The organism is Rhodococcus oryzae (assembly GCF_005049235.1).
Taxonomy (GTDB): domain Bacteria; phylum Actinomycetota; class Actinomycetes; order Mycobacteriales; family Mycobacteriaceae; genus Rhodococcus_G; species Rhodococcus_G oryzae.
Genome location: NZ_SUMD01000010.1, coordinates 112,746 through 224,194, shown reverse-complemented (window position 1 = coordinate 224,194; position 111,449 = coordinate 112,746). Strand labels below are relative to the sequence as shown.

103 protein-coding genes, 1 rRNA gene and 2 pseudogenes (1 of these 106 only partly in view) are annotated in these 111,449 nt (G+C 69.3%); 53 read left to right on the top strand and 53 right to left on the bottom strand.

Annotated features, from left to right (window positions below; genetic code table 11):
- The first annotated feature begins 184 nt into the window (after window positions 1-184).
- Together rrf and FCG67_RS20115 are read left to right on the top strand one after the other, a co-directional pair.
- Window positions 185-301: ribosomal RNA gene (gene rrf / locus FCG67_RS20120) — 5S ribosomal RNA — on the top strand.
- Between the two features lie 98 nt (window positions 302-399).
- Window positions 400-1,191, top strand: a complete 792-nt coding sequence (locus FCG67_RS20115) for a GNAT family N-acetyltransferase (RefSeq protein ID WP_246045181.1) — start codon at window positions 400-402, stop codon at window positions 1,189-1,191.
- 21 nt (window positions 1,192-1,212) lie between these two features.
- On the opposite strand, the gene FCG67_RS20110 is transcribed toward FCG67_RS20115, so the two are convergent.
- The 6 genes from FCG67_RS20110 to FCG67_RS20085 form a co-directional block, all read right to left on the bottom strand.
- Entirely contained in the window at window positions 1,213-3,906 is a 2,694-nt protein-coding gene (locus FCG67_RS20110) for a fumarate reductase/succinate dehydrogenase flavoprotein subunit (RefSeq protein ID WP_136911438.1), read from the bottom strand.
- Window positions 3,906-4,709 carry an ABC transporter ATP-binding protein gene (locus FCG67_RS20105; protein ID WP_136911437.1) on the bottom strand — a complete coding sequence of 268 codons (804 nt, stop codon included), beginning with the start codon at window positions 4,707-4,709 and terminating at the stop codon, window positions 3,906-3,908. The genes FCG67_RS20110 and FCG67_RS20105 overlap by 1 nt, the downstream gene beginning before the upstream one ends.
- Window positions 4,706-5,533 (bottom strand): ABC transporter permease, encoded by an 828-nt coding sequence (locus FCG67_RS20100; RefSeq protein ID WP_136911450.1) that lies wholly within the window; start codon window positions 5,531-5,533, stop codon window positions 4,706-4,708. The genes FCG67_RS20105 and FCG67_RS20100 overlap by 4 nt, the downstream gene beginning before the upstream one ends.
- 71 nt (window positions 5,534-5,604) lie before the next feature.
- Window positions 5,605-7,050 carry an ABC transporter substrate-binding protein gene (locus FCG67_RS20095; protein ID WP_136911436.1) on the bottom strand — a complete coding sequence of 482 codons (1,446 nt, stop codon included), beginning with the start codon at window positions 7,048-7,050 and terminating at the stop codon, window positions 5,605-5,607.
- A 40-nt stretch (window positions 7,051-7,090) separates the two neighbouring features.
- Complete coding sequence (locus FCG67_RS20090) at window positions 7,091-7,318, bottom strand: 4Fe-4S dicluster domain-containing protein (RefSeq protein WP_027502301.1); 228 nt, start codon at window positions 7,316-7,318, stop codon at window positions 7,091-7,093.
- Complete coding sequence (locus FCG67_RS20085; protein WP_136911435.1) at window positions 7,318-8,079, bottom strand: GntR family transcriptional regulator; 762 nt, start codon at window positions 8,077-8,079, stop codon at window positions 7,318-7,320. The genes FCG67_RS20090 and FCG67_RS20085 overlap by 1 nt, the downstream gene beginning before the upstream one ends.
- A gap of 275 nt (window positions 8,080-8,354) precedes the next feature.
- Here FCG67_RS20085 and FCG67_RS20080 point away from each other — a divergent pair, with 275 nt between their 5' ends.
- Both FCG67_RS20080 and FCG67_RS20075 read left to right on the top strand, forming a co-directional pair.
- Window positions 8,355-8,822: a MarR family winged helix-turn-helix transcriptional regulator gene (locus FCG67_RS20080; protein ID WP_425467864.1), complete on the top strand. Its 468-nt coding sequence runs from the start codon at window positions 8,355-8,357 to the stop codon at window positions 8,820-8,822.
- Window positions 8,815-10,593, top strand: coding sequence for an AMP-dependent synthetase/ligase (locus FCG67_RS20075; protein WP_136911434.1), 1,779 nt, complete (start codon window positions 8,815-8,817; stop codon window positions 10,591-10,593). Before FCG67_RS20080 ends, FCG67_RS20075 begins: the two co-directional genes overlap by 8 nt.
- A gap of 23 nt (window positions 10,594-10,616) precedes the next feature.
- On the opposite strand, the gene FCG67_RS20070 is transcribed toward FCG67_RS20075, so the two are convergent.
- Window positions 10,617-11,771 carry an alpha/beta hydrolase family protein gene (locus FCG67_RS20070; RefSeq protein ID WP_169310573.1) on the bottom strand — a complete coding sequence of 385 codons (1,155 nt, stop codon included), beginning with the start codon at window positions 11,769-11,771 and terminating at the stop codon, window positions 10,617-10,619.
- Window positions 11,772-11,937: 166 nt separating this feature from the next.
- Between FCG67_RS20070 and FCG67_RS20065 the strand changes: the two genes are divergently transcribed.
- Window positions 11,938-12,690 (top strand): VOC family protein, encoded by a 753-nt coding sequence (locus FCG67_RS20065; RefSeq protein ID WP_136911432.1) that lies wholly within the window; start codon window positions 11,938-11,940, stop codon window positions 12,688-12,690.
- A 130-nt stretch (window positions 12,691-12,820) separates the two neighbouring features.
- Window positions 12,821-13,594, top strand: a complete 774-nt coding sequence (locus FCG67_RS20060; RefSeq protein WP_097214015.1) for a hypothetical protein — start codon at window positions 12,821-12,823, stop codon at window positions 13,592-13,594.
- Window positions 13,595-13,716: 122 nt separating this feature from the next.
- On the opposite strand, the gene FCG67_RS20055 is transcribed toward FCG67_RS20060, so the two are convergent.
- From FCG67_RS20055 to FCG67_RS20035, 5 genes are all read right to left on the bottom strand, one after another.
- Entirely contained in the window at window positions 13,717-14,160 is a 444-nt protein-coding gene (locus FCG67_RS20055; RefSeq protein ID WP_136911431.1) for an SRPBCC family protein, read from the bottom strand.
- A gap of 47 nt (window positions 14,161-14,207) precedes the next feature.
- Entirely contained in the window at window positions 14,208-14,561 is a 354-nt protein-coding gene (locus tag FCG67_RS20050) for an ArsR/SmtB family transcription factor (protein WP_136911430.1), read from the bottom strand.
- Entirely contained in the window at window positions 14,558-15,010 is a 453-nt protein-coding gene (locus tag FCG67_RS20045) for an SRPBCC domain-containing protein (protein ID WP_136911429.1), read from the bottom strand. Before FCG67_RS20045 ends, FCG67_RS20050 begins: the two co-directional genes overlap by 4 nt.
- Window positions 15,011-15,186: 176 nt before the next feature.
- Window positions 15,187-16,098, bottom strand: a complete 912-nt coding sequence (locus tag FCG67_RS20040; RefSeq protein WP_136911428.1) for a TIGR03619 family F420-dependent LLM class oxidoreductase — start codon at window positions 16,096-16,098, stop codon at window positions 15,187-15,189.
- A 19-nt stretch (window positions 16,099-16,117) separates the two neighbouring features.
- A complete protein-coding gene (locus FCG67_RS20035; RefSeq protein WP_136911427.1) occupies window positions 16,118-16,933 on the bottom strand; it encodes an SDR family NAD(P)-dependent oxidoreductase in 816 nt (271 codons plus the stop codon).
- Window positions 16,934-17,096: 163 nt separating this feature from the next.
- On the opposite strand from FCG67_RS20035, the gene FCG67_RS20030 reads away from it, so the two are divergent.
- Together FCG67_RS20030 and FCG67_RS20025 are read left to right on the top strand one after the other, a co-directional pair.
- Window positions 17,097-18,662 carry a carboxylesterase/lipase family protein gene (locus FCG67_RS20030; protein WP_425467863.1) on the top strand — a complete coding sequence of 522 codons (1,566 nt, stop codon included), beginning with the start codon at window positions 17,097-17,099 and terminating at the stop codon, window positions 18,660-18,662.
- A 25-nt stretch (window positions 18,663-18,687) separates the two neighbouring features.
- Window positions 18,688-19,122 carry a hypothetical protein gene (locus FCG67_RS20025; protein WP_077042365.1) on the top strand — a complete coding sequence of 145 codons (435 nt, stop codon included), beginning with the start codon at window positions 18,688-18,690 and terminating at the stop codon, window positions 19,120-19,122.
- 11 nt (window positions 19,123-19,133) lie between these two features.
- Here FCG67_RS20025 and FCG67_RS20020 read toward each other — a convergent pair whose 3' ends face one another.
- From FCG67_RS20020 to FCG67_RS20000, 5 genes and pseudogenes are all read right to left on the bottom strand, one after another.
- Window positions 19,134-19,487: a YciI family protein gene (locus tag FCG67_RS20020; RefSeq protein ID WP_136911425.1), complete on the bottom strand. Its 354-nt coding sequence runs from the start codon at window positions 19,485-19,487 to the stop codon at window positions 19,134-19,136.
- A gap of 19 nt (window positions 19,488-19,506) precedes the next feature.
- Window positions 19,507-20,766 (bottom strand): MFS transporter, encoded by a 1,260-nt coding sequence (locus FCG67_RS20015; protein WP_136911424.1) that lies wholly within the window; start codon window positions 20,764-20,766, stop codon window positions 19,507-19,509.
- A 92-nt stretch (window positions 20,767-20,858) separates the two neighbouring features.
- On the bottom strand, window positions 20,859-21,143 hold the full coding sequence (locus FCG67_RS20010) for an SHOCT domain-containing protein (protein ID WP_136911423.1): 285 nt from the start codon (window positions 21,141-21,143) through the stop codon (window positions 20,859-20,861).
- Between the two features lie 17 nt (window positions 21,144-21,160).
- Complete coding sequence (locus FCG67_RS20005) at window positions 21,161-21,607, bottom strand: DUF6325 family protein (RefSeq protein WP_246045180.1); 447 nt, start codon at window positions 21,605-21,607, stop codon at window positions 21,161-21,163.
- 322 nt (window positions 21,608-21,929) lie between these two features.
- A pseudogene (locus tag FCG67_RS20000) lies at window positions 21,930-22,115 on the bottom strand (three-helix bundle dimerization domain-containing protein); the annotation flags it as partial.
- A 185-nt stretch (window positions 22,116-22,300) separates the two neighbouring features.
- On the opposite strand from FCG67_RS20000, the gene FCG67_RS19995 reads away from it, so the two are divergent.
- The 4 genes from FCG67_RS19995 to FCG67_RS19980 all read left to right on the top strand — a co-directional run bounded on the left by FCG67_RS19995 (window position 22,301) and on the right by FCG67_RS19980 (window position 27,476).
- Entirely contained in the window at window positions 22,301-22,699 is a 399-nt protein-coding gene (locus FCG67_RS19995) for a DUF7144 family membrane protein (RefSeq protein WP_136911422.1), read from the top strand.
- Window positions 22,700-22,952: 253 nt separating this feature from the next.
- Window positions 22,953-23,756, top strand: a complete 804-nt coding sequence (gene ppk2, locus FCG67_RS19990) for a polyphosphate kinase 2 (protein ID WP_246045188.1) — start codon at window positions 22,953-22,955, stop codon at window positions 23,754-23,756.
- Between the two features lie 42 nt (window positions 23,757-23,798).
- The gene (locus FCG67_RS19985; RefSeq protein WP_246045187.1) at window positions 23,799-26,585 is read left to right on the top strand and encodes a cation-translocating P-type ATPase; all 2,787 of its coding nucleotides are present in this window, start codon (window positions 23,799-23,801) and stop codon (window positions 26,583-26,585) included.
- Window positions 26,586-26,654: 69 nt separating this feature from the next.
- Window positions 26,655-27,476 (top strand): class II glutamine amidotransferase, encoded by an 822-nt coding sequence (locus FCG67_RS19980; protein ID WP_136911420.1) that lies wholly within the window; start codon window positions 26,655-26,657, stop codon window positions 27,474-27,476.
- Between the two features lie 50 nt (window positions 27,477-27,526).
- Here FCG67_RS19980 and FCG67_RS19975 read toward each other — a convergent pair whose 3' ends face one another.
- Both FCG67_RS19975 and FCG67_RS19970 read right to left on the bottom strand, forming a co-directional pair.
- Entirely contained in the window at window positions 27,527-30,016 is a 2,490-nt protein-coding gene (locus FCG67_RS19975; RefSeq protein ID WP_136911419.1) for an FtsX-like permease family protein, read from the bottom strand.
- 4 nt (window positions 30,017-30,020) lie between these two features.
- Window positions 30,021-30,773, bottom strand: a complete 753-nt coding sequence (locus FCG67_RS19970) for an ABC transporter ATP-binding protein (protein ID WP_136911418.1) — start codon at window positions 30,771-30,773, stop codon at window positions 30,021-30,023.
- A 110-nt stretch (window positions 30,774-30,883) separates the two neighbouring features.
- On the opposite strand from FCG67_RS19970, the gene FCG67_RS19965 reads away from it, so the two are divergent.
- From FCG67_RS19965 to FCG67_RS19955, 3 genes are all read left to right on the top strand, one after another.
- Entirely contained in the window at window positions 30,884-32,134 is a 1,251-nt protein-coding gene (locus tag FCG67_RS19965) for a sensor histidine kinase (protein WP_136911417.1), read from the top strand.
- A gap of 82 nt (window positions 32,135-32,216) precedes the next feature.
- Window positions 32,217-32,855 carry a response regulator gene (locus FCG67_RS19960; protein ID WP_027502323.1) on the top strand — a complete coding sequence of 213 codons (639 nt, stop codon included), beginning with the start codon at window positions 32,217-32,219 and terminating at the stop codon, window positions 32,853-32,855.
- Window positions 32,856-32,994: 139 nt separating this feature from the next.
- The gene (locus FCG67_RS19955; RefSeq protein ID WP_136911416.1) at window positions 32,995-34,098 is read left to right on the top strand and encodes a serine hydrolase domain-containing protein; all 1,104 of its coding nucleotides are present in this window, start codon (window positions 32,995-32,997) and stop codon (window positions 34,096-34,098) included.
- 16 nt (window positions 34,099-34,114) lie between these two features.
- Here the strand turns inward: FCG67_RS19955 and FCG67_RS19950 are convergent, their stop codons facing one another.
- Window positions 34,115-34,882 carry an IclR family transcriptional regulator gene (locus FCG67_RS19950; protein ID WP_246045179.1) on the bottom strand — a complete coding sequence of 256 codons (768 nt, stop codon included), beginning with the start codon at window positions 34,880-34,882 and terminating at the stop codon, window positions 34,115-34,117.
- Window positions 34,883-35,087: 205 nt separating this feature from the next.
- On the opposite strand from FCG67_RS19950, the gene FCG67_RS19945 reads away from it, so the two are divergent.
- The 8 genes from FCG67_RS19945 (at window position 35,088) to FCG67_RS19910 (ending at window position 42,938) form a co-directional block, all read left to right on the top strand.
- A complete protein-coding gene (locus tag FCG67_RS19945) occupies window positions 35,088-36,155 on the top strand; it encodes an NrtA/SsuA/CpmA family ABC transporter substrate-binding protein (protein WP_136911415.1) in 1,068 nt (355 codons plus the stop codon).
- Window position 36,156: 1 nt separating this feature from the next.
- Window positions 36,157-37,017 (top strand): ABC transporter permease, encoded by an 861-nt coding sequence (locus FCG67_RS19940; protein WP_097214031.1) that lies wholly within the window; start codon window positions 36,157-36,159, stop codon window positions 37,015-37,017.
- Window positions 37,014-37,814 carry an ABC transporter ATP-binding protein gene (locus FCG67_RS19935; protein ID WP_136911413.1) on the top strand — a complete coding sequence of 267 codons (801 nt, stop codon included), beginning with the start codon at window positions 37,014-37,016 and terminating at the stop codon, window positions 37,812-37,814. Before FCG67_RS19940 ends, FCG67_RS19935 begins: the two co-directional genes overlap by 4 nt.
- A gap of 9 nt (window positions 37,815-37,823) precedes the next feature.
- Complete coding sequence (locus tag FCG67_RS19930) at window positions 37,824-38,870, top strand: ABC transporter substrate-binding protein (RefSeq protein ID WP_136911412.1); 1,047 nt, start codon at window positions 37,824-37,826, stop codon at window positions 38,868-38,870.
- Complete coding sequence (locus tag FCG67_RS19925; protein WP_136911411.1) at window positions 38,867-39,967, top strand: LLM class flavin-dependent oxidoreductase; 1,101 nt, start codon at window positions 38,867-38,869, stop codon at window positions 39,965-39,967. Before FCG67_RS19930 ends, FCG67_RS19925 begins: the two co-directional genes overlap by 4 nt.
- On the top strand, window positions 39,964-41,151 hold the full coding sequence (locus FCG67_RS19920; RefSeq protein WP_246045178.1) for an LLM class flavin-dependent oxidoreductase: 1,188 nt from the start codon (window positions 39,964-39,966) through the stop codon (window positions 41,149-41,151). The genes FCG67_RS19925 and FCG67_RS19920 overlap by 4 nt, the downstream gene beginning before the upstream one ends.
- Before the next feature lie 29 nt (window positions 41,152-41,180).
- Entirely contained in the window at window positions 41,181-41,888 is a 708-nt protein-coding gene (locus FCG67_RS19915; RefSeq protein WP_136911410.1) for a class II aldolase/adducin family protein, read from the top strand.
- Between the two features lie 102 nt (window positions 41,889-41,990).
- A complete protein-coding gene (locus FCG67_RS19910) occupies window positions 41,991-42,938 on the top strand; it encodes an ABC transporter substrate-binding protein (protein ID WP_136911409.1) in 948 nt (315 codons plus the stop codon).
- 61 nt (window positions 42,939-42,999) lie between these two features.
- Here the strand turns inward: FCG67_RS19910 and FCG67_RS25715 are convergent, their stop codons facing one another.
- The gene (locus FCG67_RS25715) at window positions 43,000-43,380 is read right to left on the bottom strand and encodes a DUF7715 family protein (protein WP_136911408.1); all 381 of its coding nucleotides are present in this window, start codon (window positions 43,378-43,380) and stop codon (window positions 43,000-43,002) included.
- Between the two features lie 102 nt (window positions 43,381-43,482).
- Between FCG67_RS25715 and FCG67_RS19900 the strand changes: the two genes are divergently transcribed.
- On the top strand, window positions 43,483-43,935 hold the full coding sequence (locus FCG67_RS19900) for a MaoC/PaaZ C-terminal domain-containing protein (protein ID WP_136911407.1): 453 nt from the start codon (window positions 43,483-43,485) through the stop codon (window positions 43,933-43,935).
- An 8-nt stretch (window positions 43,936-43,943) separates the two neighbouring features.
- Here FCG67_RS19900 and FCG67_RS19895 read toward each other — a convergent pair whose 3' ends face one another.
- A complete protein-coding gene (locus FCG67_RS19895) occupies window positions 43,944-45,074 on the bottom strand; it encodes an epoxide hydrolase family protein (protein ID WP_211243277.1) in 1,131 nt (376 codons plus the stop codon).
- Window positions 45,075-45,156: 82 nt separating this feature from the next.
- On the opposite strand from FCG67_RS19895, the gene FCG67_RS19890 reads away from it, so the two are divergent.
- The gene (locus FCG67_RS19890) at window positions 45,157-45,627 is read left to right on the top strand and encodes a MarR family winged helix-turn-helix transcriptional regulator (protein ID WP_136911406.1); all 471 of its coding nucleotides are present in this window, start codon (window positions 45,157-45,159) and stop codon (window positions 45,625-45,627) included.
- 189 nt (window positions 45,628-45,816) lie between these two features.
- Complete coding sequence (locus FCG67_RS19885) at window positions 45,817-47,859, top strand: CocE/NonD family hydrolase (protein ID WP_136911405.1); 2,043 nt, start codon at window positions 45,817-45,819, stop codon at window positions 47,857-47,859.
- Between the two features lie 10 nt (window positions 47,860-47,869).
- On the opposite strand, the gene FCG67_RS19880 is transcribed toward FCG67_RS19885, so the two are convergent.
- The 5 genes from FCG67_RS19880 to FCG67_RS19860 form a co-directional block, all read right to left on the bottom strand.
- A complete protein-coding gene (locus FCG67_RS19880) occupies window positions 47,870-48,451 on the bottom strand; it encodes a TetR/AcrR family transcriptional regulator (protein WP_136911404.1) in 582 nt (193 codons plus the stop codon).
- A gap of 57 nt (window positions 48,452-48,508) precedes the next feature.
- Window positions 48,509-49,294 (bottom strand): enoyl-CoA hydratase/isomerase family protein, encoded by a 786-nt coding sequence (locus tag FCG67_RS19875; RefSeq protein WP_136911403.1) that lies wholly within the window; start codon window positions 49,292-49,294, stop codon window positions 48,509-48,511.
- A gap of 44 nt (window positions 49,295-49,338) precedes the next feature.
- Complete coding sequence (locus tag FCG67_RS19870; RefSeq protein ID WP_246045175.1) at window positions 49,339-49,812, bottom strand: hypothetical protein; 474 nt, start codon at window positions 49,810-49,812, stop codon at window positions 49,339-49,341.
- Window positions 49,813-50,006: 194 nt separating this feature from the next.
- Window positions 50,007-51,143: a hypothetical protein gene (locus FCG67_RS19865; protein ID WP_136911401.1), complete on the bottom strand. Its 1,137-nt coding sequence runs from the start codon at window positions 51,141-51,143 to the stop codon at window positions 50,007-50,009.
- Window positions 51,143-51,808, bottom strand: coding sequence for an SAV_915 family protein (locus FCG67_RS19860; protein ID WP_136911400.1), 666 nt, complete (start codon window positions 51,806-51,808; stop codon window positions 51,143-51,145). The genes FCG67_RS19865 and FCG67_RS19860 overlap by 1 nt, the downstream gene beginning before the upstream one ends.
- Window positions 51,809-51,950: 142 nt before the next feature.
- Between FCG67_RS19860 and FCG67_RS19855 the strand changes: the two genes are divergently transcribed.
- Window positions 51,951-53,099, top strand: a complete 1,149-nt coding sequence (locus FCG67_RS19855) for an acyl-CoA dehydrogenase family protein (protein WP_136911399.1) — start codon at window positions 51,951-51,953, stop codon at window positions 53,097-53,099.
- Between the two features lie 36 nt (window positions 53,100-53,135).
- Here FCG67_RS19855 and FCG67_RS19850 read toward each other — a convergent pair whose 3' ends face one another.
- Window positions 53,136-54,728: a GMC family oxidoreductase gene (locus FCG67_RS19850; RefSeq protein ID WP_136911398.1), complete on the bottom strand. Its 1,593-nt coding sequence runs from the start codon at window positions 54,726-54,728 to the stop codon at window positions 53,136-53,138.
- Between the two features lie 66 nt (window positions 54,729-54,794).
- Complete coding sequence (locus tag FCG67_RS19845; RefSeq protein WP_246045174.1) at window positions 54,795-56,513, bottom strand: aldehyde dehydrogenase family protein; 1,719 nt, start codon at window positions 56,511-56,513, stop codon at window positions 54,795-54,797.
- A 179-nt stretch (window positions 56,514-56,692) separates the two neighbouring features.
- Here FCG67_RS19845 and FCG67_RS19840 point away from each other — a divergent pair, with 179 nt between their 5' ends.
- The 11 genes from FCG67_RS19840 (at window position 56,693) to FCG67_RS19785 (ending at window position 61,951) form a co-directional block, all read left to right on the top strand.
- Window positions 56,693-57,886 carry a PucR family transcriptional regulator gene (locus FCG67_RS19840; RefSeq protein WP_136911397.1) on the top strand — a complete coding sequence of 398 codons (1,194 nt, stop codon included), beginning with the start codon at window positions 56,693-56,695 and terminating at the stop codon, window positions 57,884-57,886.
- 421 nt (window positions 57,887-58,307) lie between these two features.
- Complete coding sequence (locus FCG67_RS19830; RefSeq protein ID WP_169310572.1) at window positions 58,308-58,676, top strand: hypothetical protein; 369 nt, start codon at window positions 58,308-58,310, stop codon at window positions 58,674-58,676.
- Entirely contained in the window at window positions 58,673-59,011 is a 339-nt protein-coding gene (locus FCG67_RS19825; RefSeq protein WP_136911395.1) for a hypothetical protein, read from the top strand. Before FCG67_RS19830 ends, FCG67_RS19825 begins: the two co-directional genes overlap by 4 nt.
- Complete coding sequence (locus FCG67_RS19820) at window positions 59,008-59,418, top strand: Imm50 family immunity protein (RefSeq protein ID WP_097214047.1); 411 nt, start codon at window positions 59,008-59,010, stop codon at window positions 59,416-59,418. The genes FCG67_RS19825 and FCG67_RS19820 overlap by 4 nt, the downstream gene beginning before the upstream one ends.
- Window positions 59,415-59,729, top strand: coding sequence for a hypothetical protein (locus tag FCG67_RS19815; protein WP_097214048.1), 315 nt, complete (start codon window positions 59,415-59,417; stop codon window positions 59,727-59,729). The genes FCG67_RS19820 and FCG67_RS19815 overlap by 4 nt, the downstream gene beginning before the upstream one ends.
- Complete coding sequence (locus tag FCG67_RS19810) at window positions 59,726-59,926, top strand: hypothetical protein (RefSeq protein WP_136911394.1); 201 nt, start codon at window positions 59,726-59,728, stop codon at window positions 59,924-59,926. Before FCG67_RS19815 ends, FCG67_RS19810 begins: the two co-directional genes overlap by 4 nt.
- A 25-nt stretch (window positions 59,927-59,951) precedes the next feature.
- Window positions 59,952-60,230 (top strand): hypothetical protein, encoded by a 279-nt coding sequence (locus tag FCG67_RS19805; protein ID WP_136911393.1) that lies wholly within the window; start codon window positions 59,952-59,954, stop codon window positions 60,228-60,230.
- A gap of 16 nt (window positions 60,231-60,246) precedes the next feature.
- Window positions 60,247-60,906 (top strand): hypothetical protein, encoded by a 660-nt coding sequence (locus FCG67_RS19800; RefSeq protein ID WP_097214051.1) that lies wholly within the window; start codon window positions 60,247-60,249, stop codon window positions 60,904-60,906.
- Between the two features lie 66 nt (window positions 60,907-60,972).
- Window positions 60,973-61,329: a hypothetical protein gene (locus tag FCG67_RS19795; RefSeq protein WP_097214052.1), complete on the top strand. Its 357-nt coding sequence runs from the start codon at window positions 60,973-60,975 to the stop codon at window positions 61,327-61,329.
- Window positions 61,330-61,366: 37 nt separating this feature from the next.
- A complete protein-coding gene (locus FCG67_RS19790; RefSeq protein ID WP_097214053.1) occupies window positions 61,367-61,630 on the top strand; it encodes a hypothetical protein in 264 nt (87 codons plus the stop codon).
- An 84-nt stretch (window positions 61,631-61,714) separates the two neighbouring features.
- Window positions 61,715-61,951, top strand: a complete 237-nt coding sequence (locus FCG67_RS19785) for a hypothetical protein (protein ID WP_136911392.1) — start codon at window positions 61,715-61,717, stop codon at window positions 61,949-61,951.
- Window positions 61,952-62,066: 115 nt separating this feature from the next.
- Here FCG67_RS19785 and FCG67_RS19780 read toward each other — a convergent pair whose 3' ends face one another.
- From FCG67_RS19780 to FCG67_RS19735, 10 genes are all read right to left on the bottom strand, one after another.
- The gene (locus FCG67_RS19780) at window positions 62,067-63,020 is read right to left on the bottom strand and encodes a glycine betaine ABC transporter substrate-binding protein (RefSeq protein ID WP_136911442.1); all 954 of its coding nucleotides are present in this window, start codon (window positions 63,018-63,020) and stop codon (window positions 62,067-62,069) included.
- A 49-nt stretch (window positions 63,021-63,069) separates the two neighbouring features.
- The gene (locus tag FCG67_RS19775; protein ID WP_097214100.1) at window positions 63,070-63,786 is read right to left on the bottom strand and encodes an ABC transporter permease; all 717 of its coding nucleotides are present in this window, start codon (window positions 63,784-63,786) and stop codon (window positions 63,070-63,072) included.
- A gap of 104 nt (window positions 63,787-63,890) precedes the next feature.
- Window positions 63,891-65,153, bottom strand: a complete 1,263-nt coding sequence (locus FCG67_RS19770; protein WP_136911391.1) for an ABC transporter ATP-binding protein — start codon at window positions 65,151-65,153, stop codon at window positions 63,891-63,893.
- Window positions 65,150-65,842, bottom strand: coding sequence for an ABC transporter permease (locus FCG67_RS19765; RefSeq protein ID WP_179800705.1), 693 nt, complete (start codon window positions 65,840-65,842; stop codon window positions 65,150-65,152). Before FCG67_RS19765 ends, FCG67_RS19770 begins: the two co-directional genes overlap by 4 nt.
- A 117-nt stretch (window positions 65,843-65,959) precedes the next feature.
- Window positions 65,960-67,483 (bottom strand): acyl-CoA synthetase, encoded by a 1,524-nt coding sequence (locus FCG67_RS19760; RefSeq protein ID WP_136911390.1) that lies wholly within the window; start codon window positions 67,481-67,483, stop codon window positions 65,960-65,962.
- A 78-nt stretch (window positions 67,484-67,561) separates the two neighbouring features.
- Complete coding sequence (locus FCG67_RS19755) at window positions 67,562-68,080, bottom strand: cytochrome C5 (protein ID WP_136911389.1); 519 nt, start codon at window positions 68,078-68,080, stop codon at window positions 67,562-67,564.
- Window positions 68,081-68,181: 101 nt separating this feature from the next.
- Window positions 68,182-69,057 carry an alpha/beta fold hydrolase gene (locus tag FCG67_RS19750; RefSeq protein ID WP_136911388.1) on the bottom strand — a complete coding sequence of 292 codons (876 nt, stop codon included), beginning with the start codon at window positions 69,055-69,057 and terminating at the stop codon, window positions 68,182-68,184.
- Window positions 69,058-69,110: 53 nt separating this feature from the next.
- Window positions 69,111-70,109 carry an MBL fold metallo-hydrolase gene (locus tag FCG67_RS19745; RefSeq protein ID WP_136911387.1) on the bottom strand — a complete coding sequence of 333 codons (999 nt, stop codon included), beginning with the start codon at window positions 70,107-70,109 and terminating at the stop codon, window positions 69,111-69,113.
- Window positions 70,110-70,233: 124 nt separating this feature from the next.
- A complete protein-coding gene (locus FCG67_RS19740) occupies window positions 70,234-73,500 on the bottom strand; it encodes a protein kinase domain-containing protein (protein WP_136911386.1) in 3,267 nt (1,088 codons plus the stop codon).
- Between the two features lie 134 nt (window positions 73,501-73,634).
- Complete coding sequence (locus FCG67_RS19735) at window positions 73,635-76,847, bottom strand: protein kinase domain-containing protein (RefSeq protein WP_136911385.1); 3,213 nt, start codon at window positions 76,845-76,847, stop codon at window positions 73,635-73,637.
- Between the two features lie 208 nt (window positions 76,848-77,055).
- Here FCG67_RS19735 and recC point away from each other — a divergent pair, with 208 nt between their 5' ends.
- From recC to recD, 3 genes are read left to right on the top strand one after another with little or no spacing between them, the layout of a single operon-like run.
- Complete coding sequence (gene recC / locus FCG67_RS19730; RefSeq protein ID WP_136911384.1) at window positions 77,056-80,340, top strand: exodeoxyribonuclease V subunit gamma; 3,285 nt, start codon at window positions 77,056-77,058, stop codon at window positions 80,338-80,340.
- Window positions 80,298-83,618 carry a UvrD-helicase domain-containing protein gene (locus FCG67_RS19725; RefSeq protein ID WP_136911383.1) on the top strand — a complete coding sequence of 1,107 codons (3,321 nt, stop codon included), beginning with the start codon at window positions 80,298-80,300 and terminating at the stop codon, window positions 83,616-83,618. Before recC ends, FCG67_RS19725 begins: the two co-directional genes overlap by 43 nt.
- On the top strand, window positions 83,615-85,465 hold the full coding sequence (gene recD, locus FCG67_RS19720) for an exodeoxyribonuclease V subunit alpha (RefSeq protein ID WP_136911382.1): 1,851 nt from the start codon (window positions 83,615-83,617) through the stop codon (window positions 85,463-85,465). Before FCG67_RS19725 ends, recD begins: the two co-directional genes overlap by 4 nt.
- Window positions 85,466-85,479: 14 nt before the next feature.
- Here recD and FCG67_RS19715 read toward each other — a convergent pair whose 3' ends face one another.
- From FCG67_RS19715 to FCG67_RS25710, 3 genes are all read right to left on the bottom strand, one after another.
- Window positions 85,480-86,817, bottom strand: a complete 1,338-nt coding sequence (locus FCG67_RS19715) for a T3SS (YopN, CesT) and YbjN peptide-binding chaperone 1 (protein ID WP_136911381.1) — start codon at window positions 86,815-86,817, stop codon at window positions 85,480-85,482.
- A gap of 155 nt (window positions 86,818-86,972) precedes the next feature.
- Window positions 86,973-87,560 carry a T3SS (YopN, CesT) and YbjN peptide-binding chaperone 1 gene (locus FCG67_RS19710; RefSeq protein WP_136911380.1) on the bottom strand — a complete coding sequence of 196 codons (588 nt, stop codon included), beginning with the start codon at window positions 87,558-87,560 and terminating at the stop codon, window positions 86,973-86,975.
- Between the two features lie 395 nt (window positions 87,561-87,955).
- A complete protein-coding gene (locus FCG67_RS25710) occupies window positions 87,956-88,345 on the bottom strand; it encodes a transposase family protein (protein WP_425467865.1) in 390 nt (129 codons plus the stop codon).
- A gap of 385 nt (window positions 88,346-88,730) precedes the next feature.
- On the opposite strand from FCG67_RS25710, the gene FCG67_RS19700 reads away from it, so the two are divergent.
- The gene (locus FCG67_RS19700) at window positions 88,731-89,390 is read left to right on the top strand and encodes a restriction endonuclease (RefSeq protein WP_136911379.1); all 660 of its coding nucleotides are present in this window, start codon (window positions 88,731-88,733) and stop codon (window positions 89,388-89,390) included.
- Window positions 89,387-89,719: a hypothetical protein gene (locus tag FCG67_RS19695; RefSeq protein ID WP_136911378.1), complete on the top strand. Its 333-nt coding sequence runs from the start codon at window positions 89,387-89,389 to the stop codon at window positions 89,717-89,719. The genes FCG67_RS19700 and FCG67_RS19695 overlap by 4 nt, the downstream gene beginning before the upstream one ends.
- Here the strand turns inward: FCG67_RS19695 and FCG67_RS19690 are convergent.
- The 5 genes and pseudogenes from FCG67_RS19690 to FCG67_RS19670 all read right to left on the bottom strand — a co-directional run bounded on the left by FCG67_RS19690 (window position 89,716) and on the right by FCG67_RS19670 (window position 95,108).
- A complete protein-coding gene (locus FCG67_RS19690) occupies window positions 89,716-90,561 on the bottom strand; it encodes a DNA methyltransferase (protein WP_136911377.1) in 846 nt (281 codons plus the stop codon). The two genes, FCG67_RS19695 and FCG67_RS19690, sit on opposite strands and share 4 nt — an antisense overlap.
- A 490-nt stretch (window positions 90,562-91,051) precedes the next feature.
- A pseudogene (locus FCG67_RS19685) lies at window positions 91,052-92,937 on the bottom strand (DNA/RNA helicase domain-containing protein).
- A 195-nt stretch (window positions 92,938-93,132) separates the two neighbouring features.
- Window positions 93,133-93,759: a nucleotide pyrophosphohydrolase gene (locus FCG67_RS19680; protein WP_169310571.1), complete on the bottom strand. Its 627-nt coding sequence runs from the start codon at window positions 93,757-93,759 to the stop codon at window positions 93,133-93,135.
- A gap of 66 nt (window positions 93,760-93,825) precedes the next feature.
- Window positions 93,826-94,107 (bottom strand): GNAT family N-acetyltransferase, encoded by a 282-nt coding sequence (locus FCG67_RS19675; protein WP_136911375.1) that lies wholly within the window; start codon window positions 94,105-94,107, stop codon window positions 93,826-93,828.
- Between the two features lie 65 nt (window positions 94,108-94,172).
- On the bottom strand, window positions 94,173-95,108 hold the full coding sequence (locus FCG67_RS19670; RefSeq protein ID WP_136911374.1) for an NAD-dependent epimerase/dehydratase family protein: 936 nt from the start codon (window positions 95,106-95,108) through the stop codon (window positions 94,173-94,175).
- A 67-nt stretch (window positions 95,109-95,175) separates the two neighbouring features.
- Here FCG67_RS19670 and FCG67_RS19665 point away from each other — a divergent pair, with 67 nt between their 5' ends.
- Window positions 95,176-95,787, top strand: a complete 612-nt coding sequence (locus FCG67_RS19665; protein ID WP_136911373.1) for a TetR/AcrR family transcriptional regulator — start codon at window positions 95,176-95,178, stop codon at window positions 95,785-95,787.
- 3 nt (window positions 95,788-95,790) lie between these two features.
- On the opposite strand, the gene FCG67_RS19660 is transcribed toward FCG67_RS19665, so the two are convergent.
- A complete protein-coding gene (locus tag FCG67_RS19660) occupies window positions 95,791-99,024 on the bottom strand; it encodes a DEAD/DEAH box helicase (RefSeq protein WP_136911372.1) in 3,234 nt (1,077 codons plus the stop codon).
- A gap of 138 nt (window positions 99,025-99,162) precedes the next feature.
- Here FCG67_RS19660 and FCG67_RS19655 point away from each other — a divergent pair, with 138 nt between their 5' ends.
- Window positions 99,163-100,320: a patatin-like phospholipase family protein gene (locus FCG67_RS19655; RefSeq protein WP_136911371.1), complete on the top strand. Its 1,158-nt coding sequence runs from the start codon at window positions 99,163-99,165 to the stop codon at window positions 100,318-100,320.
- A gap of 28 nt (window positions 100,321-100,348) precedes the next feature.
- Here the strand turns inward: FCG67_RS19655 and FCG67_RS19650 are convergent, their stop codons facing one another.
- Both FCG67_RS19650 and FCG67_RS25085 read right to left on the bottom strand, forming a co-directional pair.
- The gene (locus tag FCG67_RS19650; protein WP_136911370.1) at window positions 100,349-101,302 is read right to left on the bottom strand and encodes a GTP pyrophosphokinase; all 954 of its coding nucleotides are present in this window, start codon (window positions 101,300-101,302) and stop codon (window positions 100,349-100,351) included.
- 43 nt (window positions 101,303-101,345) lie between these two features.
- Window positions 101,346-102,404, bottom strand: a complete 1,059-nt coding sequence (locus tag FCG67_RS25085; protein ID WP_169310570.1) for a T3SS (YopN, CesT) and YbjN peptide-binding chaperone 1 — start codon at window positions 102,402-102,404, stop codon at window positions 101,346-101,348.
- 239 nt (window positions 102,405-102,643) lie between these two features.
- Here FCG67_RS25085 and FCG67_RS19640 point away from each other — a divergent pair, with 239 nt between their 5' ends.
- The 7 genes from FCG67_RS19640 (at window position 102,644) to FCG67_RS19610 (ending at window position 106,915) form a co-directional block, all read left to right on the top strand.
- Window positions 102,644-103,126: a DUF3558 domain-containing protein gene (locus FCG67_RS19640; RefSeq protein WP_246045173.1), complete on the top strand. Its 483-nt coding sequence runs from the start codon at window positions 102,644-102,646 to the stop codon at window positions 103,124-103,126.
- Window positions 103,127-103,141: 15 nt separating this feature from the next.
- Window positions 103,142-103,522, top strand: a complete 381-nt coding sequence (locus tag FCG67_RS19635) for a hypothetical protein (RefSeq protein ID WP_136911368.1) — start codon at window positions 103,142-103,144, stop codon at window positions 103,520-103,522.
- Between the two features lie 76 nt (window positions 103,523-103,598).
- Window positions 103,599-103,880 carry a hypothetical protein gene (locus tag FCG67_RS19630; RefSeq protein WP_136911367.1) on the top strand — a complete coding sequence of 94 codons (282 nt, stop codon included), beginning with the start codon at window positions 103,599-103,601 and terminating at the stop codon, window positions 103,878-103,880.
- A 3-nt stretch (window positions 103,881-103,883) separates the two neighbouring features.
- The gene (locus FCG67_RS19625) at window positions 103,884-105,053 is read left to right on the top strand and encodes a hypothetical protein (RefSeq protein WP_136911366.1); all 1,170 of its coding nucleotides are present in this window, start codon (window positions 103,884-103,886) and stop codon (window positions 105,051-105,053) included.
- 61 nt (window positions 105,054-105,114) lie between these two features.
- Window positions 105,115-105,867 (top strand): hypothetical protein, encoded by a 753-nt coding sequence (locus FCG67_RS19620; protein ID WP_246045172.1) that lies wholly within the window; start codon window positions 105,115-105,117, stop codon window positions 105,865-105,867.
- A gap of 29 nt (window positions 105,868-105,896) precedes the next feature.
- On the top strand, window positions 105,897-106,487 hold the full coding sequence (locus tag FCG67_RS25705) for a DUF3558 domain-containing protein (protein WP_136911364.1): 591 nt from the start codon (window positions 105,897-105,899) through the stop codon (window positions 106,485-106,487).
- 47 nt (window positions 106,488-106,534) lie between these two features.
- Window positions 106,535-106,915 (top strand): hypothetical protein, encoded by a 381-nt coding sequence (locus FCG67_RS19610; RefSeq protein ID WP_246045171.1) that lies wholly within the window; start codon window positions 106,535-106,537, stop codon window positions 106,913-106,915.
- A 9-nt stretch (window positions 106,916-106,924) separates the two neighbouring features.
- Here the strand turns inward: FCG67_RS19610 and FCG67_RS19605 are convergent, their stop codons facing one another.
- The 3 genes from FCG67_RS19605 to FCG67_RS19595 form a co-directional block, all read right to left on the bottom strand.
- Window positions 106,925-108,295 carry an FAD-binding oxidoreductase gene (locus FCG67_RS19605; protein WP_136911363.1) on the bottom strand — a complete coding sequence of 457 codons (1,371 nt, stop codon included), beginning with the start codon at window positions 108,293-108,295 and terminating at the stop codon, window positions 106,925-106,927.
- A gap of 257 nt (window positions 108,296-108,552) precedes the next feature.
- Window positions 108,553-109,365, bottom strand: coding sequence for a restriction endonuclease (locus tag FCG67_RS19600; protein ID WP_246045170.1), 813 nt, complete (start codon window positions 109,363-109,365; stop codon window positions 108,553-108,555).
- Between the two features lie 359 nt (window positions 109,366-109,724).
- Complete coding sequence (locus FCG67_RS19595; RefSeq protein ID WP_136911361.1) at window positions 109,725-110,348, bottom strand: DUF4232 domain-containing protein; 624 nt, start codon at window positions 110,346-110,348, stop codon at window positions 109,725-109,727.
- Window positions 110,349-110,459: 111 nt separating this feature from the next.
- On the opposite strand from FCG67_RS19595, the gene FCG67_RS19590 reads away from it, so the two are divergent.
- Window positions 110,460-111,449 carry the 5' portion of an HNH endonuclease signature motif containing protein gene (locus tag FCG67_RS19590; protein ID WP_136911360.1) on the top strand. It continues 495 nt past the right edge of the window, so the window shows 990 of its 1,485 coding nt (coding positions 1-990); its start codon is at window positions 110,460-110,462; its stop codon lies beyond the right edge, outside the window.

Genomic DNA, 111,449 nt, shown 5'->3' with positions numbered 1-111,449 from the left:
GCCAGAACTGGAAGCACGGTAACGTGTGCAGGTGACTGGTACTAATAGGCCGAGGACTTACCACAAAGAAGCTACGCGTCCACTGTGCGGTATCTGAAACAACACACGTTTGTTTCAAGAACCGGAAACGAATCCAAACATGATTTGGATTGTGACCGTGTTCCGTGTGAAAATTTCACAGAGTTACGGCGGCCATAGCGGAGGGGAAACGCCCGGACCCATTCCGAACCCGGAAGCTAAGCCCTCCAGCGCCGATGGTACTGCACTCGACAGGGTGTGGGAGAGTAGGACACCGCCGAACATAAATTGCGAATGCCTCGCATCACAGCCTCGAAAGAGACTGCGATGCGAGGCATTTCGCATATCCAGGGCCCGTTGGGCACAACTAGGATCGTGGGTGTGGGCGACGACCTGGTGGAAGCAATGGATCTCAATCTCGCGTCTCATGCGGCGCACCTGCATCCCACGGTCGCCGGCGCTACGGTGTACGAACCCGGTGACATCCTGATCGCGGACAGCGGACTGGACGACGACACCTTCAACCTCGTGTGCCGGGCGCGCTTGGCGCCGCACACGGCGCCGGCACGGCTCGAGGAGATTCTGGCGACGGTGTGCGCGGCGGGTCGTCCGTTCTCATGGTGGGTGGCACCGACCTCGACGCCCTCGAACCTGGGAGAGCTGCTGCGAGCGCGGGGCGTTCGCCCGTCGGAGACCGAGCTGGCGATGACCGCGCCGATGACGGAGATCCCGCCGCCCACGCAGCGTGCGGTCCTGACAGTCGTGACTGTGACCAATCGCGAGCAGTTGCGTGACTATGCGGACCTGATGGCCAGGAACTGGACGCCGCCCTCATCGGCCGTGTTCGACTACTTTGACGCCGCGGGGTCGGCGATCTTGAGTGGCGAATGCGCCAGCACCTTCGTCGTCGGTTATCGCGCTGGAGAACCGGTGGCGGGGGCGGAGATTCATCTGGCAGCCGGTGTCGCCGGCCTGTACGGCGTGGTGACCCTCGAGGACCATCGCCGGCAGGGATATGGCACGGCGGTGACCCTGGCGGCGATCGACCACGCCAGGACGGAAGGCGCGGAGCGTGTCGTGTTGCAGGCCTCCGAAGACGGTGCCCCCGTTTACGAGCGGATCGGGTTCACCCCCGTCGGCACGTATACCGAATACGCACTGCGACGGGGGTGAACCGAGTGCCGGGCCAGTGGCTCAGGCCCTGACCGGTTCGGCGAGCGCGCGCCGGGCGTAGGCGCGCACGTCGGCATCCGAGTCGTCGATCGCGATGCGCAGCACCTGTTGTGCCGCAGGGTTTTCCGTCCAGGTGGTGAGCGTGAGCACGGCAGCCTTGCGGACGTCGAGGTGTACGTCGCCGAGGGCCGTCTCGAGTGCGAGCAGCGCGTCTTCCGGGAGTGCACCGGCGAGGGCACGGGCCGCGCCCTGTCGGATCTGCCAGGCGGACTCCGTCAGCCCGGCGACGGCCAGCGCCACATCGTTCTCGGTGGGGCGCAGCGAGGCGAAGGCCGCAAGCGCGGCCGCCCGGACGAGGGGGTCGCGGTCGACCGCGAGGGTGCGGACCGCCTCGAGACCCCCGAGACCGATGGTCGCGAGGCCCTGGGCGCAGGCGATCCGCACCTCGCGGTTCTCGTCCTCGGATGCGATGGCCACCGTCTGCCAGTCGTCCAGGGATACCAGCGCGCGCACCGCCTCGATGCGGACCCGATGGTCGACGTCGGCGAGCGTCGCGCGGTACTGCGTCGCCGTCCCGGTGCGCAGCGCCCGCAGGAGGTCGACCACGGTGGACCGGACGACCGCGTCGCCGGAGGCGAGATGGAGTGCCAGCCCCTCCGCCGAGGGCAGCACCTCGACCAGCTCGCGGAGTCCCTCCGCGGCCGCTCGGCGTACGGCGCCGTCCTCGTCGCCGAGGGCGGCGACCAGCAGGGCGTCGAAGCCGTCGGGTGTGGCCTCGGTCAGCGTGGCGATGGCGGTGGAGCGCACCTGGGGGTCCGCATCGATCAGATAGGGGCGCAGCTGCGCGCCGGTCGGACTGTCGAGTCCGAGGATTTCCACGATCCGGGGGGAGCGGGGCTGGACCTCTGCGGGGGTGGCGCTCACCCGAGAGGGGGACTCCACCGGCGCGCGCCCGCCCACCAGCGGCGGCTGCGTCACCGGCACGACCCGCTGATCGCGCGGTGGAAGGTCGTCCAGTCCCGGGACCGACACGAAATACGGTGCCACCGGTCGCTTGAGGAATTCCATCCCGCCGTCGGCACCCTTGCGCAGGTTCAGGTGGTACCCCCACTCGGAGTCGTCCTGGCCGGGCAGGTCCGCCCGCTCGTGGTACAGGCCCCACCGGCTCTCGGTGCGGGTGAGAGAGCTGCGCGACGCCATTTCCGCGCAGTCTCGGATGAAGGACACCTCCGCGCATCGCATCAGCTCATGCGGGCTCGTCGCCCCCATGCCTTCGATCTCCGTGGTCATCCGCTCGAAGGTCTCGACCGCGATGGACAGCTTGGTGGCGGTCTTCGGCGGCGCCACATAGTCATTGACGAACCGCCGCAGCTTGTACTCGACCTGCGGTTGCGGCGGTCCATCCGGGTGCAGGAGCGGCCGGTAGATCAGCTCGTGCGCCTCGCGCAGCTGATCGGTCGGCAGTTCGGTCGGCGCGTCCACGGCCGGCAGGGTGCCGGTGGCGTGATTCCCCGCCAGGTCCCCGTACACGAAGGCGCCGATCATGTAGTTGTGGGGCACGCACGCCAGATCGCCTGCCGCGTACAGCCCGGGCACGGTCGTCGCGCCGTGCTCGTCCACCCACACGCCCGATGCCGAGTGTCCACTGCACAGCCCGATCTCGGAGATGTGCATCTCGATGTCATGGGTGCGGTAGTCGTGGCCACGATTCACGTGAAACGTTCCGCGCGTGGGCCGTTCGGTGGTGTGCAGGATGGACTCGAGCGTGTCGAGGGTCTCGGTCGGCAGGTGACTGACCTTGAGATAGATGGGGCCGCGGGCGGATTCGATCTCCTGCTTGACCTCGCTCATCATCTGCCCCGACCAGTAGTCGGAATCGACGAACCGCTCGCCCTGCGCGTTGACCTGGTAGCCGCCGAACGGGTTCGCGACGTACGCGCAGGCCGGTCCGTTGTAGTCCTTGATCAGCGGGTTGATCTGGAAGCACTCGATGCCGCTGAGCTCGGCCCCCGCGTGGTATGCCATCGAATAGCCGTCGCCGGCGTTGGTCGGGTTCTCGTAGGTGCCGTACAGGTATCCCGACGCGGGCAGCCCGAGCCGTCCGCAGGGGCCGGTCGCCAGGATGACGGCCTTCGCCCCGACCGCGACGAACTCCCCGGTCCGGGTGTTCAGTGCCGCCGCACCGACAGCTCGGCCCCTATCCGTCAGCACCCGCACCGGCATCAGGCGGTTCTCGATCCGGATCTTCTCGCGCATCTTCCGCTGCCGCAGCACCCGGTACAGCGCCTTCTTCACGTCCTTGCCCTCGGGCATCGGCAGCACATAGGAACCGGAGCGGTGCACCCGGCGGACCGCGTATTCGCCGTACTCGTCCTTCTCGAACTTGACGCCGTACTTCTCGAGCCGTTGCACCATCGCGAAGCCGCGGGTCGCGGTCTGGTAAACGGTGCGCTGGTTCACGATTCCGTCGTTGGCGCGGGTGATCTCCGCGACGTAGTCCTCCGGCTCTGCCTTGCCGGGGATGACGGCGTTGTTGACGCCGTCCATTCCCATGGCCAGCGCGCCGGAATGCCGAACGTGTGCCTTCTCGAGCAGCAGCACGTCGGCGCCGTTCTCGGCGGCGGTCAGCGCGGCCATCGTGCCCGCCGTACCGCCGCCGATGACCAGTACGTCGCAATCGAGGCGGATGGTGTCGGCCAGGTCTGGGATGTCCATCAGTTCTCCGTGGTGTTCGTCGGGCCGCCGCTCGGGTGACCCAGCGCGGCCAGGACTTTCGCGCGGGCGGCTCGTGTGTCGGGGTGGTCGAGGGCGTCGCGGTCGCGCGGCCGTGGCACATCGACGATGGTGCGCAGCGGGGCGCCCGCGTGCCCGAGCACCGCGACCCGGTCGCCGAGCAAGACTGCCTCGTCCACGTCGTGGGTCACGAAGACCACCGTCGTCGGGTGCGTGCTCCAGGTCTCGACGAGCAGGCGTTGCATGGTCGCGCGGGTCTGGGTGTCGAGCGCCCCGAACGGTTCGTCCATCATCACGGCCCGGGGTGCACCGGCCAGGCCGCGCGCCAGCTGTACCCGCTGACGCATACCGCCGGAGAGGTTCTTGGGCAGGAAGTCTCCGAAGCCGGTGAGCCCGACCTCCTCGATCCATCGCTCCGCGTCGCGCCTGCGCCCGGACCTCGGCTGTCCGCGAAGCGCAAGGGCGAGTTCGATATTGGACCGGACCGTGCGCCACGGCAGGAGCGCGTTGTCCTGGAACACCACGGCGCGATCCCGCGAGGTGGTGGTGACGGCGGCTCCGTCCGCGCGGATGCGGCCGGAGTCCGGTGCCAGCAGACCCGCCAGGGCCCGGAGCACCGTCGACTTCCCGCATCCGGAGGGGCCGGTCAGGACCAGGATCTCGCCGGGCAGCGCGGTCAGGGACAGGGAACGGACGACGGGGGTGCCGGTGTAGGACAGCGTGACATCGTCCAGGCTCAGCGACATGCCATCGGCGGCCATCTCTTCGCTTGTTGCCGTGGTCATCTGGTGTTCTCCCCTCGGGGCAGCCACCGGGTGACGCGGCGGCCGAGCAGTTCGACCGCCGCGGACGTCGAGAACCCGAGGATGCCGATGGTGATCATGCCGACGAACACGCCCGGGTAGTCGACGATCGTGTATGCCTGCCAGGTGCGGTAGCCGACCCCGAGTCGGCCCGAGATCATCTCGGCGGAGATCACGCAGATCCACGCGACCCCGATGCCGACCGACAGCCCGCTGAACAGCCCGGGCAGGATCCCGGGGAGCACCACGCGGCCGAGGACGTCCCAGCGGCTGCCGCCCAGGGTGCGCACGGAGTCCTCCCAGATGGTCGGGAGCGCCCGCACCGCGTGCCGGGTGCTGACCATGATCGGGAAGAAGGCGGCGATGAAGGTGATGAAGACGATGCCTGCCTCGTCGCTGGGGAACAGCAGGATCGCCACCGGCACGATGGCGATCGCCGGGATGGGCCGCGCCAGTTCGGCCAGCGGGCCGACGGTGTCGGCGAACAGGCGAGAGCGTCCGAGCGCGATGCCGACAGCAACCCCCGCCACCGTGGCGAGGCCGAACCCGGACACGATCCGGATCAGCGACTGACCGAGGTCCAGGTAGAAGAGGTCGGTCCGGAGCTGTTCCCCGAACGCCGAGACGATCTCGGTCACGGTCGGAAGCGTGTCGAACCGCAGCCACAGCCGAACGCTGTTGGCCGTCAGCAACTGCCAGGCGATCACCGCGGCGATCACCGAGGTGATCCGGATGGCCCGGGACCGCCACCGGGCGGGCCCGTCGGTCCTGGTCACTGCGCCGGGGTCCGACGTCGCGTCCTCCACCGGGCCGACCGACTCCGGCCCGACCGACGCCGGGACGGACGCCCGCGCGCCTGCCGCGGTCACGGACGCGGTCACGGCCGGACCTCCTCGACGGCGCGGTCGTAGGTGATCGGAGCGCTCGCGGGGTTCTTCTGCAGGTAGCGGCCCGCCGCGGCCGCGGTGGTGAAGGGCAGGAATCGAGCCCCGTCGCGCACCCACACCGCCTTGTCCGCGAACCAGCGGGTGCCCAGTTCCGCGTCGGGCACGTAGGCGGCCCGGATTTCCCTGCCCTCGCCGCGCGCCTTCTTGACCGAGCGCAGGAGGCAGGTGGGGTCGGCCGCGGGCTGCGTCTGTGTTGCGCCCTCGAGCCACAGCTCGCTCGCCTGCGCGGGATCGGCGACGGGCACTCCGCACCCGGGGTCGGAGCCGGACAGGGCCGCGGGGTTGGCGGAGACGGCGACCGCGGCGTCGTAGGACTCGATGCCCTCGGCCGCATAGGCGGCACGCAGCGGCGCGTCGTCGACGAATCCGTCGATGTTCAGGTCGGCGAAGTCGCCGATCGACTTCAGGTAGGGCACATCGGTTTTCAGGGCTTCGACCAGGCGGGGCTTGAGCGTCGGGTCGAACGAGGTGCCGCCGGGGCCGTTGTAGAGGTAGACCACCTCCTGTGGCAGTCCGCTCTGCTCGGCGACGATCTGCGACGCCTCGAGGGGCTCGCCGCGGATGAATCGGGTGGCGTCGAGCTGCGCGAGCAGGAAGGCGTCGAGCACCTCGGGGTGCTGCTCGGCGTACGACTCGCGCACCACCACCCCGTGCAGGGTCGGCTGATTCAGCTCCGCGCCGTCGTAGAGCAGCTTCGCCTTGTCCTGGAACACCAGCAGGCCAGGCCACGCCACGAACTGTGACAGCGCGGCCACCTGCCCGGACTCGAGCGCGGACGAGCCGACCTGGGGCTGCTGGTTGAGCACCTCGACTCCCGTGGCGGGGTCGAGTCCGGCGCGGTCGAGCGCCTGCACGAGGGTGCCGTGGCCGGCGGAGCCGACGCTGGCGGACACCTTCTGTCCGGCCAGGTCGGCAAGACCGGTCGCCGGCGAATCCGGCGGCACCACAACCATGTTCAGCGCGCCCTTGGGGTTGTACCCGGTGACCGAGACGATCTCGGTCTTCGCGCGCGGGTTGGCCTGGGTTCGGGACCCGTTGATGAGCATCGGGTAGTCGCCCATCGAACCGATGTCGATCTTCTCGGCGACCATCTGGGCGGTGATGGGTGCGCCGGTGTCGTAGTCCTGCCATTGCACGGAGTACTCGGTACCGGTCCGCTCGGTGACTGCGGCCAGGCGCTTCTCGAGGTAGCCCTGTGCCTTGAGGAGGGTGCCTGCGGTGACCGTATTGATCGTCTTGGACTGGTAGCCGATGACGACGGGCACGGCGTCCGTGCCGCCTGCGCCGCCGCCGGAGTCGCTGTCGAGGGAGCAGCCGGCGAGCATGGCCGTGGTGAGGGCAGCGGCCATCGCCGCCGCGGGGATGCGGCGTTTCATGTTCGGGTCCTTGGTGGTCGGGTTGTCCGGTGCCTGGCGGCTAGCGGAGCAGGAAGGGCATGTTGACGGTGACTGCGCCGGTGGGACAGCGGGCCGCGCAGGGGCCGCAGTACCAGCACTCGTCGACGTGCATGAAGGCCTTGCCGTTGTCCGGGTTGATCGCCAGCGAGTCCAGCGGGCAGATCTCGACGCAGAGGGTGCACCCCTCGATGCAGAGTGACTCATCGATGGTGACGGGGACGTCGGCGCGTTGGTTGACCAGTGCCATCAGGTCAGCTCCCAGGGTTGGTTTGTGCGGAAGAGGTTGCCCCGCATGGTGATGCGGTCACCTCGCATGCGGATGTACTCGAGGTCGACGGGCCTGCCGTCGTCGAGGGTGGTGAGTCGTTCGAGAAGCAGCAGCGCGGCGCCCTCGGGGGCCTGCAGCGCCGCCGCGGTGTGGGCGTCGGCGTTGACGGATTCGATGGCCAGCTCGGCCGATCCGAGCGGCCCGCCGGAGACCTCCTCGATCAGGGCGAAGATGTCGTTGCCCGCGAGGTCGCGGCGCAGCAGTTCGTCGCCGAGGTCCGGGACGAGGTAGGTCAGGTCCAGGCTGAGCGGCAGGTCGCCGAGGTAGCGGAGCCGCTCGATGTACACCGCGGGCTCGCCCCGGTCGAGTTCGAGGCGGCGCGCGACGGCGGGCGGAGGCACGAGGCGCAGGGCCGCGCGCACCTCGTTGCGCACCTCACCGTGCTCGCGGAGCGTCTCCTTCAGGCCGAGCAGGGTGTCGATGCCGTGGTCGAACTTGCGCCCGGACACCTGGGTGCCGACCCGCGGCGCGCGGTCGATCAGGCCCTCGTCCTTGAGCAGCGCGAGGGCCGCCCGCACGGTGTTCCTGGAGACCGCGAATTCGACGGCGAGGTCGTGCTCGGGTGGCAGGGTGCCGGCGAACGCGCCGGCCAGGGTCTGCTGGCGCAGCACGTCCGCGACCTGGCGGGCCCGGTCGGCGCGGGAGCGGCGGTTCGGCGGCGGCTCGATGGCTGCGCTCATCTGCTTCCCTCCCTTGGGGCCGGTGACCTGGACGAATGCCGACAGTAGCGGCGGTTTCGCGGGTTCCTGGCCGCTCACTTCGCGGCCGCCGGCGTGGTGAGGCGATTGCGCCACCCGCGGTGCGGGCGTACCTGGGCAAACGACGGGCCGGTCGACGATTGCGCCGCCGCGAGGGGGCGCGGCGGAGTTCGGATCACGCTGATCCGAATGTTCGGATTCGCCGTCCGGGCCCAGGCCCGAGTCGGACGGGGCCGGGGCGGGTTTATAGTTGCGTTGTGCAACAACGATCGACCGCGGCCGTCGCCCAGGTACACGAGGAGCTCGTGCACCTGGTCCGTCAGCTGATGACGGGGGAGCGTCCCGCCGAGGGGCTGCCCACCTTCGCCCAGCACTCGGTGCTCTCCTATATCGAGCGCAATCCGGGATGCCGGGCGACCGAGATCTCCGAGGCGTTCGGGGTGCACCGGTCGACCGTGTCGCGGCAGCTGCGCGGATGCGTCGACGCCGGGTGGGTCCAGGCCGAACCCGGACCGATCCGCAGCGGGCATCCGCTCAGCCTCACGGACGCAGGCCGCGACGTCCTCGGGGAGGCTGACCGGCGCCGCCGCGACGAGGTGGGGGAGCGGGTCCGGGACTGGTCGGCCGCGGACATCGCCGACCTCGCCCGCATGCTGAACCGGTTCCGCACCAGTACCGCAGACCATGACACCGACCAGAGCATCGGAGCAGACCCCCGTGCGTGAATTCACCACCAACGCCCAGTTCACCATCACGGACGATGACGCCCTCGTCCGTTCCGTCTACCGGCACGCGCAGGAAGCGCCCGAGCGGGTGCTGTTCAGTCGACCGATCGGTGGCGACTGGGTCGACGTCACCGCGGCGGAGTTCGCCGATCTGGTGGTCGGCGTCGCGAAGGGCCTGATCGCGGGAGGTGTGTCCCGCGGTGATCGGGTGATCCTGCTGTCGGCCACCCGGTTCGAATGGACGCTGTTCGACTTCGCGATCTGGGCGGCGGGTGCGGCCTCGGTGCCGATCTACGACTCGTCCTCGCCCGACCAGATTCGATGGATCGCAGAGGATTCGGGTGCGGTGACGGCGATCGTCGAAACCGAACGGCACGCCTCGGCCTTCGATGGCTCCGGACTCGGTGTCCGTCAGATCGATGACAACGCCGTGGGTGCGCTGATCGCCGCGGGCGCGCAACTCGACGATGCCGAGGTGCACGACCGGGTCGCGGCGATCCGGGCCGACGACCTGGCGTCGCTGGTGTACACCTCCGGCACCACGGGCAGGCCCAAGGGCTGCATCCTGACCCACCGCAACTTCCTTTCCGAGGTTCGCGGCATCCTCACGGCCAGCATCGGTGAGGTTGCCAAGCCCGGCAACCGAATGCTCACCTTCTTGCCGCTGGCTCATGTCCTCGCCCGTGCCGTGTCACTGGCGATGTTCGAAGCCGGTGGGGCGCAGGCGCATTGGTCGAACTTCAGTACCGTCGTGGGGCAGTTCGCCCGGTACCAGCCGCACACGATCCTCGGGGTACCGCGGGTCTTCGAGAAGGTCCGGGACTCGGCCGCGCACAGCGCCGCGCAGGGCGGCGCCGTCAAGAAGGCGATCTTCGGCTTCGCCGAGAAGACCGCCGTCCGCTACAGCGAGGCGCTCGACGCGGGTGGACCATCCCCGGTGCTCCGCGCCCAGCACTGGGTCGCGGACCGGCTCGTCTACTCGAAGCTCCGGGCCGCGCTGGGCGGGGAGTGCTGGTGGGCCATCTCCGGCGGCGGCGCGCTGATGCCCAGCCTCGGGCACTTCTTCCGTGGCGTCGGCGTGCCGATCTACGAGGGTTACGGACTCACCGAGACCACCGCGGCGCACTGCGTCAACATCCCGGGTGCGCACAAGATGGGTACTGTCGGACGGCCGATGGGCGGCAACGGCGTTCGCATCGCGGCCGACGGTGAGATCGAACTGTGCGGCGGGGTGGTGTTCGGCGGTTACTGGCACAACGAGCAGGCCACCGCCGACACCTTCGACGGGGGCTGGCTGCGGACCGGCGACCTCGGCGAGCTGGACGCGGACGGCTTCCTCACCATCACCGGGAGGAAGAAGGACCTCCTGATCACGGCGGGCGGCAAGAACGTCTCGCCGGGACCGCTCGAGGACCGGATGCGCTCGCACGCCCTGATCTCGCAGGCCGTGGTCGTCGGGGACGCGCGCCCCTTCATCGCCACGCTGCTCACCGTGGACCCGGACGTGTTCGCGCTGTGGAAGACCGAGAACGGCAAGCCCGCCTCGGCCTCCGTCGCGGACCTGAGCGAAGACCGGGACCTGCACGCCGCGCTGCAGCAGGTGGTGGACGACGCGAACAGCACTGTCTCGCATTCCGAGGCGATCAAGAAGTTCGCGATCCTGCATCGCGACCTCACCGAGGCCGACGGTGAGATGACCGCCACCCTGAAGATCAAGCGCAAGGTGGTCACCGAGCGCTTCGCCGACGAGATCGACGCGCTGTACCGCTGACCTGACTCGTCCGCTTGGCGCGCTCAGCGGACCTCGCGGACGAGCGGGTACCGCGGCGTCGGATTCTCCAGCACCGGGTCCTGCCGGTTCTTGAGGTGACGATCGAACATCGCCGTGACGAGGCCGTCGATCGTCCTCGTCACCTCGTGTCGCGGGGCGGTTCCGAGGCTCAGGCCACCGGGGATCTGGAAGGCAGGGAGATCGGGCACGCTCTGCGGGACGAAGTGCTCGGCGTCGGTGAAACTGGCGTGCCCGGTGTCGGCGATCGCATAGACGCGGCTCCACCCGCGGGGCGTCCGGAAGTACTGGTCCCAGAACCGTTCCCGGCCCTCGCGGCTGTCGGCGTGCAGAGAGCTGATGACGCTCAGCAGGGGACGGGTGGTGCCCTCGGTGACGATCGGGCTCGGCGCCGTGCCGTAGAAGAGGGCGCCGTCGAGGTTCACGCCTGCGTCGAGTCGGGGTTCGGTGCGCAGCACCTCGGCGGTGGACGCGCCGCCCATCGAATGGCCGAACATCCCGATCCTGGACGGGTCGACGGCGTCGGCGAGCCCCTCGGGGAGAGGCACCTCTTGCGCGTCCCCGCGCCCGAGCGACTCGACGAAGTCGATCACGAACCTGGCGTCGGCGACCCTGGCGTCGATGGCCTTGCGCAGGGTGGCGTCCGAGTACGAGTCGGTCATCCGCTGCGGAACGACCCGGCCGTCGGGGAAGACCGTGGCCAGGGCGTCGCCGGTGTGATCGATGCTGATCACCACGTACCCGCGGCCGGCGAGGTGCTCCGCGGTCCCGGTCGAGAGCGTCCGGGGAATGTAGAACCCGGGGGAAAAGAGAACCACCGGCAGCGAGCGTCGGCCACTCGCGGCAACGGGCGCATCCAGGTGGCCGTTCGTCTGCAGCCCGCTGCCGGGGACGTATTCGGCGGGCTCGCGCCCGATCCCGGACGCGGCGGGGTAGGTGACGGTCACGGCGAGCTCGCGCCGGGTGCCGGGCGCCCAGGGGTCCTCGCGGTCGCGGTCGACGAGGCTCAGGTCGGTCACGCCGACGGCGGTGTCGCCGCCGGGCGCAGGCAGGATCGGGGCCGCGGACGCGGGGGAGCTGATGGCGACGCCGCCGAGGGCAACGGCCGCGACGAGCAGTGGGGCCAGCGGGGAGAAGTGCGCGCGCTTCACTGAGAACATCCCTCTGTCGGTCGGTGCTGGTGTCCTGGCGAACCGTAGTTGCCGGGCACCGTCCGTGGGGAAGTTACGTTTTCGGAAACCGACCAGGTCCTCCCGGCGGGTCGCCCTTGCGTCCGGACCCGGTCGGGTGCAGTGTCGAGACCGGCACTCGCACCCGGGAGGACACATGACCAGCCCCGACCTCGGTTCCATTCTGCTTGCGAGCCCGGACCCCGATCGCCTTCGGGATTGGTACTGCAGGGCGTTCGACGCCGCTCCGACCCCGGACGGCGACGTCCGATTCGGGGGCGTCAGCGTCCTGTTCGACCAGCGCGACGATGTCGCGGAGAAGAACCCCGAGCCCGGCCGCACGATCCTCAACTTCCACGTGGACGACGCGTCAGCCGTCGCGGCCCGCCTGGACGAGATGGGTGCCGATTGGCTGGTCCGGCTCGAGGAACGCTCCGAGGGGATGCTCTTCGGGACGCTGATCGACCCGGACGGGAACTACTTCCAGATCATCGAGCTCGGTGCGCGATACCTGGCCGCCCGGGTGCCCGCCCCGTCCACCACGCTGAACTCGGCGCCGTACAGCGGCTTCGCGGTCGACGACATCGATGTGGCCGCGGCCTTCTATCGCGACACCCTCGGCCTGACCGTCACCGAGCAGTTCGGCCTGCTCGCGCTGCAGGTCGGCGGGGGTAAGACGGTGCTGGTGTACCCGAAGAAGAGCCACACCCCGGCGACGTACACCATCCTGAACTTCCCGGTCGAGGACATCGATGCGGCGGTCGACGCACTGCGCGAACGGGGCGTGACCTTCGAGCGGTACCCGGGGATGGAGGCCGACGAGCGGGGCATCTTCCGGGGCGACGGACCCTACATCGCGTGGTTCACCGATCCGGCCGGCAACATCCTCTCGGTGCTGCAAGAACGGTGATCTCACGTGCTGTGGGTCACCGCGGGTCCGCATACACGTAAGGTGGAGGTCAGAGACCGAGTCGTGTCCGCGTCGCCCGTCGCCCCACTGCTCTCACATTTGCACGGGCTGAGCGGCACGGACGGACACCATGGAGAACACTGCCAGCCTGGGTATTCAGGCATTCATCTCGGAGGTCGCCCAGCGCGGTGGCCGCGCGGTCCGGCTCACCCACTCGCGGCGCAACCCGGTTCAGGTGTGGGGCGTCGGCGACGACAGTTGCGTGGTGCGGGTGCGAACCAAGCTCGACGGCGACTGGCAGGCACGCAAGCAGGACGGCGCGCTGGACACCGATGACACGGGATCCCAGTTCTGGGTGTTCGTCGACCTGGCCACCTCCCCGGAGGAGTACTTCGTCGTCCCGTCCGAGGAGGTCGCCGCCGACATCCACAGCGAGGTCGATCTGTGGGTCAAGGAGGTTCCCGGGCGCACCCGGACCGGTAGCCACGCCATCGCCGTCGAACGGGTGGAGCACGGCCGTGCACGCTGGGACCTGCTCGGGCTGTCCGACGTCAAGGACCCCAGTCGCAAGCCTGTCGGTGCGGTGGCCGAGCCGAGCCGGCCGAAGCTGGTGCCGATCACCCGCACGAAGAAGTCCGCGGTCGTCGAGGAGGTCGTCGACCTGAGGCTGCAGGTGGTCGCGGACTTCGAGGGCTACCGGCTCGTCGGCATGTACGACGAGCAGACGGGTCGGCTCGAGATCACCCGCGGGCCGATGGAGGGCCGCCGCTTCGACAATCCGACCGTCGCGGCCAATGCCGTCGCCAGCCACATCAGCGGCGACGTCGAGACCAGGGACGGGTGGACGTTCTGGCAGATCGAGGGCGCCGACCGCGCGCCGCTGGGATCCCGCCGCGCCGGATAGCCGCCGCGGACCGGCCCAGCCGTCGCATACGCCGAGTGTGCACCTGCCGGCGGTCGCTCTCGGGCGATGCCACGGCAGGTGCACACTCGGCGATGCAGCGCTGGTGCCCCGGGTGGGTTTGATCAGTTCCAGTTGTCGATCTTGACGTCGTGCGGATCCGGCGCACCCGTCCCGGTTTCGATCAGCGACTTCAGGCTCATCAGGAAGAGCGCCCACTTGGTGCTGCAGTGGTGCATGAATTCCACCGGCTCCTTCCAACCCTGGTGGTTGAAGAGGATGACGGTGTAGTCGTCGACCTGATCGAGGTCCCAGATCACATGGGTGCCGACCCATTCCTCCGGTCCGTCGATCACCTCCCACTGGACGCGCTTGCCGGGGACGAGTTCGTCGACCTTCATGTCGAATCCGCCTGCCCCGAAACGAAATTGGAGCACACCGCCGACCTCGTCGCCTACGCCCGTGGTGTCGGTCGTCCACCAGGCGGCGAGCCGCTCGGCGCTGGTCAAGGCCGCATAGACCTCGGCCGTCGATGCCTTGATGCCGACCCTGTGCAGGATGTCTACCATTTTCGGTCCCTCTTTCCGGTGTTGGTTTTCGAATGACCTGTCGGAATTCAGTGCTGTGTGTCGCGTTGGTCCTTCGTGCGCTGGATCGCCTCGGCGATGCGCTTGATCCGCTGGAGTCTGGCGTCCCACGCCGCCCCGACCGAGGACAACTGCGCGACCGCGCGAGCGAGTTGCGCCTCGTCCACCCGATACCTCCTCTCTCGCCCGGCGGGCGTGGCGTGTACCAGGCCGACCCGGTCGAGCACGCCGAGATGTTTCGAGATGGCCTGCCGTGTCACGGGCAGCTGCTCGCTGAGGCTGGTGGCCGTGCCGTCGCCGGCCGCCAGGAGCAGGTCGAGCATCCGCCGACGGGTCGGATCCCCGACCGCGGACCACAGGTCGTCGTCGACGGCGGTGCTCACGGGGTCGACACCAGCCGTGCGAGGTACTCCCCGAGTCGGGGCACGAAACGGTCCCAGCCGGTGCTGTGGTCGAGGTACTGCTCCTCCAACTTCGCGGCCTCCCAGCCCATCTCCCGGAACCCGGTCTCGGTGAGCCGGATCCTGGTGCCCGTGCCTGACGGGGTGAGCTCGAAGGTGATCAGCAGCGAGTCGGCGGTGTCGACGACCTTGTCCTCGGGGAAGCACCAGCGGAACGAGAACAGACGGGGCGGCTCGGCGTTCACCACCTTGATCGGGACGACCTTGGCGCGGTCGCCCCAGACCAGCTCGCCGACCGCTCCTGGGGTCGCTTCGATCTCGGTGCGGTCGGTCCACCACTCCGAGATGTGCTCGGGGCTGCTGACCACCTCGAAGGCCACCTCGGGCGAGGCGTCGACGTAGATCTCTCGTTCGATGCTGCCGAACTCCATGTTCTGCACCCTTTCTCGATATGCAACGTTTGGTTGCACATCACGCTAGCCGAGCGTTCGGCATCGCGCAACCATTGGTTGCATATTGTTGGAAGTGGTGCTGCGCCGAGTGTGCAGCTGCCGCCGCCCGCACTCGGGCGATGCGCCGGCAGCTGCACACTCGGCGGGGCGCGGGGCTAGTCGAACTCCGCGCGGAACGCCGCGACCAGGTCGGGCAGGACGGCCGTGGCCGCGTCGGGATCGGCGTCGAGGGCCTGCAGGGCGACGCTCACGTCGGTGACCCCGAGCCGCGCCTGCGCCGCGGCGTTCGCGAGGGTGGCGGGTAGGTCGACCGCGCCGCTGTCGGTCCGGGCGACGGTCAGCCGCCCGCGAACCTGGAGTTCGGCCGGGTCGCGGCCCGCGTCGGCGAAAGCGCCGCGCAGCCGCTCGATTCCAACGCCGAGGTCGTCGTCGGTGGCGCCCATGATGGGAATCCAGCCGTCGCCCCAGGTGGTCAGGCGGCGGACCACCGCCTTCGACAGGGTGCCGGACACCCAGATCGGGATGCGTCGACCCGCCGCCGGCCGGGGCGAGCAGTGGGCATCGTCGAAGGTGATGCCGGGGCGGGCGACCGCGGCGGGCGCGCCCTCCCACAGCGCCCGGCACACCGCCAGGGTGTCGTCGAGCAGCGGGCCACGCTTGGCGAAGTCGAGCCCGACCGCCTCGTATTCCTTTGCCTGCCAGCCGGTCCCGACACCCAGGTCCACCCGGCCGCCGGACAGTAGGTCCAGCGTCGCGGCGGTCTTCGCGAGGACCGCGCCGCCGCGCAGCGCGGCGATGACGATCCCGGTGCCGAGCCGGATCCGTTCGGTCTGCCCGGCCACCAGCGCGAGCACCGTCATCGGTTCCAGCCACGGCGCGTCGGGGTCGGTGGGGAAGGCGCCCCAGGAGTAGGCGGAGGTGTCCGGGCCCATCACGACGTGGTCGGTGAGGATCAGTCGATCGACCCCGGCGGTGTCCGCGGCGCGGCAGACCTCGAGCAGGTGCCCGAAATCGTCTGCGGCGAGCAGGTTCCCGAAGTTCGGAACGTTGAGGCTGAGCGTTGGCATGGTGATCCTTCGGAACTGGTCAGGGATTGAGGGGTCGGTTGGTCCAGCCGCCGGATGCGCGCGGCACCCAGCCGCCCGCGCCGTGCGTGCCGCCGTCCACGTGGATGGTGCCGCCGGTCACGAAGCGCGACAGGTCCGACGCCAGGAACAGGGCGGCGCCTGCCACGTCCTCCGGCTGCCCGGGGCCGCCGAGCGGGGACCACGTCGGCCACAGCGGTTCCTGTTCCTCGGGCACCAGCTCGGCGTAGGGCACCTGCACCGACTCGATGAGGTCGGGGGCGATGGCGTTGACCCGAATCCCCGACGGGCCGACCTCGGCGGCGAGCGAGCGGGTGAACTGCATCAGCGCGGCCTTGTAGGCCGAGTACACGGTGTGCCCGGGCATCGAGCGGTGTGCCTCGACGGAGGTGAGGTTGATGACCGATCCGCCGCCGCGCTCGGCCATGTCGGGCAGTAGGGCGTGCGTGAGACGCAGCACGTGCCCGAGGTTGACCTCGTGTAGCTGCTCCCACAGCTCGGGCTCGTTCTCGGCGAACGGGCGTGGCGGGCGTAGGTAGTGGCCGACGTTGTTCACCAGGATGTCCGGCTGGTGCTCGAGCAGCGCCGCCGGCAGGGGGGTCGTGCGGACGTCGGCCTCGAGGGCCTCGATCGATCCGCCCGCGGCCGGATCGAACTCGAGATCGGTGACCGGATCGAGGTCCGCGACCAGGACGTGGGCGCCGTGTGCGGCGAACGACCGCGCGACGGCGGCACCGATTCCCGCCGCACCGCCGGTTACGACCGCGCGCCGTCCCGTCAGCAGGGCCCCAGGGGTGAACGCGGCTCGTGATGGCATGGCTCCATCACAGACCACCGCCGTCGACGGCGCAGTCGGTCTTCCCGATCAACGGGAGCGGCTTCGCGCCGGGTGTGGGTGCCTCCCAGTGCCCCCGCCGGTTCCCGCAGGTGGCCGCACATCCTTGGTACGTTGGCTGGGATCCCGCTGCGAGGAGGCTGCCGTGCCCACCGGACTGGATGTGACCGCGACCCCGGCCGAGACGCTGACCGTGTCCGCCCGGGACGGCGACGCGCGCGGCTACGCGACGGGCGCGGTGTTCGCCTGGAAGGGCATCCCGTACGCCGCCGCAGGCGCCGCGCGGCGGTTCCGGACCGCGGTGGCGCCGTCCCCGTGGCTGGGCGAGCGCGACTGCCGGGACTTCGGCCCCATCGCCCCGCAGGCCAAGACGGTCCAGGTGCCGATGGAACCGGGCTCGGTCGCGGACGAGGACTGCCTCTCGCTCAACGTGTGGGCCCCCCGGCCGGACGGAACACCCCGGCCGGTGATGGTCTGGATCCACGGCGGCGCGTACTGCGTCGGCTCGTCGTCGCAGAGCGTCTACGACGGCAGGCGGCTGGCCGAGCTGGGCGATGTCGTGGTGGTCACGGTCAACTACCGGACCGGTGTGCTCGGGTTCCTCGACCTGTCGACCTTCTCGACCGACGAGCATCCGTTCGAGACCAACATCGGGCTCCGCGACATGATCGCCGCGTTCGAATGGGTGCGCGACTGTATCGCCGCGTTCGGCGGGGACCCCGACAACGTCACGGCGTTCGGTGAGTCCTCGGGCGCCGGGTCGATCACGACGCTGATGACCTCACCGCGCGCGGAGGGTCTCTTCCAGAAGGCCATCGTGCAAAGTGCGCCCGCCACATCGGTTTACGGCGCCGAGCGGGCGGCGTCGGTGGCCAGGCGCTTCCTCGAGATCGTCGGCGTCAGCGAGGACGAGGCCGGCCGACTGTGCGAGCTGCCGATCGAGAAGCTGACAGCGGCGGGTGACGTGCTGCTCGACGAGGTGACGACCTCGGTGCCTGGCACGTTGTCGATGGCCCCCGTGGTCGACGGCTACCTGGTGCCGCGGTACCCGGTTGCCGCGTTCCAGAAGGGTTTCGCGCACCGCATCCCCCTGATCATCGGCACCAACAAGGACGAGGCGTCGATCTTCCGGCTGACCCGGTCGCCGATCATGCCCGTCACCGCGGACACCGTGAACCAGATGTTCACCGCGATCGCCGCCGACCACCCGAAGCTGCCCGCGATCCGCGTCGCGGAGATCATCTCGGCCTACCCGGACTGGTCGAAGCCCAGCGGTGCCCTCGCGGTGTCGCGGGACGCGGCCTTCCGGATGCCGTGCCTGTGGATCGCGGACGCGCACAGCAAGCACTCGCCCACGTGGGTGTACCGGTTCGACCACGCCACCCCGATGTTGTGGGCGGCCCGGGTCGGCGCCGGGCACGCAACCGAACTGCCTTATGTGTTCGGCAATTTCGGCACCCTCAATCACGACCCGACCTTCTGGCTCGGTGGGCGTAAGGCCGCGCTGGAGGTCTCCGGCCGGGTGCAGCGGCGGTGGCTGGCGTTCGCGCAGCACGGCGTGCCCGCGGCGCTCGACGCCTCCAAGCATTGGGCGCCGTACCGCGAGGACACCAGGGCGACGCTGCTCATCGACAAGACCGACACACTGGCGAGCGATCCGGACAAGGAGCTGCGGGCCGCGTGGGGCGACAAGGTGATGGGGTTCCGGTGACCGGGACCGCTGTAGCGTCATGCGTATGAGCAAGCTGGATGAGGTCGGCGAACGGGAATCGTGGCGCTGCTGGTTGTGCGACGAACCCGTCGACCCGAACATGTCGGTGAACGACCCCCGTGGTCCGAGCATCGACAGCATCAACACCGCCAAGAAGGGCAAGGGCGGGCCGGAGCGGCTCGCGCACCGCGCCTGCAACACCAAGAAGGGCGCGATCAAGCCGGTTGTCCCGTGGTCGGACGCGCTGTTCGTGATCGACCCGGCCCCGATCATCGGCGTGGTCGAGCAGCTCACCCGCAAGCCGGGACGGGTCGCCGTCGCCCGGTGCCCCTCGAAGTCCGACGCCGAAGACGCGTCCGCCTGGCTGCTGGACCGGTTGTCCAGGCTGGCGCCGGAGCTGACGCTGGACACCAAGATCGAGCCGGGCGGCGGCGGCTTCCTGCTGGTCGTCTCGCGCTGACCCGCGCCCGATCAGTCCTCGGGACCCTGCTGGAACGGCCGGACCTCGATGGGCAGGGTGGTCGCGGCCGCCAGCTTGCGGCCCCAGCCGAGCGCGGTGTCGAGGTCCGGCGCCTCGATGATCGTGAACCCGCCGAGATGATTCTCGGCCTGCGCGAACGGGCCGTCGCTGACGAGCACCTCGCCGCCCTTCGGTCGCAGGACCGTCGCCTGCTCCGGCGGGTGCAGGCCCCCGGCGAATACCAACGCGCCCGCGGCCCTGAGTTCCTGGTTGAGGGCGTCGATGTCCTCGATGATCCCCTCCAGGATCTCCGGCGCGGGGACCGGTCCGTCGGGCTGGTAGACACTGAGCAGGTACTGCGTCATGGCATTCCTCTCTCACCCTCTAGTGCGTTCGAGTGTCGACCGGATCGACCACCGGTGCATCCAGATCGCGCAATGCCGGCAGCGTGAAGCAGACGGCGGCGATCACCAGGACCGGGATGGACAGCGCGAAAAAGGTGATTCGCAGGCCGACCGCGTCGATCAGCGGGCCCGCGAGCAGGTAGCCGAGCGGACCGGCGGCGTACGCGGTGGACGTCATGACACCCACGACACGGCCACGCATGTGCTCGGGGCTGCGGGTCTGCATCGCGTAGTTCGCGATCGGACCGACGGGCCCGAACACCAGGCCGACCAGCAGCGCCAGGGTGAGCGTGACCCACATGGCCGGCAGGAACGCCATGCCGACCATGCATCCGCCGAGCGCGGTCACCGCCAGCAGCATCAGGGTCCGGCGCTTGACGTGGGTGGCGAGCGCGCCGTACGTCAGGGCGCCGATGACGCCGCCGATGCTCATCGCCATCAACACCCAGCCGAGCTGCGCGGGCTCGCCGCGTTCGGTGAAATAGACCGGGAACAGCACGCTCTCCACCGGCATGTACAGCGCGACGATCGCCATGTCGACCAGCGCCAGGGTGCGCAGCAACCGGTTGTGCCACACGAACTTCAGGCCCTCGAGCGTGCCGCTCCACATCGATTCCGGCCTGGTCTCGTGATCGGGCGCGCCCGCACCCTCGAGTCGGAGGAAGGCAATGGTGAGGATCGAGAGCGCGAAGCAGGCGGAGGTCACCCACAGGGTGTTCACCGCGCCAACCGTGGCGATCAGCACGCCGCCGATGCCGGGGCCGATCAGGTACGCGACGTTGTAGTTGGCCTCGTACAGGCTGTTCACCCGGTCCAACGACCACCGGGCCTCCTTCGTTGCGGCAGGCAGCATGGATTCTCGGGCGGAGATGCCCGCGGGGTCGAATGCGGCGCCGAGGGCGGCGAGCGCCGCGATGCCGCCCACCGACAGCCCGACCGTCGCGGACATCACCGGGATCAGCGCCACCGACACCGCGGACAGGAAGTCGGAGACCAGCGAGGTGCGGCGGCGGCCGAACCGGTCGACCACCGTGCCGGAGAACAGGCTCGAGAGCAGCAGCGGCAGGGTGGCGGCGCCCGCGACGACGGCGGCGTCGGTGGCCCGGCCGGTCTGGGCGAGCACCAGCCACGGCAGCGCGACGATGGTGATGCCGTTGCCGGTGGCCGAGAGCAGCGTCGCGAGGTTGATCAGGGCCAGGGGCGTGTATCGGCGTGCGGCCGTGGCCGGCGTCGCAGTCATGTCGGGGTTCTCTCAGGCTGGAGGAGACATGTCCCGAGGCTAGCGAACCCGCCACCGCCGCGCGAGCGATTATTGCTCGCGCGGCGGTGTGGTCAGGAGGCCAGGATCCTGGCCTTCTCCGCATTGAATTCATCCTCGGTGAGAACTCCTTGGTCCTTGAGTTCGGCGAGTTGTTTCAACGCGGTGATGCGGTCGACGCCACCCGAGGGCGGTGCGGCGGCGGGCGGGGGCGGGGGCGGGGCGGCCTGCGGGGGCGCCTGTTCGGCCTGTTCGGCGTTCCATCGCCGACCCTGCCGACGGGAAACCCGATTCGAGACGGCGGTCGCGGTCCCGGCCACGACGGCGGTACGCGCGACGCCACGGAGAAGTCCAGGCATGGTGTGCTCCTTCGTCTTCAGTTGTTGGCATCGAGAGAGTCGAGTGCCGCCATGATGCCTTGCAGGGGGATGCGGCCCGAGGCCACGAGTTGCGCGCCGCCGCGGCGCAGCGCCGCGGCGAACGGGGCGGCCCACAGGTTCTCGTAGACGAGAATCGCTCCGGAACAGCCCGGTTCGAGGATGGCACCGGCTTCCTCGACATCGCTTGGATTCACCAATCCCGACGACGCCTCCGCGAACAGCGTCACGTCGATGCCGCCCTCCAAGCCGAGGTCGTCGATCGCGATCCCTGCCAGCGATCCGTCGGTGTCCTTGCGGACGAACACGAGGTCGAGCACGCGAATGATGCCGTTGTCGACCAGATCGCGGAGCATCGGCAATGCCGAGCCGTCCGGCTGCCGGTCGGCGGGGAACTCCACCACGAGGTAGTCGATGGGCCCGACTTCGTCGAATTCATTGTTCACTACAGGACCTCTCTCGTTGAAGATGGCCGTGGTCAGAACGGTGTTCGAGTTATTCACGATCGGGGGTGCGGCGGTCTGTCGGTCGGCCCCGCATGCTGCTCTCGGAGAATGGATTCGGACCAGGGGGCAACCGCGGCATCACGGCCCTTCCCCGACGCATGCCAGCATGTCACCTGGAGGGCCACGCGGCCAGGAAACCGGGCCATCGAGTGGCTCGGCGTTGTCGCCGCTGCCCCAGAGCCGCCGGTGTGTCCGTTCCGCCGGCCTGGGCAGCGGGCAGCGACAGCGCGGTGGGAGCGCGCGGCTGCGTGGTCGCCCAGCCCGCGATGTCCCGGCGGGCCGCCTTCTCGACGAGCAGGGGAACGAAGTCGCGCACCTTGCCGTCGGCGAAACGCTGGTGGATCGTCCACACGGCGTCCGCGATGTCGATCGGCGATATGGACGGGTAGCGAGCGGTCAGACGCGCGATGACGTGTTCGACTTGAAGCAGTTCGTCATCGCCGGTCATGGACACATCGTCTGCCCGATTCTCCACCGTCGTCAAGACTCGAAAAGGACTCGGGACAGGCACGGTTCACGCCGTGGACGCTTCCCCCGGCTCGGTAGGAATTGATCTTCGAATTCGCGATGTAAGCGGTGCGAGAAGCGGACACTGGAGTAAAAGCACCATTCGGTTGCGAGGAAGGGGACGTCATGTCTGAGAAGTCGCCGGCCGAACAGGGAATCGCGGCGGGCACGTCGATGGGGGCGGCCGTCATCCTGGTGACAGTTGGCATCATCCAGTTCTTCCAGGGGATCGCCGCGGTGGCCGAGAACGAGGTCTTCGTCGTCGGCATCGAATACACCTACAAGTTCGACCTCACCACGTGGGGCTGGATCCACCTCGTGCTCGGCGTTGTGGTGGCGGCGATCGGTGTCGCGCTGTTCACCGGGGCAGGATGGGCGCGGATCGCGGCGATCGTGATCGCGGCGATCTCGATCATCGCCAACTTCATGTGGTTGCCGTACTACCCGTGGTGGTCGGTGCTGATCATCGCCCTCGACGTGGTGGTGATCTGGGCGGTGTCGACATGGAAGCCGCAAGCAGTCTGACCCGGAACGCAGTCTGACCCGGAAACACGGTCTGACCCGGAAAAACAGTGGAAAGCAGGACAATTCGGTGACAAGTCCGACAACAGGGCCGCGCACCTCGGTGCCGCGGTCCTGCTGTCGGCGTACCTGGTGAGGTACTGGACGAGCACGCACGCATGGACGGCCGAGGGAGAACCCGGTGGGCAAATCCAAGGACGCGAAGTCCAAGAAGCGGTCCGAGCAGACCGGTCGGCAGCCTGCCGAGGCCGGAGAGCTGATCGACTCGTCGGCCGCGGAGCACGCCCCGCCGATGTCGAGCAAGGAATACCGCCGTCAGCTGAAAGTGCTCGACGCGGAGCTGGTCGCGCTGCAGGAGTGGGTCAGGTCGACCGGGGCGAAGGTCTGCATCGTCTTCGAGGGCCGCGATACCGCAGGCAAGGGCGGGGTCATCAGGGCGATCACCGAGCGCGTCAGCCCTCGGGTGTTCCGGGTGGTGGCCCTGCCCGCCCCGACCGAGCGGGAGAAGTCGCAGATGTACTTTCAGCGGTACGTGCCGCATCTGCCCGCCGCCGGGGAGGTCGTCATCTTCGACCGCAGTTGGTACAACCGGGCAGGCGTCGAACGGGTCATGGGTTTCTGCACGGAGGACCAGGCCCGGAAGTTCCTCGAGCTCATCCCCGCGGTCGAGCGCGTGATCGTCGAGTCGGGGGTCATCCTGCTCAAGTACTGGCTCGAGGTGAGCGAGGAGCAACAGACGCTGCGCCTGCAGAGTCGCATCGAAGATCCGCGGAAGATCTGGAAGCTCTCCCCGTTGGATCTGAAGTCCTACAGCCGTTGGTACGACTACTCGCGGGCACGTGACGAGATGTTCCGGTTCACCGATTCCGGCCTGGCGCCGTGGTTTGTCGCGCTCAACGACGACAAGAAGCGTGGGCGGCTCAACATCATCAGTCACCTGCTCAGCCAGATCCCGTACACCCCGCTCGAGCGTCCCGACATCACCCTGCCGAAGCGGCAGGACCCCGGCGGATATCGCGCACCGGCTCTGCCACTGCACTGGATCCCCACTCCTTACTGACGTTTTCCGAGTACCCGGCGAGGAGCAGCGGTCATGGCCACCATGGAACCCACACCGGACCGGGTGCACGCACGCACCACCACCGAATCCGGGGCGACCTGGTTCGCCCAGGATGCGGACGCAGTCCTCGCGGCGCTCGAGACAGACCCGGTGTCGGGCCTGACGGACGGCGAGGTCGACGCGCGGCGGCGGAGGTACGGCGGCAACGAGATCGCGGCCGAGCCAGCGCCTTCGACGTGGTCGATCGCCCTGCTGCAGCTGAAGGATCCGATGAACCTGATGCTGGTTGCGGTGGCCGTCGTCAGCGTGGCAATCGGCGAGGTGCCGACGGCGCTGGTGGTGGCGGCGCTCGTGGTGCTCAACATCGTGTTGGGCACGCAGCAGGAACTGAAGGCCCGCGCCAGCGTGGACGCGCTCGCGAAGATGCAGACGCCGCAAGCCCGGGTGATCCGCGGCGGGACGCTGACCGAGCTCGACGCGACCGAACTCGTCCCTGGCGACATCGTCGCGCTCGAGGCGGGCGACATCGTCCCCGCCGACGGCCGGCTGTTGCGGTCGGCCACCCTCGAGACCCAGGAGGCGGCGCTGACCGGCGAGAGCGCACCGATCGCGAAGGATCCCGGGACGCTCGATACCGCCGACGTCGCCCTCGGCGACCGCAGCAACATGGCGTTCCAGAACACCTCGGTCACCCGCGGCACCGCCACCATGGTGGTCACCGAGACCGGCATGCGCACCCAGATGGGCCTGATCGCGTCGATGCTCTCGGCCGTCGCGCCGAGCAAGTCCCCACTGCAGCGCGAGCTGAACTCGCTGACCAAGGTGCTGTCCGTGATCGCCTGGACGGCCGTGGCGATCATCGTGATCCTCGGTGTGCTGCGCGGGCAGAGCCTGACGACGCTGCTGCTGCTGGGCATCTCGATGGCCGTCTCGGCCATCCCGACCGGTATGCCGACGTTCGTCCAGGCGATGCTGGCCTACGGGGCGCGCCAGCTCGCGGACGCGAAGGCGATCGTGAAGAACCTCAACGACGTCGAGACCCTCGGCGCGACGAGCGTGATCAACTCCGACAAGACCGGCACCCTGACCATGAACCAGATGACGGTGCGCTCGTTGTACTTTCACGGCCGATGGTTCACGGTGGACGGCGAGGGCTATGGCAAGGCCGGGACGATCGCACAGGTCGCGGGCGAGGCGGCGCCGGACTTCACCCTGCTCGCCTACGGGCTGTGCCTGGACAGTGACGCCACCGTCTCCGACACCGGGGAGGTGGTCGGCGATCCGACCGAGGCCGCGCTGGTGGTGCTCGCGGCCAAGATCGGTGTCGACGCCCCGCTCACCCGGCGGACGTACCCGCGGGTCGCCGAGGTGCCGTTCGATTCCGCCTACAAGTTCATGGCGACCTTCCACCACCTCCCGGTCCGCGGCAGCACCCGGTTCGCGGAGCTGGTCAAGGGCGGACCCGACGTGGTCCTGGCTCGGTGCGCGACCGCGTTCGTCCCCGGCGGGGAGGAGGTGCCGCTGGCCGAGGTTCGGGACGAGCTCATGGCGGCCAACCGTGCCATGTCGGAGAAGGGGCTTCGCGTGCTGGCCTTCGCCACCCGGCTGCTCGACGGTCAGGAGGCGGCCGTGACCGCGGATCCGATGTCGTTCGTCGAGGACCTCATTTTCGTCGGCATGGTGGGGATCATCGACCCGCTCCGGCCGGAGGCGATCGAGGCCGTGCGCACCGCCCACGCCGCGGGCATCGACGTGCGGATGATCACCGGCGACCACGCCATCACCGCATCCGCGATCGGCGCCGAGCTGGGACTCGGGCCGGGCGCGATCGGCGGCGCCGAACTCCAGGCCATGACGGACGAGGAACTCGCGGCGGCCCTGCCGGAACTCCACGTCTTCGGCCGCGTCACGCCGCAGGACAAGCTGCGCCTCGCCGACATCATGCAGCGGGGCGGCGCGATCGTGGCGATGACCGGCGACGCCGTCAACGATGCCGCCGCCCTGAAGAAGGCCGACATCGGGGTGGCGATGGGGTCGGGGAGCGAGGTCACCAAGCAGGCCGGACGGATGGTGCTGACCGACGACAACTTCGGGACGCTGGTCACCGCGATCCGGTTGGGTCGTGGCATCTACGAGAAGATCGTGTCGTACGTCCGCTACCAGATGGCCAAGCTGTTCGCGATGGTGCTGTTGTTCCTCGTCGCGAGCGTGTTCGACATCAACGACGGCATCGCGCTCACCCCGCTGATGGTGCTGTTCCAGAACTTCTTCATCACCCTGTTCCCGGTCGCCGTCATCATGCTCGATCCGCTGCCCGCGGACCTGATGAGCAAACCGCCCCGGGATCCGAAACTCCCTATCGCACACCGGAAGGCATTCATCCAGTGGCTGGCGTACGGGATCTTGCAGTTCGCCGTCACCCTGGCGGCGATGCTCGTCGCCCCCGGCCCGATGAGTCCGACCGAGGCGAGTGTGCCGATGACGATGGCGTTCGTGGTGCTGTCGTTCGGGTCGGTCCTCAGCGGCCTGGTCATGAGGCGCGATCCCGAATCCGGTCTCGCCGCCCCCGTACTCGGCGCGCTGAAGATCCTCTCCATCCCGATCATCGCCACTGTCTTCGCGGTCGAGCTCGGCTTCCTCCAGGATCTGCTCATGACGATGTCCCTGACGGGTGGACAGTGGCTCGCCTGCATGGGTTGGGCGCTGATCGTCCCGGTCGTGATCGAGACGGAGAAGGTGATCCGGCGTCGCAGGCATCGACTCTCGGGGCCACCGGAACTCCTGTCCGCCGCCGTCGCGGTCGACCCGGCGCGGGCACGCACCCCCTGATCCGGTCACCGCGATCGGCCGAGCACGGCAGGCAGAGATTGGTGCTTCAATTGATGCATGTGTAGGTGGATGGCCTACTCGGGAGAGCCGATCCTCGCGGAGGACCTGCTGTTCCGGCCTGAGCACTCACTGATCGACCAGAGCCTGCACTCCCGCCTCGGCGCCACGACCACGAACGGCGACGGCTTCGGCATCGGCTGGTACGGCGAGGGCACCGAACCGGCGGTGTTCAAGAGCATCGAGCCGGCCTGGAACGACTCGAATCTGCGCGAGATCGCAGGCCACGTGCGCACCCCGCTGCTCTTCGCACACGTCCGGGCCTCGACCGGGACCGCGGTGCAGCGCAGCAACTGCCATCCGTTCCGGCACGGGCGCTGGTTGTGGATGCACAACGGCGCCCTCGGGGGATTCCGCGAGACCCGGCGCGACCTGATCACTGCGATCGACCCGGCCCTGTTCCCGGATCTCGAGGGTTCGACCGACTCCGAGACGCTGTTCTTTCTCGCGCTGACCTTCGGCCTCACCGACGACCCCTTCGACGCCGTCGCCCGGGCCGTCGGTCTCGTCGAGGACGTCGGCAGGTCCCACGGAGTCGAGGATCCGGTCCAGATGACCGTCGCGACGACGGACGGCGAATCCACCTGGATCTTCCGCTACTCGACCGCGAGGCAGTCGAGGTCGTTGTTCTTCTCGACCGAGATCTCCAGGCTGCGTGATCTGCACCCGGAGGTGCCCGTCCTCCATCAGTTGGGCGGGGAGACCCGGTTCGTGGTCTCCGAACCGCTGGGTGACCTGCCGGGCGCGTGGAACGAGGTGATGGAATCCTCGGCCGGGGTCGTCAGGCCGGGGCAGGACGAACTCCGCGCCTTCCGTCCGATCGCACCCACCTGAGTGGACCCGGGGCCGTGCGCGCCCGGCATCGGATGCCGGGCGCGACGGACCTACTCCCGGGAGGAGATCGCCGCGACCGGATCCGAGCGGAGCCTCGCGCGGGTCGGTATCGCGATCGCGATCAGTCCCAGCGTCACCGTCGCGGCGATGATCGCGGCGTAGGTGACGGGGGAGATGGCGGGGATCGGCTGCCCGGAGACCCCGAGGCTGACCCCCACCAGCGGCGGCAGCGCGATCAGCGTGCCCACCACCGACGCGATCGTCACCACCATCACCGCCTCGGCGCGCATCATGGCGCGTACCTGCCTGCGGCTCGATCCGACCAGGCGCAGCAGCGCGAACTCCCTGCCGCGCTCGGCCGTCGCCATCACGAGGGTGTTCACCACCGCCACCGCCAGGTAGGCCAGCAGCACCGACAGCGCGATCAGGCTCGTCCATGACTGCGCGCTGCGCTCGGCTTCGCCCGCCGCGCCGAGCCCGTCACGGTCGGTGACGGTGTAGCCGGCCGCGGCCAACGCGGCGCCGACCTCGGACTGCCTGCCGGGCTCGGCCCGCACCAGGACGCTGTCGTCCAGCCCGCTCGTGGTGTGGGCGCGCACGATCTCGTTCGCGAAGGTGACGTCGCCGAATCCGAGTCCGCGCCCGTAGGTGGCGACGACGGTGGGGCTGACCGCGGTGCCGTCGCCGAGGTGCAGCGTGGCGGTCTCCCCGAGCCTCACGCCGAGCGTCTGGGCGGTGTCGCTGCTCAGCGCCACCGTGTCCGGCCCGGCCAGCGCGTCGAGGCTGCCGGACTCGACCTCGAGATCCATCGTCGCGACCGTCGCGGCCGGGTCGATGCCCTGCGCCGCGTACCGCTCGGTGGTGGTGGACTCGCCGTCGAAGCGCGGGACGTACACCTGGCTGCGGGCAACGGGATTCGCCGCCTCGACGCCGGGGGTCCGGCCGATCGCGTCGACGACGGCGGCGGACAGTCCCGACCCGGTGCCGGTGACGAGGAAGTCCGCGATGACGCCCTCCCTCGACTGGGTGGCCGCCTCCGCCGCGACGGTGGTCTGGACGAAGATCTGTACCGATCCGATCGCGATCGCCAGGGCGAGTGGGGTGATGGCGGCGGCGAGGCGGCGGGCGTTGCCGCGCGTGTTCGCGGCCGCCAGGAACAGGGCGGGCGATCCCGATCGGCGCAGCGGCCCACCGAGCGCGGCCACCGCGCCGCTGACCAAACGCGGTCCCAGCAGCCCCACCGAGACCATCAGCAGGACGGCGGCACCACCGGCGCCCGCCAGCGCCGCCTGCCCCGGGACAACGGCGGGCAGCAGCGAGATCACCAGGCCCGAAGCGCCGAGGACCAGTCCGGTGACCATCCGCCCGCGGCCGAGCCGGGCCGGGGTCGCCGACGCCTCCGCCAGCGCGTCGACCGGATTGATCCTGGCGGGCCTGCGCGCGGCCACGGCCGCCGCCGCGCGGGCGGTGATCAGGCTCAGTGCCATGGCCGCGACGGCGGGCAGCGGGCTGAAGGCCAGGGCGAAGTCGGCGGGCAGCAGTCCGGCCGACGCGAATCGAGACCGGAGATAGCCGGCGAGGACGAAACCAGGGACGGTGCCCGCGACCGAGGCGACGCCCGCGACCAGCATCACCTCACGCCCGACGAGCCGGTGGATCTGACCCGGAGTCGCGCCGACCGCGCGGAGCAGTGCGAACTCGCGCCTGCGTTGCGCGATCGACAGCGACAGGGTGCTGGCCACCACGAACATGGCGATCATCACCGCGGTTCCGGCGAACGAGATACCGATCATCACCAGTTCGGTACGCGCACTGCCCGCGTCGAGGAACTCCGCGTCGCCGCGGGCCCGTCCGGTGTAGGTCTCGACCTCGGGCACTCGTTCGCGGATCCGCTCCGCCAGCGCGCTCGCCGTGACGCCCTCGGCCGCCGTGACGCCGATGGTGTCGATGTTGCCCGAACGCGGTGACAGCGAGGAGATCCGGCCGTCGGACAGGAACACGTGCGCGGCCCGGTCCGGGGTGGGGCTCGCGCCCGCGACGCCGACCACTGTGTAGTCGTCGGCGATGCCGCCGTGCGCCAACGAGATCCGGTCGCCGATGCGGGCCGGCTCGGCGTCGTCCACCACGACCTCGCCGGGACCGTTCGGCGTCCGTCCCTCCCGGATCTCGTACGGGGTCAGCGCGGCCGAGCCCCAGCCGTGCGCCTGCACCGGCCTGCCCGACCACGCGACCGGAACGCTGATGTCGGGGACCGCGCGCGCCACCCCGGGAACCGACGCCAGCTCGTCCGCGACGCCCGCGGCCAGCGGGGCCCGCTCCGCGAACGGCTGGTCGACGTCCTCCTTGACCACGAGCGACTGCCTGCCGCCGACGATGACGTCCGCGCCCGCGTAGCGCTGCGGCTCGATGCCGCCGCGGATCCCGGACTCGATGAGGATGCCGAGCCCGGTGACGAGCATCGCGGCGAACAGCACCGCGACGAACATGCCGACGAATCCGCCTCGGTGCGCGCGGATGTTCGCGCCTGCAAGGGATCTCATCGGGTCACCACTCCCCGAGGTGGGTCATGTGGTCGGCGACCTGCTGGGCGCTCGGCCGGTCCAGGTGACCGACGAAGGCGCCGTCGGCGAGGAACAGCACCCGGTCGGCGTACGAGGCGGCGATCGGATCGTGGGTGACCATCACCACGGTCTGCCCGAGTTCCTCGGCGGTGCGGCGGAGCAGTTCGAGCACCTGGCGGCCGGTCCGCGAGTCCAGCGCGCCGGTCGGCTCGTCGGCGAACACGGCATCGGGCCGGGTCACCAGGGCGCGCGCGATCGCGACCCGCTGTTGCTGGCCGCCGGACAGTTCCGCGGGCCTGCGCCCGCGCAGATCCGCCAGGCCGACCGCGCCGGTGACGAAGTCGAGCCAGCCGGGGTCGGCGCCGCGGCCCGCGAGCAGCAGCGGCAGGGTGATGTTCTGCTCCACCGAGAGCGCGGGCAGCAGGTTGTAGGCCTGGAAGACGAAGCCGACGTGGTCGCGCCGGAACACGGTCAGTGCCTTGGACTTGAGTCGGGAGATGTCGGTGTCGCCGAGCCACACGGACCCCGAGGTCGGCTGGTCGAGGCCGGCGGCGCAGTGCAGGAAGGTGCTCTTGCCGGAGCCCGACGGGCCCATCACCGCGGTGAAGGCCCCGCGGGGCAGGGTGAGGTCGATGCCCCGCAGCGCGGTCACCGCGGCGGTACCGGACCCGTACCTCTTGGTGACGTGCTGGAGTCGGAGGGCGGCGACGGGCGGGCTCAGAACCTGTGTGCTCATGGATGACGACGCTATGGACGGCCGCGGCGGCGGACGATCCCGCGCGCTACCGGATCCATGGTGTGGCTGGCTATACCGACACGTCCGCCGGGGTGCGGCATGCTGGGAGCATGGCGAGGACCGGGCGGCTGCGGAGCTGGTGGCGTGCGCTGCGCTACCTGGCGGCGGAGGGCATCGCGGGCATGGTGTCGATGGCGCTGCTGGTCGTCGGGCTGGTGCTGGTGGTGTTCCTGCTGTTCGGTCCGGGCTGGCTGCTGGCGCCCCGGGCGGTGGGGTTGTTGCGGTGGTGGGCGGGGCTGGCCCGGCGCCGGGCCGGGTGGTTCTCGGGCGAGGTGCTGTCCGAGCGGTACCTGCCGATCCCGGCCGACCCGACGTTCGAGGACCTGCGGCGGCTGGCGACCGCGGCCTCGACCCGGCGCGACGCCGCCTGGGTCGCGGTGCACGCGCTGATCGCGCCCGCCGCCGGCCTGTTCGCGCTCGCGCTCCCCGCCGCGGCCGTCAATTCGCTGCTGATCCCGGCGTATTGGCAGTCGATGCCTGCCGACGAGCCGGTGACCAACATCTATCCGGTGACCTCGTGGTGGGGGGCCGCCGCGATGCCGCTGTTCGGTGTCGCCTACGGCGCCCTGTCGCTGTGGCTGACCCCGCTGATGGCGCGCGGGATGTGCGGGCTGGCCGCGCGGCTGCTGGCGCCGACTCGGGAGTCCCGGCTGGTGGAGCGGGTGAGCGCGCTGACCGCGAGCCGCGCGGCCGCCCTCGATGCGCACGCCGCCGAGCTCCGCCGGATCGAGCGGGACCTGCACGACGGCGCCCAGAACCGGCTCGTCGGGGTGGTGATGATGCTCGGCATCGCGGAGCGGTCGCTGCGGACCAACCCGGAACAGGCCCTGCCGCAGCTGCTTCGGGCCCAGGACGCGGCCGCCGACGCGCTCGCGGGCCTGCGCACCATCGTGCACGACATCTACCCGCCGATCCTCGACGAGCTCGGGCTCGAGGGTGCGGTCTCGGCGCTGGCGGGCCGGAGCCCGGTGCCGTGCGTCCTGGACGTGGGCGGCCTGCGCCGCGCGCCTGCCGCGGTGGAGTCGGCCGCGTACTTCGTGGTGGCCGAGGGACTGACCAACGTGGTCAAGCACGGCGGCGCGGGCGGGGTGACCGTCCGCCTGCACACGACCGACCGGGATTCCGGTGAGGTGCTGCGGATCGCGATCACCGACGACGGGCACGGCGGAGCGGTCGAGCGGGCAGGCGGCGGGCTGAGCGGGATCCGGCGCCGGGCCGAGGCCTTCGAGGGGACGATTGAACTGGCCAGCCCCGAGGGCGGTCCGACGTCGCTGACGGTGGAACTGCCGTGCGGGGCGTGAGGGGCCCGGGTGCCATCCGGTCGGGGTCCCGCGCGAGAACAGCCGTGGGCTACCGTCGGTTCACCATGAGACTGGAGGCGCCGTGCGGATCGTGATCGCCGAGGACGACGCCCTCCTTCGCGAGGGCCTGGCGCTGTTGCTGCGCGGGGAGGGCTTCGAGGTCGTCGCCGCGGTGGACAACGCCGAGTCCTTCCTGGAGGTGCTGGACTCCGCGGACGCCGCAGTGCTGGACGTCCGGATGCCGCCAACCTTCACCAACGAGGGGCTCAAAGCGGCCGAGGAGGCGCGACGCCGCAGGCCGGGGTTCCCCGTGCTGGTGCTCTCTGCGTATGTGGAGGACCGGTACGCGGGCCGGCTGCTCGCCGAGGGTGCGAACGGGATGGGGTACCTGCTCAAGGAACGCGTCGGCCGGGTCGCCGAGTTCACCGACGCGCTGCGCCGGGTCGCGGCGGGCGGCACGGTGATGGATCCTGAGGTGATCTCGCAGCTTATGAGCCGCAGGCGGTCCGACGACCCGATCCGCTCGCTGACCCCGCGCGAGTCCGAGGTGCTCGGTTTGATGGCCGAGGGCCTGGACAACGGCACCATCGCCGGCCGGCTCGTGGTCAGCGAGACCGCGGTGAGCAAGCACATCGGCAACATTTTCGCCAAGCTGGGGCTGTCCGCCTCCGACAGCGGGCATCGGCGGGTGTTGGCGGTGCTGGCCTACCTGCGCGGCTGAGCGGCTGCGGCTTCGCCGCCCGTGAGTCCTTTTGGTCCCCCTGCGGGCCAGAAGGACTCACGGGCGTGTCTGCCATTCGGGGGCGATATCAGGGTAAATCCGGATGCGCCGAACGGTTCTCGCACCATAGGGTCGGGGTATGAAATCTGCTGCGGTCGCGGTCGGTATCTCGGTCCTCCTGCTCGCCGGATGCTCGGACACCTCGGATCCGGTGGTGGTCAACAGCTTTCCCAACCGGGCGGCGGTACAGGCCGACCTGGACGAGCTGGTCCGTTCGACCGTCGGCGGCGCGGTGGCCACCCTGTCCGTTCCCGGTGAGACGGTGGAGCTGCGCAGCGGGGTGGGCGATCGGGTCACCGCAGAGCAGATCCCGGACGGCGCACAGGTCCGGATCGGCAGCGTCACCAAGACATTCGTGGCGGCCATCGTGATGCAGCTGGTCGACGAGGGGAAGATCGAGCTCGATGCCCCCATCGATCGCTACCTGCCCGGCGTGCTGGTCGCGGACGGCGTCGACCCGGGCGCGATCACGGTCCGGCAGCTGCTGCAGCACACCAGCGGGTTGCCCGAGTACTCCGACGACCCGCGCATCACGCAGACCTATCTCGGCAGCGGCGAACAGTTCACCCGGCAGGATCTGCTCGCGATGGCGATGGCGCACCCCGCGCAGTTCCGCGCGGGTGAGCGGATGAAATACACCAACACCAACTACCTCGTGAACGGGATGCTGGTCGAGAAGGTCACCGGGAACACGGTCGAGGACGAGCTCGCGAGCCGGATCACCGGGCCGCTGGACCTGACCGACACCTACCTGCCCGGAACGGGGGAGAAGCAGATCCGCGGACGGCACCCGTCCGGCTACGAGGCGGACGGGGACACCATCGTCGAGATGACGGCGACCGAGCCGTCCGGTCCCTGGGCCGCGGGCGCGATGGTCTCGAGCGGGGCGGACCTGACCGCCTTCCTGCGGGCGCTCGTCGAGGGCCGGCTGACCTCGGAGGCGTCCTGGGGCGCGATGACCAGGACCGTCCCGATGGATCAGCCGGGCATGTCCTACGGGCTCGGGTTGATGTCGGCGAAACTGTCCTGCGGCAAGGTCTTCTGGGGGCACTCCGGCGACATCCCGGGGTTCCACACGCTCTCCGGCGCGACCGAGGACGGCCGGGCGGCCGCGATCACCGTCACCCAGGCGCCGCCGCAGGAGGTCGACACCCTCGCCCTGCTCAGCCACGCCCTCTGCTGATTCGCACGACTGCGCGTCAGTGCATGACGGCGGCGATCTCGCGGGCGGTGACCCTGGCCAGCTCGACGAAGAAGGGCACCCGTTCGGGGATCATCAGCTCGGTCGGCCCGCGCAGTCCCAGCGCGAACCGGGCGAGGCCGTCGTCGCCGACGACCGGGACCCCGATCGTCCGGTAGCCGACGGCCAGCTCCTCGTCGTTGAAGGCATAGCCCCGCTCCCGGGTCAGGGCCAGCTCCTTGCCCAGCTCCTGCGGCCCGGGAACCGAACGCGCCGTGCCCGTTTCGTAGGGCAGCCGGCCCAGCTCGTCGTCGGTGACCAGGGACCAGGCCAGCAGCGCCTTGCCCAGCGCGCTGGCGTGCAGCGGCAGCCGGACGCCCTGTAGCTGGTGGCCGTCGGCCTCCCGCCACCGGCTGGTTCCGAGCAGCACCGCGTCGTTGCCGTATCGCGTCGCGATCGACGCGCTCGCGCCGGTGGTGGTGGCGAGCTGCTCGAGGTGCGGTTCGGCGAGATAGATGCGGTGCTGCCGGTAGGCGATCTGGCCGTACTCCGCCAGCGCGCCGCCGAGACGGTACCGGCTCGACTCCGCGTTCTTGTCGAGGAAACCGGCGTCGACGAGGGCGGCGAGCAGCCGGTGCGTGGTGCTGACCGCGAGCCCCTGGAGGCGGGCCACCTCGGACACCCCGAGCTCGTCGCCGCCGCGGAAGCAGCCGAGCACCGAGAGGGCACGGGCGACGGTCTGCACGGAGCCGGTCGCCGCGGGCGTGAGGTCTGAGGGGGTCTCCACGTCGCGACGCTAACACGCGCGGCTGGCTCGGATGCTTTCCATCATTCGGAAAATTGGTGATCTGAATCGGCGACGAATGGCCGAATCCCGCAGTGGGTGTCTGTCAAGACTTCCAATCAGCAGAAAACTATACCTAGTCGGTGGGGTTTGGCTCGCCTAGTTTTCGAGGCGTAGATCGATCAGCCTCTCGAACAGGAGCCCCCCGATGTCCCGCAACCGCCGACTTCCCCGAGCGCGCCTCGCGCTCGCGCTTCTCCCCGTCGTCGCCCTGGTTGCCGCCTGCGGGTCGGATTCCGAGGGCACCGCAGACGCCGCCGGCTCCGCCGAGCCCACGTTCGTTCTCAAGGTGACCGACCCGGGCAACGCCGGACCGCTCGCGGTCGGCAAGCGGGACGGCACCTTCGACGAGGCGCTGGCCCCGCTCGGCGCGAAGGTCGAGTGGGTCAAGGCGCCGCCCGCGTTCAGCGCAAACCTCAAGCTGTTCAACGCCGGTCAGCTCGACGTCTCCGGCGGTGCGTACAGCCCGGTGGTCGGCGCGCTGTCCAAGGACGTCGCGGTGCGGATCATCGCCGTCGCGGACCCGGTCGACCAGGACCAGAGCGGCATCATCGCGTCCCCTGGCTCGGGGGTGAAGGAGGTCAAGGACCTCGTCGGCAAGCGCATCGCGGTGAACCCGGCGGGCAAGGGCGAGTACATCACCCTGAAGGCGTTGCGCCGGGCCAACATTCCGTTCGACCAGGTCGAGCGGGTGCCGCTGCAGCCCTCCGACGCGGCGTCGGCCTTCTCCACCGGCCAGGTGGACGCGTGGGCGTCGTTCAACGACCCGTACCAGGAGGCCAAGGCCCGCGACGGCGTCGTCGAGATCGCCACCGAGGCCAGCATCGACTCCAAGGACAACACGATCGTCGCGTTCCGCACCGCGGTCCTCGACGAGCGCCCCGACGTCGCGGCCAAGTACCTCGAGACCCTGCAGGCGCTGACCGAGCGGCAGCGCAGCAACCCGGAGGACTACCAGAACGTCTTCGAGAAGGCGGGCCCGCGGGCGCTGTCCGGGGACCGGCTCGAGCGGGCAGTCGATCTCGGCCGCCGGGCCTCGGTCCCGCACTACCCGACCGCGGCCGACGAGGCGGACCTGCAGGAGGTCGCCGACCTGTTCTTCCAGAACGGGGTGACCACCCGCGCGCTCACCGCCGGGGATGTCTTCTACCCCTTGCAGTCCAAGGTGGACGCGACCGCCCAGGTCCAGTCGGCCCCGACGAAGACCGGGAACTGACGTGGCGTTGCTGAGCCCGCCGAGGGCACGGGAGGAACGCGGCGGGCCCACTACACTGGAGCTCGAGGCGCCGCGGTACCGCGCAGGCCGCGCCCGGCCCGCCTGGGTGTCGATCCCGCTGCGCTTCCTGGTGCCCGCGCTGATCGTCGCGGCCTGGTGGATCGGGTCGGCCACCGGCGCGATCCCCGAGGAGATCCTCGCCGGACCGCCCGCGGTGTGGCGCGCCTTCACCGAGCTCTACCAGACCGGGCAGCTGGTCGACTTCTCCATCGCCTCCTTCAAGCGGGCCGCGGTCGGCGTGTTCTTCGGCGTCCTGATCGGCCTGGCGTTGGGGGTGCTCTCCGGACTGTCCAGCCTCGGTGAGGAACTCATCGACTCCACGATGCAGATCAACCGGGCCATCCCGTTCCTGGCGCTGGTGCCGCTGTTCATCGCGTGGTTCGGCATCGACGAGACCTTCAAGGTGCTGCTGATCGCGGTGGCCACCGTCGGCCCGATGTACGCCTACACGTACCTCGGTGTCCGCAACGTGGACCGCAAGATGGTCGAGGCCGCCCAGAGCTTCGGCCTGCGGGGATGGCGGCTCGTGTTCGGCGCGATCCTGCCCGCCGCGCTGCCAGGGGTGCTGATGGCGCTGCGAATCTGCCTGTCCATCAGCATCACCGGTCTCATCGCCGCCGAACAGGTCGGCACCCGGGAGGGCATCGGCTACCTGGTGACGCTGGCGCAGGAGTACAACCGCACCGACTACATGGTGCTGTGTGTGGTGCTCTACGCGGTCCTCGGCCTGATCTTCGACGGCATCGTCCGCGTCATCGAGAAGTTCGCGATGCCGTGGCGGGGACAGGTGGCGGTCCGATGAGCGCCAACGACACCGCGTTGCCGCCGCTGGCGGTGCGGGAACGCACCGCGACGGCCGCCCGCGACCGGCGGGCGGGCGAGCCGGTCGCCGTGTCGCTGCGCGGGGTCCGTAAGGCATTCGGGGACAAGACCGTCCTGGACGGCGTCGACCTGGAGATCCACCGCGGCGAGTTCGTGGTGCTGCTCGGCCCGAGCGGCACCGGCAAGACGACCCTGCTGCGGCTGCTCACCGGCCTCGAAAGGCCCGATGCCGGAGAGATTCTGGTGCCCCGGCAGCGCACCACCGTCTACCAGGAGCCGCGGCTGATCCCGTCCAAGCGGGTGCTGGCCAATGTCACCGTCGGGCAGCGCCGGACCGCACAGAACCGGGACCGCGCGGCCCGCTCGCTGGCCGAGGTGAACCTGGAGACCAAGGCGCGGCAGTGGCCGGCCACCCTGTCCGGCGGCGAGGCGCAGCGCGTCGCGCTGGCCAGGGCTCTGGTCCGCGAGCCGGAGCTGCTGCTGCTCGACGAGCCGTTCGCCGCGCTCGACGCACTGACGCGGCTGCAGATGCAGGACCTGGTCGGCGATCTGGTGGCCCGGCACCGCCCCGCGGTTCTGCTGGTCACGCACGACGTCGACGAGGCCGTCCGCCTGGCCGACCGGGTGCTGATCCTCAACGAGGGCCGGTTCGCGGTGGACGTCGACATCGACCTGGCCCGGCCCCGCGACCGCACCGACCCCGAGTCCCTCCGCTACCGCGCCGCGTTCCTCACCGAGCTCGGCGTCGGCCGCACCGCTTCCCCCACAACCACTTAGGAGCCCGAGATGACCGCAGCAGTCGACACCGCCCTCGATACCCTCTGGTACACCCGCTGCCCCGTGCCCACCGCGAGCGGCCTCGCGCACAGCCTCGGCTGGCTGGGGGAGACCGCGGCGTCGGCGGGCGTCGGCCTGGGTGTCCTGCAGGACGCCGGCCCGGAGCTGGCAGTCCGTCACTTCGATCACCAGCTGCTCGGCCTAGTCCGCGAGGGCGGCAACGTGCCGGCGATCGCGGCCCGCGCGCAGGGCTCGCCGACCCGGCTGATCGGGCTGACCTGGATCGACGAATCGCAGGCCATTCTCGTAGGACCTGACTCCACTGTCGCGGGCGCCGCCGACCTGGCGGGCCTGCGGATCGGGATCCCGGCCTGGGCGCAGGACCAGGCGCGCAGCTTCCCGCGCGCGATGGCGCTGCACGGCTTCGCGAACGCGCTGCGCCTGGCCGGCCTCACCCTCGCCGATGTCGTCGCGGTCGAGGTGGAGGTCGAGCGGAACCCGCAGGTGCGCAGCGCTGTTCGCGAGAACCGCCGCAGCACCACCTGGGGCGTCGACGAGCTGCTGCGCGGCGAGGTGGACGCCATCTACGTCAAGGGCGCCCGCGCCCAGGAGGTGGCCCGCGAGCACGGCCTGCGGGTCGCGGTGGACCTCGACGCCACCGACGCAAAGCGGCTGCGCGTCAACAACGGCACCCCGCGCCCGATCACCGTGCACGCCGACCTGCTCGAGTCCCGGCCCGAGCTGGTGGTCGGCTTCCTCGCGCAGAGCCTGCGCGCCGCGGACTGGGCGGCCGACAACCTGGACCGCGTCCGCGAGGTGCTCGCGCGCGAAACCCTGTCCGGTCCGGAGGGAGTCGCCGCCGCGTACAAGGAGGGCTTCCACAAGGACCTGCACCCGTCGCTGTCGGACGAGCGGGTCGAGCTGATCGGCATCCAGAAGCAGTTCCTCTACACGCACGGCTTCCTGGCCGCCGACTTCGACCTCGAATCCTGGGTGGCCCGCGAGCCCCTGGAGCAGGCGCTCGAGCTGCTGGCCGCCGGAAAGGTGCCGTCATGACCGAGTTCCTGTGGCGGCTGCCCTCGCGAGGGGACGGCAGGCACGCGTCGCCCGGCTCGCGCAACCGTGGCGGCTTCGGCGGACCGCAGGTGCCCACCGTCGCGACGGATCTGCGCCCCGGCAACTTCGGGCCCTTCGACGACCTCGCACAGGTGGTGCTCGCGGCCGAACTGTCCGGGCTCGACGGGGTGCTCGCGCCCTACGACCCGCTCGGCGAGGAGTCGTGGATCGTCGCAGGCGGCGCCCTGCGCGACACCCGGCACTCGAGGGTGATCGTCGAATTCCACCCCTCCTTCGGCACCCCCGTGTACGCGGCGAAGGTGTCCGCGACGCTGCAGCGGCTCTCGGGGGGCCGGCTGTCCTGGCGGCTGCGAGTGGAGACCGACGAGGCCGACGCCCGCGCCCGCGGGGACAGGGTCACCGGCGTGGACCGGTACACCCGGGCCGCGGAGTTCCTCACGGTCGCGCGCGGGGTGTGGAACGAAACCCCGGTCGCAGGAGCCGGATTCAACGGCACCGGATTCGAATTCGACGGCGAGTACTTCGACGTCATCGACGGCGGGTTCCGCGGCATCCTGTCCGGGCTGCCGTTCCCGACGGTGTACCTGTCCGGGGACTCGGAGCAGGCGCTGGAGCTGTCGGCGCGGCACGGAGACGTGCACCTGTTCACCGAGACCGTCGACGGGATCGCGGCGTCGGTGCGGGAGCTGCGGAGTCGGTCGCGGGCACTGGGCCGCACGGTGCGCGCCGGGCTGGAGCTGCCGATCATCGCCCGCGAGACCGAGGAGGAGGCCTGGGCCCGCGCCGAGCGGCAGTGGCACGAGGTCCACGACGACGGCGTCGGCGCGCGTTCGCTCGACCTCGGCGGCGGGCGCTGGGCCGGCTTCACCGAGCTCGGCTACGACCAGCCCATCGGCCTGGTCGGCAGCTACGAGCAGGTGGCGCAGCGACTCTCGGAGTACGTCGACGCAGGCATCGACAGCGTCGTGCTCGACGGCCGCCCGCACATCGAGGAACTGCACCGCACCGGCGAACACCTGCTGCACCTGGTCGACCCGGCCGGACGCACCTTGGCGAGTCAGGAGGCCACCGCATGAGCATCGACTTCTACTGGCGCATCGGGATGGAGGGCGACCACGCGTCGCTGCGCACCCCGCGCCGATACAACCGCGGCGAGGCGAACGGCCACGGCCCCGGCAACATCGCGCCCGCGATCCGCGGCGGCGAACTCGACGGCTACGGCTACATCGACCACATGGCGGCGGTGGCCAAGGCGTCGGAGTCGGCCGGGTTCCTCGGCGGCCTGCTGCCCTCGTTCCCGGTCACCGAGGACCCGTGGGCGGTGGCGGCGGCGCTGGCCCGCGAGACCACCACCTATCGGTTCATGGTCGCCTTCCAGCCCGGGTTCCTGCATCCCGTGCAGGCGGCGCGGATGTCGGCGAGCCTGCAGCGGGCCACCGGCGGCCGGCTCGTCTACAACATCATCAGCGGCGGCGGGGGACCGGCGCAGCTGTGGTGGGGCGACAAGGTGAACCACGACGACCGGTACGCGCGCACCAGCGAGTTCCTCGACGTGCTGCGCGGGGTGTGGGACGGCGAGCCCTACGACCACGACGGCCGGTTCTTCCAGACCGCGGGGGCCGCGCTGCCGCCCGGCCTCGCCGGCCAGCCGTTCCCGGAGGTCTACTTCTCGGGCTCCTCGGCCGCCGCGGTCGGCGCCGCCGGGCTGCACAGCGACTACTACCTGTCCTGGCTGGAGCCCTTCGGCGACCTGCGCGCCAAGTTCGACGGCGTCCGCACCCACGCGGAGAAGCTGGGCCGCACACCGAAGTTCGCGGTCCGGATCGACGTCGTCGCCCGGCACACCGAGGAGGCGGCCTGGGCCGAGGTGGCGAAGGGCTGGGCGTTCGTCGACCGCGCGGCCGCCAACCGGGCCGCCCAGGGCGACTCGGTCGGCGCGGCCAGGATCAAGGGCTGGGTGCCGGAGACCATCACCGGCTACCGCGATCTCGAGGTGCAGCCGAACGTCTGGGCCGGGTTCAGCCTGATCCGCGGCGGTCCAGCCTTCGGCCTGGTCGGCAGCTACGAGCAGGTCGCGCAGCGGCTCGACGAGCTGCGCGAGCTCGGCGTCGACGCGTTCATCCTCGCGGGCAACCCGCACCTCGAGGAGGCCTACCGCGTCGGCGAGGAGGTCCTCCCGCTGCTCCAGGCGGCTCCGCCGCCCGTGCGCGCTTCGCGAGTCCAGGGACTCGACAACCGCGCACGGCTCCTCACCCCCTGACCACTTTCGAATTTCACCAGGAGAAACCCATGACCACCACCGAATCCCGTATCAGCGAGACCGTCGCGGCCTTCGTCGCGAGCGCCACCCGCGACGCGGAGAAGGCGTTCCGCGTCTTCCGCGAGACCGGCACCGTCTCCGCCAACGGCACCGTCAACTTCGTCGAGCGGGTGCCCGGCGAGGAGATCGCCGTCGCGCTCAACGAGCCCGGGCCCTGGGCCGACGACCGCACCATCGAGCCCGTCGTCGCGACCTTCGACGGCGAGGTGCTCTCCGGCCGCGGCTCCGCCGGCTTCGTCACGGGCTACGCGAAGGTGTTCCGCGAGCACCAGGAGATCACCTCGATCGTGCACGTGCACACCCCGTGGCTGGGCGGCTTCGCTCAGACCCACAAGAGTCTGCCGATCCGCTACGCGGCCTCGCAGCGGCTCACCCTGTCCCGAGAGATCCCGCCGCACATCGACCGCAGCATCGGCGCGGGCGACTTCATCCTCGGCGAACTGGTGCGCGACCCCGACCTGGCCGCGATCTTCGAGGCCAACGGCGGCGTCAACGTGATCGGCCGGGCGGGCCTGCTCGAGCTGGCCAAGTTCGTGGTGCTGCTCGAGGAGGGCGCCCAGTACCAGGCCATCGGCGAGTCCGTCGGCGGCACGGTCGAATTCGACAAGACCAACCTGGTCGCGCAGTGGTCCCGCAGCGGCCTCGTCGACGAGGCCCGCCGCCGCGGACTCGTCTAGGCGGCTCCGCCGCCCGTGCGCGGTTGACGAGTCCTCACACTCGTCAACCGCGCACAGGCGCGAAGCGCCCTCCCAACCCCATTTTTCGAGGAGAACTTTCCCATGACCGTTCGCGTCGGCTACTTCCCGCACAACAACTCCCTGTTCGTCCTGCGTCACCGCGGCATCCTCGAAAAGGCGCTGCCCGACGTGGAATGGGTTGACCTGCGCGCCCTTCCGGAGGCGGAGCGGGTGAATCCCAAGACCGGTCTGCCGAGCCTGCACTCCGACTGGCTGTTCACGGAGGGCGGCTACGACGTGATCGGCACCGGATTCACCCCGCCGCTGACCGCGCTCGCCAAGGGCCACGACGTGGTCTACATCGGCATCTCCGGACCCCGCGTGGAGAACGGCCGACTGGTGGCCCTCGCGAGCTCGGGCATCGAGACCGCCGCGGACCTGGGCGGCAAGCGGGTGGGAATCGCGCACGGCTCCTGGCAGACCACGCTGCTGTTGTTCGCGCTGGAGATCGCCGGGCTCAGCTGGGCCGACGTCGAACCGGTCGACACCGGAGTGAACGACGGCGCCGAGGCGCTGCTGCGCGGCGACCTGGACGCGTGGGTCGGGGCCTACCCGGGCCTCGAGGCGCTCGAGAAGTCCCACGAGCTGCGGACCCTCGTGGACACCGAATCGCTGTTCAGTCATCCGTCGCTGTGGTTCACCCGCAGGGATTTCGCGGAGAACAACCGCGAGGCGCTCGAGGCGGTCATCTCGGCCCTGCAGGAGTCCGACGCGTGGATCGAGGCCAACCCGCGCGAGGCCGCGCAGTACTTCGTCGACGATGCCCTCGCCCGGGGCGATCGGGCGGACCTGGACCGCTGGGAGCGCGCGCTGCGTGGCCGCCCGTTCGGCCTGAACCGGGTCAGCGAGGCGTTCCTCGACGAGCAGCAGCGTGCGGGGGAGTTGTTGGCCGCCAACGGGCTGCTGTCGAGGCCGGTCGACGTGCGCGCGGCCGTGGTGCCGTGGATCGGCGAGGCCGTGGAGGTGAGTCGGTCGGGCGCGAGCGTCTAGCAACGGCCTGGGTGTCCGCTCGCCTGCTCCGATGGTCGGGCGAGCGGGCGTGCCCAGGCTTCTAGGTTGCCCCTCGTGCCTGGAACTGGTCGAGTCGCCGCTCGATCACGGTTCCCGCCGGCCAGTGCGCCGCGATCGCAAGCATGTCGCCCGCCAGCTCGCCTGCGAGGTTCGGCGGCCACCCGGCCTGCGCGAGCCCGGATCGGAGTGCCTCGACGTAGTCGTCTCCTGTGAACCCTGCGAGTTCGGCCACTCGGGCAGTGGTGGTGGCGCGGTGCGAGTTGAGGCCGCTGAATGCCCGTCCGCAACCGCAGCCACCGTCGGGATCGGCTTCGTCCCTGGCACATACGAGGCCAATCCACACGAGTTCGCCTTCGACGCAGAAATCGAAGTCGTTGTCTCGCTGCCCCTGAGTTCGAGCCGTTGCCACCAGTCCCCGCATCGTGATGCCCCCTCCGGTCGGTTGCGCGCAGTGTGGCAGTCACGTCCGACACTGTGAGACGGGATCGCGAGTTTGACGGCATTTGGCCGGTGTCCTGGCACGATGGACGTCATGGACGAGGTGAAGTACGCCGAGGACCTGATGGTCGGCGACGTCATCGATCTCGGCTCGCATACCGTCGGCGAGTCGGAGATGGTGGACTTCTCGACCGTGTGGGATCCGCAGGACTCGCATCTCGACGCGGAGGCGGCCGCCGACGGCTACTTCGGCGGACTGATCGCCAGCGGTATGTACACCACCGCCGTCTACCAGCGGCTGGCGGTGCTCGGCGCATATCGGCACTGGAGCGTGATCGGCGCTCGCGGGCTGCGCGACGTCCGGTTCCTGCGTCCCGTGCGCCCCGGTGACGTGCTGACCGGACTGCTGGTGATCGACGAGGTCGAACTGGACGACCGCGGCCGCGGGCTGGTGACCACGACCGGTCAGCTGGCGGACGCGCAGGGCCGGGCGGTGTTCAGCCTGCTCACCGAGCTGTACCTGCACCGCCGGCCCTGACGCCGCTCCTATCCGCGCAGGCCACGGAAGAACGCCCGCACGTCGCCCACCAGCAGCTCCGGCACCTCCAGCGCCGCGAAGTGTCCGCCCTCGTCGAACTCGCTCCAGTGCACCAGGGTCGGGTGCGCCTTCTCCGAGATGCTGCGGACCGGACGGACGATGTCGTGCGCGAACACCGCCATCCCGAGCGGTGCGACGCCGGTCGGTCCGTCGCTGCGCGGCCCGCCGGACTCGAACGTCAGCCGTGCCGAGGAGCCGGCGGTGCCGAAGAACCAGTGCAGTGAGACGTCGGTCAGCAGCGTGTCGTCCGGCAGCGGGTGCGCCGGGTCGGTCCACTCCCGGACCTTGTCGGCGATCCAGGCCAGCTGCCCGGACGGCGAGTCGGTGAGTGAGTAGGCGATGGTCTGCGGGCGGGTGGCCTGCATCTGCATGTAGCCGGGCCTGTTGGCGAGGAAGTCCCGGATGACCTCGACCCGCGCGGCGTCGTCGTCAGAGAGCCTCTCGGTCGCGACGGGCCCGTGCGGCAGGTAGTTGACGTGCACGCCGATCACGTTCTCGGGGGCCACGATTGCGAGCTGCTGGGAGACGCCCGAGCCCCAGTCGCCGCCCTGAGCGCCGTATCGCTCGTATCCCAGCCAGTTCATCAGCTCGGCGAAGGCGCGGGCGACGCGGGCGGTGTCCCAGCCACGGTCCCGGGTGGGGCCGGAGGGTCCGAAGCCGGGGATCGACGGGATCACCAGGTGGAAGGCGTCCGCGGGATCGCCGCCGTGCGTGCGGGGGTCGGACAGCGGGCCGATGACGTCGAGGAATTCGATGAACGAGCCCGGCCAGCCGTGGGTGAGGATCAGTGGCGTCGCGTCGGGCTCGGGGGAGCGGACGTGCAGGAAATGCGCGGTGGCGCCGTCGATCTCGGTGACGAACTGCGGGTGCTGGTTGATGGCGGCCTCGTGGGCGCGCCAGTCGTATCCGTCGCGCCAGTAGTCGGCCAGCTCCCGCATCCGGCCGAGCGGGATGCCGTAGTCCCAGCCGGCGTCGTCGAGCTCGTCGGGCCAGCGGGTGCGGGTCAACCGGTCGTGTAGGTCGTCGAGCGCGGACTGCGGGATGTCGATCCGGTACGGGCTGATGGTCGTGTCGGGCATCGGAACCTCCTGCGTTGATCGTTGGTGGCGCCAACGATAACAGAACTTGTTGGTGGAGCCAACGGTTATTAGGATGGCGCACATGGACTCCATTGATGACGGCCCGCCGACCGCGCTGCGACGCTCGCCGACTTGGCTGATGGGGCAGGCGGGCATCCACGCCCAGCGGCTGCTCAACGAGCGGATGGCGGAGGCCGGGGCGCACCGGTGGCACTACTCGGTGCTGTCCGCGCTCGCCGAGCGCGGACAGCTCAGTCAGGCCTCGCTCGGCCGCCTCTGTCGCCTCGACCGCAGCGATATCGCCGCCGTGGTCGGCGAATTGGAGGGCGACGGGTATCTCGTGCGCGAGCCGGATCCGGTGGACCGCCGTCGCAACGTCGTCACGATCACCCCCGAGGGGGGTCGGCGCCAGCGGCGACTGGGGGCACTTGCGGTCGAGGCGCAGGAGGATTTGCTCGCGCCGCTCGACGTGGGGGAGCGCGAGACGTTGATCGCCCTCGTCGAGCGCCTGGTCGAACACCAGTCCGCGCGACAGGGAGTCGGCTGGGCCTAGGTTGGGGGCGAATTGTGTTCTCGCGCAACGCCAATACGTGTTCCCGGCGGTGGTGAATTGAGGTTAACTTCAGTATTGACGGCGGGTATATGGGTGGTTACTATCCAGTAAGTTTGTGACGGCGGCCACCCGGGCGATCGAGCGTCACCGGAGAATCCATGGGGGGTTCGAGTAGCGATGCGGACACGGATGGCTCGACGAGGGTCGCTGTCGCGGACCGGAACGCTTGCCCTGGCGGGCGCCATGGCGATCGGCCTCGCCGTCGCGCCGGGCGGCGTCGCGGCGGCCGACCCGAGCGGGGGAGCGGACGGCGTGAAGTGGCAGGCCACCGCCGACGCCCCGCCGGAGTACCCGGTCGTCGCGATCGACTGGGACGTGCCGATCATGATGAGCGACGGGACGGTGCTCAAGGGCAACGTCTACCGGCCGGCGGACGCCTCGGGCAAGCCGATCGACACCAAGATGCCGTCGATCCTGAACGTGACGCCGTACACCAAGCTGGTCAGCAACCTGGTCGACTCGATGATGGCCGTGCCCGGGCTCGAGGACACCCTCGTCGACCTAGTCAATTCCTACGACCTCGCCGGCACCCCGCTCGACGGCGTCGGCGAGACCGCGAAGGTGCTCACCGGCGGCGGCATGCGCGTCTTCGCCGTGAACCGGGACCTCATCCGCAGCGGCTACACGCAGGTGGTCGTCGACACCCGCGGCACCGGGTTCTCGCAGGGGCAGTGGCAGACGCTCGGCCCGCGTGAGCAGCAGGATTCCGTCGAGATCATCGACTGGATGAGCAAGCAGGCGTGGTCGAACGGCAAGGTCGGCATGGGAGGCGTGTCCTATTCCGGGATCAACTCCCTGCAGGCCGCCGGCTACCGGCCGTCCGCGCTGAAGGCGATCTTCCCCATGGAGCCGGGGAACGACCTGCTCCGAGACATCGTCGGCACCGGAGGCGGACTCGGCGTCGGCTTCATGCCGCTGTGGCTCGCGCTCGTCAACGGGACCAAGCTCATTCCCGACGTGCAGTCCCTCGTGCAGGGACGGTTCGACCAGCAGTGGCTGCAGGACCGGTTGCGCGACCCGCTCACCCTGATCGCCGAGCTCGGCGAGGCGATGACAGCCCCGACGGTGAACGATCTCGATCCCACCACGCTGGGCGTCGCGCAGGACGGCACCTTCTATCAGGAGCGGAAGGCCAACGTGGAGAACATCGCGGTGCCCACCATGCTCTACGGCGCCTGGCACGACATCTTCGCCAACAGCGAGCCCCGCGTCTACAACGCGATCCCGCTCCCCGCCGGGCAGAAGCAGCTGATCATGAGCGACAACTACCACGTCACCTTCGGTGGCGGATTCGGCGAGGCGGGCGCCCCGCCGCGACTCGACGTCCTCGAGCGGGCCTGGTTCGACAAGTGGCTCAAGGGAATCGACAACGGCATCGACCGCTACGGCCCGGTAACGCTGTACCAGCAGGGCAACGGCTGGACGACCACCGACCAGTTCCCCCGTGCGGGCGTGGAGTACCAGCGGATGTACCTCTCGGACGCGCCGAGCGGGACCGCGGGCCACGCCGCGCGCGACGGCAGCCTCGTCGCGGCAACGCCCCAGAGTTCGGCGCGGCTCACGGCCGCCCCCGGGCTGCGCGGGTTCTGCTCCCGCGACGGCGCGCAGGGGACCGCGGGCATGACCGTGATCCTGGGCTCGGTGTGCAGCAAGGACTCCCGGTTCCAGGAGGCCGAGGGGCTCGCGTTCACCAGCGCCCCGGTCGCGGAGCCGACCGAACTGTCCGGGCCGGTGAACCTGCACCTGGAGACGGTCCTCGACGCACCCGACGGCTTCTGGGCGGTCACCCTCAATGACGTTGCGCCCGACGGCACCTCGACCACGCTCACCAACGGCGCCCTCACCGCGTCGCTGCGCGAGGTCGACGAGGCGCAGAGCCAGCGGTCGGCGAACGGGGACTACGCCGAGCCGCACCACAAGCTCACGGTGTCCGCGCGCAAGCCCGTCATCCCGGGCCAGGTGACGCCGGTGGACATCAACCTGGTGCCCACCGACGCGCTGCTCAAGCCGGGGCACCGGCTGCGGGTGGACGTCTATGCCGCCAGCGTCCCCCGGTACCTGCCGCTCGGCCCGATGATGGCCGACGGCCAGAACCGGCCGCAGCACGTGCAGCTGTCGCCGGAGCGGCCCAGCTTCCTGAACCTGCCGCTGGTCGGGGCGAGCGCCTGGTAGCGGCGCGGGGCTACTTCTGCCCCGCCATGATGAGCTTGGCGGTGGTCTCGAGCCGGTCGGCGATCTGCTCGTACGACTCGTAGCCCATGCCGGCCCGGACCAGCGCGCCGGACCACGCGATCTCGAGCGCGTCGAGCACCTCCGGGGCGTGCCCCGGGCCGAGTGCGGCGATCAGCCGGCCCCGGATGTCCATGCCGATCCGCAGGCGCAGGTGCTCGACGTCGGGGTCGTTGCCCAGGATCGCCGTGGTGCTCGCCGCGGCCAGGGCGGGCTCGTCGGAGACGAGCAGCGCGACATCGCGCAGCACCCGGCAGACCCGGGCGACCGGATCGAGGTCGGTGGGCACCTCCCGCGGGACCTCGTTCAGGCGCCGCCAGAACACCTCCGCGACGAGGTGGCTCTTCGACGAGAAGTAGGTGTACGCGGTGGCCGCGGCGACGCCCGCCTCCGCCGCCACCATGCGCACGGTGAGGCCCGAGAATCCCTGCTCACGCAGCACCGCGACCGCGGCCGTGGTCAGCTTGTCGACGGTCTCGGCCTGCTGTTCGGTCAGGCGCCGGCGAGTGGATTCGAACTTGGCTTCGCTAGACACATGTCCAGACGCTACTGGAAGCGGGGGGACTCGGGCAAAGGCTCGGGCTCGGCCCGCTCACCAGCCCGCGGGCAGGGCCGTGAAGTCCGGCTGGCGGCCCTCCGCGAACGCGGTGAGGGCCTCGATGTTGGCGGGGCCGCCCATCAGGTCGCGGAAGCAGGCGTTCTCCCGCTCGCGCGCGGCGTCGATCTCGGCCCGCAGCGGCTCGGTCATCGTGCGCTTGACCGCGATCAGGCTGGAGATCGGCTTGGCGGCAAGCACTTCGGCGTGCCTGCGGGCCTCGCCCATCAGCTCGTCCGGCTCGCAGACCCGCCAGACCAGTCCCATCTCCTTCGCCTGCGCGGCGTCGATCCACTCCGAGGACATCAGCAGCCAGGCCGCGTTCTGCCTGCCGACCAGCTGGGGCATCAGGTAGCTCGAGGCGGCCTCGGGTGCGACGCCGAGGCCGGTGAACGGGCACTTGAGCTTGGCGGTGGTCGACATGAAGGCCAGGTCCGCGAAGCCGAGCACCGTCGCGCCGATGCCCAGCCCGATCCCGTTGACCGCGCAGATCAGCGGCTTGGGGAACTCCACCAGCGCGTCGAGCAGCCCCGGGAATCCGTGCTTGCCCGGCCGGAAATCGGGATCGGTGGTGCGGGCGTGCATCTCGCGCAGGTCCGTGCCCGCGCTGAAGGCCCGCCCGCTGCCGGTGAGCAGCAGCACCGCGACGTCGGGGTCCTCGGCGGCCGCGCGCAGCGCCTCGGCGGTGGCGTCGTAGAGCGCCTCGTCGAACGCGTTCAGCGCGTCGGGCCGGTTGAGGGTGATCGTCCGGACGCGCTTGTCGTCGGTGATGAGGAGGCTCATCGTTGCATGCTAGAACGTGTTGCAGTTTCGGGGAAGGGGCGTACTTACTGTCCTGGACGGTTCTCGATCTGGGGCTTGCCCAAATCGGCCGGCACCTTGAGGACGGCGCGCGCCTTGTCAGAAATGTCGCAGTTTCCTGACGCGACCGAATGGAGGATGCCGTTGTAGACGAGGTCCCACATCGGTTGATTGGATTGCACGCTGCGGATGACCAATCCGTGAATGTTCTGGCCGGACGAATCGGTCAGGATCAGAGCGCGGTTCAGCCCGCTGACGGTGAATCGGATCTGGGTGAGCTCGTAGGTGTTGACCCAGTTTTTGTTCTGCTGCACCCAGGTCGAGCCTGCGGCCAGCCAGTCGCCGTGGCGAAAGGTCCATAACCCCCAGAGCACGGTCGCGGCGAACACAACCCAAACCCACCAGTAGCCCAGCCAGTCGAGGCCACGCTTGAGTACCAGGAAGGCAACCAACACCAGCAGAAGCGCACCGATCGCTTTCCAGGTGTCCGACTTCGACATCTGGTTCCACTCCAATGCCGGTCTGAGTCCAGGGGGTCCGGGCGGCGGGTTCTTTGGCCCGCGGCCGTGGGGTGTCGGTGTGTGACCCCGCCATTCGCGCGGCGCTCGCGGTGGCCTCGGCAAACCGGTGAGCGTGTCCGGAATCGGCGAGGGGCCAGTTGGAGGGTTCACTGACAGCCCATCGTGACGTCCCATTATTCGCCGCCCGCCCATTCGATGGCCTCGCTGACGCCCCAACCGATGAAGACACCGCCCACGACGACCGCGACAGTCGCTGGCCCGCCGGCGACACTGGCCAATATCAGTTCGGTCGCAACCGAACCTGCCGCGAAGCCGGCCAAGTTCTTGCCGACCGCGAGCGCAGCATCACCCTTGTCGTCTGCTTCGGCCACTTCCAGCCCGGTTTGGACGACAGTCACGAGGCCGCCGACAATCGGAATCTTCGATCCCAGCTTCGACAGGGTCGTGGTCCCTCCTTCAGCGACGATGGGTTTCGCGATCGCCTGCCAATACGGCTTGTCCACTCCGCCGGGCAGCAGCCGGTTGTACGGGGTACCCGCGGCCGCCCTGACCGCGTCGTCGGCACCCATGCCGAATCGTTCCGCCGCGCTCATCGCGGATCGGCGCAACGATTCCGGGAGCGGTTCGGCCGCGATGGTCCGAAACCGTTCCGATTGCGCGGTCATCGTCCGGGCGAAGTCGTCCCACGGAGCCTGTTTGGCAACCATTGCCTGCACGTAGCCGGTCGTGATTCCGGCTGCGAGCCAGGGTGCTTCGTCGAGGAACTCGCCCTTGAAGGCCGTGAATGCCGAGCGTTTCTCCAGCATCGCTTCGCGCAGTTGTACATGTGCCTGCATCTCGAGCTCGCGTCCTTCGCCCGCCATCGCGAGGGCCTCGGTATACGCGGCTTGCTGTTTCGCGAAGGCCGCTTCGTCCGCGGGGCTCACGGGACCTACGGTCACCATTCGTTTTGGATCACCGATCCACACCGGATCGCACGGGTTGGGTCCGGCATACAGCCCGGCCTCGAGGGCGATGGCGGCTGCCTGCACCATTCGTTCCTTGGCCGTGGTGATGCCGTCGATGAATTTTTGCAGCGCCCTTGCCGTGTCGCGTGCCCGATCCGCGAGGTCCGCGGTCACCCGCTCCAATGCGGTGATCCGATCCCGGAAGGCTTCGCCCCCGTCGCCGCGCCAATTCGACTCGGAGGACGAGCGTGCGTCAAGGAACGTGCGCGCCTCCTCGTCGGTCCCGTTCGCGATCGCGTGCAACGCATCGACACAGGCGGCGCACGATTGCGGATCCGCATCAACGGCGACATAGATCGGCATCAGCGATCTCCACCTTCGGTGGGAAGTGCGTGCCCGACCTTGTCCATAACCTGGCTGGCGTTTGCGTCCGACTCGGCGTACGACGAGGCGTTGGCGTCGACTGTGTCGGCTGCGCTCGCCTCGACCGCGGCGGCCTGCGACATCGCCTCGGCCAAGGCCATCAACACATCACCGACAAAGGCTGTGGATGCGCCGGCATTCGGTAGCTGAGGCGCCTGCGCGGCCAATTCCTGAAGCCCGCTCGCACCCAACGCCAGCGAGCGAGCAGCGGGGGAGAGGTCGCCGACCTCCATCGGTGGACTCATCGCAGGTCCCCGTCGCCCGTCGCCCGACGCCGACTCGAGCCACGAGTCGGGCATCGCCTCATCGTCTGACTGAGCAGGCTCTGGTGGTCGTTGTCGATGTCCGTCCGGGATGCGGGCGTCCACGAGTGCCACGTCGAATCCGGTCGTGGCCTTCACGCTGTCGAATCCACTGGTGCCAAGGGCGCTCCAATGCTGGAACGGCCCGCAGCAGCGCACGAGATTCGGGATCGACGTGTAGACCGGTAGCGCCAGACGGCCGTCCGGCAAGGAGCGCAGCTCGAGTTGGACTCGACCTGATGCGTCGCGCGGACGCGTCGGGACAAACAGCACGTCCGCGCCGAAAGTAGTGTGCTCGACCATCTGAACCCCCCGGATCTGATCCGTTCGATGGTAGTCCAGGGCGTTCCGTAACACGCGGGTGCACATCGTTAGCATGGGCACCAAGTAGTGACCGGCCGACAGACGCGGCCAGGTCCGGACACCCGAGAAGGCGGTCGACGTCGTGAAGAAGTACCTCCCCAGCTGGCACGACGACGAGGTCCGTGCGCTGTCCGAGCTCGCGGCCGGATTCTTTGAGCGGGAGGTGGTGGCGCACAACGAGAAGTGGGACGCCCAGCACCGCATCGACCGCGAGGTGTGGCTCAAGGCAGGCGAGCTCGGGCTGCTGTGCTGCTCCATCCCGGAGGAGTACGGCGGCGGTGGCGGCACCTTCGCGCACGACCTCGCCGTCTTCGAGGCCCAGGGCTACGCCGGCGACCTCGCCCTCGGAATCTCCGTGCACAGTGGCATCGTCCCGCACTACATCGCCGAGTACGGCACCGAGGAGCAGAAGAAGACGTGGCTGCCGGGAATGGCGACCGGCGAGATCCTCACCGCCATCGGCATGACCGAGCCCGGCGCCGGCTCGGACCTCAAGGCCATCAAGACCACCGCCATCCGTGACGGCGACGACTACATCGTCAACGGCTCGAAGACGTTCATCACCAACGGCGCCTCCGCCGACATGATCGTGCTCGTCGTCAAGACCGACCCGAAGGCGGGCGCCAAGGGCGTGTCCCTGCTGATCGTCGACCTGCGCGACTGCCCCGGCTTCGTCGTCGGGCGGGTGCTGGACAAGGTGGGCCAGCACGGCGCCGACACCTCCGAGCTCTCGTTCACCGACGTGCGGGTGCCGGTGTCGAACCTGCTCGGCGACGCCGAGGGGCAGGGCTTCGGCCAGCTGATGGCCCAGCTGGTGCAGGAACGGCTGATCATCGGCGCGCAGGCGTCGGGCGCGATGAACCGGGCCGTGCAGGAGACGGTCGCGTACACGAAGTCGCGGCAGGCGTTCGGGCACAGCCTCTTCGAGTTCCAGAACACGGCCTTCGAGCTGGCCGAGTGCCAGACCATCGCACGCACCTGCGAGGTGTTCCTCGACCACTGCATCCAGTCGCACCTGCGCGGCGAGCTGGACCCGTCCGAGGCGGCGATGGTCAAGTACTGGCTCACCGAGCAGCAGTGCGCGGTGATCGACCGGTGCGTCCAGCTGTACGGCGGTTACGGCTACATGCGCGAGTATTTGATCGCGCGGATGTACGAGGACGCCCGCGTCCAGAAGATCTACGCCGGGGCGAACGAGGTGATGAAGGGGATCATCGCGAAGTCGCTGTAGCCGCTGCCGGGCGCCCGAGATGGACGCCCGGCCTGCTCAGTTCGATTGCCGGAGTAGGTCGGCCGCCCTTTCCCCGATCACCACGCACGGCGCGTGGGTGTGGCCACGGATGATGGTCGGCATGATCGACGCGTCCGCTACGCGCAGTCGATCCACCCCACGCACCCGCAGCTGGGGATCGACGACGCTGGCCGCGTCGCTGCCCATCCGGCAGGTTCCGGTGGGGTGATAGAGGGTGTGGGAGTTGCGCTCGAGGGCGATCTCCAGCACCTCCTCCAGCGGTGGGCGGGAGGTCAGGGCGGGCCGGACCATCTCGCCGAGCCTCGACTTCAGCGCGGGCGCCGAGGCGAGCGAGTCGCACACCCGCAGGCCCTCGAGCATCGCGCGGCGGTCCACGCCGCCGGTGTCGCTGAGGTAGCGCGGATCGATGATCGGCTTGTCCGCGTGGTCCGCCGACCGCAGCGTGATCTCGCCGCGGCTCTCCGGCTTGAGCAGGATCGTCCCGAGGACCGCGGCGTGCTCGGTGCCGGGCACCAGGCCCTCGTCGAAGAACGGGGCAGGCGCGAAGATCATCTCCAGGTCGGGCAGCGCGAGTCCCTCACGGCTGCGGGTAAACCCGTACGCCTCGCCGACATTCGAGGTGAGCATTCCGCGGCGCCGGGCCAGGTAGTTGGCGAGCTCCGGGAGCTTCTCGGCGGCGAAGAGCGAATCCGATTCGACGCGGTAGCCGAGGATCGACAGCAGGTGATCGGACAGGTTGCGGCCCACCTCCGGGAGGTGATGCCGCACGGCGATGCCCTGGCCGCGCAGCTGCTGCTCGTCGCCGATCCCGGACAGCATCAGCAGTTGTGGGGTGTTGATCGCGCCGCCGGCGAGCACCACCTCTTTGCGGGCGCGGACCGTGCGGCGCACGCCGCCCTGCACGTACTCGACGCCGACGGCGGCCGATCCCTCGAACAGCACCCGGGTCGCGGCGGCCTCGGTGAGCACCGTCAGGTTGGGGCGCTTGCGAGCGGGCGCGAGGTAGGCGTCGGCCGTGCTCCAACGGGCGCCGCGCTTCTGGGTGACCATCGTCTGCGAGAAGCCCTCGGGCTGAGCGGTGTTCGCGCGCTCCACCGGGAATCCCGTCTCCCGCGCCGCCTCCAGGTAGGCACCGGTCAGCGGTCGGGGGGAGCGCTGCCGGCTCACATTCAGCGGGCCGGTGGTGCCGGCGTCGTTTGCGGCGGCGTCCTCCACGTTCTCGATCCGGCGGAAGTACTCCACCACCTTGCCGAAGGACCAGGAGTCGTCGGCGAGTTCGGCCCACTCGTCGTAGTCGGCGGCGAAGCCGCGCACCCACATCATGGCGTTCATCGACGAGGAACCGCCGAGCGTCTTCCCCCGCGGCCAGTAGATGCTGCGCCCGCCGAGCCCGGGCTGCGGCTCGGTCAGGTAGTCCCAGTCGACCTCGCTGCGGAACAGCTTGGAGAAGGCCGCGGGAATGTGGATGTACTTGTCCTTGTCCCGCGGACCGGCCTCGAGGAGGACGACCTCGGTGCGCGGGTCGGAGCTGAGCCGGCCGGCCAGCGCGGCGCCGGACGATCCCGCGCCGACGATGACGTAGTCGGCGACTGACGATTCCTGGATCATGCGTTCATCTCCACTCGAGAAGTGTTGGGGGGAGGCGGCTTTCGCCGCTGTGCGGAACCGTCGGTATCAGCCGCGCAGCGCCGAGGCGAAGATCGCGGGCAGCTTCGTCCACGACGGCTTGCCGGCGAACTCGGTCAGTCGCCGCCCGGTGCCTGCCGCGGTCCGGTTGGTGACGAACCACGGCGGCTTCGGCGAGATCGACCACTCGCGGTGCATCAGCGACCGCGGGGAGGGCCGGAACGGCCCGCGCACCACGGTGCGCTCGGGCCGGTCGATCAGCAGCGCGTTGTGCACCACGCCGATGCCGCTCTGCACGTCGCTGAGGGTGTGGCCGGGGAACGCGCCCCAGGTCGCCGCGGGGGTGAGGTACCCGACCCCGGTCCATGCGTTGATCGCGATCGTCCCGTACCGCAGCGACTCGAGCAGCGTGTCGAAACGCGTCCCCATCGAGTCGATGGTGCCGGGCTCGGCGATGATGTTGACCCCGAGCGTGCCGACGAACTGCTCGTTGACCACCTCGGCCGCGCGGGTGGCGAACTGCTCTCCGTCGTGCGGCAGCTCGATCACCCCGAGCACCGGCCCGAAGTACTCGGTCTGTAGCAGCGGGGCGAACTCGTCGGGCTGCAGACCCGACACCAGCACCCGGCCGCCCTTCTGGCCCAGGCGTTCGGCCTTCGGGTAGGACTGCTCGGCCGAGGCGACCCGGTCGTCGCTGCCCGGGTAGTAGGCCGGGCGGGCGGGGGCGCGGTCGACGGCGGCACGCAGCGCGGCGACGAACTCGTCGCGTTGCGGCCACCGCGAGGACAGCACGACCACCTGCGAGGCGATGCAGTTGTAGCCGCCGTTGTGCAGGCGCTGCGTCGCGATGTGCTCGGCCTGGAACTCGATGTCGGCGCGGCTCCAGTTGCCGGGCAGCACGATGGTCGGCGACACCCCGCCCAGCTCGCTGGTCATGCCCTTGTCGAGGACCGGCTCGCCGGCCGCCTTGCGGCGCGCGCCCTCCTCGCCGGTGCCGAAGACGATCGCGTCGTGGGTGAGCGCGCTGCCCGTCATGTGCACGTGGTCGACCAGCCGATGTCGGGTCAGGTAGGTGCCGACGTCGGCGCCACCGGTCAGGATCCGGACCGCGCCGATCGAGATGAACGGCTCGAGCACCTTGGTGAAGACCGTCAGCATCCGGTCCATGATCGGGTTGAGCTTGAGCGCGACGACGCGGTTGTGCGCGAACAGTTCGTACAGGGTGTCGAGCGGCGCGATCGAGGTGATGTTGCCCGCGCCCAGGACCACCCCGACGCCCTGTGTCCGGGTCGGATCGAGCTGGGCGAGGCCCGCCTCGCGCTGTGCCGTCGCACGATCGACGCCCGGCTGCAGCCACACGTCGGCGCTGAACCCGCTCAGCAGCAGCTTGTCGAAGACGTTCATCGGCAGGGCCCGCACGGTGGTGCGGCCGCCGGGGGCGGTGCCGAATGTGGCGTCGGTCAGCGGACTGGTGCCGGATTCCAGCTTCTCGAGGCTGTCCGACAGCACCGTCGCGGCGGTGGCCACCGAGTACGGCCCGGAGATCCACTCCTCGCCGACCAGGGGGGAGTCGGGGTCGAGTCGTTTGATCTGCACAGCCGCCGCTACCCATTCGGCCGCGTGCTGCACTGTGAGGTCGCGGACCTGGTCGAGCAGTTGGCGCCGATGGCCAAGGGACAGGCCCGCCCAGGCCTTCTCGCCCTCGACGAGGTCGGCCAGGGCCTGATCGATGGCCGGGTGGGTGCTGGCGGGGTCGTGATCGGACACGGGACAACTCCGTTCGATTCGAGGCAGGCGAGGCCGGACTCGTGGGATCTTCTATGTGTGATCCTCGTCCCATTCGGGGCCGCGCGCCATAGGCGGAGGGCGTCGATGTCGGCGGGGCGTTTGTGCGACCGCACAAATTGCTATGGCGTGGATCACTCACCGGCGGCTACCCTGGGGCGATGGTCGTCAGCCCCGAAATCGCTCCACCCACGCCCGCCGAGCTGCTGCGCGACATGCGCGCCTCGGTGGACGCGCTCGCCGATGAGCTGGTCGCTCGCATCGTGGCCGCCGAGCAGGACTACGCCGACGCCTCGCTGCTGACGCCGGAGCAACTGCGGTCCGCGTGCTGGGACAACCTCTCCTCGATGCTCGCGAACCTCGACGGCACCGCGCCGATCCGGCTGGAGTCGGCCCGCGCGGCCGGGCGGATGAAGGCGGAGCGGGGAGTGTCGCTGGCCGCGCTGCTGCACGCCTTCCGGCTCGGCGGGCGGTTGATCTGGGAGGAGCTGATGGCGCGGTCGGATGGGCGCGCCAGCCGCTGGCTGCTGGACATGGCCGAGCAGGTCTGGGCGCTGGTCGATGTCTATTCCGACGCCGCGGCCGACGCCTACCGGGAGGCGGCCGACACGAGGGCCAGGGAGGACGCCGAGGCGAGGCGGCGGCTGGTCCGGACCCTGTTCGCGAACCACGCCCTCAACCCGGCCGGCGTCGCGGATGCGGTGCGCGCGTTCCGGATCCCCGAGCGGGGCGCCTTTCTGGTTGTGTCCGTGCGGGATTCGGCATCCTGTCCGTCGGCGGACGCGCTGCGATCGAGGCTGGGCGCGGTCGGCGCCGACTCGGTGTGGGACACCGAGGTCGACGGCCGCCTCGGCCTGCTGTGGGCGCCGGCCGAGGCGGCGCTGGACGCGGCGCTCGTCGCGTTGGGCGAGATCGGTGGCGGCCCAGTGGGGGTGAGCCGCGGGTTCGCCCGGCCGGGCGGCATCGGGGAGGCTGTGGAGCAGGCCCGGCAGGCCAGGAGCTGCGCGCCCGACGGCGCGGGCGACCCGACGCTCTACGACGCGGTTCCGGTGCCGCTGCTGGTGATCCGTCAGCCGGAGGCCGGCCAGCTCGCCGCCCGTCAGGTCCTGGGGCCGGTGCTGGCCCTGCCCGCCGACGAACAGCACAACCTGTTGACGACCCTCGAGGCCTGGTTCGCCGCCCGCGGGTCGACGACGGCCGCGGCCGCGCAGCTGCACTATCACCGCAACACCGTGCTGTACCGCCTGCGCCGGATCCAGGAGCTGACCGGCCGGGACTTCTCCGACCCGGTGCACGCCGCCGAGCTGTACGTCGGGCTGTGCGCCCACCGGCTGCTGGGCGCCGGGCGGGAGTGAGCCCGGGCCTGCGCCGGTCCTGATGGGGTCGAGCTTCGGTTGTGAGTCGCCCTGCACCCGTCTTCGGTGGTGATGGAACCGATCGAACCGTCCGTGCGTCCAAATCACGTGCGCTCTGTGAATTGAGCCGGGACACTTCGGGAAGCGGGCGGGCAGTGCGGATCAACGTTCGACGACTGGACGGCTATCTCGAGCGACTCGGATTCGGTGAGCGTGATTACTCAATCGGTCGAGAGGTCGAGAACAGGCTCTGCCTTCTGCCGGAAGGCGACCAGTGGCTCGTGTTCTTTTCCGAGCGAGGCTCGAGGTGGGATGACGTGAGCTTTGACTCCGAGGAGGTCGCGTGCACCTTCATGCTCGGCCTTTTGGCGCAACAGTATGTCGAAGAGGGGCCGCGTCGATGACGGACTCGGTCACGACGGTGTCGATCACGGAGATAAGAAGACTGCTCGCTCAGTCGAGCCTCGACCGAACAGCGGTCGATATCGCCGATGGCTTGCTCGCGGGCGTCGGGCCTGCAGATCAACGCGTCGAGGTTCACGAAACCGACCGGCAGGTGGCGGTCACGATCTACGAGCGAAGGTGGCGCCGCGAAGTGAAGTCCGGGGCCGTCGTTCATGGAACGCGGGATCTCCTGGCCGGGCTCGAGAACGCCGACTGCGAAACCGTGTGGATGGCGATGCCCGCGGTCGCTGGGCGGGCGGTCATCCTCTGGTTCGATTCGGCGATCGCCGAGGTGCTCGGGTGTGTCGTCACCTCACTTCCCCGACCGTTGAGGAGGCACGTGTGATCGCCCTGAACTCCACCTGGCAGGGCGAGTCCGGTGCAAAAGCCGGATGGGCGTTGGATGTCGAGTTGGAGATCGCAGACCCGGTTCCGTGGGGGAGCGTTGTGATCATCCAGTGCGGTGTTGCCGAAGTGTCGGAGAGCAGCGGAGTTCTTACCGTGAGCGGGCAGATCAAGGCTCTGGAGGCGGATGATGTTGTTGCGCTAGATGTTCGGCTCGGAATCATCCTTGTCGAAATGGTCGGGCAGCGGCCGACGATTCGAATCGGAGACTTCATCAGTTTTGCACCGCGTGACGTCACGATCTACCCGACCGGAATCTGGAGCAGCGGCGAATGAGCTGGATCGAATTCTTGCAGGACGCCCGCAGTGTTCGGGCGATCTACGGCGATGTGATCCCGAACCTGTCCGAAGTCGAGGTCCACGAGATCCGGTTCGACACGCGGGGGAGTTCGGTCATTCTGCGGCTCGACCTGGCCGACTATCCACTGAACCCGCCACCGAAGTGGGTCGAGCAGCAAGCGAATACGGTGCAGATCGAACTGCACTTCTCCGAGGTGCGAGGCGTTGAGTTGAGCGGTTGGGGTACCGAGCGACGGGCGAGCCTCCACGTCGACGAGGCCCCGGGCTCGGGGTATGAGGTTGCCTGCATTGGCGCGTCGCGTCTGAAGATGGTGGCGCGGTGGATCGCGATTCGCAAGATCTCAGCTCACCAGAGTGCCGGTCTGGGAGGAGGAGTGGCATGAGATACCTGAGACTGTCTGCCGACTATCTCGAACCGTCCCTGGTTGATCCGCAGGCGGGGCGGTCAACCGCGGCCGAACTGGGATTGTCCGAGGCGCTGAGTCAGCGGATCGAGGACTGGAACGAGCAATACCAGCAAATCATCGCGCTGACGATGCCGGAACGCGCCGCCGAGGAGATCCGGTCGGTGATCGCCTCGCTGGATTCGGAGGGGCGCGAACTCGCTAGGGACATCGTGGCCGAGACACCTGGTGGGGCGAAGGTCGAGTACTTCAGCGAGGGACTACTGAAACTCTATCGGGAGCTGCCATGACGGCTGTGGGACAGCTGGACCGGCGCATACACTGGGAGGCAACCGGAGACCCGCGCGAGCCACACCGCGCAAGACTGGATGGCCAGACGCTGTCGATTCGGCTGGGCGATTTCCCGGCGGACGCGCTCTACACACTGCTTCTCGACGGAGAGGTTGTCGCGGAGTTCGACGACTGGCCGGCCCTCTGGGTACGGTGACGGGCATGGCCATGGGGGTGGACTGATGTCTCGACAGTTGCTGTCCGACAACCAGCATGCGATCAGGGAGTTCGAACGAGATCTGATCGACGTGGCCGAAGTCCAGGGCAGGCTCGCCAGGTGCGGGCGAGGGCTGGATCGCACGTTGAAGCCGGTAGCCGATCGGATTCGCGATGTCGAGTTCGAACTGGAGCGGGTGCGGTTTCTGGTTTCCCAGGAGGACCAACGTGGGCAGGGGTTGCTCGCGCTCGAGGGCCTGGATGTCATGGCCTCATCCCTTGAATCCGGCAGGAATGAGGCGTAGGGGAATGCACCCTGCAATGAACGGCAACCGTTTCACGCTGAACCGTGAACCGGCGCAGTCAGTGCCCATTCTGGCGCCGGTCGCATCCGCGTATCCGGGCATCGGTGTGCTCGGTATCGAGTTTGCTCGGGTAGGAGACCGCTCGATATCGGGTGCGGTCGCGTCGGCATTCGAGGTGCTTCGGCCTGCCGTGTCGAGCTTCGCGAACAGTCGAGTCGCGCTTGTCGGGATGACGCCGCCGCTTCGGCCCTACAGCCGGACCGGACGGCTGTCGATGGAGCGTCAGGCGCTCTGGGGCCAGTGGGAAAGCCAGGGCGTGGCCCTTCCCCACGGGGAGCGCCGCGATTGGCAGACCGGGCGAACGGACGTGCAGTTCGGGGGATTGCTGGTGACAGATCTCGAGCAGTTGGGTACCGCGATCGAAGTCAGCCGCGCGCGGTCGGCCGTCTGCCTCGTGCTGCCGCCGCCGGAGAACATCGACCGACTGGAGCGCGCGGCCCGCGCGATTCGGGATGTGTCGGCCGACGGCAACACGCTCGTTCCACAACTCGTGCCCTCCATCCCGTCCGGCGGGCTGCTGATTCGGGGTTTCGGGTCGTTCGACGATCATGTGGTCGGTATAGATATCTATGCCGACACAGCGGAACTCGACAGCCTGCAGCAGGCATTGTCCTAGTTCGGAACGGTTGGATGAACGGCCAGGCGATGGGAGGCTTTCGTCTGACGAGTACGAGGGGGAGACATGTCATACCGCCAGTTCGAGACCCCGAATCTCTCGGATTTGTCGGAGGTCGACCGGATCTCCCTGCTGGAAGGTGGCGGGGATCTCGGAGTCCTGGCGCTCCGGGCGGTGTCCGACGACGGGGACCATGTCGACCTGACCCTCGATCCGCTCGGCCGTTCGATCAGGCTCGTCTGGATCGCGGACGGTCGTCGACTCGTCGATGTCTACCGTGAAGGCGCCACGAGATTCGATGTATCTCAGGAACCTGGTTCTGCTGTGCTCCGCGTCGCGGTGGAGTACGACGATGCGGCGGGACTCCTCGAGGTCGGGATCGGATCCGAAGTGTCCGTGAAGGATCGGCTGATGTTCAACTGAGGAACAGGTGCGCGAGGCCGGGTTGCAAAGGAGCAGCATGAGATTCAATGACACGTACGTCTCGCGCGACGAGCGATTCTCGGTCGGCATCGATCTGGTGACAGGCGGAGGCTACGTGTCGATCCCGGTGAGCAACGGACTGGTCGACTACGAGGAGTACTACGAGATCGACCCCGAAACCTACGCGCGTTTCTTGTCCGACCCGGCCGTTGCCTCGTCGTTTGCGGCTGAGTGCAGGCGCCGTGAGCGGGACGAGTTGCTCATCATGCCGCCGGGTCGGAACCGGGGTACCCCGATCTAGCAAACGCTCGATGGAAGATGGTGCGTGACTTAACGGATGGGACATCTCAAGAGTCGACCGAACTTCATCGATGGGGTCTCGGACGTGCTGGGGATCATGCTGGATCGGAAGGGGCGCGTTGAGTTCAAGGTGATCGAGCGGCTCGGCGTCGACCATCCGGGTCTCGACGAAGAACACCGCGCGCCCGCACGCGGACGGCCTGGCCTCATCCTCGTCGAAATGGCTGGGCCGCGGTCGGCGATTCACATCGGAGACTTCATCAGCTTCGCACCGGGTGAGGTCTCGATCTACCCGACCGGAATCTGGAGCAGCGGCGAATGAGCTGGATCGAATTCCTACAGGACGCCCGCAGTATGCGGGCGATCTACGGCGATGTGATCCCGAACCTGTCCGAAGTCGAGGTCCACGAGATCCGGTTCGATACCGAGTAGGCGGGTCAGTCGGCAGCGGTGACGAAACCCTTGTCCACCAACCACTCTCGGGCCACGTCGGCCGGCTCCTTTCCCTCGACGTCGACGCGGCGGTTCAGCTCGGTGATCTCTTCGTCGGTCAGCTCCGCGGAGACCGGCGCCATCACCTCCGCGACCTGCGGGTGCGCCTGCGCGAATCCCTCACGCATGATCAGTGCCGGATTGTATTTCGGGAAGAAGGAGCGGTCGTCGTCGAGCAGGACCAGGTCCAGCGCGATGATCCGGCCGTCGGTGGTGAACACCTCGCCGAACTTGCACTGAGTGCCGTCCGCGGTGGCCTGGTAGATGATGCCCGTCTGCAGGATCTGCTTCTGCGCCTTGGCCGGATCGAAGTCGTAGGCCGCGGCCATACCTGGATAGCCGTCCTGGCGGACGTTGAACTCGGTCTCGACGCAGGTGGTCGCCGCGGCCGGGTCACGCTTGACCAGATCCGCGTACTCGGAGAGCGTCCGCACCCCGGTGGCCTCCGCCGTGGCTCGGCTGGTGGCCAGGGCGTAGGTGTTGTTCATCGGCGCGGGGTCGGTCCACACCAGGCCGTTACGGGTGAGGTCCTCGTCGCGCACCGCCTCGAACTGTGCGGTGGGGTCGGGGATCGGGTGCTCGTGGCCCAGGTAGTTGATCCAGCCGGTGCCGGTGTACTCGTAGGTGAGGTCGATCTGGCCGTGGACCTGCGCGTCGCGGGTGCTATTGGAGCCCTGGATGTTGGTGAGGTCGCGGACGTCCGCGCCGGCCGCGGACAAGGCGAACTCGATGATGTACCCGAGGATGATCTGCTCGGTGAAGTCCTTGGAGCCCACCGTGATCGGGACACCCTCGAGCTCGGGGACAGGAGTGATGCTGCCCGGGCCGACCTTGAGGGGCAGCGCGCCGCCGGACTCGAGCCCACAGGAGGCCAGCGTGATGGCAGTCGCCGCGACCATCGCGAGCGCTGCGACCTTACGCAGCAGGGGCTTCCGGCGTCCGGCCATGTCAACGCAATCCCTTCGGGCCGAGGTAGACCTCGGCGAGGGCGCCGAGCCAGTCGACGAGCAGGGCCAGCGAGACCGCGAGTACGGCACCCACCACCAGGGTCACGTTGTCGCGCAACTTGTACCCCGTGTCGATCAGGACGCCGAGCCCGCCGGCGCTGACCAGGAAGCACAGGGTGGCCGTGCCGACCGCCAGCACCAGCGAGGTGCGCAGGCCGGCCAGGATGTACGGCACCGCCATCGGGAACTCGACGCGGCGGAGCACCGTGCGCGCCGACATGCCCTGGCCGCGGCCCGCGTCGATCAGCGTGGGATCCACCTGCTGGTAGCCGAGGATCGTGTTGCGCAGAACCGGAAGTAGCGAGTAGAAGGCGATCGGCAGCACCCCGATCCAGAACCCGGTGGTGCGGGTGGCGAGGTAGAAGAGCACCAACAGGCCGATGGCCGGGGCGGCGGCACCGATGTTCGCGATGCCGACGAACACCGGCGCCAGCCGGGTCCAGCCCGGCCGGGTGAGCAGCGTGCCCAGGGGTACCGCCAATGCCACCACGATCACCACCACGGCGACCGTGATCAGCACGTGCTGCCAGGTCAGGGTCGCCAGATTGGCCACGCTGATGCTGGCCTGCTGGGTGGCGTTCAGGTCGCGGCTGAACGCCCACGCCAGGACCCCACCGGCCAGCAGGAGAACCAGCACCGGCTGGGCGAGCAGGCGCATCCGTTCGGCGCGGCGGTCGGCGGCCGCGGTGTGGTCGACGACGGCCACATCGGTGGCGGCGGCGCCCGCGCCCGGCGCGGAGCCCCGCGGGGACGTCTCGGTGCTCACGGGGTCAGCTCCTCGGGAGCGCGCTGCGCCCCACCGGGCTCGTCGAGCGCGCTGGGGCCCGCGTCGGAAAGGTCGTCGTGGTCGTCCGCGTGCTCGTCGCGCAGCTGGCGCAGGTTCTCCACCAGGGTGTCGATGGTGATTAGGCCGACGTACTCGCCGCGACGTCCGGTCACGACCGTGGACGCGCTGGACTCTGCGAGCAGGGCCTCGAGGGCGTCCTGCAGCGTGGACTGCACCGACAGGATCTCGCCGACCGGATCACCCACGTCGCGCAGCGAGTCCACGGTGGCCAGGTGCGCGGGGCAGACCCAGCGGACCGGGCGGTTGCGGGCGTCGAGGATCAGGCCCCACTGCCGTCGGCGGGCGAGCAGGGCCCGGCGCATCTCGTCGACGGAACCGTCCTCGTGGGCGGTCGGGCATTCGATCAGCCGCACGTCCCGGACCCGGCTGAGGGTCAGTTGCTTGAGGGAGGCGTCGGCCCCGACGAACCCGGCGACCATGTCGTTGGCGGGGTTCGCCAGGATCGCCTCCGGGGTGTCGTACTGCATGATGTGAGACTGGCTGCCCAGCACCGCAATTCGGTCGCCGAGCTTGACGGCCTCGTTGAAGTCGTGAGTGACGAAGACGATGGTCTTGCCGAGCTCGGACTGCAGTCGCATCAACTCGTCCTGCAGCAGGCCCCGGGTGATCGGGTCGACGGCGCCGAACGGCTCGTCCATCAGCAGCACCGGTGGGTCCGCCGCCAGCGCGCGGGCCACCCCGACCCGCTGCTGCTGACCGCCGGACAGCTGTCGCGGATACCGGTCCCGGTAGGTGTCGGGGTCGAGGCCGACGAGGTCGAGCATCTCGTCGGTGCGTTCGGCGATGTGTTTGCGGTCCCACCCGATCAGGCCGGGCACGGTCGCGACGTTCTTGGCGACCGTCAGGTGCGGGAACAGGCCCGCCTGCTGGATGGAGTAGCCGATGCCGCGGCGCAGTTGGTCGGGGTCGATCGACAGCGCGTCCTTGCCGCCGATGGTGATCCGTCCCGACGACGGCTCGATCAGCCGGTTGATCATCCGCATGGTGGTGGTCTTCCCGCACCCGGAGGGGCCGACGAACACCACGGTCTCGCCGGCGGGGATCGTCATCGAGACGTGGTCGACCGCGGCGTCCACCTGCCCGGGGTAGCGCTTGACCACGTCGTCGAGGACGATCTCGACCCCGTGGGTGTGGTCGTGGTGCGCGGCGGTGCCCTTGCGCGATGCGGTGTCGGTCACCGGATCCCCCTCGAGGTGGTGAGTCGGCCGAGCAGGACGTAGAGCCCGTCCAGGACCAGGGCCAGGACGACGATGAGCACGGTGCCGGTCAGTGCCTGCGGAACCGCGGTCGGGCTGCCCACGCGGGACAGGCCCGAGAAGATGAGGTTGCCGAGGCCCGGGCCTTTGGCGTAGGCGGCGATCGCCAGGATGCCCATCAGCATCTGGGTGCTCACCCGGATGCCGGCCAGGATCGAGGGCCAGGCCAGCGGCATCTCGATCCGCCCGAGCACGCGAAGGCGGTTCATCCCGACCCCACGCGCGGCATCGGTGATGGCCGGGTCCACCGAGGCGAGACCGATGATGGTGTTGCGGATGATCGGCAGTAGGCCGTAGAGCACCAGTGCGGTGACGGTCGGGCGCACGCCGAGGCCGAGAATCGGGATGAGCAGACCCAACAACGCGAACGAGGGCACGGTGAGGATGGTGCTGGCCAGTCCGGTGGCCACCGCGGATCCGATCGGGCTGCGGTAAACCATGATGCCGATGCCGACGGCGATGATCGTCGCGATCACGATCGACTGCACGACCGCGCTCACATGGAGGTAGGAATCGGTGACCAGTTGGCTGCGTCGCGCGAACACAAAGTCCCACCAGGCCTGAAAGTCCACCGGCGATACCTCCGTCCGCACACCCGCCGACCACCACATTGCTCGCAGGTCGGCCTACGCGCAAAGAAACGCGAAACGTGGCGTGTCAGGTTTCGAACACGCAACGGCGCCCCAACCGAGGGTTGGGGCGCCGTTGCGGTCTGCTGAGGTTCAGCCCTATGCCCCCGTCCGCAACTCCCGCTTGAGCAGCTTCCCGCTCTGGTTCCGCGGCAGCGCGTCGACGAACTGGATGTTCTTCGGCACCTTGAACGGCGCGATCCGCTCCTTGACGTGCCCGATCAGGGCCTCGGCCGTCACAGGCTCGTGGTCCTCGCGCAACACCACGACCGCGGTGATCGCCTCGATCCATTTCTCGTCGGGGGTGCCGATCACCGCGACCTCGGCGACGGCCGGGTGGGTGTAGACGGCGTCCTCGACCTCGCGGGAGGCGACCAGGATGCCGCCGGTGTTGATGACGTCCTTGATGCGGTCGACGACGGTGATGAAGCCCTCGGTGTCGCGGGTGACGAGGTCGCCGGAGTGGAACCAGCCGTCGCGGAACGCCTCCGCCGTCGCCTCCGGGTTCTCCCAGTAGCCCTGGCACAGCTGCGGCGATCGGTACAGCACCTCGCCGGACTCGCCGTCGGGCACGTCGTTGCCCTCGGCGTCGACCACCCGGGTCTCGACGAAGAACACCGCCCGCCCGCACGCGGACGGCCGGGCCTCGTGCTCCTCGGGCTGCAGCACCGTTGCCAGCGGCCCGATCTCGGACTGCCCGAAGCAGTTGTAGAAGCCCAGGTTCGGGTAGCGCTCGCGCAGTCGGTTGAGCACGGTGACCGGCATGATCGACGCGCCGTACTGGGCCTTCGTCAGCGAGGACAGGTCGCGGGTCTCGAGGTCCGGGTGGTTCGCCAGCGGCACCCACACGGTCGGCGCGAGGAACAGCGATTTGATCTTCTCGGCCTCGATCCGGCGCAGGATCTCCGGGATGTCCGGCGCCGCCATCAGATTCACGGTCGCGCCCACGGACAGGTAGGGGATCGTGAACACGTGCATGCCCGCGGAGTGGTACAGCGGCATGCAGACCAGCGGATTGTCGTCGGCGGCCAGGCCGAGCGCGATCACCGACGAGACGTACTCGTGCACGAGCGCCCCGTGGGTCATCATGGCGCCCTTGGGCTTCGACGTGGTGCCGGAGGTGTAGAGCAGCTGCACCAGGTCGGTCGAGGCGGCCTGCGGCTCCAGTGCGGGCACCTCGCCGGCGCCGCTGAGCTCGAGCAGCGAGCCGTCCGCGTCGCGCAGCGGCAGCACGTGCTCGATCGCCAGGTTCTCGCGCACCGAGGTCAGCGTGCCCTCGAGCGCCGGGTCGACCAGCACCGCCCGCGCCCCGGACTGCGACACCAGGTAGCTCAGCTCCTCGCCCTTGAGGGCGTAGTTCACCGGCACGTGCACCAGGCCCGCGCGGGCACAGGCGAGGAAGCCGATGACGTACGCGTCGGAGTTGGTGCCGTACGCGGCGACGCGGTCGCCCGACTCGAGTCCGAGCGCCAGCAGGTGGCCTGCCGCGCGGGTCACCGCGTCGTCGAGGTCGCGGTAGCTGCGGCTGCGACCGTCGAAGGTCAGCGCGGTGCGATCGGGGTACTTGGCGGCCGAGCGGCGGAGCACGCCGTCGACGGTGTTGGTGCGCGGATCCTGACTCATGGACGTCAGGTTATCGGACGTCCAACTATCGCGATAGGGGTTGCTTTTTCGTTCCGATTGTGGCCCGGATCACGCGACCTAGCGGTCGTCGGCCGAGCTCAGGTGGTCCATGAGGTCGTCGAGCGACTCGAACTCGACGACCTCGTCGTCCTTCTCATCTATGACGACATCCTCGACAACCAGATCCTCGTCGAGCTGGGCCCGGATCCAGCTGTCGGGGAACTGCTTCGGCGCGAGGAAGGAGAGCAGTACCGCGTCGTGCAAGACGGCCACGGACCTGAGGGTCAGGTCATCGCGCAGGTCGGTCTCTTCGATCACGCTCTGATCGCCGACCGCGTCCTCGACCTCCTCGGCGATCGAGTCGACCACCTGACCCCATCGCGCGGTCGAGATCGTGAGCAGTTGTTCGACAGCAGCAAGGAGCACGCCGGTGTCCAGGCCGGACCGCTCATCGAGCTCGGGATCGATGTTCACCGTGACGTCGGCCCCGGCAGCACGCAGCAGTGCGGTGCCGACGACGATCCCGTCGTCGGCGAGTGGCGCCGTCAGCAACCCACGCCGTGCGATCTCGTCCCTCAGCAGGTCAATCGGGTCCATCGCGGCCATGCCTCCCTGTGCGCGTTCGGTCATCCCTTCCAGTTCGTGCGCTGGTTCAACCGGCGCCTTCGAAGGGCTGTCGCCGAGAGTAGCTGTGCGCTCTAGGTGCGCGAGCCGAGGTGACCGAGCAGCGTGCGCAGGATCGGTTCGGCATGTGTCCACAGGACGGCACCGCCGATGCCGGGCACCAGGTGGCCCACGGCCCCGGGGATGCGGGTGGCCAGCCACTCGCCTTGGTCGGGTGAATGGCTGGTGTCCTGCTCGCCGTACCAGAGGTCCACGGGGACACGGATCGTCGTGAGATCGAAGGGCCAGCGGCCCATCGCCAGCACCGTGTCGCGGGCGTAGCCGCCGGGGCCCGGCGCGAACGCCTCGCGCATGCTGGCGCGATAGGCATCCTCGAACGCGGGGTCCCGATAGACGGCGAGGTCGGAAGCGGGACTGGAGTCGATCACCATCTGCCACATGGCGTCCGCGTCGAACGTCGCGAAGAGTCGCTCCGCGGCGTCCGGGTCCGACGCGGTCAGCTCGACCAGATCGCGCAGTTGCTCCGGCAGGGCGTCGGCGAACCGCGGCGCCGCCACCTCGTCGCTGCCGGAGACGATCGCGACCGCGGCGCCGATACCCGCCGCCGCGCACGCGAGCGCGAAGGGCGCACCCTGAGAGTTGCCCACGATCGCCGGGTTGCCGAGACCCCGTAGCGCGGCGAACTCGCGGACGTCGGCAGCGAAGTCTCGAAAGGTCTTACCGGGCAGCGGAGTCGACCGGCCGAGGCCCGGGCGGTCGAGCGCGACGAGGCGCACGCCGAGCGACTCGACGACCTCGGCGCCGAACCCGAGCGACCCGGTGGTGGCGGCGCCCGGGCTCAGCAGCACCGGAATCCCGTCCGCGCGGCCCCATTCGGCCCACCCGATCACTCGCCCTTCGGCGAGACGCGATTCGCCCAGCCGGGCCGGCGCCGAGACATCCACAGACATGGGGCGATTCTCGCCCACAGGACCGGGCTTCGCGACCGAGTTTTCGGTGTCGCCTACCGCCGCGCGAACAGCGCAGGCTCGCTGCCCGGCACCTGTGCGACCTGCTCGCGCGCGACGAGGTGCCGCAGATGCGCGGCGGCCTCGGAGAGCGCCATGCCCTTGGCCATCGGATGGAAGTCGGTCCACGGGCGGTACCACTTCATCCGCTGGGCCACCTCCCAGACGGTGATCTGGTCGTCGCCGAACGCGGCGTACAGGTGCTCGAGCCGCTCCTCGTGGTGCTCGATCAGCTCGCCTGCCCGGCCCGCGACGTCGTCGATCGGGATGCCGTGCGCGCCGAGACCGCGGGTGATGTCCATCGTCTGCACGCGGCGCAGCGAGTCCAGGAACTCGGCGAGTGCGTCGCGCTCCTCGAGCGGGTAGACGAAGTTGCCGACGTGTGGGGTGGTCTTCTGCAGCACGTGGTCGCCGGTGAACATCACGTCGGCGTCCTCGAGGTAGAAGCACGCGTGGCCGGGGGTATGGCCCGGCGTGAACACCACCCGCAGCCCGCGCCCGGCCAACGCGATCACCTCGTCGTCGGCGAGGATCCGGTCGGGAGTCGATTCCGGACCGGCCGGAGCCTTGCCGTTCGCCACGGCCGCGAACGCCTCGAGGTCCGCCTTCGTCGCGCCCGCGCGAGTCAGGTTCACCTGCTGGTCCGCGAGCCAGACCTCGTCGTGGGGGGAGGACATCTTCCCGAACATGTCCATGTCGTCGGCGTGCATCGCGATCCAGGCCCCGGAGGCCTCGCGCACCCGCCCGCACAAACCCGTGTGGTCCGGATGGAAGTGGGTGAGCACGACGCCCTCGACCTCGGAGATCGAGTGCCCGACCGACTCGAGTCCGCTGGTCAGGCCCTCCCACCCCTCGTCGCCATCCCAGCCGGCATCGACCAGGACGATCCCGCCGGGGGACTCCATCGCGTAGACGAGGGTGGTGCCCAGGGGGTTGTGGGACATGGGAACGGGAATCTGAAAAATGCCATCGCCGATGGCGGCCGCGTCGAGCATGGGATACCTCGTCACTAGTGAAATTGGTTTCAACTCTTTGTCCTCATCATTACCGGACGTCGACGCGCCGGTCCATACCCGGGTCCCGGGCGGCGGGACCGGCCCGACGATGCACGGGTCGATGTCAGCCCCGGTTCTGATCGACCATCCAGGCGGCGACCTGCGTTCGGGAGGTGAATCCCAGCTTGGCGAGGATCCGTTCGACGTGTCCCTCGGCGGTCCTTTTCGAGATCACCAGCCTGGCGGCGATGGCACTGTTCGTCAGGCCCTCCGCGACGAGGCCGGCGACCTGGAATTCGCGGCGGGTCAGGGTGGTCTTGCCAGTGTCGGCCCGCTCCCGAGACGACTCGGTGGACTCGCCCAGCGCGTAGGCGACGGCGTCCCCGAAACTCGCGGACGCGCCCTTGCGGTAGCTCGCGTCGAACGAATTCGGCGTGAGTGCCTTGCGGGTCAGTCGCTCGCACTCGTCGTGCTGTGCGCGCAGCCCCGGGATCGCGATCTCCGGAAGGCCACCCGTCTGCCGCATGGCCTGCGCGCAGCCCAGCAGCACCGCGGACCTCGTGTGGTCCCCAGCGGCCGCGGCGATCCAGGCCAGGCCCTCGAGGCTCGGAGCGGCGCCGAACGAATTGTCGACGGACCGGGACAGTCGCAGAGCCTGTTCCAGCAGCGCGATCGCCCTCGCCGGCTCGGTCGTCCACACCGCCAACCCGAGCGTCCGCACGGCCCACGACCGGAACGCGAGCTCGCCTCGCGGCTCGGTGATGTCCAGCACCTGTTCGAGGTAGTCGGCCGCCCGCTCGGGTTGTCCGAGTAGCCCGCTGGCCACCTCGGCGCCGGTCAGGGTGATGACCCGCAGGAGGTGGTCGTCGGGCGGACACGTCTCCAGGACGGCGTCGAAATGTGTTGCCGCGGTGGATACGTCATTGGCGCCCAACGCCAGAACGCCTGCGGCGTAGAGCGCGGTCGCGGCGGCGTCCGGGTCGCCGGTGTCCGCTGCCGCCGCGCGCGCCCAGCCGATCCACTCGGCACCGGTCTCGATGTCGCTCCGAAAGCCGTTGAGCGCCGCACCGAGGCTCACTGCCCGCACCCATTCCGGGCCGCGCGGAACCCCCTCGACAGTCAGCAGTCGCTCGGTCCAGCGGGCGCCCTCGTTGATCTGTCCGCTGATGAGCCAGAACGGGTAGAGGGCGGCCGCGATTCGCAGACCGGCGGCCGCCGTGCCCGGCTCCGTCATGCTGGTATCCAATGCCTCACGAAAGTTCTGCTGATCCAGCTTCAGGTGGGCGATCCAATCCAGCTGGCGGGGCCCTATCCAGTCCGTTGCCGCCCTCAGCGCCAGGCCCTCGTACCAATCCAGGTGGCGTCGCCGCATCAGTGCGTACTCGCCGGACTCCGCCAGCTTCTCGAGGCCGTACTCGCGGATGGTGTCCAGGAGCCCGTACCGCCCCGCGGTGGCCGATTCCTCGTGGATCAGGATCGACTTCTCCACCAGCGACGCGACCAGGTCGAGCAGCGCGCCCGGCGTCAGGTCGGCGCCGCAGACCTGCTCCACTGCCGTGAGCTCGAAGCTGCCCGCGAACACGGACAGGCGGGCCCACAACTGTTGCTCCTCGGGCGTGCACAACTCATGGCTCCAGTCGACGCTGAGCCGGAGGGTCTGCTGTCGCGTCGGGGCGGTGCGTCCGCCGCGGGTCAGGAGCGTGAAGCGGTCGGTGAGGCGCTGCAGGATCTGTTCGGGTGACAGTGCAGCCAATCGCCCCGCCGCCAGTTCGATCGGCAGCGGCAGCCCGTCGAGCCGGTGGCAGATCCCGGCCACGGCGGCCATGTTGTCCTCGGTGAGCACGAATTCCGGAACGACCGCGACGGCGCGTTCGGTGAACAGGGTGACCGCGTCGTAGCTGGGCAGTGCCCCGAGATCGAGCTGGCGGTCGGGGGCGGGCGCGCTGAGCGGCGGAACCCGCAGCGTCGCCTCCCCACCGATGGCGAGCGATTCCCGGCTGGTGGCGATGATGCGTAGTTCGGGGCAGTGCGTGAGCAGCGTCTCGGCGAGGGCCGCGACCGCGTCGATCACCTGCTCGCAGTTGTCGAGAACCAGCAGGATCTGGCGCGGCTCGAGAAACTCCGCGAGGACCGTCTGCAGCGGCTCGCGAGAGAACGACTGCAGCCCGAGTGCGGCCGCCACCACGCCGACCACCAGCGACTCGTCGTGCAGGTCGGCCAGTTCGACCAGCCACGCACCGTCGCGGAAGGCACGCTGGACGCTCGTCGCGATCCGCAGCGAGAGGCGGGTCTTCCCGACGCCGCCGATGCCGGTGAGCGTCACCAGCCTTGAGGATGACAACATCTCCTTGGCCTCGGTCAGTTCGCTGCGACGGTTGACGAAGCTCGTCAGCTCCGCGGGCAGGTTCCCCTTCCGGCCCCGCGTCGAGGGCCCGGTCGGTGGGAGCCCGCCACCCGTCGACGGACGACGATCGCCGCCCTTCGGATCGGCTACGGATTGCAACGCCATCTCGTCGACCGGAAGACCATGGCGGAACTGGATCTCACGCAGTGCATCGCCGAGCTGCGCGGCCGTCGGGCGGGAGTCCGGATCGGCGGACATGGCGTGCTCGATGGCGGCGGCCACGTCGTCCGGGATGCGGAGTTCACGCAGGTCCGGGACGGGCTGCGAGGTGATCCGCACGAACTGCGCGACGACCTGCTCGCCGGTGTGACGTTCGAAGGCCGCGTGGCCGGTGAGCGCGCAGAACACCGTGGCGCCGAGCGCGTAGACGTCCGCGGAGGCACTGGGCGGGCCACCGCCCAGGACCTCGGGCGCCGTGAAGGCAGGGGTGGCGGTGAACGTACCGGTGGTGGTCTCGAACCCGTCGGGGATGTGTGCGATGCCGAAATCGGACAGCGCCGACTCCCCATAGTCGGTGAGGATGACGTTCGCCGGCTTGATGTCGCGATGAAGGATGCCCAGCCGGTGCGCGGACTCGACCGCTCCGGCCAGCTTCACGCCGAGTTGCAGTGCCTGCTCGAGCGACAGTGGACCGTGGTCGCGGATGCGCACATCGAGCGATCGCTGCGGGTGATAGGGCATCACGATGAAGGGCAGCCCGCTCGCGGTGGTGCCGACCTGCAGGACGTTGACGATATTGGGATGCCCGGTGAGCCGGCCCATCGCCCGCTGTTCCCGGACGAAGCGCGTCCGATTCTCCTCGTCGAGGTCGGCGGTGAGCACCTTCACGGCCACGGTGCGGTCCAGCGTCGCCTCCGTGCAGCGGTAGACGACGCCGAAGCCGCCGCACCCGATCTCGGTCGCATCGGTGAAGCCGGCGGCGGCCAGCTCCGAGGTCACCGACGGGGTCACACCGCGCTGGGTCGCGAACGGATCGTCACCGGCCATCGGTCATGCCGACCTGTGGTGTTCTCGACGATGCGGCACGGCACTCACCTCACGGGCAGATCCCGGGAGCAGACGTGGCCGACCGCGAGAGCTGGCCTGGCTCCGGAACTCCATAGTGCCACCCGAACGTGGTCTCAGCCCCGGTCCTGTTCGACCATCCAGGCGGCGACCTGCGTTCGCGAGGTGAATCCCAGCTTGGCGAGCATGCGCTGGACGTGTCCCTCGGCGGTCCGTTGCGAGATGAAGAGCCTGCCGGCGATCGCGCTGTTCGTCAGCCCCTCGGCGACGAGCCCGGCCACCTGGAGCTCGCGTTTGGTCAGAGTGGGTTTGTCCGTGGCGGCCGGGCTCCGAGGCGGCGCGGAGGACTCCGCCAGCGCGTACGCGACGGCCTTCCCGAAGCTCCTGGAGGCGCCCTCCCCGTAGCTCGCGTCGTAGGACTTCTGCCCGAGTTCCTGGCGGGTCTGTCGCTCGCACTCGTCGTGGTGTGCGCGCCAGCTCGGGATCGCGATGCTCTGCACGCCACCCATCTGCCGTATCGACTGCGCGGAGCCGAGCAACACCGCGGACCTCGGGTAGTCGCCGTCGGCCGCGGCGGTCCAGGCCAGGCAGTCGACACACAGCGAGGAGCCGTACGGATCGTCGAAGGATCGGCACAGTCGCAGCGCCCGTTCCACCAGCACCATCGCCCGCTGTGGATCGGTCGGCCACACCGTCAACCCGAGTGTCTGCAGGGCCCACGCCCGGAACACGACCTCGCCGCGCGGCTCGGTGATGTCCAGCATCTGCTGGAGGCAGTCGGCCGCCGTCGCCGTCTGTCCGAGCAGCCCGCGGGTCACCTCGACACCGGTCAGGACGGCGAGCCGCAGCAGGTCGTTGTCGGCGGGGCACTTCTCCAGGGCGGAGTCGAAATATGTTGCTGCGGTGGGCACGTCATTCGTTGTCAACGCGAGAAGGGCCGTGGCGTAGTCGGTGGTCGCGGCACCGATCGGGTCGTCCGGATCCGCTGCCGCGCGCGCCCATCCGACCCATTCCGTGCCTGCGGCGATGTCGCCGCGGAAGCCGTTGAGCACCGCGCCGAGGCCCACCGCGCGCACCCACTCCGTGCCTCGCGGAACGCCCTCGACGGTCAGCATTCGTTCGGTCCAGTGGGCGCCCTCGTTGAGCTGGCCGCTGGCAAGCCAGAACGGGAACAGCGCGGCCGTGATCCGGAGACCGACCGCCGCATCGCTCGGACCAGCCATGCTGGCGTCCAGTGCCTCACGAAAGTTCTGCTGATCCAGCTTCAGTCGGGCGATCCAGTCCAGCTGGCGGGGGCCTATCCAGTCGGCTTCCGCCCGCAGCGCCAGGCGCTGGAACCAGTGCCGGTGGCGTCGCCGCATCTCCGCGTACTCGCCGGACTCCGCCAGCTTCTCGAGGCCGTACTCGCGGATGGTGTCCAGGAGCCCGTACCGGCCGGTGGCCGCCGATTCCTCGTGGATCAGAATCGACTTCTCCACCAGCGACGCAACCAGATCGAGCAGCGCGTCCGGCGTCAGTTCGGCGCCACAGACATGTTCCACCGCGGCGAGCTCGAAGCTGCCCGCGAACACCGACAGCCGAGCCCACAGTTGCTGTTCCTCGGGCGTGCACAACTCGTAGCTCCAGTCGACGGACAGCCGGAGGGCTTGCTGCCGGGTGGGGGCGGTGCGTCCGCCACCGGTCAGGAGCGTGAAGCGGTCGGTGAGCCGTTGCAGGATCTGCTCGGGTGACAGCGCCCGCAATCGCCCCGCCGCCAGTTCGATCGGCAGGGGCAATCCCTCGAGCCGGTGGCAGATCCCGGCCACGGCGGCCATGTTGTCCTCGGTGACCGTGAATCCCGACACGACCGCGACGGCGCGGTCGGCGAACAGGGTCACCGCGTCGTAGTTCGGTAGCGCCCCGAGATCGAGCCGCCGGTCGGGGGCAGGTGCGCTCAGTGACGGCACCCGAAGTGTCGCCTCCCCGGCGATGCCGAGCGACTCCCGGCTGGCGGCCAGGATGCGCAGCTCAGGGCAGCGTTGCAGCAGGGTTCGGGCCAGGTCCGCAACCGCGTCGACGAGCTGCTCGCAGTTGTCGAGCACCAGCAGGGTCTGGCGTGGTTCGAGAAACTCCGCGAGGACCGTCTGCATGGGCTGGGCAGAGAAGGACTTCAGTCCGAGGGCGGCCGCCACCACGCCGGCCAGCAGCGACTGGTCGTGTAGGTCGGACAACTCCACCAGCCACGCGCCATCGCGGAAGCCGCGCTGGGTGCTCGTCGCGATCCGTAGCGCGAGGCGGGTCTTCCCGACGCCACCGATCCCGGTGAGCGTGACCAGGCGGGAGGTCGACAGCTTCTCCTTCGCCTCGGTCAGCTCGCTGCGACGGTCGATGAAGCTCGTCAGGTCCGCTGGCAGGTTTCCCTTCGTGCCCCGCGTCGAGTACCCGGTCAGCTGGCGCGTGTCGGTCGTCGACGGCCGACGATCGCCGCGCTTCGGAGTGGCCACGGACTTCAGGGCCATCTCGTCGACGGGAAAACCGTGGCGGAACTGGATCTCGCGTAGGACGTCGCCGAGCTGGGCGGCCGTCGGGCGGGCGTCCGGCTCCGCGGACATGGCGCGCTCGACGGCGGCGGCCACGTCGTCGGGGATGTCGAGTTCGCGCAGGTCCGGCCGGGCCTCGAAGGTCGGGTGGCCGGTGAGGGCGCAGAACACCGTCGCACCGAGCCCGTACACGTCCCCAGCGGAACTGGGCGGGCCGCCGCCGAGGATTTCGGGTGCGGTGAAGGCCGGAGTCGCGGTGAGCGTGCCGGTGGCGGTCTCGAACTCGTCCGGCAGGTGTGCGATGCCGAAGTCGGCGAGCGCTGGTTCGCCGTAGTCGGTGAGGATCACGTTGGCCGGTTTGACGTCTCGATGCAGGATGCCGATGCGGTGCGCGGACTCCACCGCACCGGCAACCTTCACGCCGAGTTGCAGTGCCTGTTCGAGCGACAGCCGACCGTGGTCGCGCAGGCGCAGGTCGAGCGACCGTCGCGGGTGATAGGGCATCACCAGGTAGGGCAGGCCGCTCGAGGTGGTGCCGACCTGCAGGACGTTGACGATGTTGGGATGCCCGGTGAGCCTGCCCATCGCCCGCTGTTCCCGGAAGAACCGGGTGAGGTTCTCCTCGTCGAGGTCGGCGGTGAGCACCTTCACGGCCACGGTGCGGTCCAGGGTCGCCTCCGTGCACCGGTAGACGACGCCGAAGCCGCCGTGGCCGATCTCGGTCGCATCGATGAACCCGGCGGCGGCCAGCTCCGGTGTCACCGAGGAGGTCACATCGCGCTGGGCCGTGGACGGATCGCTGCCGGCCATCGGTCACGTCGACCCGTCGCGCGTATGGCGTCCTGGACGATGCGGCACGGCACTCACCTCGGCAGCAGATCCGGCCTGGCTCCGGAACTCCATAGTGCCACCGGCCGGGGGCGCTCTACCAGCGATCGTGCGCGCCCCACCCGGGTCGTCGGTGCGCTGTGATAAGCCTGAGCCGACCATCGGGGAGATTCGAACCTAGGGGGAGTACGTGCTGACGCTGCACCGCGCCGAACGCTCCGACACCCTGGCGGCCGCGCTCGCCGACGTGCTGAGGAGCCCGCTGGCCGACCCGTTCGCCCGCGAGGTGATCGCGGTCCCGGCGAAGGGCGTCGAGCGCTGGCTGACCCAGCGGCTGTCGGCCACCCTCGGCGCCGTGGACGGCGACGGGGTCGCGGCGAACATCGAGTTCCCGTCGCCGATCCGGCTGGTGGACGAGGCCATGGCCGCGGCGACCGGGATGACCGCGGACGAGGACCCGTGGAACCCGGCGCGACTGCTCTGGACGCTGCTCGGCGTCATCGACGACGTCCTCGACGAGCCGTGGGCGTCCGTGCTGGCGCGCCACCTCGGCAACGGCACCGACGACCACCGGCGCGGCCGCCGCTACGGCACCGCCGCGCACCTGACCGAGCTGTTCCGCAGCTACGGCGCGCAGCGACCGGCAATGCTGGTCGACTGGGCTGCCGGACGCGACACCGACGGCGCCGGCGGCCCGCTCGACGACGACCTGCACTGGCAGGCGGAGCTGTGGCGGCGGCTGCGCGGCCGCGTCGGCACCCCCAGCCCCGCCGAGCGACTGGTCGCTGCCTGTGCCCGGCTGCGCGACGAGCCCAGTCTGGTCGACCTGCCGGATCGACTCTCGGTGTTCGGGCCCACCCGGCTCACCACCGCCCAGATCGACGTGCTGTCCGCGATCGCCACGAATCGCGATGTGCACCTGTGGGTTCCGCACCCCAGCCCCGGCATGTGGGCCGCGCTGACCGGCCGCACGCCGGCGGCCACCCGCGCCGAGGACGACGGCGCGCTCGCCGTCACACACCCGCTGCTGGCCGGCCTGGCCCGCGACGTCCGCGAGCTGCAGGCCCGGCTGAGCCGCCCCGGCATCGAGCACGCGCACCACCGCGCCGCCCCGACCCCGGACACCCTGCTCGGCCGGCTGCAGGCCGACATCGCCGCCGACCGTACGCCCGATGTCGGAGCCGCCGCCGACGGCAGCGTGCAGGTGCACTCCTGCCACGGCCCGGCCCGCCAGGTGGAGGTGCTGCGCGAAACGTTGCTGCACCTGTTCCAGGACGATCCCACGCTGGAACCGCGCGACGTGCTGGTCATGTGCCCGGACGTGGAGACCTACGCGCCGCTGGTGCGGGCCGCGTTCGGCCAGGAATCGGTGGGGCACCCCGGGCACCGGCTGCGGGTGCGGCTCGCCGATCGCGCACTGCACCAGACCAATCCGGTGCTCGCCGTCGTCGCGACGCTGCTCGGGCTGGCCGACGGTCGCGTCACCGCCAGCCAGGTGCTCGACCTCGCCGCCGCCGAACCCGTCCGCCGCCGCTTCCGGTTCACCGACGACGACCTCGAGCGGCTGCGCGAGTGGACCACCGCGGCCGGGGCGCGGTGGGGGATCGGGCCGTTGCAGCGCACCGACTTCGGGCTCGGCGACTTCCCGCAGAACACCGTGCGCTCGGCGCTGGACCGCATCCTGCTCGGCGCCGCCGCGGACGGAGCGTCCGGCGAAGGCGCCAACGGGCAAGCCCAGTGGCTCGCGCTGTCGCTGCCGCTCGACGACGTCGACAGCAACGACATCGACCTCACCGGACGGCTCGCCGAGTTCGTCGACCGGCTCGACGTGTCCCTGCGCGGGCTCCGCGGCCCGCAGCCGACCGACCGGTGGTCGGCTGGCCTGGCCCGCGCGCTCGACCTGCTCGTCGACGTGCGCGAGCGCGACGCCTGGCAGCTGGGGCAGGCCCAGCGCGAGCTCGCCGCCGCCGTCGAGCACGGCGGCGACCGCGAGCTGCGGCTGGCCGACGTGCGCGCGATGCTCCGCGCCCGGCTGGCGGGCCGGCCGACCCGCGCCAACTTCCGCACCGGCGAGCTGACCGTGTGCACGATGGTGCCGATGCGCTCGGTACCGCACCGCGTGGTGGTGCTGCTCGGACTCGACGACGAGGTCTTCCCACGCGGCGCGGGCGTCGACGGCGACGACGTCCTGGCGCGGAGACCGCTGCCGGGGGAACGGGATCCGCGCAGCGAGGACCGTCAGCTGCTGCTCGACGCGGTGATGTCCGCGAGCGAGAGGCTGGTGCTGTTCTACACCGGCGCCGACCCGGTCAGCGGATCCCGGCGGCCGCCCGCGATCCCGCTCAGCGAACTGTGCGACGTCCTCGACACCATGGTGGGCCGGGAGGACGCGGCGCTGACGCGGCATCCGTTGCAGCCCTTCGACGCCCGCAACTTCCGGCCCGAGGGACCGTTCAGCTTCGACGCCGCCGCGCTGGCCGGGGCGCGGGCCGCGCAGCGCCCGCCGGAACCGGAGGCCGCGTTCCTGGCGGAGCCGCTGCCGCCGACCGCCCCGGGCGACGTCGACCTCGCCGAGCTGGTCGCGTTCCTCGTCCACCCCACCCAGGCGTTCCTGCGGCAGCGGCTCGGGCTGCGGGTGCCTGAGCTGGACGAGGACATCGCCGATGCACTGGACCTGGAGCTGGACCCGCTGGCGAAGTGGGACATCGGCGAACGCATGCTCGCGACGCTGCTCGCCGACGACCGGGACTTCGCGGAGGGCGTCGCGGACTTCAGGGCGGCCGAATGGCGCCGCGGCACCCTACCGCCGTTCGGCCTGGGGGACAGCGCTCTCGGCGAGATCGAGGCGACGGTGCGCTCCCTCGCCGCCGCCGGTCGTCAGCCCGGCGGCGCCGAGACGATCGACGTGGACGTCGATCTCGGCTCCGGTCGGCGGCTCACCGGGACCGTTGGCGGCGTGTACGGGACGGTGATCGCGCGGACCACCTTCTCGCGGCTGGCGGCCAAACACCGGCTGACGGCGTGGGCGCAGCTGCTCGCGGTGGCCGCGTCGGCTGGGCCGCGCGAGAACGCCTGGCGGGCGGTGACCACCGGCCGCGGCCAGTACCGCCGCCCCACCTGGCAGTCCACCCTCACCGCGACCGAGGACGCGCTGGCCCAGCTGGTGCGCCTCGTCGAGCTGCGCGACCGGGGCCTGCAGGCCCCGCCGCCGATGGCGACCGGCGCGTCGGCGGCGTACGCGGAACGCCGCTCCGGCGGCGCCTCGGTGGAGATGGCGATGGAGGCCGCGGGCAAGGAGTGGGGAGGCACCTTCGGCGACGCCGCCGACCGGCACCTCGGCTACGTATACGGCGCGGCGCCCGCGCTGTCCGTGCTCGCCGCGGCGCCGGATCCGTTGGAGGGCAGCGTCTTCGGCGCGGTGGCCCGCGAGCTGTGGGACCCGCTGCTGGCGGCCGAGACCTTGGGAGAACCGTGAACGGGCGCACCGCCTTCGACCTGCTCGGCCTGCTGCCGAAGGGCACCACCGTTCTCGAGGCGAGCGCGGGCACCGGCAAGACCTACGCCATCGTCGGCCTGGCCGCGCGCTTCGTCGCCGAGTCCGGGGTGGACCCGGCGAGCCTGCTGCTGGTCACGTTCAGCCGCGCTGCGACGAAGGAGCTGCGCGAGCGCACCCGGGAGCGCTTCGCCTCCGCGGCGGCCGGGCTCGCGGACCCGTCGAGCAGCTGGGACCCGCTCGTCGCGCACCTCGCCGACGCCGACCCCGACACCGTGGCGCTGCGCAGGCGCCGACTGCTGCAGGCCCTGTCAGACTTCGACGCCGCCACCATCGCCACCACCCACAGCTTCTGCCAGAGGATGCTCGACGGGCTCGGCATCGCCGGGGAACGCGACCCCGACGCGGTGCTGGTCGAGGAGGCCACCGACCTCAACGCCGAGGTGATCGGCGACCTGTACCTGAGCACCTTCGGCCGCGGCGGGTCGCCCTCGCTGACCCCGGGCGAGGCGCGAAAGGCGGCGCGGGCGGCCATCTTCGACCCGCAGGCGCACCTTGCCCCGGATGACGCGGACGGGACGCCTGCCGCGGGCGCGGCCGCGTTCGCCGCCGCCGTGCGGGCCGAGGCGCACCGCCGCAAGCGCGCGGTCGGTGTCCGCGACTTCGATGACCTGCCCGCCCTGCTGCACGGCGTGCTCGCCGACCCCGTGCACGGCCCGGCCGCCTGCCGCCGGGTCCGCGACCGCTACTCGGTGGTGCTGGTCGACGAGTTCCAGGACACCGACCCGCTGCAGTGGGGGATCCTGCGCAGCGCCTTCCACGGGCAGTCGACGCTGATCCTGGTCGGCGACCCGAAGCAGGCCATCTACGCGTTCCGCGGCGCGGAGGTGCTGGCCTACCTGGACGCGGTCGGCGCCGCCGACAGCCACCAGGAGCTCACCACCAACTGGCGCAGCGACGCCCCGCTGCTGGACGCGCTCGCACACCTGCATGGCGGCGCCGCGCTCGGCCACCCGCAGATCGTGGTGCATCCCGTCGACGCCGCCAAGCAGGGGTCGCGGATCGGCGGGGCGGTGCCGCTGCGGCTGCGGCACCTGCCGCGCGCGGGTGCGGGACCGTTGGGCAAGACCGGCTTTCCCGCCGTCGGGCCGCTTCGCGGGCGGGTCGCGGCGGACCTGGCCGCGGACATCGTGCGGCTCCTCGGCGGCGGCCAGACGGTGGACCGGGGCCCCGGCCCGCGGCCCGTCGAGCCCGGCGACATCGCGGTGTTGGTGCGCACCAATGCGCAGGTTGCCCTGGTGCACGACGCGCTGGACCGGGCCGGGGTGCCCGCGGTCACCGTCGGCGGGCTGAGCGTGTTCCTCACCCCCGCCGCCCGCGACTGGCTGTGGCTGCTGCAGGCGATCGAGCAGCCACACCGCTCGGACCGGGTGCGGCTGGCGGCGCTCACCCCGCTGCTCGGGCGCACCGCCGCCGAGCTCGACGGCGCAGGCGACGACGCGGTCGCGCAGATCGGCGGGCGGCTGCGGGACCTGTCGGCGGTGTTCGCGCAGTCCGGGTTCGCGGCGCTGTTCGAGCGGCTCGCCGCGTGGAGTGGGCTCGAGGCCCGGATGCTGTCGCGGGCCGCGGGGGAGCGGCGCCTGACCGACCTGCGGCACGTCGCGCAGCTGCTCAACGAGGCCGCCGTCGCCGAATCACTCGGGCTCACCGCGCTCACCCGCTGGCTCACCGACCGGATGCGCGACCCCGCGATCGGCGGCATCGACCGCAGTCGCCGCCTCGACAGCGACGCCGCGGCCGTGCAGATCGCCACCGTGCACGCCACCAAGGGGCTCGAGTACCCGCTGGTGTATCTGCCGTACGCGTGGGATGCGGCGAAGAACCCGAAGCCCGACAAGCTGCTGCTGCACGACGCCGACGGCCGCCGCATCCTCGACGTCGGCGGGCCCGAGGGCCCCGGCTACAACGAGCGCAAGAAGCGGCACGACGAGGAGGAGGCCGGGGAGGAGCTGCGCCTGCTGTACGTCGCGCTGACCCGGGCCATGTGCCAGCTGGTGCTGTGGTGGGCGCCGGCGTACTCGACGAAGGCGGCGCCGCTGCACCGGATGCTGCTGGCCCGGCGGCACGGCGAGTTGGCGGTGCCGGCCCAGGAGCGAGTGCCGGCCGATCCGGATGTGGCGCAGCGGCTCTCGGCGTGGGCGGGCGACTCCGAGCTGGTGCGGGTGGAGGCCGTCGGCGCCGACCCGATTGTGGTGCCGGAGTGGACGCCGCCGCAGGAGGAGGTGGGGGAGCTGGCCGCGGCGCGGTTCGACCGCGACCTCGACGCCGCGTGGCGGCGCACCTCCTACTCGGCGCTGACCGCGCACGCGCACGACGCCCCGCCCAGTGTCGGCAGCGAGGCGGAGGAACCCGAGCTCGACGACGAGCCAGACGAGCCGCCGCTGGTCTCGCCCACCGAGGCGGTGGGCCTGCCGTCGCCGATGAACGGGCTGCCCGCCGGGGCCGCGTTCGGCACCTTGGTGCACGCGGTCCTCGAGGAGATCGACACAGCGGCCGCGGACCTAGAGGCCGAGCTGGTGTGCTGCTGCCGCGAGACAGTGGCCGCCGGGTACTCGGGCGTGGACCCGGACGCGCTGGCGGCGGCGCTGGTGCCGGTGCTGCACACGCCCCTGGGCGGCGGTCACACGCTCGCGTCGATCCCGCCGTCGGACCGGTTGCCGGAGCTGGACTTCGAGCTGCCGCTCGCCGGCGGCGAGGACGCCGGCGCGGAGGTGACCCTCGCCGGGGTCGCGCCCCTGCTGCGCAGGCACCTGTCCGCCGACGACCCGCTCGCCGGCTACGCCGCGCTGTTCGAGACCCTCGGCGCGGCCCCGCTGCGCGGCTACCTCACCGGCAGCATCGACGCGGTGCTGCGGCTGCCAGGACCCCGCTTTGTGGTGGTGGACTACAAGACCAACCGGCTGGCGCCGGGCGACCTCACTACCGCCGACTTCACCACCGAGTCGATGGCCGCGGAGATGATGCGCGCCCATTACCCGCTGCAGGCGCTGCTGTATGCGGTTGCGCTGCACCGCTACCTGCGCTGGCGGTTGCCCGGCTACGACCCGGCCACCCACCTGGGCGGGGTGCAGTACCTGTTCGTGCGGGGCATGGCGGGCCCGGACAGCCCGGCGGGCGCGGGCGTCTTCGACTGGAATCCGCCCGCCGCGCTGGTGACCGAGCTGTCGGACCTGCTGGCCGGAATCGAGGGGGCGCCGTGACCGAGGTGCAGGTGGCGCAGCGCGGCAAGGGTTCGCTGCGGGTGTTCAACGAGGCCGGGGTGCTCGCCGCCGCGGACGTGCACGTCGCGCTGCGCCTCGGCGCGCTCGGCGGGGAGGACGCCGAGGCGGCGCTTCTCGCGACGGCGCTGGCGGTGCGCGCGGTGCGCTCCGGCTCGGTGTGCCTGGACCTGGGCCGGATCCGGGAGGTCACCGTCGACGTGCCCGCGGACGGGGAGCCGGTGGACCTGGAGGCGCTGCCCTGGCCCGAGGACGCGGACGTGCTGGCCGCGCTGCGGCGCAGCCCACTGGTGATCGGCGGCGACAAGGGGCCGCTGCGCCCGCTGCGCCTCGTCGACACCGACGACGGCGGACTGCTGTACCTGGAGAAGTACTTTCGGCAGGAGCAGACCATCCGCCGGGTGCTCGACGAGCGCGCCCTCGGCCATCCCGCGGTGGACGAGGACCGGCTGCGTGCCGGGCTGTCGGAGCTGTTCGGCGGGTCGGCGGCCCCGGACCGGCAGCGCATCGCCGCGGCGGTGGCCGCCACACATAGGACGGCGGTGATCGTCGGCGGCCCCGGCACCGGCAAGACGCACACGGTGGCGCGGGTGCTGGCGCTGCTGGCCGCCGAGCACGGCCCCGGGTTGCGGATCGGGCTGGCCGCGCCGACCGGCAAGGCGGCCGCCCGGCTGCAGGAGGCGGTGCGCGAGCAAGCCGAGGAGGTAAAGCTGCCCGCCGGGCTGGCGGCGATGACGCTGCACCGGATGCTCGGCTGGCAGCGGGTGGGCGCGAGCCGGTACCGCTACAACGCCGGCAACCATCTGCCCTACGACGTGGTGGTGGTCGACGAGACGTCGATGGTGTCGCTGACGATGATGTGCCGGCTGCTCGAGGCCCTGCGCCCCGATACCCGGCTGGTGCTGGTGGGGGACCCGGACCAGCTGACCTCGGTGGACGCGGGCGCGGTGCTGGCGGACCTGGTGGCGCGGCCGGTGACCGGGACGGAGAACCCGGTGCTGGCACGGGTGGTCGACCCGGACCTGGACGCGGCCGACGATCCGGACGAGGCCGCGCTCGGCGCGGGGGAGCGGGACCGGTTGCGCGGCGGCGTGGTTCGGCTCAGCCGTGGTCGCCGGTTCGGCGGCGAGATCGGCCGGCTGGCGGTCGCGGTGCGCGACGGCGACGAGGACGCGGTGATGGCGATCCTGCGGTCCGGGGCGGACGAGGTGTCCTTCGTGGCGCCGGACGATCTGGCCGCGCTGCGCTCGGACGTGGTCACGACGTCGGCGGCGGTGACCGAGGCGGCCGTGGCCGGTGACGTGGCGGCGGCGCTGCGGGCGTCGGAGGCGCACCGGCTGCTGTGCGCGCACCGCGAGGGCCCGTTCGGCGCGGCGTGGTGGGCGCGATCGTCGATGGAGTGGATCGGCGCGGCGACCGGTACCCGGCTGGACCCGGACCGCTGGTACGCCGGGCAGCCGCTGCTGGTGACCGCGAACGATCACGAGGTGCGGATCTACAACGGCGACACCGGCGTGGTGGTGGACCGCGGCGACGGCGAGCTGGTGGCCGCGTTCGCCCGCGGCGAGGACCCGCTGCTGCTGCACCCGAGCCGGCTGTCCGCCGTGCAGACGGTGTACGCGATGACGATCCACCGCAGCCAGGGCAGCCAGTACGACACGGTGTCCGTGGTGCTGCCCGGCGAGGAGTCGTCGCTGCTGACGCGGGAGCTGTTGTACACGGCCATCACCCGGGCGCGCGGGCACGTGCGGATCGTCGGGGACGAGGCGTCGGTGCGGGCCGGGGTGCGGCGGCGGGTGCTGCGGGCGAGCGGGTTGCGGCGGGGGTAGTTCAGGGGGCCGGCTCAGCGGGGGTCGTCGAACAGGGTGAGCTCGGTCGGGTCCTCGAACAGCTCCATCTGCCGCGGCGGTTCCACCGGGGGTGCGGGGGCCAGCCCGGGCCGGGAGAAGCTGACGACCCGCAGGGCGCCGCTCAGCGCGGCCAGGGTGTCGGACCAGGCCGCGGCCTCGCCCTCACACAGCGCGATCTCGTCCGGATCCGCCTCGGCGCGAGCCTTTTCCAGCGAGCCACGCCACTCCGCCGCGCGCTCCGCGCTGATCCGCATGAACTCGAGGATGGTGCTGCGGTCGCGCTCGCAGACGTCGGCCGCCATCTCGGCGTCGAGGTCGCCCTCGCCGAAGAGCACCAGCTGCATCACCGCCATCAGCGACGGCGGCACGTCCGGCACGCATTCGTGGTCCGCGGCGGGCGACGGGGTGGTGCGATAGCCGACGGCGTCGAAGCGACCCGCGAACGCTCGGTCCACGGTGGCGAGGAAGGCGGTGATCCGGTCGAGCAGGTCGGTCAGATGTCGTGGCACGAAGGGAAACCCGGGCACCTCGATCACCGCGTTGAGGCGATCCTCGCGGAGGACGAACCGCAGGTGCGACCAGCGCGCGGTGAGGTCGGCGACCGTCTCGGCGGCCCGGGTCCGGCCCCCGATCCGGTAGAGCAGCGGCACCCACAGCCGGACGACGGGTTCGGTGGCGTGTGGGATCACGAACACCGCGTGCCCCTCGATGGTCAGGACGAAGTCGCCGTCGCTGTCGACCTGAGGCTGGTCGCCGAGAAGATCGGTGAGGGCGGCCTCGACGAGATCGCGCAGGTGGTCCGGGTCGCGCGGGGCGACGGCCAGCATCGGGTCGACGTCCGAGGCAAGCCAGTCCCGCACCGTGGGTCCGGTGAGGTTGCCGGCACGGCTGCCGATGGCCTCGGCCCGCAGGAAGCTCGGGTGCGGCACGCTCCACACGTCGCGGAAGGCCGCCACGGCCATCGACGCCAGTTGGTCGGACCAGCGGACGGTGCGGTCGAGGAAGTGGGCGGGCGACCCGTCCCCGGGATCGGCGTCGGGCGCACAGGTGGGGTGCTGCCAGCCCAGCTCGATCAGCAGGGCTTCGTCGGCGGGGGACAGCGCGAAGCGAGGGTCGAGGAAGGCGTTGGAGGGCACCTCGCAGCGCACCAGGTCCTCGGCCCAGGCCAGGAACTGCACACACGGGAGGTAGCCGCCGACGCCCGGTTCCTCCGCGAGCTCGACCACCAGGATGTCCTCGCCGCGCATCGTGCCGATGTGGTCGGCGAGGGTGCCGCGAAACTCACGCCACGCCAGTTCGACGGCCTGGTCGAACTTTTCGAGGTCCGGCAACGGTGTGGTCCCATCTGCAGCGCGCTCCGGCCGCACTTCCGACCGTCGGCATGCAGGGTAACGCGAGGGACCGACTTTGTGGCCGAGGACGCGATGAAGCAGGCGCCCGGCGATGTCGCCGAGCGCCTGCTCCTTAGAACCGGGGTTCGGTTCGACTACGTGGTGGCCGCGGTGATGCCGAGGTCGCCCTCGACGTGCTCGCCGGCGTCGCCGCACGCGCAGTCGCCGCCGCAGCCCCCGCCATCGCAGTCACCGGCGTAGCTGTCGTCGTCGGCGTCGCAGTCCAGGGTGCCGCCGAACTGGGCGGCGAAGTCGTCGTCGAGGTCGTGGGTGAGGTCGTGGATCTCGTCGATCAGGTTGAGCAGGTGCTGCGGCGCGAACGGGTCCGCGTCGACGAGCGTCGAGACCAGCAGGTGCTCCTCGCTGAGCGCGAAGCGCAGCCGCGGCCACTCCTCCGACAGCGCGACCAGCTGGGTGGTGGCCTGCGCGCGATCGGTGATGCCGGTGACGATCGACGACCACACGTGCAGCTGCGGTCCGTCGTCCGCGACCGTCACGTACACCGCGAAGCCGTGCACGGGGATCGCGATGTCGCCGTCCTCGTCGGTGTCCGGCTCGGAACCCAGCAGCTCGGCCAGGGTGCGCACACACAGGGCGTGCAGCTGGTCGTGCTGCTCGGTGACCACGGCGAGTGCGCCGTCGATCCGCAGCGGCTGGTCGTCGGTGGTGTCGTGGTCGCTCATGGTTCCTCTGTCCTGCGTGGGGAGTGTGCGAGTCCACGGTAGCGCGGGGGGAGTAGCCGGGGGTTGGCGGGCGGTTGGCCCGGGGCAACCGCCCCAACCGGCTCTTCCGGATTCATAGTGCGTTGATCCGTTCCTGAAGCTGGCCGGATTGGATCAGTGACCGCAAGATGTTTGTGGTCACGGTTGCGGTGCCGACGGCGATGCCTCATTCATGTGTTCGGGCACGCCGTTGATCGCTTCGACTGGACCGCCAAGATGGGCGGTGTCCGCGGCCGCCAGCCCCCTCGGGCTGGCCGGTATGCCGTCAATGCGTTGGCTATGTCCTTGACCCGTGCGATCGTCGTCCAGCGACCCTGCCACCTCGACCAGGTCCGCCCCCTAGGGGCGGACGAGCACTACTGGAAAAACTGCCGCGGGCAAGACGATCCGGACATCTTGGCCGTGATCGTTGACCTGACCGGGCGATTGACGGCGCCGGGCACCTGCCCGCCTGCTGGACATGGTGCCGGGCCGCTCTGCGGCCGCCCTGACCAGCTGGCTCCAGCTCTCGATCGCCAGCCGCTGGAGGATCCAGCGGGCGCACCGCCGGGACGCCGTTGCTCGGGGCTGGACCCGGTCGAGCGCTTACGGAAGATCGTCGCTTCGCAGGCCTCGCTGCTGCAGGTGAACCGCGGAAGGCGCACCCGCAGCCGGGTCAGGTGACCTACCACCGGTAGGTCCGAAAGGATCCGGTCAACGTGATCACGTAGTTGCCCCGACTGACCGCAAACCGGGCAGGCGGGGATCGTATTCGATGGCCGGCACTCGATTAGGGCGAGGTTCTCGGCGATCGCGGCGCGCGATGATGGTCAGCCCGAGCTAGGCGGTTCGCCAGATGGTGTCGGTGACAAGGCCGGCGGGTCAGTCATTGGTCCTATGGCGTATTCGGATGCGGTGTAGGAACTTCCATCCTCATACCTCAAGACCACTCTACGTCTTGTGCTAACCACGTCAGCGCCGAACGGCTTCATTGACTCACTACCGGAGCGCCATCAACCTTGCCCGATTCGCCATACGACCTTGCCGGGGCCGGGGATACCACACGACCATTGATCCAGTGAGATCAACCACTGTGCCCGTCGCCTATGATCCGTCCGAATCAACTGACGACGGAGAGGCAAGGTAGATCGGGTGGCCTTCTTGGAAGACTGGGACCTGAGTTACGACGAGATCAACGAACTGCTGACTGCCAACCCAAGTCTGCGATCATTCGTCATGGGGTATGCGGCCGAGATTAAATGCCGAAACATGTACTTCACCGACCATCCGGACCTCGCCGGCATCTATAAGCCGGACGATCATGATCGCACCGAGAAGGGCGACTGGATTATTACCTACAAGGGCAATCGCATCGGTGTCGAGGTTAAGAGTATCCAGTCCAACAGCATGCAGCCTCGGAAGCGTGGTGGACTGATCAAGCCGAATTACCAGTGTGACGCGTCGGACGCTCGAACAGTCCATTTCAGTGATGGTTCGTCTGTCCACACCACTGCACTGCTCGTCGGAGAATTCGATATCGTGGCGGTCAATACCCATGCATTTCGGGGAGAATGGGACTTCGCTTTTGTCAAGAACAGCGACCTTGTCACAATGGAAGGTGCGACACGCGGCTCAGCGAGAGACTACACACCGCTTCAGCAGAAAAACCTGATCAAGACACTCCAGCCAATCGATCTCAACCCCAAGGCGCCCTACTCGCGCGACCCCTTCAAACTGTTCGACGAGATCATCGAGGAACGGCGGCGAGGAGATCAACCTATGATGGCGGGAGTCATCAAGGAGGAAGCATGACAGATGATCAAGGCGTTCTCAAACGAATCCGCTACCTCGGATTGGCAATCGAGAGAGGGACTGATTCTGTACCAGATGATGGACGGTACTACATCACTCACGATTGCAAGGTCGTTCAGTCCTGCGGGTCGCTGACCATTGCCGAAGCGTACCTTGAGATCGAGGCGCAGCGAGTTCAGGAAGAGCGCCCTGAGCTGCAGAATCCGCGTGACCTCATTCGTAAGGAAAGGTCATTCAATGACATCCTCGCAGTGAGGGGGCAGTCGAGAGCCGCCGCGCGAGAGAAACAGAGTAAGCGCGGAGGTAAGGGCGGTCGAGGCGGCGTCTAGAAGAGTGTCCCCATTGCGTCGGCGACGACGCCACCGCTCAAGAGTGCATCGTCAGGCCAAGGCTGAGGGTTATCGATACCCAATGCCCTTGCTTCATTCGCCGTCGGTCGGATGCGCTTAGGGAACTCCGGGTTTCTCTTGACAAAAACAAGGAAGTAGCTGTGGTTCTTTCGTGCGTGTTCCTGCTTGAGCATCCGAGCGACGACTGGCTTATTTGGGCGCGTCACGACGAAGAGGTCTTTGCAATAGAAGTCCTCGGCCCACTCGTTAATAAGCTCGATATGTGTGAGCCTTTGACGATTGGCTGAAACCTCGTCCTGGCATTTGACAATAAAGATGCCATAATTCCGAAGGACGCGCTTCGCCTCCCATCCTGCTTTAAAGTAAAGATCAAGGACGGCGTCATGCCACTTGGGAGCATCCTTGACCTCAGCAGTCGCTTGGCTGTTGCTATAGCGCTCGCGGAACGCCGAATGTGTGCCAGATCCCGCCATGTGACCCGTGTCCTTGCGGAACAAGCCCTCCATGTACGGCGGGTCCAATACGAGGGCGTCGATTGTGCCATCCTCGTACGGGAGATCGCGGCAGTCGATGCCCATCTGAAGGTCAGACGGCTTTACCTCATACAGGCCGTCCGGTACTCCCGTCCAGAATGCACCCTTCCCCCATGTGACGTCTGCGACCGTCGATCCCACCGGAACGAACATCTTCAAGATGTCACGGAACACCGGTGCGTTGTTACCTACGTACGAACTCAACACCGCGCTTGTCGAAGACGCGCCATCTGGGCTCTTCCTACGCGTCTTCGCTGGTTGAGCGCTTGCTTCAGTTGCCTCCGACATGCACGAGAGCTTACAGGTCACCACCGACACGCTATCCAAAGCGGCTCTTCGGGTGGAGAGATCTCTGAGCTTCATGGTCGTTGAGCACAGACCAGTGACCTGCACCTTCAGTATCTCTGGGAAACCTCTGGGGCGGTGGAGCGGGCATGGGAAATGTGCCTATGAACCATCGCGGGTTCTGATGACGCTTCCCCTATTGGGAAATGCAGATCACGCCCAAGCGTTACCCACCAGAGCTACGGAGCGAGCGCTGAATTCTCGACCACCTCGGCAAGTGCCACTCCCTCCTCGTGGTCGGCCGGCCATAGGCCCGAGTTCCGTATCCGCGCCGAGTCTGTGCTGAACTGGACCAAGTATGCGCAGATCGATGACTCGGCCAGCACGCATCTGGAGTGACGACAACAGGCCAGCAGTGGAACAAGGAACTCGAAGGGAGAACTGTGTACTTAAGGGAAGCCGGCGAGAACTTGCAATCTGCGTATCTTCTTCGTTAGGGAACCCGACCCTCGCGGGAATCGTCGACTATCTCGCGCAGCGCATTCCTCGTCTGTTCGTCGGTCGAGTAGACGACGGTGCCGACCATTCCGCGGGTGAGTAACACCTTGTAGACGTTTCGGACCAGCTTGTCGAAGCGTGCATCGGGAATCCTGTTGTGGTTCTTGAAGTCCGGATCCCGATTCGCCGCTCGAATCGTCGTGAATCGGCCCTCCCTCCACACCAGGTCGGGGCCCAGGATGACGCCATTCCAGTCGTACTCGAATCCCTGTGCCGTGTACACACAGCCGACCTGGTGGAAGCCGCCGTCCTCAGTTGCCCACAGCGGCGCCGGCGGAGCGTCACCGATTCTCCTGTCACTCTTGCTGTTCCACGGCCGAGCCCAGTCGCCAACGGTGACGTCGGGGACGAGGCTGCCGTCCTTGCGGGCATCGCTCCATGGCCAGCAATATCCGGCGGTCATGCGGGCAGAGTAGCCGCGGTCGATCTGCTGCGAGAGACCTCGTGTGGACTGTCGGCGACCAGGACTTGGAACTGCGGATCACCCTTCCATTGGTACGGCGCGCCTTCGACCAGACCGAGGAGCCGTTTGACCCACAGCAGGTACTCTTCGCTGCCGCCGCACCGGAACTGCTCGCCCAGGTGTACGTGCTGCGTCTCGAGGCCAAGCGAGCGCGCGTGCTGTTGAATCTGTTCGAGTGAACCCATTTCCCCTGGCCGCACCACCTGGTGCTCGTCGAGCAGGAAAACCGGGACTCGGGCCGCGGCGATCAGCTCGTCGATCTGTGGCCGGTCGGTGCGCAACTCCGCCTTGGTGTACCGGTCGACGGAAGTCTCGCGGATCCGGTGGGCCTCGTCGAGGATGAGGACGTCGAGTCCATTGCGTTCGGCGGTCATGAATTGGTTGAAGTACTTGAACATCTTCTGTACCCGCGGAGCCCGGTGCCCCGCGACCTTGCGCAGTGTCTGGGTGAACGAGCGAGAACCTGTCGCGTGCAGCACGGTTCGGCCGCGTCGGGCGAGCTCGCCGACAAGCGACAACGCGATGACGCTCTTGCCGCTGCCCGGACCGCCAGTGACGATGATGATGCGTTTGCCGTCTGCGGAGCGGGCGTGCTCGACCGCGTGCAGCACCAGGTCGACTGCCAGTTGCTGATCGCCGAGCAGGTGGAACTGCGGTCGGTCCTGCACCTCCGCCGCCGCGACCTTGAGCAACTGTTGCGATGGCGCCACGGCCGACCGCATCAGGGTGTCACCGGGCGAATGGCCCCCGGATCCCGCAGTCAGGCGCGAGCGGAGAAATCCGATCATGTCGGCGCGATCGGCGGCGGTGAACAGTCGACCGGTGACGCCGGTGGGGAAGGAACGCAGGTCGGCGACCGTGGCCGGGTCGGTTGCGTTGTGCAGGTACGCCATTCCGGCCAACGCATCCGGTTGATCGGCGATGGCCTTGGCGAAATCGGCTAGGTAGTCGCAGTACCCCTTCACCTGTGCGACCGGATGCAGCTTCGGGCCGCCCGGCATGCCCGGCACCTCGACCAGGTCCGGATTGTCCTCGTATCGGTACGCCGACGACCACTGCTTCAGCTCGACGACCACGTAGGACGGAGCACCGGTATCGGGGTGCGTTCCGGCGAGGACAACGTCGGCGCGTTGCGAGGTGAGCGGCAGGTGGTATTCGACCAGCATCTCGACGTCGCCGAGTCCTGCCTCGGAGAGGTCGCGGGCCAGCACGGGCAGGCTTCGACTCCACGACTTCTGTTCTGCAGTACTTGCGCGCCGGCCCGTGCTGAATAGCATCTGCTCCAGCAGTTGCTCAGCCAACGAATCGGGATGAGCGATGCCGGCGATGCGGTTCGCCGACGTACGAAGCAAGGTCACAGTGAGGTCCCCCGGGCAGCACGAATCGAGTCGTGCGGGTGGGGGCATGTCCGTGGCTGTGCATCACAGCGGAAGTCCGTCGGGCCGCTGGATTAGGTTAGCGGAGGGCGCGGACAGGCTCTCGGAGCCTCGATCGATCGGTCTCGCACTGCAGATTGCTCACCAAGTGGGCGATCGGATACGGAGTCGCGCGCGTCAGTGTGCACCCGCATCAAGCTCCGTGTACTTTCTGCTCGAACCGCGACTGAGCTCGACCGGGTACTTGGTCATGTTCTTCCCATTCTTCGCAGCAGCCGCGTGAACAACGTTCACTCCAAGAAGCTCACCCACTCTTAGAAGGCTCTCGGCTGTCGCGTTGAGTCTCGGTGGGAGGTTCTGAGCCACCCGCGCGTGCGACTCCATGCTCGCCGAGTTGGCCTCCCACTGGAGTGTTTCGAGTACGCGGCCGGCAGTGCCTGCGAGGTCGAAGACAGCCTGTGCCACGGCGAATCGCTCCGCAGGCGTCGACGGCCATGGGATGGGCTGAGTGGACAGATCGGCGACGTCATCGAATCCGGATTCCGGATCGATACCTGCCACGTCATAGAGGCGGAGGAGGTACAGCGTCACATCACCGAGCTCGTCGACAACATCAGCGCGGATCTCGTCGACAGGTGAGGTGTGCGGGGTGTCGGACAGCAATTGCCCGATGGCAGATGCCAGCTCGCCAACTTCGCCTCCGAGCGCCATCGCCAGGTTCTTCGGAGTGTGAAACTGTTCCCACTCGCGAACGCGGACGAACTCGCGTTGATCCGATAACAGCTGGCTAAGGTCGTCGCCCACGTGTCGGCACATTACCTCCGATGCCCGGGCGGCGTGCGCATCTACTACGCCCGCGACTACCCGTAGCTACGCCGCCAGCAGGTCCTTGTACTCCGGATTCTGCTCGACAAACTTCTCGACATACGAGCACGACGTCGCGATCGAGATGCCGTCCGCCCGCGTCGCGTCCAGCGCGGCCGCGACCAACTTGCCGGCCAACCCCTGCCCGCGGAATGCCGGATCGGTGACGGTGTGGTCGAAGTCCCGGACGCCGCCGATCACGGTGTAGTCGGCGTACCCGGCGATGGCGTCGTCGACGTGGATCTCGAAGCGGTTCTCGGCCGGCTTGTGCTCGATGCGGTGCGCCACGGTGACGGGTCCTTTCGTCGGAGGATGCCTTGCACGTTACCCATGCGGGGTACTAGCCGGATCAACTATCCGGCGCCGAGCGCTATTCCGGCCTCCGACAACGCGGGCCGAAGCTCATCTAGACTGGCCATCTCGTGCAGCCACGTCGGCTCAGCGATCGGGCGCTGCAGCACCCGCTGGACCGCCAGCGCCGCGACCGCCGCCGTCGCCCGGGACTGCCCGCGGCCGGTGGCCCACCACGACCTGCCGTCGCCGCCGCGTGCGGCGATCACCCAGCCGTCGCCGCCGGGCATGCCGCCGGCCGGTACCAGTGACGCGACCCTGGGTGCCCAGGTCAGCGCGGCCAGGCCGAGGGTCGCGAGCCGGGAGTCCAGCCGCAGGTAGCTGCGGACCGGGACGCCGAGTTTCGCGGTCAGCCGGTGCTGGTCGGCGAAGTCCGTGCGCAGCGCCGGGAACCGCGGGTAGCCCGCCTCGGCCGGGAGGTAGAAGCGCGTCGGCCGGGTGTAGTTGCGCACCTGGGAGCCGTCCGGATCATTGAAGCGCTTGCCAAGCAGCCCGTACGTCCAGGCCGTCGCGGCGGGGCCGTGCGCCTCGCCCGCGCCGAGCCCGATCAGCACGTCCACCGGCCCGCCCGCGCGCGCCGCCTCGGTCGCGAGCAGGCCGCTCAGGCCCGGGGCGATCCCGACACCCAGCAGCACCGGCCCGTCCACTAGCTCCAGCTCCCGCGCGTATTCGGACGTCGCGGTGATGTCGACGAACGGGATCCCGCGCCCGGCGACCGCAGCCGCGACCGCGGGGTCCTCGGCGCCGGAGCAGTTCACCACCGCCGCCACCCCATCCAGTCCCGACTCCAGCGAGCGGGGATCGGCGAGGTCGACCACCCGGTCCGCCCGCGATGCGTCCCGGCCGGCGGCCAGGGCGTCGATGCCCGCCGCGCGCAGCCTCTCGACTACGTGCACGCCCACTGCGCCGTATCCGCCCAGAACCAGTACCGAGGTCATGTCGATCTCCCATTCATTTCACTAGAGTGATGCTCTAGTGCGTCACTCTAGATCTACACTTCAGTTCGTGGCAACACCGAACGAGGACGACAAGACACCGGCGCGGCGGAAGATCCTCACCGCGGCGCGCACCCTGTTCACCACCACCGGCTACGCGTCGACCACCATCAAGGCGATCGCGACCGAGGCGGGCGTCGCCGTGCAGACCGTCTACTTCGTGTTCGGCAACAAGCGCAGCGTGCTCGCCGCGCTGCTCGACGTCTCGATCGCGGGCGACGACGAGCCGATCGCGACACTGGACCGGCCCTGGGTCGCCGAGGCCATCGCCGAGCCGGACCCGATGGCGCAGTTACGGATCCAGGTCCACGGCGCGCGGCTGATCCTGGACCGGGTGGCCCCGGTGCTGCTGGCGGTCCGCGCGGCCGCGGGGGCGGACCCGGAGGTGGCGCAGCTGTGGGCCACCACCTGCGAGCATCACGAGACGGTGCTGCGGCACCTGGCGACCGCGCTCGCAGGCAAGGTCGACGGACTCGACGTGGACCGCTGCGTCGACGTCGGGCTGGCGCTGCAGAGCCCCGAGACCCACGCCCTGCTCATCGACGAACGGGGCTGGAGCGCAACGGACTACGACGACTGGGTGGTCGAGGCGTTGGCGTCCGCCGCGGGCATCGCGAGCTGAGCGCTATCCGAACAGCTCCCGGATGTCCTCCGCGGACAGCGTCGCGTTGAATGCCCCGCCCTCGTCCACCACGCTGGCGAACAGCTCCGACTTGCGGGCCTGCAGCGCCATCACCTTCTCCTCGATGGTGTCCCTGGCGATCAGCCGGTACACCATCACGTTCCTGGTCTGCCCGATCCGGTGGGTGCGGTCCACGGCCTGCGCCTCGCTGGCCGGGTTCCACCACGGGTCGAGCAGGAAGCAGTAGTCGGCCTCGGTCAGGTTCAGCCCGAACCCGCCTGCCTTGAGGCTGATCAGGAACACCGGCGCCTCGCCGTTCTTGAACTCGCCCAACACCTTCGCCCGGTCCCGGGTGCGGCCGTCGAGGTAGGCGTAGTCGATGCCCTCGGCGTCCAGCCGCGTGCGCACCCGGTCCAGGAACCCGGTGAACTGGCTGAACACCAGCGCCCGGTGGCCGCCGTCGATCACGTCCGCCAGCTGCTCTAGCAGGGCGTCGATCTTCGCCGACGCGATCGACGCGTGTGCGTCGTCGATCAGCGACGCGTCCAGGCTCAGCCGGCGCAGCAGCGTCAGCGACTGCAGGATGGTGAACCGGTTGGCGTCCACGTTCTCGACCAGACCGAGGATCTTCTGCCGCTCGCGCTGCAGGTGGGTGTCGTAGAGCTTGCGGTGCCGCGGCGACAGCTCCACCTCGAGCACCTGCTCCTGCTTCGCGGGCAGGTCGGAGGCGACCTGCTCCTTGGTGCGGCGCAGGATCAGCGGCTTGATCCGCCGCCGCAGCCGGCCGAGCAGCTCGACGTCGCCGCCGTTCTCGATGGGGGTGCGGTAGTACTCGGCGAACCGGGTCGGGTTCGGGAACAGCCCGGGCGCGGTGATCGACAGCAGCGACCACAGCTCCATCAGGTTGTTCTCCATCGGGGTGCCGGTGATCGCGATCTTCGTCGGCGCCTCGATCCGGCGCATGGTCAGGTACGCCTTGGACCGGTGGTTCTTGACGAACTGCGCCTCGTCGAGCAGCAGCATCGACCAGCGGTGCGCCGCGTACTCCTTGTCGTCGAGTCGGGCCAGGGTGTACGAGGTGACCACCACGTCCGCGGCCTCGATCGACTCCGTCAGCGGCGCACCGCGTTTCGCCGCGGTCTCGGACATCGTGACCACCCGCAGGTGCGGGGCGAAGCGCGCGGCCTCCGACGCCCAGTTCGAGACCACCGACGTCGGCGCCACGATCAGCACCGGCGGATCGGACGGGTTCGCCTCCCGCGCCTGGCAGATCAGCGCCAGCGACTGCACCGTCTTGCCGAGGCCCATGTCGTCGGCGAGGATGCCGCCGAGCCCGTTCGACCAGAGGAAGCTCAGCCAGCGGAACCCGTCGAGCTGGTACGGCCGCAGCGTCGCCCGCAGCGAGCCCGGCGCGTCGAGGGTGGACGAGGCCGCCACGTCCAGCAGCCCCTGCACCTGCTCGCGCCACCGGGCGGCCTGCCGCTCGACCACCCCGAGCGCCGCGAACTCCTCCCAGAGCGAGACCTGGAACCGGCTCAGCCGCAACCCGTTCGGGTCCTGCTCGTGCAGGCCGGCGGCCTCGGCGATCAGGTCCTTCAGCCGCTGCAGCTCCGGCTTGTCCAGCGAGAGGTACGCGCCGTCGGGCAGCAGCAGGTGGGACTGGCCCGCGGTCAGCGCGGCGAACAGGTCCCGGAACGGCACCGGGGCGTCCTCGACGCGGACCGTGATGGACAGGTCGAACCAGTCGCCGCTGTCGGTTGCGTCGGTGCCGACCCCGATGCTCAGGGTGTCGCCGGCGTCGCGGTAGTCGGCGGCGGTGCCCTCGACCCGAACCTCGACGTCCTCGCGCCCGCGCAGCAGCGGCAGCAGCTCGGTGGTCAGCCGCGCGGTGTCGAGCCCGTCGAGGCTCACCCGCGGCAGCAGCCCGCCGCCGGGGCCGAGCAGCCGGTGCTGCTCGAGCGGCAGGTCCAGCCCGGCGAGCAGCGCCCGTTCCCCGGCCGCGTCGCGGAACGACTCGTCGGTGCCCGGCGCCAGCTCCACCTCGTGGACGGCGGCGCCGACGGCGTAGCGGAACCGCCAGTGCAACCGGGCCCGGTGCCCCGCCTGATACGCGACGTCCAGCAGCAGCGTCGGGCCCTCGATCGTCGGCGCGGTGAACGAGCCGTTGGACGAGCGGACGCTCGCGGCCCGGCTCAGCCGCGGGTAGTACGAGGTCGCGAACCGGTCCGCGTCGGCGGCGGGCACGGTGATCGAGGCGCCGGCGATCGCCAGCTCCTGCATCGCGCGCGTCGCCGTGCCGGACAGCCGGGCGATCCGGAACGGCCACTGCGCGGGCGAGGTGGCCTGCGGGTCGTCGGGGCGCAGGTAGATCACCCCGTGCGCGTCCTCGCCGAGGAAGCCGAGCACCACCACGGGCCCATCGGAGTCGTCGGCGCGCACGGTCGGGGTGACGACGAGGTCGCCGCCGGTGTCGTCGATGTCCACGCACAGCTCGGCGGTGCCCGGGTGGGGGAGGGCGCCCAGCTCCTTGGTGCCGTAGAGCAGCTCGATACCGGCGCCGGCGGCCTCGTCGAGTAGCGCCCACAGCCGCCGACTGGTGATCGTGGTCAGGTCGAGGTCCTTCTCGGCGGACCCGTAGCCGCTGCGCCTGCGCCCGCCCAGCTGATGCACCGTGTGCAGCTCGCTCAGCAGGTCCCGGTGCCGGGGATCCACCTCGTGCATGGTCGGCAGGTTCGACCAGTTCATGTTCGCGTTGACCCAGCCGGCCCTGCCCGGCCGGGCCAGCCGCGCGTACAGCCGCCAGAACTGCGAGCGGGGGCCGGGGGTCAGCGTCAGCTGTACCGCAAGCGGGACGGTCCCGCCGTCGCGCCGGTCCTCCCCGCCGAGGGCGGCGCCCAGCACGTCCTCCCAGGACGGCGGCGCCGCGACCGCCTGGGTGTCCGGCTGGTCGAGGAGCGCGACCGTCAACGCGACCGAGTGCTTGCAGTTCAGCCGGACCGGGCAGCTGCACTCGCCGCGCGCGAACTCGAGCCGCTCGGCGCGCAGGCTGAAAACCGCCGACGTCCGGTACAGCTCGGTCCCGTCGACCAGGCCGACCGCCCGCCGCTCCGCGGCCAGCCAGTCCAGCTCCAGCACCGAGCCGCCGCGGGCGTAGCGGACCCCGCGGTCGTAGGTGGTCTGGCCGACCGCCCGCACCAGGGTGGTGATGGTGTGGTCGCGATCGGCGGGCGTGAGCATGGCTAGACGGTAGTCGGTGGGGGAGACAGCGCAGGTCGCGCGCCCGACCGAACTCCTGTTCGCCGTCCTCGTGCCGTCGCGCCGGCGGGAGTACCGTCAGTCAGCGAGGCGAAACGCGTGCGTCGATTGGGGCGGATCGTGGCTGAACGCATTGGGCTGGTCGTAGCGGGAGCGGGCGCACGAGGTGCGTTCGAAGCAGGCGCGATGGCGACGCTGGCGAAACGCATGGTCGCGGACAACACCCGGCCGTCGATCCTGGTAGGCACCAGCGCAGGCGCCCTGAACGTGGTCGGGCTCGGCGGCCTCTTCGACCTCGGAGTGGTGAGGGCGTCGGACGAACTCGCCCGTCGGTGGGGATTGTTCAGGCTGGACGATGTCTTCGAGCCGGTGAACAGCGTCGTCGGGAGCGGGCTGCGCTACCTGGCTCAGATCGCCGGAATCCCGGTACGTCTTCCCAGCCTGCTGGACACCGACCCACTGCGGGACACGCTGAGGCGAATGCTGCCGTGGGACAGGCTGCACGAGAACATCGCCGCGGGAACGATCGGCGCCGTCGCGGTGACCGCCACGTCCGTTGCGACGAGGGGGACGGTCGTGTTCGTGGAGAGGAACTCGTCCGTGGACCTCCCGCTCTACGACGCGAGCCGCAACATCACGTACGTGGACACGATGCTCACCGTCGACCATGTGCTCGCCTCCGCCGCCGTGCCGGCGCTCTTCCGCCCGGTGCACGTGCCGGACTCGCACGGCTGGTCCGGTTGGTACGTCGACGGCGGGTTGCTCCTGAACACGCCCCTCAAGCCCGCGATCGATTTCGGTGCCGACCTGTTGGGTGTAGTCGCAACGCATCCCCCGACCTGGCCGACCGGGTTCCCATCCGAACAGCCCACTCACACCGGGAAGCCCGACGTGTTCGGGGCCGCGGCGCTCTCCATGCGCGCCATGCTGGCCGACCGCATGATCGAGGATCTGCGCGCGATCGAACGCCGCAACGAATATGCGCGCGTCTGCCCGGAGACCGGCCGCCAGATCAGTTTCGTCTTCGCCGGTCCCTCCCTGGACCAGGCCGGCGAGATCGCCGCGCTCGCGGACAGGATCTTCAACGAACAATTCGCCTGCCTGCGAGGCACGCAGAACCCGTCGTTGTGGGCCCTGGCCCGGCTGATCGGCGGCGAGGCGGCAGACCGGGGCGATCTGCTCAGCTTCCTCTTCTTCGACCCCGCCTTCACTGAAGCTGCGGCGGAGCTCGGGCGTGCCGTTGAGTTGGTCGAATCAGGTAGGGAAGCCGGTTCCTGACCCTGCCGCCGGCTGCGCTCGCACCGACTCAGGCGAGGGCGACCGGGTAGTAGTACAGCGCGGTGTCGGTCTCCTCGACCCGGACGTCGACCATGTCGCCGACGTCGAGGTAGTCGCTGACGTTGATCCGGGCGCTCGAGCCCACGAGCCTGCGGACCGAGCGCGCCGGGATGATGCCCTGCCGGCCGTCGAGGGTGACGGCGAGGGCGTAGCGCGGGCCGGTGCGGGTGACCCGCGCGTAGACCGTCGGCTCCTCCGAACCCTCCGGCGCCGTCCCGTCCGGGTCGGCGTCGAGCTGCGCGGTCTGCCGGTCGAGCTCGGCCGCGAGCAGGTCGGCCATGGAGTCCACGTTGTCCAGCAGCTGGGCCATCTGTCGCGCCACGTCGCGGTGAAACTCGTTGGGCTTGAGTGCCTTACCCGGCTTGTACATGTCCTCGTGGGTCAGCTCGCCCCACGCGTCCTGCAGCAGCGTCTTCACCTGCACCTCGACCTTGACGCCCAGGTCGCCCTCGTGAGTGGCGACCTTGATCATCAATACCGCGTGATAAGCCCGGTAGCCGCTGTCCTTGGGATTGGCCACGTAGTCCCGCGGCGGAACGGCCAGGCGCACCGAGCAGGCGGGCGAGGTGCAGGCCTCGTACAGCTTCTCGGTGAAGGCGGAGAGGTCCCGCGGCGTCTTGCACAGGACCTTGATCCCGACGAGGTCGTGGATGGCGTCCGCGATGTCGTCGGTGGTGGTCGGCCGGGCCATCTGCCCCTCGGCGACCCGGCGCCGGACCTTGTCCGCGGTGCGCTCGCGGTCCTTGATCCGGGCCGTCTTGGCGTTGAGCCGGTCGCGGTCGAGGTCCTCGAGCACGTCGTCGGCGAGGGTGTCGAGGAACGTCTGGGCGGTGACCAGCGCCGCGGCCCACGCGCGTTCACGCTCTCTGTAGAGCTGGTTGACCAGCGCCGCGACGTTGTCCGACTTCTTCTTGGTGCGCATGATCCGATCCGGGTTCAGGGTGTACGGGTGGGCGTGACGCCCGTCAGCTCGGCTCGTCGAACAGGGTCTGCTCACCGGGGTCGGTGAACAGTTCCATCTGCCGAAGCGGTTTCGGGGCCGGCGCGGGGGGAGGGGTGGTGAGCTCCCCGTGGTCGACCTCCATCGGTACGGGGTCGGGCTCCGGGAAGCCCTCCAGCCGCCCGCCGAACCGCGCCGCGAACTCGTCGTCCACGGTCTGCGCGAACGAGAACAGCTGCTCGAGCATATCGATGAGGTGCTGCGGCACATACGGATTCGCGAGCACGGCCGCCCAGGCCTCTACGCGGTCGGTCGCCAGGGTGAACTTGAGGTGCGGCCACCTGCGGTTCAGGTCGGCGATCAGCTCGCTGGCGCGGGTCCGGTCGCTGACCTCGCGCACCAGCGGCACGCGCACCTGCACCTCGCCGCCGTCGAGGTGCGGCCCGACGAACCCGACCACCCGGCCAAGCGCGAGCATGAAGTCGCTGTGGCCGTCGTCGCCCGGCGGCTCGTCGAAGAGGCGGGTCAGGGTCAGCCCGACCAGCTCGTAGAGGTGCTCGTCGTCGCGCGGCACCACCGCGGCGCCGAGGTCCAGCGCGAACGACTCCTCGTCCGGCAGGTCCGGTTCGAACTCGAGCGCCTCCAGGGTCCCGACCGCCTCGGTCCGCAGGAAGCTCGGATGCGGCACGCTCCACGTCTCCCGGAACACTGTGATCGCCATCGCGGCGAGCTGATCGGCCCAGTTCGCGGCCTTGTCGACGAAGAAGGCAGGCGATCCCGCGTCCGGCTCGTCCTCGGGTGCGCGGGTGGGGCGATGCCAGCCCAGCTCCACCAGCCGCGCCTCGTCCGCGGGGGACAGCCGGTGCCGGGGATCGAGGTACGCGTTGGACGGGACCTCGCATCGCACCTGGTCGCCGCCCCAGGCCAGGAACTGAACACACGGGACGAAGCCCTCCACCGAGGACTCCTCACCCAGCTCCAACGCGAGGAGGTCGTCGTCGACCATGGCTGCGACATGGTCGGCGAGGACCAACTGGAAGTCGGCCCAGGCCTGCTCGATCCTGTCGTCGAAACTCTCGGTCATCGTTCCCCCTGTCGCGTGTCGTGGAACCCCTGACATCAGCAAACCTATCGCGAGGGTCCGACGATGTCCGGGAGGCAAGCGGAGCGGGGACATCTCGATCCGGCCGCACGGTGGAACCGATGGGTGGGTTGGTGCGTCTATCTAGGGTGGACCGGTATCGATCGGCCGGGAGTGGGGAGTGTCGGGTGCGGGTACGAACGCGGGGTCTCGTGGCGTTGGGCGCGGCTTGTGGTGCGTTGATGCTGGTCGGGTGTAGTTCGGAGAGCGTCGCGGGGGAGGCCGAGGCGGTCGGGGCTGGTGCCGGGGAGCCGGTGTTCAGTCCATGCGATGACATTCCGGACGAGGAACTGACGACTGTCGGAATGGATTCGGCAACGGAATCGCGGGACGTGCTTGGCGTCAAACAGCCTGGATGGAACGTCTGCAGCTGGAGCGGGTCTCAGCATGACCTCACCGTATTCGCGACCACCTACACGCTGGATGACGTTCGTTCGAACAAGAACAACGAGGAGTTCATTCCGCTAGAACTCGGCAACAGGACTGCGATCTCTTACCGGGAGGTCTCGGACCATGATCGGCGAAACTGCGATGTTGCGCTGGAGTCGGCCGGCGGAGCCGTTCTTGTTTCGATCGCGTACGCCAGTGGCGCTCCGGTAGGTGAGGAGCCATGTGCAATCGCGACGAGGACGACACGGGAACTGTTGGGGCAGATTCCGAAGTAGCGGAGGGGGCGAAGTATGTCTGAAGTGCAGGATTCGGGCTGGGGTGCGATGAGGTCCGCGGTTGATGGAGGACACCTCTATCTCGAACCGGACGTCGCGCGCCGCTGTGCGCAGCGCTGCGGTGAGTTTGTAGCCCAGTTGGACGAGATCAAGCGCGGTGCGCGCGCCCTTGGGAAGATTGACGGTTTCGGCGACCACCTCCAGTCGGCCGTCACACTCGCCACGAAGTTCGAAAAGAAGGCAGTCGGCGGCGACTATTCACTCGAGCAGGCGATTGGCGATCACATCGTGGAGGTCCAAAGGATGCAGCAAACGTTCGAGAAGATCGCGGCCATGTACGCCGCGTCGGACGAGGCCGGTGCGCAGGGGATCTCAAGTTCCGGGGCCGGGCTCTGACCGCGATCTTGGCAGAGAGAGGGGCATTGGTGAGCTCGATATTGGTACTGACTGCGTCATTGGCAGGTGACCAAGTATGACGCTGTTCGTGGATTCTGCCGCGCTCGACGGAATCGTGGAGTCGCTTGCCCGAGCGGCTGGGGATCTCGACTCAGTCGCCGCCTCGGCGCCGACCGCCGTTGATGCTGGGGATGCGACAGCAGCCCTGACGGGGATCCTGGCCCAGTTGAGCGAGTGTGCCGGACAGCTTGTGGTGGCTCTGGCCGCGGCGAGTGAGGCCGTGGCCGAGGCGAACGCCCGCTACCGAGAACAGGACGTGGCGACGGCCGACGGATTCAACACGGCATGGGCGGAATAGCCGATGCCAATCGATACACGCGTCGACGGGAATCCCGAGACCATCCGCGCGGCGGCAGCCTGGCTGCGAACCGGCCTCGGTCCGATGGTCGTCGCTGCTGCCGATGAGCTGTACCGGACGCGAAACACGGCCGACGCGGGATGGGACGGCACTGCCGGTGACGGCTTCAGCGCCAGGGCAACTGTTTCCGCCGGCAAAGCCGACGAACTGGCGACCGCGGTCGCTGACCAAGCCCTGGCCTTTGACGAGGCCGCAGCTCAGCTTCAACGTGCACAGGATGACATGTGTGCGGTTCGCGCCGCCGCTGCGGCTGCCGGACTGGCCGTCGTGGGCGAGCAGATTCAGGAACCTGGCCCGGTGCCCGTCCATCCGGGGTCGCCGCCGAACGGAGCCGACGCAACGGTGGAAGCCTTGAGTGCTCACGCCGCTGCGCTCGGAGCGGTCGAGCGACACGAGGTGCTGATGCGGGCGTACGACTCTGCGCAGCATGGTGTCGACGCTGCGCGTGAGCTATGGGCATTCGCGGTGAAAACGGTCAAGAACGTCTGGGCGGACCTGAGTAGCAAGTGGTTCTTTGTTGTGGGAGATCTTGTCAATGGTGCCGCCGGGGTTCTTGCCGCACGGCATGCCTCAGCGCTATTGAAGAACTCGCAGTTCTTTGCTGGTGAGGCGTCCAAGTACCTCGAGCTCGCACGAACTGCGCCCGCAGGAACCCCCGCCTCACAGATCTATCGAGACTTCGATACCTCACGGCTGATGAGCCACACAGCCGATGATGCAGCCGCTGCAGCAGCACGCTCCGAAGCCAGCGTGAGCAAGCTTGGGCTCAAGGCAGGCGGAGTGCTCGCCGCAGCAGGTGTCGCATACGACATCTACAACGGCAAGCCAGCGGGCCAGGCCGTCGTCTCTGGTGCAGCGGGGTTCGGGGCTTCTCTCCTTGCGGGTGCAGGGGCGGGCGCAGTGGTGGGGTCCGTCGTTCCCGGAGTTGGTACGGCGGTCGGCGCCGGCGTCGGGGTGGTCGCCGGATTGTTCACATCTGGAGCAGTGGATTCGTTGTATCAGAACGGCGTTGACGATCTCGATGACGCCGTGGATTCGGGAGTCGACGCGGTCACCGACGCCGGAGCCGCTGTCGGTGGGCTCGCGAAGGGGGCATGGAATGCAGCGTTCTAGGGGCTTGGAGGTCCCATCCGAATGGCCCACGGCCCGCTACACGATGTCCGAGAAGCTTGCGATGACGATGATGACCGGATTCGGTTTGATCGCTGTTCTCGTTGGCCTGGCTGGTTGGGCCGGTGGGATCCCCGCCGCTCTGCGGTACTCCTTCGGGTTCGGGTGTCTGTTCTTCCTTATCGTGGCATTCGGAGTTGCGGTCCGGGATTCAAACCATCGCGATGGTGATATTCGAACCATCGCGGTCGGGGGTATTTCGGCGACCGAGCTGCGGCAGTCGCGACGGCTGTGGGTTCTGCTCGTCGCGTTGATGACATGCTTGACCGCACTGAGCCTCGGTGCCGCCATCGAGATTTACCTCAACGTGTCGAGCTCGTTCGTTCCCGGAGCCGCAGTGGTGTTCGGGTTGTTCGGGGTCTTCCTCGCGACCTTTTTGGTCGCGGTTGCAGCCCGGCTTTTGCGCCCCGGTTACGTCCAGTTGACGCGTGACGGGATTCGCCATCGCGGCTGGAGCTTCGAGTCCTATCTGCCATGGGAGGCGGTGGCCGGAGCGAAAGCCGCTTACAACGGGTATCGGATGGTTCTGGTTATCGGATACGCGAACGCAGCATGGGAACGCCGCTACCGGACCCCGCTATGGCGAATTGATCGACTGCCACCGGTCCCCATGATCGAGGTGGACTGTCGCAAGTTCGCGATCGACGAAGCGCTGATGTTTCACCTCGTCACCCATTATGCGAACAATCCGGATGCGAGACCGGAGCTGGGATCAGCGGCGGCAGTTGAACGCGCGTGGACACGGGACTACTCGTAGGTTCGCGTACGGAACCGACAGGCGGGTTAATGCGTCTATCTAGGGTGGACCGGTATCGATCGGCCGGGAGTGGGGAGTGTCGGGTGCGAGTGCAGTTGCGGGGTCTGGTCGGGGTCGGACTGGTTTGTGGTGCGTTGGTGCTGGCTGGGTGTGGTTCGGAGACCGTGGCTGGGGAGGCCGAGGCTGTAGGAGCCGGGCCGGGCCAGCCGGCATTCAGTCCCTGCGATGACATCCCCGATGAGGCGTTGCGTGCAGTTGGCGTGGATCCAGCGACCGAGTCGAAGGACATACTCGGTGCCAAACAGCCTGGATGGGAGATCTGTCGTTGGAACGGACCCGAACACATCTTGAGGGTGTTTTCGACTGTGCGGACGATGGAAGAGGTCCGTTCCAATGAACAAAACACCGAATTCGCCCCGCTCGAGCTGGGTGGTCGTGATGCGGTCTCGTACCGCGAAGTCGCTGACAGAGCTCGCGAGATCTGCGATGTTGCCTTCGCTTCGGGCCGGGGGACCGTGCTAGTCAGAATCGACAACAGCCTCGGCGACTCCCGTGATGAAGAACCCTGTGCGATCGCCATACGAACGGCGACCGAACTTGAGCCCCTAGTTCCGCGCTAGTCCAGCGATCCACGCTGCAAGTACATTCCGTTGAGAATGAGGTCAGAATGTCCGAAGAGATGAACTCTCCGTGGTCTGCGCTCGACGGCGCTGTCGATTCAGGAAACCTATACCTCGAACCCGGGGTGGCAGGGCGCTGCGCGAAGCGGTGCTCTGAGTTCAGAGCCCAGTTGGTTCTCCTAAAGAACGACGCAGCCGCGCTGTCGATTGTTGATGGTTTCGGCGACCGCTTGAAATCCGGTATTGACCTGGCGGCCAAGTTTGGGAAGAAGGCGTCTGGCGGCGACTACTCAATGGTTCAGGCAATCGACGACCACATCACGGTGGTCCTCGAGATGCAGCAGACGTTCGAGAAGATCGAGGCCATGTACTCAGCCTCCGAGGAACGCGGCACCGCCGGCATCAACAGCGCGGGATCCCCGCTCTGACCGGCCGACCTACTTGAGCATCGCGCCCGGGTTCAGGATCCCGTCCGGGTCCAGCGCGGTCTTGATCCGCCGGTTCAGCTCCATCACGTCCTCGCCCAGCTGACTCGGCAGCCAGTCCCGTTTGAGCCGACCCACCCCGTGCTCGCCGGTGATGGTGCCGCCCAACGCGATCGCCAGGTCCATCACCAGGCCGAACGCGCGCTGCGCCCGATCTGACTCGTCCGGGTCAGTGGGGTCGAACACGATCAGCGGATGCGTGTTCCCGTCGCCCGCGTGCGCGACCACGCAGATCAGCACGTCGCAATCGTCGGCGATCTGCTCGACGCCGGTGATCAGGCGGGGCAGCGCGTCCATCGGCACGCCGACATCCTCGAGCAGCAGGCTGCCGAGTGCCTGCACGGCCGGGAACACCGACCGCCGCGCCACCGTGAACGCCTCGCCCTCGGCGGGGTCGTCGGTGGCGAACACCTCGGTGGCGCCGTGCTTTTCGCAGGCCGCGACCATCGCCGCGATCTCCTCGGCGGCGACCGCGCCCGGCGCGTCGGACTGCGCGAGCAGCAGCGCCCGCGCCTTCCGGTCCAGGCCCATGTGCACGGAGTCCTCGACCGCGTTGATGCTGGCGTGGTCCATGAACTCGAGCATCGCGGGGCGCAGGTTCCGTGTGATCGCGAGGACCGCGTCGGCCGCGTCCTGCACCGAACCGAACGACGCCACCACGGTCGAGGCGGGCGGCTGCGCGGGGATCAGCCGCAGGATCAGCTCGGTGATGATCCCGAGGGTGCCCTCGCTGCCGACGAACAGCTTGGTGAGCGAGAGCCCGGCGACGTCCTTGAGGCGCGGGCCGCCGAGCCGAACGGCGGTGCCGTCGGCCAGCACCACCTGCATGCCGAGCACGTAATCAGTGGTGACGCCGTACTTCACGCAGCACAGGCCGCCCGCATTGGTGGCGGCGTTCCCGCCGATGGAACAGATCTCGAACGAGGACGGGTCCGGGGGATACCAGAGCCCGTGCTCGGCGGCGGCCTTCTTCACCTCCGCGTTGAACAGGCCTGGCTGGGCGACCGCGATTCGGGTGACCGGGTCGACGCTGATCTCCCGCATCCGCTCCGTGGTGAGCACGATGCCGCCGTTGACGGCGGTCGACCCGCCGGACAGCCCGGACCCGGCGCCGCGCGGCACCACCGGCACCTGGTGCGCCGACGCCCACCGCATCACCGCCTGCACGTCCTCGGTGCACGTCGCGCGGACCACCGCGAGCGGGCGGCCGGCGTTCGGGTCCGCCGCCCAGTCCTGCCGATACCCCTCGGTCAGGTCCGGATCGGTGAGCACCGCACCGTCGGGCAGGGTGGCGACGAGTTCGGAGAGGTCGGCGGTCGACATGCCACCCATCATGCTCCGAATCCCGCCGACGTCGTTGGGTGTTTCCGACTCAGCGGGCAACGATGGCACGCATCGGCGCAGGATTCTTTCGCACGACGGCGCGGAGCTTGCCTGTCGGACGACCCGTAGCGCGTGAGCGCCTGTTTGCCCCGGTCATCCAAATGGACATTCCTCGGACGGTCGGCCACTCATGGTTGAGTTCTCGAGTCATCCTGATGCGGGATCGCCGTTGTCGATACCGTGGAGAACGCGATGAGTTAGGCCCCGACGTCGCTGAGCATCCACACACGTTTGAGTGGGAGAAGTGCTTGCACGTCGGCGGAAATGCGGTCGTAATTGCGCAGTACGGCCTCGACGACATCGCCTGCTTCCCAGATCCGCACTCGCAGCGACTGGTGTCTAATCGAATCTCTGGCTTGCTTGGTCAATCCGCCCCACGCCACCAGCAGGCCCTGATCGGCGCCATGGGTTGCCATCACTCCTTGCAGTTGCGAAACGACAGGGGAGCCGACTTGGCTACCGGACTTGACCTGTACAAGCACGGTCGGAGAATCTAGGCCCAATGGGCCTCGGCCGGCGGTTATATCAATGCCACCATCGGGCCCGGGCGGTGCTTGGACGCATTTGTAGCCCTCTGCCTCGAGGATCGCGGTGACCAGGGTCGCGAGGTCGTGGCCGGCGAAGTCCTCCCCAATTCGGGTGAGGATCTGGTCTGTGGCTGCTTGTTCGAAGTCTGCGCTGAACTCGGGAGAGTCGACAGCGGAATCATCATCGGACTCTCCACCATTGAACCCGGCAGCCTTCGGCATCGCGGTTACCGCACCGGGGTCGGTGCCATTTTGAAGGAGGTGTTCAAGTCGTTCGACGGCGTTGTTCTTACTCGGCGCGAATATCGTCAGAACGCTCCCGAGGGTGTACAGCAGGTCCTGCTTCACAGCTGACCGCGGCAGATCAGTGCGCTTCCACTCGACGTCAACGATATGGCGCAGCGCGGCCGGGTGTTCCGCTTCGTAGCGGTAGCCGCTCGTTACGCGGCCAAGTGCCAGTTGTTTTGTTGTCTTCATCGGCATGACCAAGAGGTCCCCAGGCTGGATGCGACTCCGCAGGGCCCAGAGTTGCGCGGTCGTGTTTTGGATCAATCCACGCGAGGCATTGGGTCGCACGTCCAGCACTACGGACCGGACAGAATCTCGGGTGGTGCATGACGTCAGATCGGGAATTTCTTCCCAACCTCCGCCGGAACAGCCTTTGTCCAGAGCTGCCTGGTCGCGTTCCCCTGCGCGCCCAGACCGAATGACCCACGCCGAATTCATGGGCCCACCGTAGCTGGTGTGTCCAATATGAAACGTGCCTACTGCCATCCGTTCCTACCCGTCCTCAGTCTTCAAAAGCTAAGTCAGGCCGCGGTTCCCTAGTCGCGGGCTTGCGCCTACCCGCCCGCGACCACCGCGGTCACCTCGAGCTGAGTGACCTCCGGTCCGGTCTTCGCGCACCCGGTCCCCGGCATCGGCAGGAACAGCGAGGCGTACGCGTTCGGCGGGAACACCCGCAGCCCGGCGACCGGCGTCGGATCGCACAGCTCGGGCGGGTAGTTCGCGACCTGGATCGCCCGAACCTGGGCGGTCGCCTTGCCGTTCGAGGTCAGCTCCACCGGCCCCTGACCCGCTCCGGATCGCGTCGCAGGCGCGCCGACCTCGGCGCCGTGCTCCTCGGCCACGTAGGAGACGCCGGGGAAGCCGTCCAGCAGGCAGGTGCGGCCGCCGATGTTGGTGAACACCAGCGGGATCATGGTCGACCCGGCCGCGCCCTCGACCTGCCCGGCCGTGAGCATCAGCTCGGTGGCCGCGCAGGTGTTCGGATCGTCCGGGGCGGCGGTGGGCGGCGGGGGACCGGCGGCCGTGGTGTCGACCGGGGGTATCTCGGCGGCGGTGGTGGGAAGGGTGGGCGGCGCCGGCGCGGCCGTCGGATCGCCCTCGGTGCTGGATGAATCGCACGCGGCCAGCGCTAGGGCAGAGGTAGCGAGCAGTACGGCCACAATCCGGGTGCGGGTCATGTCATCCCCTACGTTTCGGCATCGACATCGCAAATCCTAGTGCCTTGATCGATCTTCGATGGATTGCTCCGATTCCCATCTTTCGAACGTATGTTCTAGTAGACTTCGAATATGGATCTGGACGAGATGCTCATCGCGCCACTGGATGTGGCCGCATGGCAGCTCGCTGATGCCGAACTTCTGCGGCTGATTCCCGCGCTCTCGCTGCGAATGCGGCAACTCGAGGCGCTGCGGGTGCGCCTCATGCACCAGGTCGACCAGCGCTGTGTGGCCGAACAGGCGGGGGCCTCATCGCCCGGCAACTGGCTCGCGGGCGCGACCACCATGACGCCGGGCCAGGCGAACAAGATCGTCCGACTCGGGCGGGGGCTGGCGGAGCATCCGGAGGTTGCCGCCTCCTTTGATGCAGGCAGGACCGACTACGACCAGGTCCGCGTGATCGTCGAACTCCTCGCGAAGGTCCCGGACGGAGACGACCCGGCAGGCCTGAACGCTGCCGCGAAGGCTGGGGAGAGCTCCGGCGAAGCCGATGACACCCAAACCGAAGCTGACGGTGATGCCGGCCCGAACGGTGACTATGGCGAAGGCGATGCGCACCGCGCCGACGGAGATGGCGCAGAGGCCGCTGACGAGCCGGGCATCGAGTCGGTGACCTTCGGGCCCGACGTCACACGGTCCGAGGCCTGCGCCCGGTACCTGCTCTACGCAGCCCGCACCGAAGACTCCACCACCCTCGCCCGCCGCGCGAAGGCGCTCGAGCTGATCCTCAACGGCGACAAGAAGAACCCCGATTCGGAGAACGCGGAACTCAACGAGTTCTACGCCTCACCCGGGCTCGGCGGCCGCGTCCACCTCAAGGGACACCTCGACGCCGCCTCCGGCGAAGCGCTGCTCACCGCCCTCTCGGCCCTGTCCAAGCCGCGGCCCGGGGCCGACAACCGCGACGGACAATCCTGCAAGGACCAACGCTCGCCCGCTCAACGCCGAGCCGACGCCCTCACCCACATCGTCCGAGGCTTTCTCGACACCGGGCAGGCACCCGTCGAAGGCGGCGAACGACCCCACATCAACGTCTTCGTCGACGACCTCGCCGCCACCACC

Bases quoted from the DNA above. Each gene is read 5' to 3' on its own strand.
- FCG67_RS19670 (WP_136911374.1), bottom strand. From the start codon at position 95,108: ATGACCTCGGTACTGGTTCTGGGCGGATACGGCGCAGTGGGCGTGCAC.
- FCG67_RS19820 (WP_097214047.1), top strand. From the start codon at position 59,008: ATGAGCTGGATCGAATTCTTGCAGGACGCCCGCAGTGTTCGGGCGATC.
- FCG67_RS19970 (WP_136911418.1), bottom strand. From the start codon at position 30,773: ATGAGCACACAGGTTCTGAGCCCGCCCGTCGCCGCCCTCCGACTCCAG.
- FCG67_RS20025 (WP_077042365.1), top strand. From the start codon at position 18,688: ATGAGCAAGCTGGATGAGGTCGGCGAACGGGAATCGTGGCGCTGCTGG.
- FCG67_RS20085 (WP_136911435.1), bottom strand. From the start codon at position 8,079: ATGAGCGCAGCCATCGAGCCGCCGCCGAACCGCCGCTCCCGCGCCGAC.
- FCG67_RS19625 (WP_136911366.1), top strand. From the start codon at position 103,884: ATGCCAATCGATACACGCGTCGACGGGAATCCCGAGACCATCCGCGCG.
- FCG67_RS19935 (WP_136911413.1), top strand. From the start codon at position 37,014: ATGAGCGCCAACGACACCGCGTTGCCGCCGCTGGCGGTGCGGGAACGC.
- FCG67_RS19755 (WP_136911389.1), bottom strand. From the start codon at position 68,080: ATGGACCCGATTGACCTGCTGAGGGACGAGATCGCACGGCGTGGGTTG.
- FCG67_RS19850 (WP_136911398.1), bottom strand. From the start codon at position 54,728: ATGATCCAGGAATCGTCAGTCGCCGACTACGTCATCGTCGGCGCGGGA.
- FCG67_RS25705 (WP_136911364.1), top strand. From the start codon at position 105,897: ATGCGTCTATCTAGGGTGGACCGGTATCGATCGGCCGGGAGTGGGGAG.
- FCG67_RS19620 (WP_246045172.1), top strand. From the start codon at position 105,115: ATGACGATGATGACCGGATTCGGTTTGATCGCTGTTCTCGTTGGCCTG.
- FCG67_RS19895 (WP_211243277.1), bottom strand. From the start codon at position 45,074: ATGCCCGACACGACCATCAGCCCGTACCGGATCGACATCCCGCAGTCC.
- FCG67_RS20020 (WP_136911425.1), bottom strand. From the start codon at position 19,487: ATGACGCAGTACCTGCTCAGTGTCTACCAGCCCGACGGACCGGTCCCC.
- FCG67_RS19945 (WP_136911415.1), top strand. From the start codon at position 35,088: ATGTCCCGCAACCGCCGACTTCCCCGAGCGCGCCTCGCGCTCGCGCTT.
- FCG67_RS19840 (WP_136911397.1), top strand. From the start codon at position 56,693: ATGGTCGTCAGCCCCGAAATCGCTCCACCCACGCCCGCCGAGCTGCTG.
- FCG67_RS20055 (WP_136911431.1), bottom strand. From the start codon at position 14,160: ATGGTAGACATCCTGCACAGGGTCGGCATCAAGGCATCGACGGCCGAG.
- FCG67_RS19710 (WP_136911380.1), bottom strand. From the start codon at position 87,560: ATGAGCGACCACGACACCACCGACGACCAGCCGCTGCGGATCGACGGC.
- FCG67_RS19810 (WP_136911394.1), top strand. From the start codon at position 59,726: ATGACGGCTGTGGGACAGCTGGACCGGCGCATACACTGGGAGGCAACC.
- FCG67_RS20015 (WP_136911424.1), bottom strand. From the start codon at position 20,766: ATGACTGCGACGCCGGCCACGGCCGCACGCCGATACACGCCCCTGGCC.
- FCG67_RS19650 (WP_136911370.1), bottom strand. From the start codon at position 101,302: ATGCGCACCAAGAAGAAGTCGGACAACGTCGCGGCGCTGGTCAACCAG.
- FCG67_RS19635 (WP_136911368.1), top strand. From the start codon at position 103,142: ATGTCTGAAGTGCAGGATTCGGGCTGGGGTGCGATGAGGTCCGCGGTT.
- FCG67_RS20060 (WP_097214015.1), top strand. From the start codon at position 12,821: ATGGAGAACACTGCCAGCCTGGGTATTCAGGCATTCATCTCGGAGGTC.
- FCG67_RS19915 (WP_136911410.1), top strand. From the start codon at position 41,181: ATGACCACCACCGAATCCCGTATCAGCGAGACCGTCGCGGCCTTCGTC.
- FCG67_RS19865 (WP_136911401.1), bottom strand. From the start codon at position 51,143: ATGCCGATCTATGTCGCCGTTGATGCGGATCCGCAATCGTGCGCCGCC.
- FCG67_RS19995 (WP_136911422.1), top strand. From the start codon at position 22,301: ATGTCTGAGAAGTCGCCGGCCGAACAGGGAATCGCGGCGGGCACGTCG.
- FCG67_RS20095 (WP_136911436.1), bottom strand. From the start codon at position 7,050: ATGAAACGCCGCATCCCCGCGGCGGCGATGGCCGCTGCCCTCACCACG.
- FCG67_RS20110 (WP_136911438.1), bottom strand. From the start codon at position 3,906: ATGGACATCCCAGACCTGGCCGACACCATCCGCCTCGATTGCGACGTA.
- FCG67_RS20105 (WP_136911437.1), bottom strand. From the start codon at position 4,709: ATGACCACGGCAACAAGCGAAGAGATGGCCGCCGATGGCATGTCGCTG.
- FCG67_RS19920 (WP_246045178.1), top strand. From the start codon at position 39,964: ATGAGCATCGACTTCTACTGGCGCATCGGGATGGAGGGCGACCACGCG.
- FCG67_RS19860 (WP_136911400.1), bottom strand. From the start codon at position 51,808: ATGGTCGAGCACACTACTTTCGGCGCGGACGTGCTGTTTGTCCCGACG.
- FCG67_RS19885 (WP_136911405.1), top strand. From the start codon at position 45,817: ATGGCTCGACGAGGGTCGCTGTCGCGGACCGGAACGCTTGCCCTGGCG.
- FCG67_RS19640 (WP_246045173.1), top strand. From the start codon at position 102,644: ATGCTGGTCGGGTGTAGTTCGGAGAGCGTCGCGGGGGAGGCCGAGGCG.
- FCG67_RS20010 (WP_136911423.1), bottom strand. From the start codon at position 21,143: ATGCCTGGACTTCTCCGTGGCGTCGCGCGTACCGCCGTCGTGGCCGGG.
- FCG67_RS19735 (WP_136911385.1), bottom strand. From the start codon at position 76,847: ATGGCCGGCAGCGATCCGTCCACGGCCCAGCGCGATGTGACCTCCTCG.
- FCG67_RS19690 (WP_136911377.1), bottom strand. From the start codon at position 90,561: ATGTCGGAGGCAACTGAAGCAAGCGCTCAACCAGCGAAGACGCGTAGG.
- FCG67_RS25715 (WP_136911408.1), bottom strand. From the start codon at position 43,380: ATGCGGGGACTGGTGGCAACGGCTCGAACTCAGGGGCAGCGAGACAAC.
- FCG67_RS19630 (WP_136911367.1), top strand. From the start codon at position 103,599: ATGACGCTGTTCGTGGATTCTGCCGCGCTCGACGGAATCGTGGAGTCG.
- FCG67_RS19740 (WP_136911386.1), bottom strand. From the start codon at position 73,500: ATGGCCGGTGACGATCCGTTCGCGACCCAGCGCGGTGTGACCCCGTCG.
- FCG67_RS19795 (WP_097214052.1), top strand. From the start codon at position 60,973: ATGTCATACCGCCAGTTCGAGACCCCGAATCTCTCGGATTTGTCGGAG.
- FCG67_RS19910 (WP_136911409.1), top strand. From the start codon at position 41,991: ATGACCGTTCGCGTCGGCTACTTCCCGCACAACAACTCCCTGTTCGTC.
- FCG67_RS19695 (WP_136911378.1), top strand. From the start codon at position 89,387: ATGACAGATGATCAAGGCGTTCTCAAACGAATCCGCTACCTCGGATTG.
- FCG67_RS19980 (WP_136911420.1), top strand. From the start codon at position 26,655: ATGGCCTACTCGGGAGAGCCGATCCTCGCGGAGGACCTGCTGTTCCGG.
- FCG67_RS20090 (WP_027502301.1), bottom strand. From the start codon at position 7,318: ATGGCACTGGTCAACCAACGCGCCGACGTCCCCGTCACCATCGATGAG.
- FCG67_RS19985 (WP_246045187.1), top strand. From the start codon at position 23,799: ATGGAACCCACACCGGACCGGGTGCACGCACGCACCACCACCGAATCC.
- FCG67_RS19750 (WP_136911388.1), bottom strand. From the start codon at position 69,057: ATGTCTGTGGATGTCTCGGCGCCGGCCCGGCTGGGCGAATCGCGTCTC.
- FCG67_RS19900 (WP_136911407.1), top strand. From the start codon at position 43,483: ATGGACGTCATGGACGAGGTGAAGTACGCCGAGGACCTGATGGTCGGC.
- FCG67_RS19760 (WP_136911390.1), bottom strand. From the start codon at position 67,483: ATGAGTCAGGATCCGCGCACCAACACCGTCGACGGCGTGCTCCGCCGC.
- FCG67_RS19975 (WP_136911419.1), bottom strand. From the start codon at position 30,016: ATGAGATCCCTTGCAGGCGCGAACATCCGCGCGCACCGAGGCGGATTC.
- FCG67_RS25085 (WP_169310570.1), bottom strand. From the start codon at position 102,404: ATGACCGAGAGTTTCGACGACAGGATCGAGCAGGCCTGGGCCGACTTC.
- FCG67_RS19955 (WP_136911416.1), top strand. From the start codon at position 32,995: ATGAAATCTGCTGCGGTCGCGGTCGGTATCTCGGTCCTCCTGCTCGCC.
- FCG67_RS19890 (WP_136911406.1), top strand. From the start codon at position 45,157: ATGGACTCCATTGATGACGGCCCGCCGACCGCGCTGCGACGCTCGCCG.
- FCG67_RS19800 (WP_097214051.1), top strand. From the start codon at position 60,247: ATGAACGGCAACCGTTTCACGCTGAACCGTGAACCGGCGCAGTCAGTG.
- FCG67_RS20045 (WP_136911429.1), bottom strand. From the start codon at position 15,010: ATGGAGTTCGGCAGCATCGAACGAGAGATCTACGTCGACGCCTCGCCC.
- FCG67_RS19875 (WP_136911403.1), bottom strand. From the start codon at position 49,294: ATGAGCCTCCTCATCACCGACGACAAGCGCGTCCGGACGATCACCCTC.
- FCG67_RS20065 (WP_136911432.1), top strand. From the start codon at position 11,938: ATGACCAGCCCCGACCTCGGTTCCATTCTGCTTGCGAGCCCGGACCCC.
- FCG67_RS19595 (WP_136911361.1), bottom strand. From the start codon at position 110,348: ATGACCCGCACCCGGATTGTGGCCGTACTGCTCGCTACCTCTGCCCTA.
- FCG67_RS19600 (WP_246045170.1), bottom strand. From the start codon at position 109,365: ATGCCGATGAAGACAACAAAACAACTGGCACTTGGCCGCGTAACGAGC.
- FCG67_RS19610 (WP_246045171.1), top strand. From the start codon at position 106,535: ATGTCCGAAGAGATGAACTCTCCGTGGTCTGCGCTCGACGGCGCTGTC.
- FCG67_RS19660 (WP_136911372.1), bottom strand. From the start codon at position 99,024: ATGCTCACGCCCGCCGATCGCGACCACACCATCACCACCCTGGTGCGG.
- FCG67_RS19815 (WP_097214048.1), top strand. From the start codon at position 59,415: ATGAGATACCTGAGACTGTCTGCCGACTATCTCGAACCGTCCCTGGTT.
- FCG67_RS19930 (WP_136911412.1), top strand. From the start codon at position 37,824: ATGACCGCAGCAGTCGACACCGCCCTCGATACCCTCTGGTACACCCGC.
- FCG67_RS19765 (WP_179800705.1), bottom strand. From the start codon at position 65,842: ATGTGGTGGTCGGCGGGTGTGCGGACGGAGGTATCGCCGGTGGACTTT.
- FCG67_RS19605 (WP_136911363.1), bottom strand. From the start codon at position 108,295: ATGTCGACCGCCGACCTCTCCGAACTCGTCGCCACCCTGCCCGACGGT.
- FCG67_RS19775 (WP_097214100.1), bottom strand. From the start codon at position 63,786: ATGCGCCTGCTCGCCCAGCCGGTGCTGGTTCTCCTGCTGGCCGGTGGG.
- FCG67_RS19925 (WP_136911411.1), top strand. From the start codon at position 38,867: ATGACCGAGTTCCTGTGGCGGCTGCCCTCGCGAGGGGACGGCAGGCAC.
- FCG67_RS19745 (WP_136911387.1), bottom strand. From the start codon at position 70,109: ATGCTCGACGCGGCCGCCATCGGCGATGGCATTTTTCAGATTCCCGTT.
- FCG67_RS19790 (WP_097214053.1), top strand. From the start codon at position 61,367: ATGAGATTCAATGACACGTACGTCTCGCGCGACGAGCGATTCTCGGTC.
- FCG67_RS20035 (WP_136911427.1), bottom strand. From the start codon at position 16,933: ATGCCATCACGAGCCGCGTTCACCCCTGGGGCCCTGCTGACGGGACGG.
- FCG67_RS19805 (WP_136911393.1), top strand. From the start codon at position 59,952: ATGTCTCGACAGTTGCTGTCCGACAACCAGCATGCGATCAGGGAGTTC.
- FCG67_RS20070 (WP_169310573.1), bottom strand. From the start codon at position 11,771: ATGTTCTCAGTGAAGCGCGCGCACTTCTCCCCGCTGGCCCCACTGCTC.
- FCG67_RS19870 (WP_246045175.1), bottom strand. From the start codon at position 49,812: ATGTCGAAGTCGGACACCTGGAAAGCGATCGGTGCGCTTCTGCTGGTG.
- FCG67_RS19965 (WP_136911417.1), top strand. From the start codon at position 30,884: ATGGCGAGGACCGGGCGGCTGCGGAGCTGGTGGCGTGCGCTGCGCTAC.
- FCG67_RS20040 (WP_136911428.1), bottom strand. From the start codon at position 16,098: ATGCCAACGCTCAGCCTCAACGTTCCGAACTTCGGGAACCTGCTCGCC.
- FCG67_RS19780 (WP_136911442.1), bottom strand. From the start codon at position 63,020: ATGGTCGCGGCGACTGCCATCACGCTGGCCTCCTGTGGGCTCGAGTCC.